The organism is Plantactinospora mayteni, assembly GCF_016862935.1.
Lineage (GTDB): Bacteria > Actinomycetota > Actinomycetes > Mycobacteriales > Micromonosporaceae > Plantactinospora > Plantactinospora mayteni.
The window spans coordinates 517991-606497 of record NZ_BONX01000023.1 but is presented as its reverse complement, the minus strand read 5'-3'; the positions used below and the strand labels follow the sequence as shown (position 1 = coordinate 606497).

At 70.2% G+C, this 88507-nt stretch carries 77 protein-coding genes and 1 pseudogene (1 of these 78 only partly in view); 43 read left to right on the top strand and 35 right to left on the bottom strand.

Annotated elements, in window-relative coordinates; translation table 11 throughout:
* Window positions 1-457: 457 nt before the first annotated feature.
* Window positions 458-1222, bottom strand: coding sequence for a TetR/AcrR family transcriptional regulator (locus Pma05_RS18760; protein WP_203858690.1), 765 nt, complete (start codon window positions 1220-1222; stop codon window positions 458-460).
* Between the two features lie 103 nt (window positions 1223-1325).
* On the opposite strand from Pma05_RS18760, the gene Pma05_RS18755 reads away from it, so the two are divergent.
* Window positions 1326-2606 (top strand): DUF418 domain-containing protein, encoded by a 1281-nt coding sequence (locus Pma05_RS18755; RefSeq protein ID WP_239312575.1) that lies wholly within the window; start codon window positions 1326-1328, stop codon window positions 2604-2606.
* Between the two features lie 672 nt (window positions 2607-3278).
* Here the strand turns inward: Pma05_RS18755 and Pma05_RS18750 are convergent.
* From Pma05_RS18750 to Pma05_RS18725, 6 genes are all read right to left on the bottom strand, one after another.
* Complete coding sequence (locus Pma05_RS18750; RefSeq protein ID WP_203858689.1) at window positions 3279-4763, bottom strand: OmpA family protein; 1485 nt, start codon at window positions 4761-4763, stop codon at window positions 3279-3281.
* A gap of 224 nt (window positions 4764-4987) precedes the next feature.
* Entirely contained in the window at window positions 4988-5404 is a 417-nt protein-coding gene (locus Pma05_RS18745) for a sigma-70 family RNA polymerase sigma factor family protein (protein ID WP_203858688.1), read from the bottom strand.
* A gap of 487 nt (window positions 5405-5891) precedes the next feature.
* Entirely contained in the window at window positions 5892-6419 is a 528-nt protein-coding gene (locus Pma05_RS18740) for a S1 family peptidase (RefSeq protein ID WP_203858687.1), read from the bottom strand.
* Between the two features lie 64 nt (window positions 6420-6483).
* Window positions 6484-8025, bottom strand: a complete 1542-nt coding sequence (locus tag Pma05_RS18735) for a carotenoid oxygenase family protein (RefSeq protein ID WP_239312573.1) — start codon at window positions 8023-8025, stop codon at window positions 6484-6486.
* 171 nt (window positions 8026-8196) lie between these two features.
* Window positions 8197-9570, bottom strand: a complete 1374-nt coding sequence (locus Pma05_RS18730; protein ID WP_203858686.1) for an ABC transporter permease — start codon at window positions 9568-9570, stop codon at window positions 8197-8199.
* The gene (locus Pma05_RS18725) at window positions 9567-10295 is read right to left on the bottom strand and encodes an ABC transporter ATP-binding protein (protein ID WP_307836862.1); all 729 of its coding nucleotides are present in this window, start codon (window positions 10293-10295) and stop codon (window positions 9567-9569) included. Before Pma05_RS18725 ends, Pma05_RS18730 begins: the two co-directional genes overlap by 4 nt.
* 216 nt (window positions 10296-10511) lie before the next feature.
* On the opposite strand from Pma05_RS18725, the gene Pma05_RS18720 reads away from it, so the two are divergent.
* From Pma05_RS18720 to Pma05_RS18710, 3 genes are all read left to right on the top strand, one after another.
* Complete coding sequence (locus Pma05_RS18720; protein ID WP_203858684.1) at window positions 10512-11753, top strand: sensor histidine kinase; 1242 nt, start codon at window positions 10512-10514, stop codon at window positions 11751-11753.
* Window positions 11741-12409, top strand: a complete 669-nt coding sequence (locus Pma05_RS18715; RefSeq protein WP_203858683.1) for a response regulator transcription factor — start codon at window positions 11741-11743, stop codon at window positions 12407-12409. The genes Pma05_RS18720 and Pma05_RS18715 overlap by 13 nt, the downstream gene beginning before the upstream one ends.
* A gap of 155 nt (window positions 12410-12564) precedes the next feature.
* Window positions 12565-13047, top strand: a complete 483-nt coding sequence (locus tag Pma05_RS18710) for a hypothetical protein (RefSeq protein WP_203858682.1) — start codon at window positions 12565-12567, stop codon at window positions 13045-13047.
* A 565-nt stretch (window positions 13048-13612) separates the two neighbouring features.
* Here Pma05_RS18710 and Pma05_RS18705 read toward each other — a convergent pair.
* The gene (locus Pma05_RS18705; RefSeq protein WP_203858681.1) at window positions 13613-13969 is read right to left on the bottom strand and encodes a winged helix-turn-helix transcriptional regulator; all 357 of its coding nucleotides are present in this window, start codon (window positions 13967-13969) and stop codon (window positions 13613-13615) included.
* Between the two features lie 119 nt (window positions 13970-14088).
* Here Pma05_RS18705 and Pma05_RS18700 point away from each other — a divergent pair, with 119 nt between their 5' ends.
* Entirely contained in the window at window positions 14089-14964 is an 876-nt protein-coding gene (locus Pma05_RS18700) for an NAD(P)-dependent oxidoreductase (protein WP_203858680.1), read from the top strand.
* A gap of 117 nt (window positions 14965-15081) precedes the next feature.
* Here the strand turns inward: Pma05_RS18700 and Pma05_RS18695 are convergent, their stop codons facing one another.
* The 3 genes from Pma05_RS18695 to Pma05_RS18685 form a co-directional block, all read right to left on the bottom strand.
* A complete protein-coding gene (locus tag Pma05_RS18695; RefSeq protein WP_203858679.1) occupies window positions 15082-15666 on the bottom strand; it encodes an LUD domain-containing protein in 585 nt (194 codons plus the stop codon).
* A gap of 222 nt (window positions 15667-15888) precedes the next feature.
* Window positions 15889-17472: a multicopper oxidase family protein gene (locus tag Pma05_RS18690; RefSeq protein WP_239312570.1), complete on the bottom strand. Its 1584-nt coding sequence runs from the start codon at window positions 17470-17472 to the stop codon at window positions 15889-15891.
* A 28-nt stretch (window positions 17473-17500) separates the two neighbouring features.
* Window positions 17501-17983 carry a hypothetical protein gene (locus Pma05_RS18685; protein ID WP_203858677.1) on the bottom strand — a complete coding sequence of 161 codons (483 nt, stop codon included), beginning with the start codon at window positions 17981-17983 and terminating at the stop codon, window positions 17501-17503.
* 101 nt (window positions 17984-18084) lie between these two features.
* Between Pma05_RS18685 and Pma05_RS18680 the strand changes: the two genes are divergently transcribed.
* The 3 genes and pseudogenes from Pma05_RS18680 to Pma05_RS18675 all read left to right on the top strand — a co-directional run bounded on the left by Pma05_RS18680 (window position 18085) and on the right by Pma05_RS18675 (window position 18765).
* Window positions 18085-18249 (top strand): hypothetical protein, encoded by a 165-nt coding sequence (locus Pma05_RS18680; protein WP_203858676.1) that lies wholly within the window; start codon window positions 18085-18087, stop codon window positions 18247-18249.
* Window positions 18246-18332: pseudogene (locus Pma05_RS44020) on the top strand (NAD-dependent epimerase/dehydratase family protein); the annotation flags it as partial. The gene Pma05_RS18680 and the pseudogene Pma05_RS44020, both read left to right, overlap by 4 nt.
* A 106-nt stretch (window positions 18333-18438) precedes the next feature.
* Window positions 18439-18765 (top strand): NAD-dependent epimerase/dehydratase family protein, encoded by a 327-nt coding sequence (locus tag Pma05_RS18675; protein WP_203858675.1) that lies wholly within the window; start codon window positions 18439-18441, stop codon window positions 18763-18765.
* A gap of 45 nt (window positions 18766-18810) precedes the next feature.
* Here the strand turns inward: Pma05_RS18675 and sigJ are convergent, their stop codons facing one another.
* The 5 genes from sigJ to Pma05_RS18650 form a co-directional block, all read right to left on the bottom strand.
* Window positions 18811-19800, bottom strand: coding sequence for an RNA polymerase sigma factor SigJ (sigJ, locus tag Pma05_RS18670; protein WP_239312567.1), 990 nt, complete (start codon window positions 19798-19800; stop codon window positions 18811-18813).
* Window positions 19801-19815: 15 nt separating this feature from the next.
* Window positions 19816-20244, bottom strand: a complete 429-nt coding sequence (locus Pma05_RS18665) for an ester cyclase (protein ID WP_203858674.1) — start codon at window positions 20242-20244, stop codon at window positions 19816-19818.
* A 39-nt stretch (window positions 20245-20283) separates the two neighbouring features.
* Window positions 20284-20655, bottom strand: a complete 372-nt coding sequence (locus Pma05_RS18660) for a DoxX family protein (RefSeq protein ID WP_203858673.1) — start codon at window positions 20653-20655, stop codon at window positions 20284-20286.
* Window positions 20656-21409: 754 nt separating this feature from the next.
* Entirely contained in the window at window positions 21410-22651 is a 1242-nt protein-coding gene (locus Pma05_RS18655) for a PQQ-dependent sugar dehydrogenase (RefSeq protein ID WP_203858672.1), read from the bottom strand.
* A 493-nt stretch (window positions 22652-23144) separates the two neighbouring features.
* Window positions 23145-24146, bottom strand: a complete 1002-nt coding sequence (locus Pma05_RS18650; RefSeq protein WP_203858671.1) for an ArsR/SmtB family transcription factor — start codon at window positions 24144-24146, stop codon at window positions 23145-23147.
* A 66-nt stretch (window positions 24147-24212) separates the two neighbouring features.
* On the opposite strand from Pma05_RS18650, the gene Pma05_RS18645 reads away from it, so the two are divergent.
* Window positions 24213-25391 (top strand): questin oxidase family protein, encoded by a 1179-nt coding sequence (locus tag Pma05_RS18645; protein WP_203858670.1) that lies wholly within the window; start codon window positions 24213-24215, stop codon window positions 25389-25391.
* Between the two features lie 126 nt (window positions 25392-25517).
* Here the strand turns inward: Pma05_RS18645 and Pma05_RS18640 are convergent, their stop codons facing one another.
* Entirely contained in the window at window positions 25518-26921 is a 1404-nt protein-coding gene (locus Pma05_RS18640) for a UbiD family decarboxylase (RefSeq protein WP_203858669.1), read from the bottom strand.
* 30 nt (window positions 26922-26951) lie between these two features.
* On the bottom strand, window positions 26952-27089 hold the full coding sequence (locus Pma05_RS18635) for a hypothetical protein (RefSeq protein WP_203858668.1): 138 nt from the start codon (window positions 27087-27089) through the stop codon (window positions 26952-26954).
* Between the two features lie 306 nt (window positions 27090-27395).
* Here Pma05_RS18635 and Pma05_RS18630 point away from each other — a divergent pair, with 306 nt between their 5' ends.
* Window positions 27396-28196 (top strand): FadR/GntR family transcriptional regulator, encoded by an 801-nt coding sequence (locus Pma05_RS18630; protein WP_203858667.1) that lies wholly within the window; start codon window positions 27396-27398, stop codon window positions 28194-28196.
* Window positions 28197-28325: 129 nt separating this feature from the next.
* On the opposite strand, the gene Pma05_RS18625 is transcribed toward Pma05_RS18630, so the two are convergent.
* Genes Pma05_RS18625 through Pma05_RS18590 form a run of 8 tightly spaced genes read right to left on the bottom strand, consistent with a single transcriptional unit; the run spans window position 28326 to window position 37259 of the window.
* Window positions 28326-28856 carry a flavin reductase family protein gene (locus tag Pma05_RS18625; protein ID WP_203858666.1) on the bottom strand — a complete coding sequence of 177 codons (531 nt, stop codon included), beginning with the start codon at window positions 28854-28856 and terminating at the stop codon, window positions 28326-28328.
* Window positions 28853-29194 carry a cupin domain-containing protein gene (locus tag Pma05_RS18620; RefSeq protein WP_203858665.1) on the bottom strand — a complete coding sequence of 114 codons (342 nt, stop codon included), beginning with the start codon at window positions 29192-29194 and terminating at the stop codon, window positions 28853-28855. The genes Pma05_RS18625 and Pma05_RS18620 overlap by 4 nt, the downstream gene beginning before the upstream one ends.
* A 24-nt stretch (window positions 29195-29218) precedes the next feature.
* Window positions 29219-30667 (bottom strand): 4-hydroxyphenylacetate 3-hydroxylase family protein, encoded by a 1449-nt coding sequence (locus tag Pma05_RS18615; RefSeq protein ID WP_203858664.1) that lies wholly within the window; start codon window positions 30665-30667, stop codon window positions 29219-29221.
* Window positions 30634-31347: a DUF2848 family protein gene (locus Pma05_RS18610; protein WP_203858663.1), complete on the bottom strand. Its 714-nt coding sequence runs from the start codon at window positions 31345-31347 to the stop codon at window positions 30634-30636. The genes Pma05_RS18615 and Pma05_RS18610 overlap by 34 nt, the downstream gene beginning before the upstream one ends.
* Window positions 31331-33142 carry an FAD-binding protein gene (locus tag Pma05_RS18605; RefSeq protein ID WP_203858662.1) on the bottom strand — a complete coding sequence of 604 codons (1812 nt, stop codon included), beginning with the start codon at window positions 33140-33142 and terminating at the stop codon, window positions 31331-31333. Before Pma05_RS18605 ends, Pma05_RS18610 begins: the two co-directional genes overlap by 17 nt.
* A gap of 12 nt (window positions 33143-33154) precedes the next feature.
* On the bottom strand, window positions 33155-34381 hold the full coding sequence (locus Pma05_RS18600) for a M24 family metallopeptidase (protein WP_203858661.1): 1227 nt from the start codon (window positions 34379-34381) through the stop codon (window positions 33155-33157).
* A 14-nt stretch (window positions 34382-34395) separates the two neighbouring features.
* Entirely contained in the window at window positions 34396-36003 is a 1608-nt protein-coding gene (locus Pma05_RS18595; protein WP_203858660.1) for a gamma-glutamyltransferase family protein, read from the bottom strand.
* Window positions 36000-37259, bottom strand: coding sequence for an amidohydrolase family protein (locus Pma05_RS18590; protein WP_203858659.1), 1260 nt, complete (start codon window positions 37257-37259; stop codon window positions 36000-36002). The genes Pma05_RS18595 and Pma05_RS18590 overlap by 4 nt, the downstream gene beginning before the upstream one ends.
* 348 nt (window positions 37260-37607) lie before the next feature.
* On the opposite strand from Pma05_RS18590, the gene Pma05_RS18585 reads away from it, so the two are divergent.
* From Pma05_RS18585 to Pma05_RS18535, 11 genes are all read left to right on the top strand, one after another.
* The gene (locus tag Pma05_RS18585) at window positions 37608-38069 is read left to right on the top strand and encodes a GlcG/HbpS family heme-binding protein (protein ID WP_203858658.1); all 462 of its coding nucleotides are present in this window, start codon (window positions 37608-37610) and stop codon (window positions 38067-38069) included.
* Between the two features lie 140 nt (window positions 38070-38209).
* Window positions 38210-39739 carry an ABC transporter substrate-binding protein gene (locus Pma05_RS18580; protein ID WP_203858657.1) on the top strand — a complete coding sequence of 510 codons (1530 nt, stop codon included), beginning with the start codon at window positions 38210-38212 and terminating at the stop codon, window positions 39737-39739.
* A gap of 18 nt (window positions 39740-39757) precedes the next feature.
* On the top strand, window positions 39758-40765 hold the full coding sequence (locus tag Pma05_RS18575; RefSeq protein ID WP_203858656.1) for an ABC transporter permease: 1008 nt from the start codon (window positions 39758-39760) through the stop codon (window positions 40763-40765).
* A gap of 11 nt (window positions 40766-40776) precedes the next feature.
* Window positions 40777-41742, top strand: coding sequence for an ABC transporter permease (locus Pma05_RS18570; protein ID WP_203858655.1), 966 nt, complete (start codon window positions 40777-40779; stop codon window positions 41740-41742).
* Window positions 41739-42839 carry an ABC transporter ATP-binding protein gene (locus Pma05_RS18565; RefSeq protein ID WP_239312564.1) on the top strand — a complete coding sequence of 367 codons (1101 nt, stop codon included), beginning with the start codon at window positions 41739-41741 and terminating at the stop codon, window positions 42837-42839. Before Pma05_RS18570 ends, Pma05_RS18565 begins: the two co-directional genes overlap by 4 nt.
* The gene (locus tag Pma05_RS18560; protein ID WP_203858654.1) at window positions 42836-43993 is read left to right on the top strand and encodes an ABC transporter ATP-binding protein; all 1158 of its coding nucleotides are present in this window, start codon (window positions 42836-42838) and stop codon (window positions 43991-43993) included. Before Pma05_RS18565 ends, Pma05_RS18560 begins: the two co-directional genes overlap by 4 nt.
* An 88-nt stretch (window positions 43994-44081) precedes the next feature.
* Window positions 44082-44507 (top strand): RidA family protein, encoded by a 426-nt coding sequence (locus Pma05_RS18555; protein WP_203858653.1) that lies wholly within the window; start codon window positions 44082-44084, stop codon window positions 44505-44507.
* A gap of 17 nt (window positions 44508-44524) precedes the next feature.
* The gene (locus Pma05_RS18550) at window positions 44525-44749 is read left to right on the top strand and encodes a hypothetical protein (RefSeq protein WP_203858652.1); all 225 of its coding nucleotides are present in this window, start codon (window positions 44525-44527) and stop codon (window positions 44747-44749) included.
* A gap of 239 nt (window positions 44750-44988) precedes the next feature.
* Window positions 44989-45171, top strand: a complete 183-nt coding sequence (locus Pma05_RS18545) for a hypothetical protein (protein ID WP_203858651.1) — start codon at window positions 44989-44991, stop codon at window positions 45169-45171.
* Window positions 45168-46796 carry a glucuronyl esterase domain-containing protein gene (locus tag Pma05_RS18540; RefSeq protein ID WP_239312561.1) on the top strand — a complete coding sequence of 543 codons (1629 nt, stop codon included), beginning with the start codon at window positions 45168-45170 and terminating at the stop codon, window positions 46794-46796. Before Pma05_RS18545 ends, Pma05_RS18540 begins: the two co-directional genes overlap by 4 nt.
* 196 nt (window positions 46797-46992) lie before the next feature.
* The gene (locus Pma05_RS18535; protein WP_239312558.1) at window positions 46993-48657 is read left to right on the top strand and encodes a glycoside hydrolase family 30 beta sandwich domain-containing protein; all 1665 of its coding nucleotides are present in this window, start codon (window positions 46993-46995) and stop codon (window positions 48655-48657) included.
* A 202-nt stretch (window positions 48658-48859) separates the two neighbouring features.
* Here the strand turns inward: Pma05_RS18535 and Pma05_RS18525 are convergent, their stop codons facing one another.
* Entirely contained in the window at window positions 48860-49468 is a 609-nt protein-coding gene (locus tag Pma05_RS18525; RefSeq protein WP_203858650.1) for a hypothetical protein, read from the bottom strand.
* 276 nt (window positions 49469-49744) lie between these two features.
* Here Pma05_RS18525 and Pma05_RS18520 point away from each other — a divergent pair, with 276 nt between their 5' ends.
* From Pma05_RS18520 to Pma05_RS18480, 9 genes are all read left to right on the top strand, one after another.
* Window positions 49745-51097, top strand: coding sequence for a hemolysin family protein (locus tag Pma05_RS18520; protein ID WP_203858649.1), 1353 nt, complete (start codon window positions 49745-49747; stop codon window positions 51095-51097).
* The gene (locus Pma05_RS18515) at window positions 51094-52128 is read left to right on the top strand and encodes a hemolysin family protein (protein WP_203858648.1); all 1035 of its coding nucleotides are present in this window, start codon (window positions 51094-51096) and stop codon (window positions 52126-52128) included. Before Pma05_RS18520 ends, Pma05_RS18515 begins: the two co-directional genes overlap by 4 nt.
* 258 nt (window positions 52129-52386) lie before the next feature.
* On the top strand, window positions 52387-52830 hold the full coding sequence (locus tag Pma05_RS18510; protein ID WP_203858647.1) for a YbaB/EbfC family nucleoid-associated protein: 444 nt from the start codon (window positions 52387-52389) through the stop codon (window positions 52828-52830).
* A 3-nt stretch (window positions 52831-52833) separates the two neighbouring features.
* Window positions 52834-53151 carry a type VII secretion target gene (locus Pma05_RS18505; RefSeq protein WP_203858646.1) on the top strand — a complete coding sequence of 106 codons (318 nt, stop codon included), beginning with the start codon at window positions 52834-52836 and terminating at the stop codon, window positions 53149-53151.
* 10 nt (window positions 53152-53161) lie between these two features.
* On the top strand, window positions 53162-53866 hold the full coding sequence (locus tag Pma05_RS18500) for a WXG100 family type VII secretion target (protein WP_203858645.1): 705 nt from the start codon (window positions 53162-53164) through the stop codon (window positions 53864-53866).
* A gap of 302 nt (window positions 53867-54168) precedes the next feature.
* Window positions 54169-54675, top strand: a complete 507-nt coding sequence (locus tag Pma05_RS18495; RefSeq protein WP_203858644.1) for a hypothetical protein — start codon at window positions 54169-54171, stop codon at window positions 54673-54675.
* 47 nt (window positions 54676-54722) lie between these two features.
* Window positions 54723-55481, top strand: coding sequence for a hypothetical protein (locus tag Pma05_RS18490; RefSeq protein ID WP_203858643.1), 759 nt, complete (start codon window positions 54723-54725; stop codon window positions 55479-55481).
* Window positions 55471-55791: a hypothetical protein gene (locus tag Pma05_RS18485; protein WP_203858642.1), complete on the top strand. Its 321-nt coding sequence runs from the start codon at window positions 55471-55473 to the stop codon at window positions 55789-55791. The genes Pma05_RS18490 and Pma05_RS18485 overlap by 11 nt, the downstream gene beginning before the upstream one ends.
* Entirely contained in the window at window positions 55788-56132 is a 345-nt protein-coding gene (locus tag Pma05_RS18480) for a thioredoxin family protein (protein ID WP_203858641.1), read from the top strand. Before Pma05_RS18485 ends, Pma05_RS18480 begins: the two co-directional genes overlap by 4 nt.
* Window positions 56133-56180: 48 nt before the next feature.
* Here the strand turns inward: Pma05_RS18480 and Pma05_RS18475 are convergent, their stop codons facing one another.
* Window positions 56181-57188 (bottom strand): NAD(P)/FAD-dependent oxidoreductase, encoded by a 1008-nt coding sequence (locus tag Pma05_RS18475; RefSeq protein WP_275414706.1) that lies wholly within the window; start codon window positions 57186-57188, stop codon window positions 56181-56183.
* Window positions 57189-57442: 254 nt separating this feature from the next.
* Between Pma05_RS18475 and Pma05_RS18470 the strand changes: the two genes are divergently transcribed.
* A complete protein-coding gene (locus Pma05_RS18470; protein ID WP_203858639.1) occupies window positions 57443-58318 on the top strand; it encodes an alpha/beta fold hydrolase in 876 nt (291 codons plus the stop codon).
* A gap of 100 nt (window positions 58319-58418) precedes the next feature.
* Here the strand turns inward: Pma05_RS18470 and rph are convergent, their stop codons facing one another.
* The 4 genes from rph to Pma05_RS18450 form a co-directional block, all read right to left on the bottom strand.
* Complete coding sequence (gene rph, locus Pma05_RS18465; RefSeq protein WP_203858638.1) at window positions 58419-61016, bottom strand: rifamycin-inactivating phosphotransferase; 2598 nt, start codon at window positions 61014-61016, stop codon at window positions 58419-58421.
* A 207-nt stretch (window positions 61017-61223) separates the two neighbouring features.
* Entirely contained in the window at window positions 61224-62990 is a 1767-nt protein-coding gene (locus Pma05_RS18460) for an ABC transporter permease (protein WP_203858637.1), read from the bottom strand.
* 1 nt (window position 62991) lies between these two features.
* The gene (locus Pma05_RS18455; RefSeq protein ID WP_203858636.1) at window positions 62992-63747 is read right to left on the bottom strand and encodes an ABC transporter ATP-binding protein; all 756 of its coding nucleotides are present in this window, start codon (window positions 63745-63747) and stop codon (window positions 62992-62994) included.
* Window positions 63744-64283, bottom strand: a complete 540-nt coding sequence (locus tag Pma05_RS18450; protein WP_239312555.1) for a PadR family transcriptional regulator — start codon at window positions 64281-64283, stop codon at window positions 63744-63746. Before Pma05_RS18450 ends, Pma05_RS18455 begins: the two co-directional genes overlap by 4 nt.
* A gap of 161 nt (window positions 64284-64444) precedes the next feature.
* On the opposite strand from Pma05_RS18450, the gene Pma05_RS18445 reads away from it, so the two are divergent.
* From Pma05_RS18445 to Pma05_RS18420, 6 genes are all read left to right on the top strand, one after another.
* On the top strand, window positions 64445-65440 hold the full coding sequence (locus Pma05_RS18445) for a TIGR00730 family Rossman fold protein (protein ID WP_203858634.1): 996 nt from the start codon (window positions 64445-64447) through the stop codon (window positions 65438-65440).
* Window positions 65441-66075: 635 nt separating this feature from the next.
* A complete protein-coding gene (gene katG / locus Pma05_RS18440; RefSeq protein WP_203858633.1) occupies window positions 66076-68289 on the top strand; it encodes a catalase/peroxidase HPI in 2214 nt (737 codons plus the stop codon).
* Between the two features lie 217 nt (window positions 68290-68506).
* Entirely contained in the window at window positions 68507-68845 is a 339-nt protein-coding gene (locus tag Pma05_RS18435; protein WP_239312601.1) for a YciI family protein, read from the top strand.
* Between the two features lie 181 nt (window positions 68846-69026).
* Window positions 69027-70466, top strand: a complete 1440-nt coding sequence (locus Pma05_RS18430) for an MFS transporter (RefSeq protein WP_203858631.1) — start codon at window positions 69027-69029, stop codon at window positions 70464-70466.
* Between the two features lie 112 nt (window positions 70467-70578).
* The gene (locus tag Pma05_RS18425) at window positions 70579-70902 is read left to right on the top strand and encodes a hypothetical protein (protein ID WP_203858630.1); all 324 of its coding nucleotides are present in this window, start codon (window positions 70579-70581) and stop codon (window positions 70900-70902) included.
* Between the two features lie 251 nt (window positions 70903-71153).
* Window positions 71154-72446 carry an MFS transporter gene (locus Pma05_RS18420; protein ID WP_203858629.1) on the top strand — a complete coding sequence of 431 codons (1293 nt, stop codon included), beginning with the start codon at window positions 71154-71156 and terminating at the stop codon, window positions 72444-72446.
* A gap of 28 nt (window positions 72447-72474) precedes the next feature.
* Here the strand turns inward: Pma05_RS18420 and Pma05_RS18415 are convergent, their stop codons facing one another.
* The gene (locus tag Pma05_RS18415) at window positions 72475-73959 is read right to left on the bottom strand and encodes an LVIVD repeat-containing protein (protein ID WP_203858628.1); all 1485 of its coding nucleotides are present in this window, start codon (window positions 73957-73959) and stop codon (window positions 72475-72477) included.
* Window positions 73956-75431 (bottom strand): ABC1 kinase family protein, encoded by a 1476-nt coding sequence (locus Pma05_RS18410; RefSeq protein WP_203858627.1) that lies wholly within the window; start codon window positions 75429-75431, stop codon window positions 73956-73958. Before Pma05_RS18410 ends, Pma05_RS18415 begins: the two co-directional genes overlap by 4 nt.
* Window positions 75432-75681: 250 nt before the next feature.
* Between Pma05_RS18410 and Pma05_RS18405 the strand changes: the two genes are divergently transcribed.
* From Pma05_RS18405 to Pma05_RS18395, 3 genes are read left to right on the top strand one after another with little or no spacing between them, the layout of a single operon-like run.
* A complete protein-coding gene (locus tag Pma05_RS18405; protein WP_203858626.1) occupies window positions 75682-76401 on the top strand; it encodes an SRPBCC family protein in 720 nt (239 codons plus the stop codon).
* A 45-nt stretch (window positions 76402-76446) separates the two neighbouring features.
* On the top strand, window positions 76447-78057 hold the full coding sequence (locus tag Pma05_RS18400) for a peptide ABC transporter substrate-binding protein (protein WP_203858625.1): 1611 nt from the start codon (window positions 76447-76449) through the stop codon (window positions 78055-78057).
* Window positions 78054-79562 (top strand): ABC transporter substrate-binding protein, encoded by a 1509-nt coding sequence (locus Pma05_RS18395; protein ID WP_203858624.1) that lies wholly within the window; start codon window positions 78054-78056, stop codon window positions 79560-79562. Before Pma05_RS18400 ends, Pma05_RS18395 begins: the two co-directional genes overlap by 4 nt.
* A 264-nt stretch (window positions 79563-79826) precedes the next feature.
* Here the strand turns inward: Pma05_RS18395 and Pma05_RS18390 are convergent, their stop codons facing one another.
* A complete protein-coding gene (locus Pma05_RS18390; protein WP_203858739.1) occupies window positions 79827-80300 on the bottom strand; it encodes an acyl-CoA thioesterase in 474 nt (157 codons plus the stop codon).
* A gap of 283 nt (window positions 80301-80583) precedes the next feature.
* Here Pma05_RS18390 and Pma05_RS18385 point away from each other — a divergent pair, with 283 nt between their 5' ends.
* The 3 genes from Pma05_RS18385 to Pma05_RS18375 form a co-directional block, all read left to right on the top strand.
* A complete protein-coding gene (locus Pma05_RS18385) occupies window positions 80584-82464 on the top strand; it encodes a CRTAC1 family protein (RefSeq protein WP_239312553.1) in 1881 nt (626 codons plus the stop codon).
* A 5-nt stretch (window positions 82465-82469) separates the two neighbouring features.
* On the top strand, window positions 82470-83453 hold the full coding sequence (locus Pma05_RS18380; RefSeq protein WP_239312551.1) for an RnfABCDGE type electron transport complex subunit D: 984 nt from the start codon (window positions 82470-82472) through the stop codon (window positions 83451-83453).
* A gap of 67 nt (window positions 83454-83520) precedes the next feature.
* Window positions 83521-88507, top strand: the 5' portion of a protein-coding gene (locus Pma05_RS18375) for a type I polyketide synthase (protein WP_239312549.1). The gene runs 992 nt beyond the window's last position; 4987 of the gene's 5979 nt are visible here — the first part of the coding sequence; the start codon lies at window positions 83521-83523; its stop codon lies beyond the right edge, outside the window.

Here is an 88507-nt window from a genome sequence, read left to right as displayed (position 1 = left end):
CCACGCCCGATTGCTGAGTTGTTTACTTGAGTGAGTGTTTGAGAAGAGCCAGGTCGGACTCGGCAGGGCGAGGCGTTTACGAAGGCGGCGGGTGGAAGCGGTCGCCTTTCGCCTCCTGCGGGGGCTCGTCGCCTGGTAACCGGACGATGTGATCGCCACGATCACGCCTGACCCGTACGCTGTTTCCAGGTTACCGCCGGCTCTGCTGCGAACTCGGCAACCGGCCTGACGGCCCGGGACCACGTGCGGGCAGTACCTCTGTGCGCTGTCCGATTTTGGGACTGGCCGGGTAGCGCAGGGAGTTTGTCGGAGTTGGTCGCCACTGCGCGGTGGCGCTTGAGTCGATTACCGCACTCCGGAGTGTGGTGCTGCCGGTGGATTTCAGGCCCGAGGGTTGGCGGTCGGCCACCCTTTGGCGTCGTCTTTGCGTCGCACCCAGTTGGCCATGAAATACGGCCTATCCGCGGCGAGTGATCAGGGTTTCGATGCCGTCGAGGAGCAGGTCGAGCCCGAAGGTGAAGTCGGCGTCGTCGATCCACTTCTCGGCGGTGCCGAAGGCGTGGGAGCGGACGGCGGCGGTGAGTTCCGGGTAGTCCTCTGGGTCGAGGACCTGGTCGAGGATGTCGCCGTAGTCGGCCAGTCCGGTGATTGAGCCGTCGCCGGCGGCCGAGGTGGTGGCCGTGGCCGTGGCGGCGGCAGCGGTGATCATGCTGTGGGAGAGGGTCGCCTGGGTGGTGGCGTAGCCCGTGAGAGTGCTTGCGATGTTGATCCGTTGGCCGAGGTCGAGTTCGGTCGGGGCGAGCGCGGTGAGCGCGCGGTCGAGCCAGCGCAGCGTCCGGGGTCCGGTGGGCGGGGTGTGGTGGGCGAGGGACAGCAGCCAGGGCCGGTCGACGAGAAAGTCGCGGTTGGCCTGGGTCCAGGCGGCGAGGTAGACGCGCCACGGCCGCCCGTCGAGGGTGGGGGGTTCGGGGGTGGCGGCGTCGGCCATGACGGTCAGTAGCTCATCCTTGCTGCCGACGTAGCGGTACAGCGACATCGTCGCCATGCCGACCTGGGCGGCGACGCTGCTCATCCGGACGCCCGCCAGTCCCTCGCGGTCGGCGATTCCGATCGCGGCGTCGATGATCCTGGCCAGGTCGAGGCTCGGCCGGGGCCCGTGTCGGGACCCGGTGTCGCGGCCCCACATCCGCGCCACCACGGGTGGAAGCGCCCGCTTCGTCACGTTGACCTCTCCTGTCCTTCCCGGCTGGCGTTGCGCTTACTATAGATCCCGGTACTCTGTATCTCGTACGCTGTACCTCATACGCAGATACGGGGAGCTTGGTTTGAGTACACGCAATGCTGTCCCACGCGTTCTCGACGTCGATGCGGTCCGGGGCTTCGCGCTGCTGGGCATCTTCGCCGTCAACGTCACGTTCATGGCCTCCGGCTATCCGGGGAACCTGACGATCGACCCGGACTTCGACTCGGGGCTGGACAACGCCGTCCGTGCGCTGTCGTCCGTGTTCGTCGACATGAAGTTCTACGTGCTCTTCTCGTTCCTCTTCGGGTACAGCTTCACCTTGCAGATGGAATCGGCGAGCAGGGCCGGCGTCGCCTTCTCGTCGAGGATGCTCCGCCGGATCGGCGGGCTGTTCGCCATCGGCGCCCTGCACACCGTCTTCCTCTACGGCGGCGACATCCTGACCACGTACGCCGTGGTGTGCCTCTTCCTGTTCCTGCTGCGCAACGTCAGAGACCGCACCGCGATCTGGATTGCCGTCTCCCTCTACGCCGTCGTGCTGCTCAGCATGGTCACCAGCTCCCTGGTCGTCGACAGTTCGGCGTTCCTGCCAGGGGAGGCCGAAGCACTCGCCAACGGCGAGCGGGCCACCCAGGCCCTGCTCGGCGGGTGGGGCTCCAATATCGGAAACAATGTCGCCGGCCTGCCATTCCTCGTCCTCCAGGCGGTGAGCCTGCAAGGTCCGACCGCACTGGCCCTGTTCCTGCTCGGCATGGTTGCCGGTCGCCGGGGGTTGTTGGGGCGGGTGTCCGGCGGCGAGCCGGTCCTGCGCCGGATCCAGCAGATCGGGTTCCCGGTGGGGTTGCTCGGATCGCTCGTCTACACGGTCGGCGGCGGCAATGGGAACACCCTCGCCGTGGCTGCCAGCGTCGCGACGGCGCCGCTGCTGAGCGCCGCCTACGTGGCGACGCTGCTGCGGATCATGCACAGTCCGCGCACCGCCGCCGTGCGGGCCGCCCTCGCCCCGGCCGGCCGTACCGCGCTCACCAACTACCTGGCCCAGTCCGTGGTCGGATTGATGGTATTCACCGGCATCGGACTCGGCCTCGCGGGCACGTTCTCCCCGCTCGCCCTCATCGGTTTCGTCGTGGTCGTATACGCAGGGCAGCTCGCCGCCAGCGCGTTGTGGCTACGCCGGTTCCGCTACGGCCCGGTGGAATGGGCACTGCGCTGGCTCACCAACGCCCGACGCCCGGCCTTCGTCGCGCCGCCCCGGCACCCTGCGACGAAGGTCACCGGCCCGGCACTCGCCGATCCCGACAACGCAGCCACTCACGGGGGTCCGGAACGCGAAGACCGGGCTGCGCGCGGGCGAGCACGCTGATCGCCTAAGCCAGCTCCGGGTCGACGGTAGCGGCCGCCGCATGGCCTGATCAGTACGCGACCCGGAACACCTCGCCGACTGGGTGATGATGGTGCTCTCGCCCGCCGCGGCGTTCCTGTGCAGAGCGTCATAGTCGTCGACGGCGGCGCCAAGGCGTGGCTGCGCGTCGGCGAGTGGCCCTGCCCCGTCGTACTCCGACAGGTTCCCCGCTATCTGGCCCGTTATCGTACGTTCTCCCGGTCCTCACCTCCCCGACCACGGTCAGACGGCAGCGCCTTCTCCTCGGTACCGGGCCCTGATGTGAATCTCGTATCCTCCGCCGCATGACGAAGGGCCGGCCCCACTGGGACCGGCCCTTCGTCGTACGTGCGCCCGTCAGTTCACGTTCCGCCAGAATGCGTTGTCGTGGAACAACGTCGGGCTACCTGACCGCTCCCGCCAGATCAGGGACAGGGGCGGCGAACGCTGCTGCGGCCAGACAGGACAGGATGCGTCGAGACTTCATGAGTTCCTTCCTGATGGTCAACAGGGTGACCCACGCTGAACCTTTTTCAACCTGAACCGCGTGGCGCTCAGGCACCGCGTCCGACCTTGCGGTCCGCCGGACCGCAAGGGGAGGTTGAAAAAGGTTCACTGTTGAGGTTGAAACGGACAGGCAGGCGCCGGACGCTGTTACTGGATGGGGACGTTTAGGTCGCGGAACGGGCCGATCTTGACGTTGAGGGTGTCGGTGGTGTCGGGCAGGGCGAAGAGGTTCCAGAACTCGCGGGTCTGGCCTGGTGCGAACTTCTCGGTGCTGATGCGGACGCCGGAGACGTCTGTGCATGCGCAGTAGAAGTCCGCGTCGTTGTCGGTGGGGACCTTGAGGCGGCCGGGGAGGTACTGGCGGCGGGTGGCGATGTCGGTCAGGCGGACGTTGGTTGCGGCCTGGTACTTGTACGCCTCCCAGTCCTGGGTGCGGTGAAGGTCGCGGAACCAGGTCTCGGTCGACCCCTGATTGGTGATCTTGTAGGTGAGGAGGCCGAGGTCGCCGGGTAGTCGGCGTAGGCCGGTGATCTCCATGGCGATGGGCTGGCCGTCTGCCTTGGTGGTGCCGGTCAGGCCGGTCGCGGCGGGAGGGGTCGTGGCCGTCGGTGCCGGGGTGGTGGGTTGAGGTTTGGGGAAGGTTACCGTGACGCGGCGGTTGCGGCGTTTGCCCTCGTCGGTGTCGTTGCTGTACAGCGGGCGGCGCGAGCCGTACCCCTCGGTCTGGAAGCGGATCCCGTTCCTGGACAGCAGTGCCGACAGGGCGTGCTGTACCGCCTGGGCGCGGCGCAGTGACAGTGGGTTGTTGATGGCGTCGTTGCCGGAGGAGTCGGCGTGGCCCGCGACCGTGACCACTGTGGCGGGGGAGGCGTCGATGAGTTTGGCCGTGCGGGTCAGGACCGACCTGGCTTTGGGGGTGAGGGTGGCTTTGCCCACCGCGAACAGCACGTCGGAGGAGAGGTTGACCTGCAGGTTCTTGCCGTCGTCGGCGGTTTCCTCCGATTTGTCGAGGGATTCGGAGGGGAGGATGAGGCGGCGGGTGACCGGGGTGACGGGTTCGGTATCGGGGTCGGGGAAGTCACCGGTCGGTGCTTCGTCGTTGATGGGCACGTTGAGCATCGGCGGGGCGACGGGGGTGACGATGGTGGTTGTCGCGGGGTTGCCCGACGGCGCGGGTAGTACCGCGTAGACGGTGATCGACTGGCCGGGGTCGATGAAGCGGCCGAGGCCGTCGCGGTCGCGGTCGCTGCACAGGCAGGGGGAGCCGGCGGGTTTGTACGGCAGGAGCCAGGTGCGGGCCTGCGCGTCGAGGACGCCGATGCCGGAGGCCCACTTGATCTCCCCGAGGGGGCGGGTGTGGTCGCCCATCTCGCCGGGCCAGGGCAGGTGCTTCTCGGTGCCGGTGTTGGACAGGCGGATCTGGGCGATGAGGTGTTTGCCCTTGACGCGGTTGAGGCCGACGACCTCGACCTTGAGGTTCTCGGTCATGGTACTGCGGGTTTCGGCCAGGGCCGGTCGGGTGCCTTGACCCGACGCCGCGGCGCTGGTGGGGGGCGGGGATGCGGCTTCCTTCTTCGGCAGTACCCCGCACCCGGCCGCCGCGAACGCGAGTACGGCGCTCAGGGCCAGCATCCGCCCAGGCGTGGGAGAGATTGTCTGATGTCCGAAGTGACGGAGCTTGGTCATGATTCTCGACCGCGGTCGGTGTGGTTGGTCGCGAGTGGACTCGAACTGGCGCACCAGCTTGCTCGCCTCCTCTTCCTCGTGTATTTCGGGCCGCCTGGCCGGCGGGTAGTCGCGTCCGCGACTCCAGGCCGGAGCCGCCAGCTATCCGTGGGTCGTTGCGGACCAGCGGCTTATGGCGGGCTCGCACTCCACACGCGGCACCCGTCCGGATTGCGCACATGGTAGGCACCGGCGCCGTAGCCGTTCTCGACCCGCACCGCCACCACGCCGTCGATCTCCCCGTTGACGCGGACGAGCAGACCCGGCCCAGCATTGATCTGCACTACCTCGACTGATCGTTCGGCGTCGCGCTTCCACCGGCCGGCGGCCAGCAAGCGGGCCACCTTGCCCGCCCCGATCGGATGGGCCGAAGCAGGGCATGCTTGATATCGCCGCTGTCGCTGACGGCGACGACGTCCGGTACCAACCCATCGCAGCCCGGTCTCGGGCAGGTCGTCCTCGGCGCCGGCGGCCGAGCAGAGCAGCTCGCAGGTGACAGTGAGCAGCAGGTTGCGATGGGCGACGAACACCTCGGTCGCCGAATCCACGGGGCCCACGCGGCAGGGAGTATCGGGCGGCCCGGCGGTGTCCGTCGTTCCTACGCCGTGCTGGCCCATGTCCGGCTCCCGCCTGTTCAACCCTGGTCCTGCCACACGCACTAGACGGCACTCCACACCGTTTTGTGACAGCCACGAGCGATGGCCCACGTCCAACACCTGCATTCAAGAGGGGGCCGGGTCGCCGGCGTCTTGTGATCGTCGGGGCGCCGCGCGAACGATCCGCGCGGCACGCAACACCGGGAGTGAGGACGCCGCCGTCATGGCGGTCTCCCACTCCTCGCGGAAAGCGACGGTGCGGCGCGACCAGGTGAACGGTGTGGTCCGGGCCAGTGCTGGTGGAGGCACCCTTGGCCATCCCGTGCGTGGCGATGACCGCGTTGACGCTCATCCCAGCCGGCTCTGTCGCTTCCCCGGCCGGCCGGTAACGCCGGTCGGGCGGCGGGACAGGACCTGTCCCGCCGCCCGGTGCCGCCGATCAGACCCCGGTGACGCCGCGGATCCAGTCCCGACTGATCGGGACGCTGGCGAAGTAGGACGAGCCGGTGCAGGTACTACTGCCCCAGGGCACCACGCCGACCTGGTACCGCTTGCCGTCGACGAGCTTGAACATTGGTCCGCCGGAGTCACCCATGCAGGGTGACCCGTTGCCGGGCGAGACCCGGATCTGCGTACCCAGGCTGGAGTACGCGCTGGTACCCGTGACCGTGACCGTCGCGCGTTTCAGGGTTGGCGACGCCGGGCAGGTCGGGCAGGTCCGGCCCCAACCGAACACGTAGTTGGTGGTGCCGATCTTGGGGTGTGCGCTGGCCAGCGGTACGTATTCGGCGTTCGCCGAGCGGGAGAGCCGTACCAGCGCGATGTCGTGGATCGAGCGGACCACGGACTCGGCCTCGATCACGGCCACCACACCTCCGCCGCTGCCGTACCGCAGGCTCTTGACCCGTACGGCCATCGCCTGGTCCCGGTAGCCCTCGACACAGTGCTTGGCGGTCAGCTCCTTCATCGTTGTTGGGATGGAGCGGTAGGGGAGAGCGCGACACGGGGCGGTCGGCGTCGGCCGCACACCGTCACGCGTCGGGTACCCAACTGCCGTGGAAGCCGAGCGGCACCCGTGCCGGCAGGTGGACTCGGGCGACCGGCCGGCCGGTGAAGTCCTGCGCGGCCAGGATCACCAGGTCGGAGGCGTTGCGGTCCGGGTTGTGCACGTAGGCGATCGCGTAACCGTCGTCCTCGGCCGCCGGGCGGTCGGACGCCGCCGGGCGGTGGCCGGGGTCCGTGGCCGGGACGAAGACGGCCTCGCTGGCCGCGGCGTGCCGGGGGAAGCGGTGTACCTCCGACGTGCCGCGGATCAGGTCGTGCTTGATCAGTGCGTTGGTGAACGTCCGGTCCGGTGGGACGCCGTCGACGGTCTGATACGCCTGGAACATCTCGGCCGCCGCCGCCGAGTAGCCGTACCGGTGTCGCCGGGACACCAGCGCCTCGTTCACCCGGGGGTACTCCTGCGGGCGGTCGTCCAGCCTGCTCGTGCGGACCCGGCCACGGGCCAGGTCGATCGTCCAGCGGTCCAGTGAGGGGGTGCCGGCGGACCCCGGACCGCCGGTGCCCCGACCGGCCGGGTAGAACGGCGCCGGGAAGGTGGTGAGGTCGACCACCACCGACGCCCCGTCGTCGTAGGCGTTGAGGGTGTGCGAGTACACGATTCGTGGCACCTCGAACCAGCGGGCCGCGCCGCCCGCTCGGGGCAGCACTCCGACCCGGGCGGGGTGCTGGTCGTTCCAGATGTACGGCACCGGATGTCCCGCCGCTGCCGCCTCCGGGTCGAAGGTGACCGGGACGTCGAAGAGGACGACGTACCGCTTGGTGAGCGCGAAGTCGTGCATCATCGGGGCGCCGGCCAACGGGATCCGCGTGGTCCGGGTGACCCGGCCCGTCTGGTCCACGACGAGATGGCGGACGTGGTCCCAGATCGGGCTGTACGTGACGGCGTGCAGTTCGCCGGCCTCGGCGTCGAGCTTGGTGTGCGCGGTGAAGGCGCCGTCCAACGTTCCGCCGAAGTCGTACGGGCCGACGGTGTTCAGGTCGCCGTCGATCTCGTACGGCAGCGGCCCGCTCTCCAGGAGCGTCAGGATCCGGCCGTTGTGCGCGATCACGTGGGTGTTGCAGGCGTAGTCCCCGTCCGGCACCGGGCCGGGGTACGACTCGCCCAGTTTCTCGGCCACCGCAGCCGACCGGACCCAGCGGTTGCGGTACCACTCGGCCCGCCCGTCCCGGAGCCGGACGCCGTGCACCATTCCCTCACCGCGCATCCAGGAATGTGCACGCGGATCCTCCAACCCGAGCACGTTGGGGCCGATCCGCAGATAGCGCCCGTTCAGCTCCTGGGGAACTCGGCCGGTGACGGGTAGGTCGAACGCCGTCACCTCCTTCCGGACCGGGGCGAACGCGCCCTCGAGGAACGGGTAGGTGCCGCGCCGGCCGCCCGAGGCGGCGGCCAGAGCCATCTCGCCGGTTCCTCCGGCCAGCGGCAGTCCGCCGTACCCGGCGGCGGCGACACCTCCCGCGACCGCCGCCACCGAACGCAGCACGTGCCGTCGGCTGTAACTGGTCATCTCCGGACTCCCTGTCCTGGTTGTGTGGGTCGACATCGAAGCGGTGAATGCCGATCGCCGGCCCGTCGTCGCGGGCCTCTCCTGTCGGACCCTGGCTGGGGCTTGGCCAGCCGGGGCGGGCAACCTGCGGTTCGCCACCTTGGCCATGTCCGCCGGCGATCGGGTCGGCGGTCAGACGCGCGTCGTCCCGGCCGCCTGGATCATGGGGACGGCCAGGGACCTGTGCGCGGCCGACAGGCTCGCGGTGATCGTCAGGATGGCTACGGTGAGGATGATCGCGAGGAACGGGACGGCGTCGATGGCGGGACCCACCGAGCCGGTGCGCCCGTAGCGGAAACCCGCGATGCCGATCGCGGCGGAGATGCTGCCCAGCGCGAGCCCGGACGCGGCGGCGAACATCGTCTCGAACGTCACGGCGCGCAGGATCTGTCCCGGGGTCGCGCCGAGTTTGCGGGCCACGCCGAACTCCTGCCGTCGCGCCAGCAGGCTCGCGACACAGTTGTTGATCAACACTATGGCGGCGAACAGCGCGATCATGCCGACGATGATGAAGTTGAGCGTCTGGACCCCCTTGTCGTCGGCACTGACGGTGATGCCGTCAGCGGCGTTGGCCGCGTTCTGGATCTTCTGGATGTAGATGGTTCCGGCGGCCAGGCCGGTCAGGATGATCACCGGCATGGTGATGGCCGCCGTCTGTCTGGTGCGTTCGCGGATGGTCGTCGTCGCCAGATATCCCGCCGCCCCGGTGAACGGCCGGGTCGCGAGGTCGACGGGCCGGATCAGCCCGCGCAGTGCCAGGGGCGACAGGAGCGCCAGACCGATCGCGGCGGCGATGCATGCCTGGCCGGCGATGCTCAGCGTGGTGAAGCCTTCGTTCTTGAGTACCGTGGCGGTCGTCAGGGAGCACGCGATGCCGACGACGAGCAGAAGACTGCCGGCGATGATCCGGCCCCTCCCGATCGATCGACCGTCGGTGGCGGCCTGGCTCAACGCTTCCCGGGCGCTGACCCGCCCCGCCTGGCGGGCGGTGATCGCGGTCGCGCCGACCGTGGCGAGCAACGTCATCGACAGTCCCGCGATCAGGGCGAGCGGCCCGAAGCGGTAGGCGACGTCGTCGGCGACCTGGTCGGTGGAGGTCAGCGCACCGAGCACCGCCCGTCCGATCAGCCAGGCGGGGACGATGCCCAGGAGTGCGGCCAGGATCGAGACGGTCACCCCCTCACCGATGATCATCCGCCCGATCTGCGACGGGGTGGCACCGGTGGCCTTGAGCAGCGCGAGTTCGGCTTGGCGTTGCCGGACCGACAGGTTCATCGTCGAGGCGACGCCGAAGCCCACGATGACGAGACCCCATCCGCCGACGGCGCCGGCGATCGTCGTCAGCGACGACGCGTCGGCCGGGGACACGCCGACTCCGCCGGCGGTGTCGAAGAGCGAGGCGAAGGACATCAACACGACCGCGCCGAGGAATACGTTGACGAACGTCGCGGTGAAGCTGCCCCGGCGGAACCGCAACGAGTTGAAGGCGAGTCCGAGCAGGGTCATCGCGGTCCGTCATTTCGACGGGCGAGATCGAGCCGCAGCATCTGCTCGGACACCGCAGCCGCGCTGGGATTCTTCATCGTGCCGACGATCCGCCCGTCGGCGAGGAAGACGACCGAATCGGCGAAGGCGGCGGCGATGGGATCGTGGGTCACCATCACCATCGTCTGGCCGTAGGTGTCGACGGCGCGCCGGAGCAGGGACAGCACCTCGGCCGCGCTGGTACCGTCGAGCGCACCGGTGGGCTCGTCGGCGAACACGATCGACGGCCTGGACGCCAGCGCCCTGGCGATCGCGACGCGTTGCTGCTGGCCGCCGGAGAGTTCGGTGGGCCGGCGGTCGACGAAGCCGGCGAGTCCGACCTGTTCGAGCAGGTCCATACACTGCCTGCGGTTGACCTTCCGTCCGGCGAGCCTCATCGGCAGGGTGACGTTCTGCAACGCGGTGAGGGTCGGCAGGAGGTTGTACTGCTGGAAGACGAACCCGATCCGGGTACGCCGGAAGCGGGTGGCCGCAGCCTCGCCGCCCTGCACGAACTCGCGCCCGTCGACGTGCACCGTTCCGCCGGTGGGCCGGTCGAGTCCGGAGGCGCATTGCAGGAGTGTGGTCTTGCCCGAGCCCGAGGGGCCCATGATCGCGGTGAACGTGCCGGCGGCGAACGAGGTCGTTACCCCGGCGAGAGCGGTGACCCTGTTGCTCGGGGGTCCGTAGGTCTTGGTAAGCCCCACGACCCGCAAGGGATCCTGCATGGCATGACGGGTGAGATCCGAGCTGGTCAAGATGTCCATCCGATCGGTCTGCGCGGCGTTCACCCAAGCCTCGGCGTGCGGGGCCGATCGCAACACCACCCCAGGCAGGGCGAACCTGCCCGACCGGAGAAGGGGACACCCACCCGACCAAAGGCGGTAAGGAGGAGCACTCCCAGCCGGTTAGGGTGCATTGACATGACAGATCCCGTAGCCAGGCACCCGACGCCGCCGCGCCGCCGTTGGCATGCGCTCACCTACTCCTCCGCCCCCGGCTCCGGGGGGCGTACCGGGATGGTCGGCCGGCAGACCCTGGTCGACGTCGTTCTCGTCGTCGTCGCGGTCGGGTTCGGCCTGTTCATCCTGATCCCGACCATCGACATGCACAGCCGCACCGCTCTGATCCTCGATGTCGGGCTCGGTACGGCCGCGTGCGGATCGCTGGCCGTCCGCAGACGATTCCCCACCACGGTCGCGGCGTTCGCCGTCGCCGCGTCCGCCGTCTCCGCGTCCGCTGCGGGAGCCTCCCTGGTCGCCCTCTTCACCGCGGCGATCCGGGTTCGTACTCCGGCGATCACCGCGCTGACCGCCGCGGAGCTGATCGCGACGTTCTGCTTCCCGTTGATGTATCCCGAGCCTGCTGGTTTCAGCTACCGCACCCAGATCCTCATGGGCAGTCTGATGAACCTCGGCGTGGTCGGCTGGGGTCTGATGGTCCGCGCCCAGCGCAACTACCTCCGGGCGGTCCTCGACCGTGCACACGATCTCGAGGCGGGCCAGGAACTCCTCGCGGCCACCGTCCGCGACCAGGAACGTCGCCGGATAGCCCGGGAGATGCACGACGCGCTCGCGCACCGGCTGTCCCTGCTGAGCGTCCACGCCGGTGCGCTCCAGTTCCGCTCCGACCTGCCGGCGGACCAGATCCGCAGCATGGCCGCCATCATCAGGCAGACCAGCCACGACGCGCTGGGTGACCTCCAGGACGTGATCGGAATCCTCCGCGACGGCCCGACCAGCGACGGAAGCCTGCTCGAACCCCGCGTCGGGCTGGACGACCTGTCCGCCCTCATCGACGAGTCCCGGCGCAGCGGCACCGAGGTGAACGTGGACCAGAACATCGACAACGCCACCGGCACGCCGAGGAACGCCGCCGCCGCGGCGACCGCGTACCGGATCGTCCAGGAAGGCCTGACCAACGCCCGCAAACACGCACCCAGATCGCCGGTTCGGATCGTGGTCCGATCCCACGAAGCGGGGGAACTCGCAGTGACGGTCAGCACGTTCCTCGACCCACGACCAGCCCCGGTGTCGGTCATCCCCGGCACCGGGACCGGGCTGAGCGGGCTCAACGAGCGGGTCTCGCTCCTGGGCGGCACCTTCAGCTCCGGAAAGGTCGCACACCAGTTCGTCGTCACCGCGAGGCTCCCGTGGGGGAGCTGACCGAGACGATCCGCGTCGTCCTCGTCGACGACGACGCGCTGGTACGGATGGGTCTACGAGCCATGCTCGACGGAGTCCAGGGAATCCACGTGGTCGCGGAGGCATCGGACGGCGGCGACGTGCCGGCCGTTGTCGACGCACACCACCCCGATGTCGTCCTGATGGACCTGCGGATGAAGAAGGTCGACGGGATCACCGCGACGCAGCGACTACGAGACCGTGGAGAGGGCCCCGCGGTGATCGTCCTGACCACGTTCGACGAGCACGAACTGGTGGTCAGAGCACTCCGGGCCGGAGCCGTCGGCTTCCTCCTCAAACACGCTCCACCGGAGGACATCGTCCGCGCCATACGGTCGGCACGCCAGGGCGACAGCATGCTGTCGCCGGAGATCGCCCGACGGCTCATCACCATGGTCGCCAACAGCACCAGCCACGACACCGACAGACTGGCCGCACGAGAACGCCTCCAACACCTCAGCGCCCGCGAGATCCAGGTCGCCACGGCGGTCGCCGACGGCAAGTCGAACGCCGAGATCGCGACCGACCTCACCCTCACCGTCCCGACCGTGAAGGGCTACATCAGCACCATCCTCGGCAAGACCGCGTGCACCAACCGGGTCCAACTCGCCCTGATCGTGCAGGCGGCAGGTCTATAGGTTGCCGCACAAGCTAACTGCCTGCGCTACCTTCCGTGGGACGCTAAGTACCCTGCGATCCGAGTGCATCCGTGATCCACAATGGTGACATGCGGATAGTTGCCAGCGACGCTATGCCCTCAGTCCTTCGTCGGCGGCTGCGTTCACTCGCCGCAATGGAGCTGGTCAACATCCCGTTGCAGGGCGTGGCGTGGTTCGGCCTCGTCGGCCTGCCCGTTACGGTGCCCAACCTGATCGGCTTTGGCCTGTTCGCTACCCTGCTGATCGAGGGCGCCGCCTATTGGGCGGCCAAACTGCGCCAGATGCGCCATCGTCGGCGGCGACTTCCCGGTGAGCCCGCGTTTCGCGTGGCGCGTGCCGTCAACCCACTGATCTTGGCTACCGGCGTCGTGCTGATCGGATACGCAGCAGCCACCGATCCCGGGCGCGACTCCTGGCCCGGACTCGCCTTTGCCCTGTTCGCTTGTCTCGAACACATCAACTACTTCTACGTGCAGCTCATGCACGACACACTCAACGACGTACGCCGGTTCCGAGCGGTCGGCCTACGGCGCTCGCACTTGGCCCGCGATCTCGCACGGGAGCGAACGGCGCGGCCGCCGGTGGGTGACCCGGCAAGCCAACCGTGCGAGCCTTGATCAGGTCAGCGACGTCTCCGACGCCCCCGAAGAGCACGTGCCGCTCTTCCCGTACGCTACTGGCCGCCGTCCGCTTCTCGGCAGACCCGGTCGCAACCAGCTCAATCATCATCACGTCGTGTGTTCGGCGGCCCTGCGTCGTTTGGTGCCGGAACGGCGACAGGCTGTGGGCCCTCACCTGGCGGCGTGGAAGGCCCGGCACCCGTCGGTGTCCGCTGGCGCACCGTCACCGTGTACGCGGTCACCAACCTGGCTGTCCGCCACGTCAACCCTGCCCACCTGACCGACTTCATCCGTGGCCACTGGGCCATAGCCGCGTTGTATCGCGTCCGCGACGTCACGTCCGGCGAGGACCACTCCCAGGTGCGGGTCGGAAACGCGCCAGAACCCTCGGCTGCTGTGCAACCTCGCCGTCGGCATGCCGCGCCACCACTGCTGGACCAACGTCGCCAAAGCCTTACGGCACAACGCCCGCGACGTCTACCGACCTCTGGCGATCCTCGGCATCATCCCACCCTGAACCGACATCCCGGCACCTCGTCGAAGCTCTGGACCTAGCCTTGCCTCATTTGACCGAGACCTTCTCGGCGCCGATCCGCCGGATGCGTTCCGTGCCCCACCTCCCCAACGGGGCCAGCGCGGTGTTGAGGGAGACGCCGTCCTCGGTCAGCGAGTACTCCACCTTCGGCGGCACCTCGCGGTACACCTCACGATGTACAAGTCCGTCTTCTTCCATCTCCCGCAGATGTTGGATCAGCATCTTCTCGCTGACGCCCGGCAGACCACGCCGCAGCTCGGCAAACCGGCGGGTCCCGTAGTGGTGCAACTCCCAAAGGATCAGCGACTTCCACTTGCCGGTGACGACGTCCATCGCGGCGTCGATGCCGCAGAAGTACGGACCGCGTCGCGCCGCCGTTGCCATCTGCCCTCCAAAACCATACTTACCAGAAGGTTAGTACCCGACCATTTAGTTGGTACTGGTCAACTCTACCGGCAGCAGAGAGGATCCACTCGAACCATAATCACGAGGGAGCCAGAAACATGACCACGAACCACGACGTCCAGGTAAGCGTTCTCGGGCTGGGCGCGATGGGCAGCGCTCTCGCAGCCGCCCTGGTGAAGGCGGGACACGCGACAACAGTCTGGAACCGCTCGACGGGCAAGACGAGCGACCTCGTCGCCCAGGGCGCGATCTCCGCCGACACGGCCGGCGAAGCGGTCCGAGCCAGCCGGCTGGTCATTGCCTGCCTGCTGGACCACGCATCAGTCCACGAGGTGCTCGACCCACTGTCCGGCGAATTGGCCGGCCGGACCCTGATCAACGTGACAACGACGACACCGGCGCAGGCGCGCGAGCTGGCAGCCTGGGCCGCCGATGCTGGCGTGGAGTACCTGGACGGCGGGATCATGGCCGTCCCGTCAATGATCGGCCAACCCGGGTCATCGATCCTCTACAGCGGGTCGACCGCCGCTTTCGACCAGTACAAGCCGCTGCTTGACCTGTGGGGAACCAGCACCTACTTCGGTGAGGATCCAGGGCTGGCGTCGCTGTGTGACCTGGCCCTGCTCGCGGGCATGTACGTCATGTTCGCCGGGTTCGTACACGGTGCCGCCATGGTCGCGCCGTCGGGTGTGACCGCAGGAGAGTTCGCCGCCATGGCCACACCCTGGTTGACCGCCATGACCGGCGCCTTCCAAGGATTCGCCGCAGTCATCGACGGCGGGGACTACACCGTCGACGGGCAGCAGAGCCTGGAGTTCTCCGACCTCGGCGACATTCTGACCGCCACCTCCGATCAGGGCATCAGCACCGACGTGGTCGCCATGGTCCAGCACCTCATCCAACAGCAGATCGACACAGGCCACGGAGAGGAAGGCTTCGCTCGAATCATGGAGAGCATCAAGCAACCCGGCTAACAAAGCGGACTAACGATCTCGTGCGCAATTGTGTAGGGCCGCTGCGGTGATCGAGCCATCGGCCTCGCCGATGTCTTGTCCGGTTAGTGGCGGTGGGTTGGTCATGGTTGACCCCTTTCAGAATCCGATGGTTTCGCGGAGTAGCAGGACGGTGCCGCGGCCGGGCTGGAATTCGGCATTGAGGATGAGGAGGCGGTTGATGGCGCTGGGCCACCCGTGCACCTTCTGGGTGCGGGCAGTCTCCAGGGGGAGACAGTGGTCTTCGACCCGGCGCAGCGCGGTGTCCAGGTCGGGTACCACCTTCTGCGCCCCCACGATCCAGATGGCGCGGGCGGCGCCACCGGCGTAGCCGGGTAGCTGGCTTCCGCTTCCCGAGGCGATCACGAGCGAGCCGGTCTCGGTGACCGCGTGCACGCTGCCCAGGATGACGTCCGGGGTGGCAGCAAGTCGCCGGATGTCGTCGGCCTGGGTGGCGCGGTCCATGGCCAGCAGGCGTGGTCTGAGGGCCTGGTACTGCTCGCTGGCGTTGATGTCGGCATCGATGCCGGACAGGCGGAGGGTCTCGCTGGCCCCGGTGAACACGCTCGCGCCCTCCGGGATCAACCCCTTGACGCGGGTACGCGCGGCAGCGGCGTCGTCGAGGATCTCGACAGTGAAACCGTGTGCGGTCAGCGCGGCGGCCGCCCGCTCGAGATGCTGCACGGGCGCCGGGTTGGCGAACGGTGTTTCCGGAATTGGGGTGGTCATGAGTGTTTGTGGGCTTCCTGTCGCGGGATGCTGGTGTGGGTTCAAGCAGTCCGACGACGTAGCCGACCGGAATGTCAGGAGACAGGCCGGCCTCGCGCTTCGGTGCGCTGTCTCGTCGAACTCGTGAGGATGGATACGACCAGGGGAGACGTCGGCACCATGACCACCCGATCCAGGTCAGACGATCTCGAGGTTGGCCATCATGCCCATGTCCTCGTGTTCGGCGTTGTGGCAGTGGAACAGGTAGCGGCCTCGGTATCCGTCGAAGCGGGTGATGATCTCGGCCGATTCGCCGGGGCGGAGCGAGATGGTGTCCTTGAGTCCGGCGTCGTGGGGCAGGGGTTGGTGGCCGCCGCGGGAGAGCACGGTGAATCCGACCAGGTGCAGGTGGATCGGGTGGTGGACATCGGCGACGAGTCGCCAGATCTCGATGTCGCCGAGCCGGATCGTGACATCGGTTCGGGCGGGGTCGAAGGCGCGGCCGTCGATCAGCCAGCCGTGTCGGTCGCCCATGCGGCCGACGCCGAACGCGAGGTCGCGAGTCACGCTCGCCTCGGATCGGTGCCAGGTCGGGAGGTCGGTGGCGAGGCGCTCCGGGACCGGCGTGCTGGCCGGTGCGCTCCGAACTATGCGGAACTGCATGATGTGCGCCGTCGTGCCGGTGCCCAGCCGGTTGAGGATCCGGACGGTGCTGCCGATCGGGAGACCGGCGAAGTCGAGTACGACGTCGTAGCGCTCCGCAGGCGCGATCGGCAGGCTGGTGTGGTTGACCGGTCTGGCGAGCAGCCCCTGGTCGGCTCCGATCTGGATCAGCGGCAGCGTGCGGCCGTCCTCGGCCACGGCCTGGAGGTCGTAGTGTCGTGCGTTGGAGGCGTTGAGGAGGCGCAGCCGGTAACTGCCGGTGTCGGCGTCGTGCGTGGGCCACGGCGCACCGTTCACGAGGATGACGTCGCCCAGTACCCCGGCGAGGTACGGCTCGGCGACACCGGGGCGGTCGCGCAGGGTCGGGTCGAGCGAGGGGTAGGCGAGCTGCCCGGCGGCGTCGAATGCTCGGTCGGTGATCATGAGCGGTAACTCGTGATCGCCGTGGGGCAGGTCGAGGCCGTCCTCGACGTCGTCGCGGACGATGTGCATGCCGGCCAGGCCGCGCCACATCGCGGGCCCGGTGTAGTCCATCCGATGGTCGTGGTACCAGAGCATCGCCGCCCGCTGATCGAGCGGGAACGTGTACTCGCGCGTCAGCCGGGTCACTACGGCCCGAGGGTCGTGCACGTGGCTGCCGTGCGGACCGCCGGTGTGCCCGTCCTGGTGCGGGTCGGTCCACTCCGATGGCAGCACCAGGTCGGTCGGGTAGCCGTCCGACTCTGGTGGTGTGCGGCCACCGTGCAGGTGGACCGCGGTCGGCACCGGCAGCTCGTTGCGGTGCCTCACCCGCGCGGTCCGGCCGCGTCGGGACTCGATGGTCGGTCCGGGGAAGATCCCGTCGTACGTCCACACCCTGGTGGCGATCCCGGGCAGGATCTCCGCCGTCGTCTCCCGCTGGATTAGCTCGTACCGGTCGACCCCGCTCGCCTGCTCGGTGGGCCGGAGCACCGGTGGCAGCGGCAACGGGACCTGGAACGGCATCGGCAGCGGTACCTCGCTGGTCAGCAGGGCACCCGTGGTCGGTGGCCGCGGCGCCAAGACTGCCGCGACCGAGAGCCCGCTGACAACGGTGGCACCGAGGCCAGCGCCCAGCCACAGGACGCTTCGCCGGCTCACGCCGTGGCCGACCTGTGGCTCCGGCCGGTCAGCCATCGTCGTTCGCCTGCTCGGCAGCCAGGTTCCCGTCCGTTCGGAACGGGCGGCACCTTCGGGACAGCGGGAGGAGCCAGACCCCCAGCACCATCACGGTCGACCCCACGATGACGACGACGGAGAGTGGGATGTGCAGCCAGAGCGCGCCGGCCTTACCGGCCTCGTAAACCACGTACTCGATCGCCATCAACGTCAGCGAGCCGACCAGCGGCCACACCCGCCGCGCGCGAACCGCGACGACGACGGCCATGACGATCTGGAAGGCGCCGGCGATCGTGGCCGCGTTGGCGCCGTCGAGGTGCCAGCCCAGCCCGTTGAAGCCGCCGCTCAGGTAGATGCCGGCCGTCACCGGTTGGGCGAATGCCGCCACCATGTGTGCTGTCACCGCGATCCGCAGCAGCCAGCTGCTCGGCGGTGTTCGCGGGACAGCCTGCGCCGCCATGTCCATGACCGGCGACGGGGACGGGATGGTCATGGTCGCGACGGCTCCCTCGGTTGGATCCTGGCCATACTGATCCGACCGGACAGGACGGCGAAATGTCAGGTCTCGGGCCGCCCGCCTCACATCTCTGGCCGGTGCTGGCTTACGCGTTCAACCACGTCAAAGACCTTCAGCTCGGGGGAGGGCGCCCACTGGATGCCGTCCTCCTCGGTGTCGTCTCGGTGCTGGGCCTGATCGCCGTCATCCTCCGTATCCGCCAGCTGCGCGCAGCCGGGGCCACCGAGGAAGGCGCGCGATGAGAGTGGTCGTGTCGGGCGCGACCGGTGCCATCGGCGCCGTGCTCACCGAGCAACTGTTGGCCGCTGGACACGAGGTGCTGGGGATCACCCGCACCGCCTTTCTACGGGTTCGAGTCGAACACGCTCGGACTGCTCGACCAGGCGGAGCGTGGGAAGCTGGTCGCTCCGCGACAGGGATCGACCGTGTCGATGGTTCATCTCGAGGACGCGGCTGCCGCCGCCGTGGCCGCACTGGCGAACGGGCGAGCCGGGAGCGCGTACAACGTCGCCGACGATCAGCCGTGCACGTGGACCTCCTACATGCAGGCGGTCTCCGCCGCGGTCGGCGGGCGACCACCGCTGCTGTTGCCGAACGGGCTGCTGCGCATTTCGCCCTACCTCGGAACGCTCATGGTGCGCGCAGGCCTGAGCCTGGACAGCAGCAGGGCCAAACGGGAACTTGGCTGGAAGCCGCGTTTTCCCACAGTCGAGGACGGTCTACAGGACGTCGTGCGTCGACGATCCGACCGTAGCTGATCGCCCCCGCGGATCGCTCGTGCGCGGAAGTCGTCGGCTGTCGGCTCAGCTCCAGCGCTGGAGTTTGTCGGGGTTGAGGACCGCCCAGATGTGCGTGATCGCGTTTTCGCTGATGTCGAACGCGAGGACCGTCACCGTGGCTCCGTCCTGCTGCACCGCGAGCCCGGGCTGACCGTTCACCACGCACTCGACCACGGCCGCGCTGGCGGGCATCCGTTCGGCGATGGTGAGGTAGTGGCGGGCGACGTGCTCGGCGCCTTCGATCGGCCCGAGTGCCGCCTGCGCCAGTCCGTTGCTGTCGGCGATCGCTGTGACGTCGGGATCGAGAAGGCCGATCAGAGCGTCGATGTCCTGGGCCTCCCATGCCTTCTTGAACGCCCGAACCGCCTCGGCCTGCCGGTTCCTTGACATCTGGGTCATCTCGAACGAGCGGGCCCGGCGACGGGCTGACGAGGCGAGCTGGCGGCATGCCGCGGGCGTTCGACCGACGATCTTTGCGACCTCGGGGAACGGGTACCCGAAGACATCGTGGAGGATCAGGGCGACACGCTCGGCCGGGGTCATGGCTTCGAGCGTGACGAGGAAGGCCATGGTGACCGACTCGTCGAGGGTGATCCGGTCTGCGGGGTCACCGGCTCCGCTCCGCGCCTCGCCCGCGCTCGACCACGCTGCGGACTCGGGTAGCGGCTCGGGGATCCATTCTCCGACGTACCGTTCTCGACGTGCTCGCGCCGAGCTGAGTACGTCCAGGCAGATGCGGCCCGCGACCGTGGTCAGCCACCCTCCCGGGGACCGGGTGGCGTCTCGCTGCTCCGCAGACATGGCGTACCAGCGGGCGTAGGTCTCCTGGACGGCGTCCTCCGCTTCGGCGAGAGAACCCAAGAGCCGGTAGGCGAGGTTGATCAGGTGGCGCCGCTCGCTCATCACCGCGTTCAGCGCCGAGTCGTCCGGACGGTGGCGTGATGGGTCACTTGTGGCCATTGTGGGTGCACGCCTCCATAAGATCTCGTCCCTGCCGTCTTCGACGAAACACACCGGCTGTCTGTGAGGTCACGGGACCCGCTCACCCAGCTGCTGGCGCTGGGTGAAGACGTCGACGACCCCCCATACTTCGGCGACCCTGCCCTCGGAGAAGCGAATGATGAAGATCTCGTCGTAGGTGATGGTTCTCCCAGTGGCCGCGAGGCTGCGGTACTCGCCCTGATGGGTTCCCGTCACGGTGGTCCGGAAGACGATCTTGTCACCTTCTGTGATCATGTCCTCGACTGTGACCTGGATGTCGGGGAACCCGCGAAGCAGCATCGCCCAGGCGCCCTTCACCGCCTCGGGCGCCGTGGCGCCCACCGGCCCCGGCACATGGAACACGGCATCGGGGTGGAACACCCCGTCGACGGTCCGCGAGATCAACTCCAGATCGCGGCTGTTGATCGCGTCATGGAGCCGCTTGTAGACCGCCTTGTTGGTCTGTGGGGTAGTCATCGTGAAAACCTCTCCTCGGGTGTGTAAGGGTGGATGCGATCAGAAGGCGAAGGGTCCGAAGCGCAAGACAGCCAGCGCCGTGGCAGGCACCAACAGCACCAGCGGAAACACGACGTTGTTGGTCTCACCGCGCCGAAGGTGCACGATGACGGCGCCGGCCATCAAGACGGCCAGGCCCGCCCCCGCAATGGGACCCAGCACGCTCAGGACACCGACGGCCGGGGGAACGATCAGGCCGACGGCACCGAGGATTTCCGCCGCCCCGATGAGTCTGATCTGACCCTGCGAATAGTCTTCGGCCCACGGGTAGGCCGCAACGACGTCGTCTCGGGACTTGACGACCTTCGTCACGCCGGAACCCAAGAACGCGAGGGCCAGCAGGCAGGCCGTGGTCCAGAGGGCGATGTTCATCGTGAGTCTCTTCCGTCGTCATCCGAGAAGTCCAGGAACCTCGGTTCGCGCTCCCACCACTACGACGACGTAGCCGCGCAAGGTGTCAGATCCGCTCCGAACCCCACAGTTCGGTGGCGTGATTCGTCGTAGGGGCAGGGACGCGTCAGCCTGGTGCCGGAAGGCATCGACGAGGCGGACCGACAACTACAAGATCAACGACGGGACCCCCCGTGACTTCGATCGAACATCCCACCCTCGACGTCGCCGACTCCTCGGCCGCCGCCGTCGACAGCTTCCTGGTCGATCCTGGTGAGGTCCGAGACCGCATCGCCGGCGTGCTGGGGGAGGCCCGGACCCACCGTCAACCGCAACCCCACCCGCGCCGTCCGATACACCACCACAGGAGCAGCCGGATCCCGACGACGAGGCACCAGCAGAGTCAAATGCCGTGCGGTGCGTACGAAGCTGAGACGGCTGGCGTGGTCACCGAGGCGGCCGACGGGGACCGGCTCGCCTGGGCGGTCTCGACGCGGTGCGGCGGCGCTATCCCTGGCCCGACCTGGACACGAAGGGGCCACTCGTCCCACCTCGACGGCCGACCCTTGCATTACGTACCGCGGATCGCGGCACGGGCGGATGCATGCCGTTCGGATCTAGGATCGCGATCGTGTTCGGTGTCGCCGGGGCGTGCATTGGAGTGAGCCGGGGACGGCCGCCCGGATGCGGCCGTCCCGCAGGGGTCTTGCGGATGCGGAGGGATTGCCCCCGGGGTTCAGCGGTTCGCCACCCCGCCGCCGGAGGCTGGCTGGACCCGCTCGAACCGTACCCGGTTCAGCCATCCCGGGAGGTCGCTGAGCACGTACAGTTCGCCGTGCACGTCGGTGCCGATCGCGGTCGGCTGGGTGGGGAGGTTGCCGATCGTGGCGGACTCGTAGCCGCCGTCGGGCTTGGGACGCACGGCGAACACCCGGGTCGAGCAGTAGTCGCTCGCGACGTAGGTCCCCCATGCCTCGGGGGTCTGGAAGCCTCGGTACACGACGCCGCCGGTCACCGAGCAGTTGTCGTTGAAGTGGTCGTACTCGAAGACCGGGTCGGTGTACCGCACGCCCGGCCGGCATTGCTCCGGGTCGAACACCGGGGTGCCCTCTCGGCAGGACCAGCCGAGGTTCGCCCCACGCTGCCACGGGCGGATGTGGTTGATCTCCTCGACCAGGCCCTGGCCGACGTCACCGATCCAGAGCGAGCCGTCGACCGGGTCGACGGAGAACCGCCACGGGTTGCGCAGCCCGTAGAGCCAGATCTCTGGCCGCGCGTCGCGCGTGCGGACGAACGGGTTGTCGGAGGGAACACAGTAGGGCTTCGCCCCGCAGGTGCGGTTGACGTCGATCCGCACGATCTTGCCGAGCAGGGTGCCGAGGTTCTGACCGGACTTGAACGGGTCGTTCGCGTGGCCGCCGTCGCCGAGGGACCAGTAGAGGTAGCCGTCGCGGCCGAACGCTACTTGTCCGCCGTTGTGGTTGCCGTACTCGGCGTGCTCCTGGGTGAGCAGCACCTGTACCCGCTCAGGAGCGCCGATGGGCACTCGTGCCAGGGTCAGCGCGCCGGCCGGCAGGCTCGTGTAGGCCACGTAGAGGATCCCGGTCCGCGCGAAGTTCGGCGCGGGCGTGATGCCGAGGAGGCCGCGCTCGTTGTTCGACGTGTCGATCCGGGCGGTCAGGTCGAGCACCGGTTCAGCCGCCAAGCCGGTGTCGGGGTGGTAGGCGCGGACGGTGCCGTTCTTCTCCGCGATCAGCATCCGGCCGTCCGGCAGCCCGGTGATCGCGATCGGACGCTGTAGACCGAAAGCCACCTGTTCGGATACCACGGTCAGCTCGGCGAGTGGCACCGCGCTGGTGTGGGATGTGCTGGCTGTGGCGGTGCCAGCCACAGACGTCGGTGGCAACAGGAACGCGGACAGGGCCAGAACGAGCAGCCCGGCCAGCATGGTGGCCGGCCGACAACGCCGTCGCGACATGTTTCAGCTCCTCGAGCAAGTGGAGTGGAGGGCTCAAACCTGGGAGCGTTCCCACACTACATCGACTCTCGCCAATATCCAACCCGCCATCCTGCCCCCTTTCCGGCCAGAGAAGGCGTATCGGTCGACAGGACGGTACGGACGCGACCACGATCAACCGCATCTGGTTCTCTGTCCATTGCGGACTTTCGTGCGCCGAAGGTGATCCGCTGCTCAGAAGCGTCCGGGCCGGTCCGCCGGACGATGGCCGGCGTAGCTGGCGATCATCACGTGCGACCGCAGGTGACTACCGCCTACGCCGGCGTTCGCCCCAGACCGGTACGAACTGTGGAACCAGGTCGAACGCGGCTTCGGCCGTCGAAAGCAACGCCGAGGCCCGGCGACCAGGTACGACGAGCTCGGCAGTGGCTATCAGGCCACAGCGGACATCGCCGAAACCCTCGACTGGCGCAGAGCCGTCCCCGACCGACAACCATGATCCACCGGACACGCCTCAGTCCTCGCCGAGGAGGCGCTCACCGAGGTCGGTGCGGGCGTAGAGGACCGCCCGCCCGTGCCGCCGCGCGGAGACGACCCCGGCGGCCCGCAGCGTCTTCAGGTGCACGTTGAGCGTCGGCGCGGAGAGATCGAGCAGGCACGCAAGCTGCGTGGTCGTCATCGGCAGGTCGAGCTGGGCCAGTACGCGCGCCCGGCTGCGGCCGATCAGGTCGCCGAGCGCGTTCGCCCGGGGAGCGGGGCTGGCCACGCTCTCCCACAGGCGGCCGAGCCCGCGCGGTGGGTAGGTGACGGTCGGCTGCGGGTCGGCGGTGCGAACGACCACGTCCGGCCACGCGAAGACGCACGGCACCAGGAGCAGGCCACGCCGGTCGAGGTGGGCCAGGCCGTCGTAGTACTTGACGATCTCCAGGGTGTCGCCGCGCAGCGTCACGAGCGGGTGCAGCGTGCGAAAAAGCTGCCGTACCCCGCCCTCGGCGAGCTGCTCCAGCCGGTAGGAGAGGTCGGCCTGCAACAGCGCGCGGACGCGCGGCCAGTCCGGCGCCAGTGCGACCGTCCAGTAGTGCCGGAGTGCGGCGACGATCCGCCCGAGCGCGACGGCCGGGTCGGCAGCGAGGCGGCGCAGCCGCGCCACCCGCGCGGCCCTCCCGGGCCCGCGCTGCGCCAGCGTGTGCCCGGCCAGATGCTCCAGTTGTTCGGTGACGAGCGTGAGCTCCGTCGCCGCGATCCGGGCGAGCCCGGCGTCGAGGCTCTCGGTGCGGGCCCGGGTGACGGGGATGAGGAAGTCCGGGATGTAGCCGGCCGGGCGCACCAGCGTGCCGAGCAGCTCCATGTCGACGGTGCGAAGGGCCGGGGCGACCCGGCGTACCCAGGGCGTGTGCAGCGCGGCGCCCCGGCCGGGGGTGGCGAGCGCGCGGACGCCCAGCACGGCCTCGCGGACCGGCGCGAACCCGAAGCGGATGCGGCTCACGTCGTCGACGCTGAAGCGCAGCCGGATCACGTGGGGAAGATTAGTCCCTGCTCAAATCGTCGACCGACCGCCGGTGGCCGGCGCACGCTGTCGGACATGACGACCGATGTGCTGAGCTCCGGAGTGTTGAACGAGGCGTACGAGCGGCTGCACGTCGCGGGTCCCGAGTGGGGCGAGGACACGTTGACCAACCACGGCCCGATGGCGGTCGAGGCCATGGTGCGGCACGGCTACGACGGGCGGGTCCACCGGTGGCTCGACCGGTACGTACGGCGGCTCGATGACCTGCCGCCGGCGACGGGGGTCATCGGCCCCGATGAGTGGCAGGCGGCTCTCGGCGACGGTCGCCGGGTGAGCGACTGGACCGCGTACTTCACCCGCGAGGTGGCCGAGCGCCCGTGGCGGTACGTGCTCACCACGTGGTGGCCGCGGCTGCTCCCCGGCATCGTGGCCGGTGCCACCCACGGGCCGATCCGGGTCGGCCACGCGGTGCGCGTCCTGCTCGACACCCGGGTCGGGAGCGGGCCGGCCGTGACGGAGCTGGCCCACGCGCTGGGGTTCTGGGCGGCCCGCTGGCGCGAGGTGCCCGGCGCCGGCCCGTTCGTGGCCGCCCCCGCCGACGAACGGGCTTCGGGTACGCCGGCCGCGCCCCGGTGGGACGCCCGCGCCGACGAATGCGCTTCGGGTACGCCGGCCGTGCCCCGGTGGGACGCCCACACCGCGCTGCACGCGATGGCGCGGGTGCCGAACCAGACCGGCCCGGTGGCCGACCGGCTGGCGCAGCTCCCCGCGCTCCCGGGCTGGGCCGGGATCCTGGCCGGTCCGGCCGCCGTGTGCACCCCGGACAATGCCGCCGTGTGCACCCCAAACGAGGCGCGCGACGCGCTGCGCGACCTGGTCGCGGCCGGGACGGCCGCGTACCTGGGTCACGGGCACGCCAGCCCGGTACTGCTGGTGCACGTGGCCACCGCGCCGAACGCCGTCCTGCGTACGGTGCCGGCGCTGCCGCCGCACCTGTGGGCGCCGAGCCTGTCGGCGGTGTGGGCCGCGTGCGCGGCGATCACCGCCTCGTACGCGCCGGTCGTGCCGGCCGACCGGGCGGCGCTCCCCGCCGCGTCGACCGATCCCGTGGCGGTGCTGGAGCGGGCGGTCGAGCACGGTGACGAGCACGTGATGAAGTTCGCCGACACCGCCGTCGACGTGTTCGACCGGACCGCCGACGGCGACGCCCTTGCCGCCGCCGCCCGCGTACGCGACCTGATCCCCGCGCCGTGACGGCGTCGCCGGCGCGCCCGGGTCAGCTCAGGAGCACACCGACCGCCCCGGCCACAGATCCTCACGTCCGCTGAATCCCTCGACCCAGCCAGGTACGGCAGCGCACGAGAACCGCAACCTCACGACTCAGGTGTCCGGACCGGCGTCGAACAGGTCGCAGGGCAGCAGGTCAGCCGTGGATACCGTCGACGGGGCGAACGGCACCCGCCGGAACCGTTCCCGGTCGGCGTACGGGACGGTCGCGTTGACCAGCCACTTCGAGACGATTCCCCGGTCCGAGAGGCGCAGGTACTCGTGCCCTCGCCCGCGTGGCACGACGACGAGGTCACGAGCCGGGTCGCACCGGGTCGCGATCGCGTACTCGACGTCACGCTCGTCGTGGATGTCGATGTCGTCGTCGACCACCACCACCCGGACCAGGTCCTTCAGCGCGCCGAAGGCGGCCAGCGCGGCGTTGACCTCGAAGCCGTCGTGCTGTGGTCCGTCCTTGTGTACGGCGAGGTTGAGGTGGAAGCGGTGCAGTCCGCCGGCGGTCATGTTCACGTCCACCACCATCGGTGCCGTGTCGCGCAGGACCGTGAGGACGCTGGTCTCCAGGACGTACTTCCGGAGCATGACCGTCTCCCGGCCGGCGCCGTTGATGGCGTGGTAGACCGGGTTCCGGCGGTGGCTGAGCGCCGTCACCTGGACGACCGGCGCCGGTCCGGCGTCGGATTGATAGCCGACGAACTCACCGAACGGGCCCTCGGGCACGGTCTCGGTCGCCGAGATCGCACCCTCCAGGACGAATTCCGCGTCGGCCGGTACCAGCACGTCCTGGGTCAGGCCGGTGAGCATCCGCAGCGGCGAGCCCTGAAGCGCACCGGCGGCGGCGAGTTCGTCGCGGCTTTCCGGCATCTGCGACCCCATCGTCGCTGCGGTGTAGAGCAGGGAGATGTCGGTACCCAGCGCGACGGCGATCGGCAGCGGGCGGCCGAGGGACTGCGCACTCTCGAAGGCGGCGCGCAGGTGTCGCCCCAGGTCGAGTTTGATGGCGACCCGGTCATCGCCGACGAGTTGGAGCCGGTGGTACGAGGCGTTGTGGACACCGGTCACCGGGTGCCGGGCGATCACCACTCCGGCGGTGACAAACCGGCCGGCGTCGCCGGGAGCGTGTCGGAGTACCGGCATCCGGCTGCCGAGATCGAGGGTCGAGGTGAACACGTGGTCCCGGGCCGGCCCGGTCGGCACGATCTCGGGCGCGATCGAGTCGGACATCGCCCGGGCCACCAACTCCCGGATGCCGTGCCGGTCCGTACCGAACGCGGCCTCGCAGTTGGCCTCGCTGGCCAGCAGGTTGCCGAGCACCGGTACGGAGTGACCGGTCACCGCCGTGCAGACCAGAGCGTCGCCGTCGTCGTGGTGCTTCAGTACGGCCGCCACCTCGTCGTCGACGCTGAGCTTCCGGTCCACCCGCCGGATGCGGCCGGTCGCCTGCAACCGGGCCAGTACGGTCCGGAACCGGAGGTCCACCGGCGTGCTGGTGTCCATGTCGCTCCCTTCGGGATGGTGCTGTTCTGGTCAGGTGGCGGCGGGGCCGACCGCCGCGGCGGGGAGGCGGGTTGCCGGAACGGGGAGGCCGAACCGGCGGCCGGCGAGGGCCGGGAACTCGTCGCGCAACTCAGCCACGAGCACCGGATCGATCTCGGCGCGCAGCACGCTCTCGTCCGGTCCCGACCCGGCCTCCGCGCAGGTCGGGTTGGCGCGCCGCGTACCGTGCGAGGCGGGCCTCGGGCGGCTCCTCGGCGGGCCTTGCCAACTGGGCTATCGCGACCTTCATCGGTCCTTCCTTCCGGGATGGCTCGCCGGGGCCGGGGCCGGGGCCGGGGCCAGGCCAGGGACAGGGGGCGACGGCGAGGCCGTCGGGGATGACAGCGGGGATGACGGCGGGGCGTAGAGGACCATTGTCTGACCGTATGATAGTCTGACTACCGATCTTGATGCGGTGAGCGAGAGAATTTCGACATGTCCAGACCACTCACGCCCGACTCGTCCCCCCAGCCTTCGCCGCCACCACCGGTCGGCCTGGAAGGAGGGGAGATCCAGCGATCCACGCTGGCCGAGACGTTGGCGACGAAACTGCGGGAGCAGATCCTCTCCGGCCGGCTGGTCGCGGGCATGCCGCTGCCGACCGAGCGGGACATCGGTCTCGCCTTCGGCGTCGGGCGGACGACGGTCCGAGAGGCGCTGCGGGGTCTGCTCGCCGCCGGGTTCGTGGAGCGCCGGGGCAAGAAGCTCCTCGTCACGGATCCCAAGCTGGTCTCCGAACGGGAGATCGACCACGGTGCGGTCGCGGTCAAGGCGTCGATCCAGGAAGTGTTCGACACCCGCCGGTTGCTGGAGGTCGAGGGGGCCCGGCTCGCGGCGATGAACCGTACGCCCGAGGACCTGGTCGCGCTGCGTGGCGTGCTCGACCGGATGAACCCGGCGGATCCCGAGGGCTACCACTCGCTCGACGAAGAGTTCCACAGCCTGGTGATGACGGCCAGCGGCAACTCGATCCTGGCCCAGGTCTACCGGGCGACCCGGCAGATGTTCTTCAAGGGGCCGGCGTTCTGGCGGGTCTTCGGCCAGTTGTCCCTGGCCGACGGCGCACCGCCGCCGGTGGTCGGCGGCCGGCACAGTCACGAGAAGATCTACCAGGCGATTGACGCCCGCGATCCGCAGCAGGCGGCCCGGGTCGCCCAGGAGCATCTCAGCAGGGTGGAGCGGGCGCTGGTGGAGCGGATCGGGCGCACCGACTCGCGGCTGGCGCCGGCACCCTGACAGTCGCCGGACGGCCCGCGGGAGGTGCCGGCCCGCCCCGGTGGACCAGCCGGCTCCCGCGGACCCGGGACGCCCGCCGGTACGGGTCGGACCGGTCGTCCGCCGATGGTCGCCAGACCTCGCCGGCATTCAGCAGAACCAGTCGGGCGGGCTGCCCGGGCGGTCGGTCACCGTACAGAACCGGCCGCCGAAGAAGCCGAGCGGCTCACCCTCGCGGAACTCCGCCCGCAGCACCCGGCCGATCACCACGAGATGGTCCCCGGCGGGTACGGGGTTCTCCACCGCGCACTCCAACTGGGCGAGCGCGTCCGGCACTACCGGGGTTCCCAGTTCGCCGTACGCGAGGGGTAGCCCTTCGAAGTGCTCCGCGCCGCGCCGGGCGAAGCGGGCGGCGAGCCGCTCCTGCCGGTTGGAGAGGATGCTGATCGCGAACCGCCCGCTGGCCTCGACCGCGGTCGTGGTGCGGGCGCCGGCGGTGAGGCAGACCAGTAGGAGTGGCGGGTCGAGTGCCACCGAGGTCAGCGAGTTGACGGTCATGCCGTGCGCCTGACCGCCGATGGACGCGGTGACGATGGCCACCCCGGTCGTGAAGTGGCCCATCGCCCGCCGCATCCGGGCCGGGTCGACCGCCTCGACCCGGGCCGGGTCCACCACGTTCATCGGTACCTGACCTCGAAGGTCAGGCAGCCGTCCGCGGAACGCCACGGACCGTGCGCCATGCCGGGCGGGCGGCAGGCGTACATGCCTGCGGTGAAGGTCTCACCCAGGCTGAGGTCGGTGATCGAGCCCGCCACGACGAAGACCTCCTCCCAGAATTCGTGCCGCAGTACGCCGTTCGGCGTGGTGTCCGTCCCCGGCGCGAAGCGCAGCATCCGGGTGGCGACACCCCCGTCCGGGTCGACGGCCAGGATCCGTTCGGTCAGCTCGGGTACGTCCCCGGCGCACGGCGTGAACGGCACCTGGTCGACGGTGAAGAACTCGTGCTCTGGCTTTGCCATCGGTCATCCCCCTACTGATCAGGGTCAGGAACTGGTGTCGTAGCTGTCGAGGAAGGCGTCGACGTCGGCGAGTGGCCGGTCGAACCCGTAGTTGCGGAAGGCGTAGTTCTTGGCCACGAACGGTGCGCCCGCGTAGAACATCTCGTACTGCTGGTGACGCCCGGCGAACTCGCTGCCGATCACGTCCCAGACCAGCTTGAAGAGCTTCACCCGCTGCTCGGCGTTGGCGCGCGGCGACTGGACGTACCGGTCGAGGTCCGCCCGTACCGCCGGGTCGCGTAGGTCGTGGACGCTGGACGGCACCTGCAGGACGCCGCCGCCGGCGAGTTCGCGGAGGATGCCGAGGGCGCGTGGGTACAGCTCGGCCTGGAGGCCCATCGCGCCGTAGAGCGCCCGGGGACCGGGCCGCCACACGCCCGCGCCGTCCGGCTCCGCGGTGTGTTCCGCGGCGATCACCGCCGACTCCACCAGCGACGCGATGCTCGCCAACTCGCCGAGCTTCTCGACCACGCCCGGGATCCGGTCGATCTCGTTGACCTGCGCGACCTTCCGGGCCAGACCGGCGACGAACTGCAACTTCACGGTGAACCGGAGCTGGGCCTGCCAGTTGCCGAGCTGGTGGGCGCCGGTGGCGAAGAACTGCCGCTGCAGTCCGGCCACGTCCCGGCAGACGAAGACCCGCTCCCAGGGCACCAGTACGTCGTCGAAGACCACCAGCGCGTCCGTCTCGTCGTATCGGGAGCTGAGCGGGTAGTCGTACTCGCTGGTGGCGGCCGGGGCGTACGGCCGGCGGCAGTAGAGTTTCAGCCCCTCGACCCCGACCGGTACGGCGAACCCGAGGGCGAAGTCGCGATCCTCGGCCGAGAGTGGCTTGATGCACGAGACGAAGAGTTCGTCGGCGACCGCGCCACCGGTGGCGAGCATCTGCGCGCCGCGTACGACGATGCCCTCCGGCCGCTCGGCGACCACGGCGACCTGCACCGGCTCGTCGCCCCAGGCATGCGCGGTCACCGCCCGGGAGAACTGCGGCGGGATGATCGCGTACGCGACGTACCGGTTCTCCCGCTGGATCCGCCGGTGGTACGCGACGACGTTCGCGCCGTAGCGACGCTCGTCGGTGTCGAACGCCTCCGGGTGGGCGGCGAACGCCGCCAGGAACGCGCCGACGTGGTCCGGGCCGCGACCCACCCAGCCGTGGTGGTGCCGGGCCCAGGTCAGTACGGCCTCCCGGAAGGCGCCCAGCTCCGCCCGGCTGCGCGGGGCCACGAAGACCCGGTTGGTGACCAGGCCGGTACTGGGATCCTCGCAGGTCATCCTGGAGTCGGGTGCCGCGGCGATGTCGAACAGCTCGGCCACCCGATTGGCGATCGGCGTGAACGCCGGGTGGCTCGCCACGTCGGCGACCCGGGCACCGTCGAGATAGACCGCCCGGTCGTCCTTCAGCGCGGCGAGGTAGTCGGATCCGGCACGCATGGGTCGCTCCTGTCACTGGTCTGGTAGGTGTGGGTGAGCGTGCGTCCGTCGGGCAGGGCGAGCCGGACCTGCCACGATCGGCCGGTGACGAAGTGGCCGTCGAGCAGCGGCAGCGTCCCGCCGAACAGGACAAGGTCGTCGCCGGGGTCGCCGAGGGCGTCGACCGTCCGCCGCCACAGGTCGCCGGGCGTACGCAGGGCGGCCAGCCTGCCGGCCTGGTAGCGGCGGCCGTCCACCTCGGAGGACGCGCTCACGTCGTCCCAGTCCAGGGTCTCCGGGCCGCCGGGCAGCGGGATCACCTGGTCGCCGACCGGCTTCGGGCAGGCTGCCTTCGACCGGGCGATGTCCGCCCGCTCCAGCTCCCGGTCGGTGTGGTCGGAGCCGACGCCTAGATACCACCGCCCGGCGGCCCGGACCAGCACCGGCTCGACCTCGCCGGAGGTGTTCGCCCCGCCGATCCCGACGACCGGGGCGGTGGTGACCAGTGCCGGATCGAGTGGGTAGAAGGTCGGCACCGTCGGCGGTGGGGCGATGCCCGCGGCGGCCAGTTCGTCGATGTGCGCGCGGACGGCCGCCTCGTCCCGGCCGGTGTAGCCGGCGACCACCAGCCGGCGTGGCGCCAGCGGTACCTGGCCTGCGGCACCGACGACCCACAGCCGCGGCTCAGCCCCGCCCGGCAACGCGGGTCACCTCCTCCGCCCCCGCCGCCACCCCGTGGTGGCCGTCGAGTACGGCTTCCGCGACCTGCCGCCAGTCGGCGACGATGCCGAGGTCGACGGAGCCGAAGATCGGGGCGCCCGGATCGGTGTTGATCGCGATGATGCGGCCGGCCTGCCGTACCCCGTCCAGGTGGGTGTACTTGCCGGCGACCCCCAGCGCCAGGTACACGTCCGGCGAGATGCTGCGGCCGGTGATGCCGATCTGGCGGGACTGCGGCAACCACCCGTTGTCGGTCACGGCCCGGGTCGCGCCCAGCCGTCCGCCAAGCGCGGCCACGAACCGGTCGAGCAGCGGGTAGTCCGTCGCCGCGACACCCCGGCCGACGCCGACCACGATCCGGGCCGCGGCCAGCTCGTCCACGCCTTCGTCCCGCTCGACCCCGAGGTGGGTTACCAGGCCGACGACGGGTGCGGCGACCCTGGTCACCGGGACCGGTCCGGCCGGTCGCGGCGTCGGCAGCGGCAACACCCCGGGGCGTACGGTCGCCATCTGCACCGCCGAGCGGGCCCGTACCGCCACCTCCACGGTGCCGCTGGCGACCGGCTTCCAGCAGATCAGCTCGGTCCCCTCGACGTCGAGGACGATCTCGACGTCGAGCGCGATCGCGTCACCGGTCAGGCCGGCGCCGAGTCGGGCCGCGATCCGGGCGGCGACCTCCCGTCCCCAGGTGGTGCCGGGCACCAGCACCACCCGGGGGGCCGTGCTGCCGCACCAGTCGGCCAGTGTCCGGGCGACCTCCGGTTCGGCGGTACCGCCGTCGACCACCACCGCCGCGTCGGCTCCCCAACCGCCCACGTCCGCCAGCGCCGAATCGCCGGCGAGCAGCACCGCGGTCACCGAGCCGCCGACCGGGCCGGCGAGCCGGGCCGCCTCGCCGAGTAGTTCGCGGGCGAGCTGGCGGCGTCCGGGCTGGACGGCGACCGCCAGCACCGGACCGGCGCCCGGCGACCCGACGCGCGGGGCCACCACCGGGGCGGGCGGCCGGGTCGACGGCTCGGCGAGCAGTTCCGCCATCCGCTTCACCTGCTCGTCCAGGTCTCCCAGGACGAGTACGGCGGGCCGGGGCGTACTGCCGCCCGGACGCTGCCCGTCGATCCAGGTGGGACTGCCGTCCTCTCCCCAGGGCCCGGGGCCGAGGTCGGCGGCGGTGAGCCGCCGTATCCTCGGCCGCAGACCGTCGGGGTCCGCCACGTACGGCACCTTCGCCGGCTGGCAGAGCCGTTCGGCGCAGGCGACCAGCGCGGGCAGTCGTACCGTCGACTCGCGGATGCCGTCGTCGAGTTCGCAGCGAGCGCGCAGCGTGTCGCCGTCCAGGACGAGTTCCCGGGCCGAGGGCAGGAACGGTAGGTCGACCAGTTCGGCGACCTGCGGCCCGACCTGGCCGGTGTCGGCGTCCACCGAGTTGCGGCCGGTCAGCACCAGCGCGTACGGGCCGGTGTGCCGGAGCGCGGCGGCGAGCGCCCGGGCGGTGGCCAGGGTGTCGGAGCCGGCGAACCGCGGATCCGAGATCAGTACGGCCTCGTCGGCGCCCCAGGCCAGCGACTCGACCAGTACGGCCTCGGCGGCCGGCGGCCCCATGGTGAACACCGTGCAACTGCCGCCGGTGCTCCGGGCCAGTTCCACCCCCTTGCTCACCGCCCGCCGGCAGTGCGGATTGATCTCGTTCGGCACGCCGTCGCGGCGCAGCCGCCCGTCCGGCCCGAGGGACAACTCGTCCGAGACCGGCACCTGTTTGATCAGTACAGCGATACGCACGGGGCACCTTCCTCAGAGCTGGGTCAACACGGGCGGCAGCTTGTTGACCGACCGGGATCCGTCGGCGGTGATGACGAAGGTGTCGCCGATGAACACGCCCTTGCGGACGTCCGGCGTACAGGGGTGGATCTCGACGCAGCACGCCATGTTCGGTTCGAGCCGGACGTCCTTGTCCGGGCGGTGCGACGTACCGACGAACGGCCCGGCGTCGATCGGGTTGAACACCCCGTGCACCAGTGGAGCGACGATCTGGTATCCCCGGTCCAGGATCACCTGGCCGGCCTCCCGCAGGTCGCGGGCTGTGCAGCCGGGTCGGAGCGCGGCCACCACCCGCTGGTACGCGGTGAACATGACGTCGAACAGGTCCGCGTACTCGTCGGTCGGTGGCCCGAAGATGATCGGTTTGCCGGTCTGTGCCTCGTACCCGTGCCGCTCCCGGGCACCGAGTTCCAACAGCAGGACGTCGCCGACCTCGATGGTCCGGTCGATCGGGCGGGGTCGTTGGAACCCGCTCACCGGCCGGAACATCGACTCCGCGGCGGCCAGCACCATGGTCGGGATCTCCCCGCCCTCCCTGGCGAAGGTGTCGTAGACGATCCGGAACAGGTCCGTCTCCCGCATGCCCGGCCTGAGGCCGTCCATGATCGCCTGTACGGCGCAGTCCCCGATCCGTCCGGCCTCGTCCAGGCAGTCCAGTTCCTCGTCGGAGAGGACCAGCCGGAGTCGCCAGAACTCGTCGGAGTACTCCGGGAACTGGGCCCGGGGAAACGCCTCGCGCAGCGCCGCGTGGTGGTCCTGGGAGATCGATATCCACGGCGCCGGTCGGACGATGCCGATCCGGCCGGTCTCCAGGCGGAGTTCGCGCAGCCGTTCCAGCACGATCGGCGAGGTGTTCAGCGCGCCGCGTACGTCGGGGATCACCGACCGGGCGATCCGGTCCGGGAGCCGCGCGTTCAGGCCGAGGATGGCCAGGGTCGGCTCGCCGTCCCGAGGGAAGATCACGAACGCGTCGAGTTCCATCGTGCCGATGAAGTTGGAGAGCCAGCGGACGTTGGCCCAGCCGCGTTCCCAGAGCGCGCAGTTGCCGCTGACCAGCAGGCAGTCGAGGTCGTTTTCGGCCATGAAGCCGCGGACCAGGTCGTGGCGCCGGGTGAACTCGGCCGGGGAGAAGGTCGGCCAGGGGTAGTCGTCCCGGTTCAGTTCGTGCCCGTAGCGGATGACGGTGTGTGTCGCTGACATGGCGGTCCTCGCTCTCACCAGGCGGTGGCGGCGGCGCCGCGTCGGCCGTCGGCCACGGCGTACAGGCCGGTACAGGGGGTGGGGCCGACGACGGTCGCGCTGCCGAACAGGTCGTCGTCGTCTGATCCGTCGGCGACCCGGACCTCGTACCCGAGTTCGCCCAGCCGGTCGACGGAGCCGTCGGGCAGGCCGTCCTCGACGTGCAGGACGCTGTCCTCGGCGTACCGCCGGGGTGTGCCGTGCAGCCACCGCGGGTGTTCCACCGCGGCCAGCGGGCTCATCCCGTGGTCGACGAGGTTCACCAGGATCTGCGTGTTGGTCTGCACCTGCCCGCGCCCGCCCGGGGTGGCGCCGGCGATGACGACCCGGCCCCCGCGCTTGACGAGATAGGCGTTGAGGGTGTGCGACGGCCGGGCGCCGGGGACCAGCCGCGGGCCGGGCTCCGCGCCGGTACGCAGCCCGGCGAGCCGGTCGTTGAGGATGACCCCGGTGCCGTCGACGAGTTCCCGGGAGCCGAAGGAGTTGAAGAGGCTGTGGATCATAGTCACCGTCATCCCGGTCGCGTCGGTCACCGCCAGGCAGGTGGTGTCGGTACCGCCGGGCGCTGGCACGGTCTCGGCGTACGGCAACCGGCTCAGCCGGTCCCGCCACCAGGCCACCCGCTCGGCGGAGAGCTGTTCCCGAACGTCCCAGCCGGGCTGGTCGGGATCGGGGACAGTGGTCGGCAGGTCGGCGAAGGCCGCCAGCTTGGCCCGTACCATCAGGTCGATCAGCTCGGCGCTGCCCGGCCTGAGCCGGGCGAGGTCGAACTGCTCCAGGATCCGGAGCTGGCTCAGCATGAGTACCCCGAGCGATACCGGTGGGGTCTGGTAGATCTGGTGACCCCGGTAGTCGATCGACAGCGGCTCCGTCCAGTCCGCCTCGTGCCGGGCGAGGTCCGCCGGGCCGAGTGGTCCGCCGTGTGCGCGCATGTGTGCCGCCAGCCGTTCGGCGAACTCGCCCCGGTAGAACCATTCGGCGCCGTGCCGGCCGAGCGCCTCCAGCGTCCGCCCGAGATCGGGTTGGCTGAACAGCGCGCCGACGGTACTGCCGTTGCGGTTGACCAGCGCGGCCAGCTCGGGATGGTCGGCCAGCTCGGGGTGGACCTGGGCCAGGGCGCGGCTCAGCCGCTCGTCCACCCGGAACCCGTCGTACGCCAGCTTGGTCGCGGGTTCGAGCAGGTCCGTCAGTGGTCTGGAGCCGAATCGTGCCAGCCCGACCTGCCAGGCCATCGGCAGCCCTGGCACGGCCACGGAGAGCGGACCGAACCGGGGGACCCGGGGTGACTCGCGGAGTCCGGTGCCGATGTCGGCCGGTGCGGCGCCGCTGCCGTTGAGCGCGACGACGCCGGTGTCCGCACGGTCTACCAGCATGAACATGTCTCCGCCGACGCCGCACCAGGGAAACTCGACGACGCACTGGACGGCCGAGGCGGCCACCGCGGCGTCCATCGCGGTGCCGCCCGCCGTCAGCACGTCGACGGCGGTGTGTGCCGCGTCCGCGCTGCCGGCGGCGACGGCGCCGCGGTACCCATGGACGATGGAACCCCGCGGCGGCCCGCCGCCGGCACTGGTCCGGCTCAAATCTCCGCGTCCTGGCCGGCCGGCCCGGGGCTGGCGGCCGGGGCGGTCTCCCACGGGTCGGAGAGCAGCCGGAGGTACCGGATGGCGTTCTCGCCCATCAGCTTGCGGGTCGCGGACTCGCCGATGGTGTCCCGCCAGTCGATGACGTGGTCGGTGTGCTCGGGGAACATGCACTCCGGGTGTGGGAAGTCCGACGCGTACATCAGCACGTCCTCGCCGAGGATGTCGATCGCGCCCCTGGTGAGCTGGGGCCCCTCGTGCGCCTCGATCGCGCAGAAGACCTTGCCCATCTGGACGTACTCCAGCGGGGTGTGCTTCAGGTCGTCCCGGACCCCGCCCTTGACGTACGACACCTGGCTGGTCAGCCGGACGATCCAGTGCGCCAGCCAACTGTGTCCGGTCTCCACCGTCGCCACCCGCAGGCTCGGGTAACGGTCCAGCATCCCGCTGATCAGCACGTACGAGATCAGCCGCTGCGCCCCCCAGACGTGCGCCGCGGTACGGGCGACCACGGGGTTGTCCCAGATGTCCCGGTAGCCGGGGAAGTAGGGCGGCTCGTAGAAGAAACTGTGGTGCAGCAGTGGGAGGTCCGCCTCGTCCATCGCCTCGAAGATCGGTGCCAGGTCGGGGTCGTCCACCGGGACACCCTCGGGCAGCAGCGGCCACACCGCCGACACCCACTCCTCGCCGGCCAGCTTGCGGATCGTCCGGGCGGCCCATTCGGGGTCGTGTCCGGGGGCCAGGATGAGCCCCTTCAACCGGCGAGGGTCGGCGGAGCAGTAGTCGGCCTGGTAGTCGTGGTAGGCGCGGTAGAGCCCGAGCGCGAGGTCACGGTCCAGTGCGGTGCTGCCCGGCGCCCAGGGGGCCGGGATGAGGACGTTGATGTCAACGCCCTCGACGTCCATGTCCAGCAGCCGGCCGGCGGAATTGTCGTGCTGGATCCGGTCCCGTGGCTTGCCCTTGGCGAGGTTCGACACCCGCCCCTCCAGGGCGCCCTTGCTGCCGGCGCCGGTGCTGGTCGGCTCCTCGGCCCCGGCCTTCATTCCGGCTACCCGCTTGTACGGGCGGGGGTCCACCCGCAGCACCTCGTACGGCTCGGTCGGATGCCCCCGTCCGGGCACCGGCGTCATCGTGCGGGTGTACGGCGCCAACTCGTCCCTGCGGGCGAGCAGTTCGCGGTCGGCGTAGCGCAGCAGTACCTCCAGCGACGGCGTCACGTGGGTGTCCACGTCGACGACCCGGTAGCCGTGTCTCATCTCGATCTCCTTTAGCTGGGCTGCGGCATTTGTCGAAGCGCCCGTCGGTCCACCCGGCGTGCCCGCCCGGCCGGCCGCTCGGAGGCCAGGGCCCTACGTCAGATAGTCCTATGGTCAGACAATAGGTCGCCTCGGTGGGTGCGTCAATGCCCACTCTCCGGAGTCCGCCGTTGCTTCGCGCTGGGGTCCACCTCACCGCCACCACGTATTTCAGTCTCGTTTCCAAGACCGTTCACCTCTTGACGGGACGTCCAAGAAGGCGGACCGTGTGGTAGTCAGTCTGTCTGACAATGTGCTCTACTGGCTGCGGCCCTGTGATCGCTGACACGCCGGGAGGGGAACGCGACCATGTCACTCGACGTCAACGGGGCGCTCGACTTCGACCGGGCGCTGGAATACGTGCTGCGGGCCCGGGCGATCGGGGCCGAGCTGGGCCTACGCGTGACGGTGGCGGTGCTCGACCCGGCCGGACACCCGATCCTGGTCGCCCGCGGCGCCGACCGCTGGCACGGCCCCTACATGGCAATGGGCAAGGCGCGGCTGGCCGCGGCCTTCCGTAAACCGACGTCGGTCCTGCTCGAGAACTGGCGGGACCGCCCCCTCTTCGCCGCCAGCCTGACCGAGGTGCTACCCGGCGGAGTGACCCTCAACCCCGGTGGCTATCCCATCGTCCGCGACGGCGAGCTGGTGGGCGCCATCGGCGTCGGCGGCGGCTCGCCCGATCAGGACGAACTCGTCGCCCGGCGCACCGTGACGGAGCTGTCCGGCACCCAGACGACCACGCACAGCACCGACCCGACCACGACCTGACCCGCCCGGCTCCGCAGGTACGCCGGGCGGCGTCGAGACCGCGAAGGTCGCCGGAAACCTCCGGTACCACTCCACGGCGCGCCGAGCACCCCCCACAGCAGACTCTCCGCAGCGGACCGAGAAGAGGTCGAGCGATGGACATGGACCATAGACCACGCACCAGGCTGCTCAGCCTGGTCACGATCGGCACGTTATTCCTGGGCACGTCGGCCTGCGGCGGAGGCGGCGGCTCGGGCTCCGCCGGTCGGCAGTCCGGTGACCTGGTTGTCGCGGTCGCCACCGAGCCGTCGACCCTCGATCCCCAACTGGTGAACGACCGCAGTTCCCGCATCGTCACCGACAACCTCTTCGAGACGCTGCTCGTCCGGGACGAGACATCGCAGATCCAGCCGAAGCTGGCGGACAAGTACGAGCGGGTCGACGACACCACCTGGCGGTTCACCCTGCACCCGGGGGTGACGTTCCACGACGGGAGCCCGTTCGACGCCGACGCGGTGGTGTTCAGCATCGAACGCATCATCGATCCCGACTTCGACACCCAGCGCACCTCGTACACCGAGGGGATCGAGGGGGCGCGGAAGGTCGACCCACGGACGGTGGACATCCTCACCGACGGCAAGAACCCGGTGCTGCCGGCCGAGATGACCAGCATCCCGATGGTCTCGCCGGCCTCCGCCGGACAGCAGAGCTTCGGCCACGAGGTGATCGTCGGCACCGGCCCGTACAAGTTCGGGACCTGGCAGCGCGGCCGGGAGATCTCGCTGGTGCGCAACGACGCGTACTGGGGGGAGAAGGCGTCGATCGCCGCCTTCACCGTACGGGTGGTGCCGGACGCGCAGACCGCGTTGTCGGCGTTGCAGGCCGGCGAGGTGGACCTGGTCTTCGACCTCTTCCCCGAGCAGGCCAAACTCGCCCCGCAGGTGAAGGAGATCCGGGCCAGCGACTTCAGCTACGTCGCCTTCAACACCCACCGGAAGGAACTGTCCGACCCCCGGGTACGGCAGGCGATGAACCTGGCCGTCGACAAGGAGTCCCTGGCCGAGACGATCTACCAGGGGCATGCCACGCCCAACCAGGCACAGCACCTCGCCAAGGGCATGCTCGGGTTCAACGCCAGCCTCAGTCCCTTCCCGTACGACCCGGAGCAGGCCAAGCGGTTGCTGGCCGAGGCCGGCTACCCGAACGGGTTCGACATCGAACTGCACGTGCCGATCGGCCGGTACAGCAAGGGCGAGGAGACGGCCGACTTCGTCGCGGCGGCGCTCGGCGCCGTGGGGGTCCGGGCCAAGGTCGTCAAGCACGACTGGAACGACTACCGGGAACTCGGCCGGGTCAAGGGCACCGAGTCGGGCGCCTTCGACCTCAAGTACGGCTGGAACTCCAACGAGTGGTTCGACGCGGCCCGGATCAAGTCGCACATCACCTGCAAGGGCGCGTCGAGCAAGTTCTGCGACCCCAAGGTCGACGAACTCGTCAAGGCCGGCGCGGACACCCTCGACCAGGCGGAACGGCAGCGGGACTACGCGGACATGTGGGCCCGGTTGCACGAGAACCCGTACTCGATCTATCTGCTCCAGCAGAACTACATCTTCGGTGCCAGCCAGCGGTTGGAGTGGAATCCCCGACCAGACGACTCGTACTTCGTCTCGACCATGCGGCTGACGAGCTGAAGCCGGAGGCGTGCTGACGTGACGACGACACAGGTCCCGGCCCCGACACCCGTGCCCAGCCCAGCGGCGACGGGCCGGACGAGGCGGTCCTGGCTGCGCTCGCCACTCGGCCGGCTCGTGCTCCGGCGGCTGCGCGACGCGGTCATCGTCCAGTTCCTCGTGGTCGCGGTGATCTTCGTCATCGGCTACTACGTGGGCGATCCGGTCTCGGCATTCGCATCCCCGGAGGCCACCGAGGAGCAGTTGGCGCAGCTACGGCGCTCGCTCGGGCTGGACCAGCCGTTCTGGGTGCAGTTCGGTAGGTACCTGGAGGACCTGGCCCGGCTCGACGTCGGTACGTCGGTCTGGCAGCAGCGGCCGGCGATGGAGGCGGTCTGGGAGGTCATCGGGAACACGGTGCTGCTCGCCATTCTCGGCGCGGTGGCGGCGACCGTCTTCGGCGTCGTCGGTGGTGTCCTGGCCGGTACCCGGCCGGGCTCCGCCGTCGACAAGGTGATCAACCTGATCTCCGTACTGTCGCTGTCGGTGGCGAGCTTCTGGATCGGCCTGCTGCTGATCATCGTCTTCGCGGTACGGCTGAACATGGTCCCGACCTCCGGCTGGTACGAGTGGCGGGGGCTGATCCTGCCGGTCGCCACCCTCGGCTTCATCCACGGCGGCCGGATCTGCCAGGTGACCCGGTCGGTGGTGCTCGACGAGATGTCCAAGGCGTACGTGCTGGTGGCCCGCAGCCGCGGGCTGCCGTACCGGCGGCTCGTCGCCGGGCACGTCCTGCGCAACGTCGCCGCCACGGTGCTGACCACGGCCGGGTGGGAGTTCGCCCGGATGTTCGGCGGCTCGATCTATCCCATCGAGGTGGTCTTCGCCTGGCCCGGACTCGGGCCGCTGATGACCACGGCGGCACACCGGCACGACTTCCCGATCGTGGAGGCGGCGGTCCTGATCACCGGGGCACTGGTGATCCTGGTCAACCTCGCCGTCGACGTCGCCAGTCACCTGCTCGACCGTCGGCTACGGCCGGAGTGAGGCGGAACATCGTGCCGAACAATCCCGCGACACCGCACCGCCGGGGGCTCGGCCGGCGCGGACCCGTACCCGGCCGGAACGGGCTCGTACCCGATCGGCGTGACCGCCGGGCGATCCGCCGGTCCGGGGCGGTGGCCGGCAGTCAGCGTCGACTGTCGACCGGTCCACTTCGTGGCCGGCTCTGGATCCTCTGGGTGGTCGTGCTGGGCGTCGTCGCGCTCTGGGCGGTCACCGGTGGCCGGCTCGCCCCCTTCGACCCGTACGCACAGGTGCCGGCCGCGCGGCTGCTGCCGCCGTTGGCGCGTACCGCGGACGGCACGCACCTGCTCGGCACCGATGCCCTCGGCCGTGACCTCTTCTCCCAGATCGTCGTCGCGGCCCGGCTCACCCTGTTCATCGGTACGGCTGCGACAGTGATCGGGCTGGTGATCGGGGCGGTCGTGGGCGTCTGCGCCGGCTACTTCGGCGGCTGGTCGGACCGGGTGCTGATGCGGCTGACCGAGGCGCAGACCGCCCTGCCGATGTTCCTGTTCGCGATCCTGCTGATGGCGGTCGCCGGCGCGTCCGTGACGAACCTGGTAATCCTGCTGCCGACGTTCATCTGGCCGACCGTGGCCCGGGTGATCCGGGCGGAGACCCTGCGGCTGCGCGCCGAACCCTTCGTCGTCGGCGCGGTCGCGCTCGGCGCGAACGGTCGGCAGGTCGTCGTCAACCACCTGCTGCCCAACCTGGCTCCCCGGCTCGGCGTGCTCTTCGTCATCGACGTGGGGCAGATCGTGCTGGCCGAGGCCGGGCTCAGCTTCCTCGGCGCCGGCGTACAGGAGCCGGACCTGACCTGGGGGGTGCTGATCTCCGAAGGGCGGCCGTATCTCGCGGTGGCCTGGTGGCTGACGGTGATGCCCGGCCTGTTCCTGGCGGCCGTGGTCCTCGCGGTGAACATGCTCTCGCGTGAGATGGAACGGAGATCCCAATCGTGACGTCCGCACGGCTACTCGAGGTCGACGAGCTCTCCGTCGTCTTCTCCACCGCCCGCGGCGAGGTGTACGGCGTGGACGGCGTCTCGTTCACCCTCGACCACGGCGAAACCCTCGGCGTGGTGGGGGAGAGCGGGAGCGGCAAGTCGGTCACCGCCACCTCGCTGATCGGCGTACGCCCGCCGCTGACCCGGGTACGCACCAGTGGGTCGGCCCGGCTGGAGGGCCGGGAGCTGCTCGACATGTCGGAAGCCGAACTCCGGGGCATCCGCGGTGCCGAGATCGGCTACGTCTTCCAGGATCCGATGACCGCGCTGGACCCGTCCATCCCGGTCGGCAACCAGATCGTGGAGACCCTGCTGGTGCACACCGGCCTGGACAAGGCGGGCGCACAGCGCCGGGCGGTGGAACTGCTCGACATGGTCGGCATCCCGAACGCGGCGGCGTCGACCCGGAACCTGCCGGACCAGTTCAGCGGCGGCATGCGGCAACGAATCCTTGTCGCGCTGGCCATCTCCTGCCGGCCCAAGCTGCTGATCGCCGACGAGGCCACCACCGCCCTCGACCCGACCGTACAGACCCAGATTCTCGCGCTGCTGCGCTCGCTCTGCCGCGAGTTGAGCATGGCGATGATCATGATTACCCACGACTTCGGCGTGGTGGCCGCCACCTGTGACCGGGTGCAGGTGATGTACGCCGGCCGGATCGTCGAACGCGGTTCCGTGGCCGACGTGCTCACCGGGCCACGGCACCCGTACACCGCCGGGCTACTCAGGTTGGCTCCCCGGCTGGAGATCAACCATCACCACCGGCTCCGCCCCATCCCGGGCCGGGCCCCGACAGCGATCAGGAACGAGCCGGGGTGTCGGTTCTCGCCCCGGTGCGAGTTCGCCGACGACCGCTGTCACCGGGAAGAACCACCCTGGTCCGACGGCCTGACGCACGCGAGCGCCTGCTGGCGGAACCCGGCCGAGCTGGCCAGCCGGGATGGCGGCCAGGCTGAGCTGGCCAGCCGGGATGGCGGCCAGGCTGAGCTGGCCAGCCGGGATCGCGGCCAAGCCGAGTCGACCATGCTGGATCGGGACAGGGAGCCACGATGACCCAGGCAGTATCCGAACCGACCGGGCCGGGCGCCGGGTCCGTCGGGCCGCAGCCGACCTCGGCCGGGTCGGCACCGCCGTCCGCCGGACCGGGCGCGGGATCCGCAGCCTGGCGGCCGGGATCGTCCGCGAGGCGGGCCGACCGGCCACTGCCGATCCTCCGCGTCCAGGACCTGGTGGTACGGCACAGAACCGGCACCGGTACGGAGATCACCGCAGTCGACGGCGTGAGCCTGGAGGTACGGGCGGGCGAGACGCTGGGGCTGGTCGGCGAGAGTGGCTGCGGCAAGTCCAGCCTCGCCAACGCCGTACTGCGGCTGATCCCGACGGCCGGTGGGAGCATCGTCTTCGACGGCGAGGAACTGGTGGGCCGCTCGTCGGCCGAGCTACGCCGGATCCGCCGCCACCTCCAGGTGGTCTTCCAGGATCCGCGTGGCTCGCTGGACCCGCGGATGCGACTCGGCGACATCGTGACCGAGGCGCTCAAGGTGCACGGGATGAACTCCCGACGGGAGCGCCGGAGCATCGCCGCCGAACGGCTCACCGAGGTGGGACTCGACCCATCGCTGGCGCATCGGCGTCCGGCCCAGCTCTCCGGCGGTCAGCAGCAGCGGGTGGCGGTGGCTCGGGCGCTGGTCACCCAGCCCCGGCTGGTCGTACTCGACGAACCGGTCTCGGCGCTGGACGTGTCGGTACAGGCACAGGTGATCAACCTGCTCCAGGACATGCAGCAGGCCCACGCGGTCGCGTACCTCTTCATCGCGCACAACCTGGCCGTGGTACGACACCTGAGCCATCGGGTGGCGGTCATGTACCTCGGCAAGATCGTCGAGCAGGCTCCGGCGCACAACCTCTTCGCCCGGCCGGCGCACCCGTACACGAAGGCGCTCGTCGCCTCGGTGCTGCCGCCGAGGCCCGACGTACGCCAGCGGTTGGAGGCGGCCCGTCGGCTGGCCCCCGGCGAGGTGCCGAGCCTGACCGCGGTCCCGCCGGGCTGCCGATACCACACCCGATGCCCGTTCGCGGACGTCCGGTGTCGCAACGAGGAGCCGGTGCTGTCCCGGATCGCCGGCGACCACGCCGGCGGCCATCGGGTCGCCTGCCACCACTGGGAGCGGGCGCAGGCCGCCATGCCACAGGTCCGGGCGCACTAGGGGGTGTCTCTTGTGGATATCGGCGAGCGAGTCATCAGGCTCGGTGCGGTGTGCCACGTGGCGGCGCGGAGTGTAGCGGGGTGCCGACATGAGCGACGGTAGCGAGCGGATCATCGGGCTCCGCGCACAGACGTACCGCCGCGAGCCGATCCAGACCCCGGACGCGCCGGTCCCCACCGGGCCGTTCAGCCAGGCGATCCGGGTCGGTCCGCTGGTCTTCACCGCCGGCCAGGCTGGCCGGAACCGGGACACCGGCGTCCTCGGTGATCTGGCCGAACAGACCGAGTGGGCGCTGCGCAACCTCGACGGCATCCTCCGGGCCGCGGGATCCGCGTTGCAACAGGCCGTCAAGCTGACGATATTCCTCCGGGAGGGCAGCGACCCGGCGGCGTTGAACGAGGTCTACCGCCGCTGGTTCCGGGACCCCCTGCCAGCCCGCAGCCTGGTCTACGTCAGTCGCCTGAAGGGGCCGGACATGCTGGTCGAGATCGAGGCGGTCGCAGTCGTGGGCTGACCCCACGACTGCGACCTGTGCCGAGTTCGCCCGCGCCGTGCAGGCAGCACGGCCAGCGGTATCTCGGCATCCGGTACGGCGCCGACCGGCGGGTCTGGGTGGTGGAGTTCGACCCGGCGACCTGGCACCGGCGTCTGTCGGCGGTGCTGCCCGAGGGCTCCGGCGAGTGCGGGCTCACCGCGACTGTGCTGTACTGCCGGCGGCTCGACGCGTCGACCGGAGTGTGGCGGCTGCCCGGATAACCCACCCGGCCGGTCGGTCGGGCGGCGCCGGGTGGAGTGGACGAGTGGCGCCGCAGGTAGAGGTCGGTTGCCCGACGTTCGGCCAACGAGCCCGCAACTTGCGGTACAGCGGTCGCAAGTTTCGTACGAGGTGATCGCTAACATTCAATGCCTGGTCAGGGCCGTGTCGGGAAGAATCCGAGGTCAGCCCGTACATTCACGATGTTGAATTAACCGCAACTTTTCCGTAACCTCAGCCCGTGGGTAGGACCTTGGGTGGCTGTCCCCGGGACAACGGCACGGCGCTCCGCCGGCACTCCCGGCTGCCCAAGGAGTGCGCGTCGGCGCGACTCATCGCCGCCGCAGGTCCGACCGGCGCCGCGCTCGTTCCCCCACGAGTCCCCGTCATTGCTTCCACCACCACCCGGAAGGAGCCCAAGTGACCACCAACTCGGGCCGCTCCACACTCCGCGCGACAGTCGTCGGGCTGGCAGTAGCGGCACTCGCGTCCGCTGGAGCGGTGTCCACAGTCGCCAGAACGACCAGTGCCGAGGCCGCCGCCCCCGTCAACGTATTGGCCGCGGCTGTCGAGGACGAGGGTGCTGACTGTCCACTGCCCTCCGGTACGCCGGCCTCGAACTCCCGGCTCCCCGACCCGTTCCGCAAGTCGAACGGCACCCGCATCACCAGCAAAGCCGACTGGCGATGCCTCCGCGCCGAAACCAAGGAATACGCCGAACGAACCATCTACGGCCAGAAACCCGCGAAGCCAGCCACCGTCACCGGCACCGTCTCGAACAGCAACATCACCGTGAACGTGTCCGACCAGGGCCGCAGCGCCGGCTTCTCCGCCAGCGTCCAACTCCCGACCACCGGCTCCGCACCATACCCAGCCGTCTTCGTCGTCGGCGGATTTGGTGCCGACACCGCCACCATCCGGGCCGCCGGCGCCGCCGTCATCAACTACGACCCGCTCGCCGTCGGCCGCGAAGGCACCCCCCGCAACAACAAACAAGGAGCCTTCTACAGCATCTACGGCGCCTCCAACAGCACCGGAATCCTGATGGCCTGGGCCTGGGGCGTCAGCCGGCTCATCGACGTCATCGAACAGTCCGGCGGGTCCATCCTGCGCGCCGACGCGACCGGCGTCACCGGATGTTCCCGCTACGGCAAAGGCGCCTTCGCCGTCGGCGTCTTCGACCAACGCATCGCCCTGACCATGCCCATCGAATCCGGCACCGCCGGAGTCCCTGCCCTCCGGTCCGTCGCGCAAGAAGGCGGCGCCCAACCACTCAGCAGCGCCTACGGCGAACAACCCTGGCTCGGCGACGCCTTCAGCTCCTACACCGGCAACCCGAACGGACTACCCGTCGACATGCACCAGATGGTCGGCATGGTCGCCCCACGCGGACTGTTCATCATGGAGAACCCGCACGTCGACTGGCTCGGCGCCACCTCCGGCAGCGTCGCGGCGCTGGGCGGCGCCGAGGTCTACAAAGCCCTCGGCGCCGGTGACAACATCACCTACTGGTCCGACGTCGCGGACGGTACGCACTGCGCCTCCCGGTCCGAATGGCGTACCCCGTTGCAACAGAACATCCAAAAGTTCCTGCTCAAGACCGGCAACACCGCCGGTACCTTCCGGATCTCCAGCCGCAAGGCCGGCAACCTGTCGCAGTGGCGCGACTGGCAGACCCCAACCCTGACCGACGGCCCCACCCCGACGACACCCCCGACCACCCGGCCGCCGACGACACCCCCGACCGGTACCCCGACCACCCCGCCGGCCGGTGGTAGCTGCACGGCGTCGATGAGCCCCGGCACGGTGTGGGGCGATCGTTACAACACGGCGGTGACGGTCAGCGGCGCCAGCGGTTGGAGCGTGGTTGTCGCTGTCACCTCGCCGCAGCAGATCACCACCACCTGGAGCGGCAGTGCCAGCCTGAGCGGCAACGGCACCGTACTGACGATGCGCTCCAACGGCAGCGGCAACACGTTCGGCTTCACCACCATGATGAACGGCAACAGCTCGGCACGACCACAAATCAGATCCTGTACCGCCGGCTAACGCCAGCGGGTCGGGCAGGTTGACCTCTCGTGGAAGTCACTTCAATCTGCCCGAATCCACAGGATGCGCGGCAGTGCCTGAATGTCGACCAGTATCGAATGAATCCACCGTGACTGCGGGGGCTTTGGACGATCAGGAGCAGGCTCCGTCCATCGACCTCTCACGGCTGTTGCCGTACGAGCTAGTGGAGTGAACTGTGAAGAAGTACCAGATTCTGTCGGTGGCCGCGGCGACCGCGGTGGTCACCGCGGCGGGAGTCCTGACCGCCCCACCTCTGTTGGCCGCGACGCCTGACATCACCGTCAATACCGCCTCGTCTTATCAGACGATCGACGGATTTGGGGCCGCGACCCCGATCTTTGGTGGTTCCGGCAGCCCGTGGACGGACGGCGAGACCCAGACACTCGTCGGTACGGGCCAGGGGCAGCTTGGCCTGTCGATCGTTCGGACCGTGGTGTCGCCGGTGTCGAGCGAGTGGGGCTTGTACGCGAACAGCCTGAAGACGGCGAAGTCGTACGGCTCCGATGTCAAGATCCTTGCCTCGCCCTGGACGGCCCCCGCGAACTTCAAGACGAACAACAGCAGGATCAACGGCGGCAAGCTCAGGACCGACTACTACGACGACTATGCGGAGCACCTGAACGGTTACGTGCAGTACATGAAGAATCAGGGCGTCACGGTCGACGTGACCTCGGTCCAGAATGAGCCGGACTGGCACCCGGACTACGATTCGATGGACTGGACCGGCACCGAGTTGCGGAACTTCGTCCGCGACCAGGGCACCAAGGTCAGGGACACCAGGCTCATGGTTGGCGAATCCCTGAGATTCAACCGCGCGTACACCGACCCCACGTTGCAGGACGTCACCGCGCGCAACAACATCGGCTACGTCGGCGGGCACCTGTACGACGCCGAGAACAGTGGCAACCTGTCCTCCTATCCGCTCGCGACCCAATACGGCAAGAACCAGTGGATGACCGAGTGGAACCTGCACGCGGCCGACGGGAATGGTTCGACCATCTGGGGAAATCCCAGCAACCCGGCAGTCTGGAACGAGACCCTGGACGACATCATGCGGACCGTGCACAGGTCGATGGAGGCCAACTGGAGCGCATACGTCTGGTGGTACGGCCGCCGCTTCTACTCCTTCATCGGCGACGGCGATTCGCAGTACGGGACCACGAAGGGCGCGGTCCTCAAGCGCGGCCAGGCATTTTCGCAGTACTCCAAGTACGTCCGGCCCGGCGACAAGCGCGTCGCCCTCTCGAAGAGCTCGAGAACCTCTTCCCTGGAGGTCACGGCCTACCAGGGCAGGGGCAAGGTCACGCTGGTGATTCTCAACCGCTCGAACAGCGCGGTCAACAATGCCGTCATCCAAACGCCGCGGAGCATCTCGAACGCCGAGTACACCGTCACCTCACAAAGCCTGGGCGCCGCGTCACAGCCAGTCAATCTCAGCGACGGACAGGCAACCGTCAACATCCCGGCGCGGAGCATCTCCACCATCACCGTCAGCGAGGGCGCCGCACCGACCACCCCGCCGACCGGGCAGCCCACGACGACTCCGACCACCCCGCCGGCCGGTGGTAGCTGTACCGCGTCGATTACGCCCGGCACGGTGTGGGGCGATCGTTACAACACGGCGGTGACGGTCAGCGGCGCCAGCGGTTGGAGCGTGGTTGTCGCTGTCACCTCGCCGCAGCAGATCACCACCACCTGGAGCGGCAGCGCCAGCCTGAGCGGCAACGGCACCGTACTGACGATGCGCTCCGACGGCAGCGGCAACATGTTCGGCTTCACCACCATGATGAACGGCAACAGCTCGGCACGACCACAAATCAGATCCTGCACCGCCGGCTGACCACACCAACCCGTTGTCCCACCCCGAAACCGACGTCCCGCCACGCCACAGACAGGGCCGTAGCGACAAATAGATGGCGGGGTCTCCGGTAGCGAGTTCATCGACCACAACGAACCCGACGACCGGAGACCCCGCATTCTGAGCCACCGCCGCTTCAGGGAGCGGCGGGCGCACATGGCCGATGAGTAGATGCCCAGGGCCGCTACTGACGGCGCTCGACACTCGCTGCGATAACCTCTGCGGCTTCCCGAGCCTGCGTCGAGTGCGCTGAAAGCGCCTGAGCCGTGAAGACCAACAACCGGTCCGAGTCGTACCGGATCGTCCAATGCCCCTGCCACCACTCCTCTTCGTTGTGCTGATAGCCCAACTCGGTCAAAGTGGAGCCGTCCTCCGACACGCGGTGATCGAGAACTGTTTGCCCGGCCGCGACGAGGGCGTGCGGATCTGCCAGTCGTTCCTGCGGTACCGGGCCCTGAGGGAAGATGGTCGCCTCACCCGGCCCGTGCAGGTAGAACGGAGTGCTGTCGGCCTGGTCCTGCGGTGACTCGATCGTGAACTGAGCGGGCCAGCGCAAACGGAAGGCAGACGTCTCGACGAACCAGCAGGGATGGCTCGGCCCGTCTGCAACGTCCACGACCTCTCGACCCTCGGTGAGCCGATCGGGCTGGACCACCACCTGCACAGGACCGGAGGAAGTCCATCGAGTGACCCGTACGGCATCCGAGCCGGCCTGGTGGCGCTCGAACATGTACGGCCAGTGCGGTGTCAGCACCACTCCGTAGCCGGCCAGCCGGGCGAGAACGTGTCCCACGGTGTCGTAGCGTAGCTGATCACCGTACGAGCCTGGGTCCATCGAGATGACGTCCGGGGAGCCCGCATCGGTGTCGGCTCCGCCCAGAAGCCCTTCTCGGGCGTCGCCGACAACGGCATCGAGACCGGACGGCTGAGGCTCCTGGGTCCGCTTCCAGCTTGCTTTCAGGTTCGGTCGCTACTGTCTACGGGATTATGGATGATCTTCCTTCCCATAGTCCCTGGCCCCTCGTCGCCGCCGCCCCGTGGGCGGTCGCCGGGTTCGAGGGGCTGACCGATGTCTGAGTTTGTCCTGCTGGGGATCGGACTGGTCCTCACGGTCGGTACCGGCATGTTCGTGGCGTCCGAGTTCGCGTTGGTCAATCTCGATCGTGGCGACGTCGAAGCGCGTCAGGCCCGGGGTGAGAAGCGACTCGGCCCGACGATCTCCGCGTTGAAGATCACGTCGACGCACCTGTCGAGCGCGCAGCTCGGTATCTCGCTGACGACCCTGCTCACCGGGTACACCTTCGAGCCCGCGGTGAGTGCTCTGCTCGCCGGCCCGCTGGAGGCCGTGGGCGTGCCGCAGGGCATGGTCTCCGGGGTCGGTGCGGTCGTCGGTATCGCCCTGGCGACGCTCTTCTCGATGGTGATCGGTGAATTGGTACCGAAGAACTTCGCTCTCGCGGTGCCGCTGCGGACGGCGAAGTTCGTGGTGCCGTTCCAGATCCTCTTCACCACCGTGCTGAAGCCACTGATCCTGCTGTTCAACAACACCGCCAACGCCGTCATCCGCGGGTTCGGGATCGAGCCGAAGGAGGAACTGTCCGGTGCTCGTAGTGCGGAGGAGCTCAGCTCGCTGCTGCGGCACTCGGCCCGGGCCGGCGTACTCGATCCGGAACATGCCACGCTGCTGGACCGCACGCTGCGGTTCTCCGGGCGGGACGCCTCCGACGTGATGACTCCCCGGGTACGGATGGCGGCGGTCGGCTCCGCCGCTACCGCCGCCGAGGTGATCGCCCGGGCCGCAGGCACCGGCGTGTCCCGGTTCCCGGTCGTCGGCCGCGGCGTCGACGACATCGTCGGGGTCCTGCACGTCAAGCACGCGTTCGCGATCCCGCTGGAAGACCGCTCCGAGATCCGGGCGAGTGACCTGATGGTCGAACCGTTGCGGGTTCCGGAGACGATGGGCCTGGATGTGCTGCTGCCCGCGCTGCGTGGCGAGGGCCTACAGTTCGCGGTCGTCTACGACGAGCACGGTGGCACGGCCGGCATCGTCACCCTCGAAGACCTGGTCGAGGAGATCGTCGGCGATCTGGAGGACGAGCACGACCGGGCCCGGACCGTCGTCCTGCGGCGCGGCCGGTCGATCCTCTTCGACGCCTCGCTACGCCCCGACGAACTACTGGAGCGGACCACGATCGTGATTCCGGAGCACGACGACTACGACACCGTCGCCGGATTCGTCACCGCGCGCCTCAACCGGTTCCCGAAGGTCGGCGACGAGATCGCCATCGACGGCGGCGTGCTGCGCGTCGAACACCTCAACGGCGTCCAGGTCGACCGGCTGCGGTTCGTTCCCGCCGACGGGGCCGGCGGCTCCGCGGCCCCGCGTGCGGCCGGTGCGCGGACGCGGGAGGCGGCCCGGTGAGCGAGTACCTGCCGGGCATCATCTGGCTGCTTGTCCTGCTGGTCGTCAACGCGTTCTTCGTCGGCGCCGAGTTCGCGGTGATCTCGGCCCGCCGGTCCCAGATCGAACCGAGGGCCCAGGCCGGCAGCCGCGCCGCCCAGACCACGCTGTGGGCGATGGAGCACGCCACGCTGATGTTGGCGACGAGCCAGCTCGGCATCACCGTCTGCTCGCTGCTCATCCTGAACGTCTCCGAGCCGGCGATCCACCACCTGCTGGAGATTCCGCTCGCGCACACGCCGCTCTCCCCGGAGACGGTGACGGTGGTCGCGTTCGTCGTCGCGCTCGGGCTGGTGACGTTCCTGCACGTCGTGTTCGGTGAGATGGTGCCGAAGAACATCTCGTTCTCCGTACCGACGGCGGCAGCGCTGATTCTGGCTCCGCCGCTGGTGTTCGTGGCCCGGATGTTCAAACCGGTCATCTGGAGCCTCAACGGGATCGCGAACGGCATCCTGCGGCTGTTCCGGGTGACACCGAAGGACGAGGCGAACAGCACCTACAGCCTCGACGAGGTGGCGACCATCGTGGCGCAGTCGACCCGCGAGGGGGTACTCGTCGACGGGTCGGGCACCCTCACCGCAGTCGTCGAGTTCACCGCGAAGACCGTCGGCGACGTGGAGGTCCCCCTCGGCGACCTGGTCGTACTGTCGTCGACCGTGACACCGGCGCAGATCCAGCAGGCCGTTGCCGAGCACGGATACTCCCGCTACCTGCTCACCGCCAACGGTGAACCAAACGGATATCTGCACATCAAGGACGTCATGGACCTGGCCGGAAGCGCCTACACCGCCGCTGTACCGGCCAAACGTGTCCGCCGGCTCGCCGCCGTACGCAGGGACAGCGAACTGGAGGACGCGTTGGCCACGATGCGGCGAGGCGGGTCGCACATCGCCCGGGTCCTCGACGACACCGGCGGCACGACCGGGGTGATCTTCCTCGAGGACATCGTCGAGGAACTCGTCGGCGAGGTCCAGGACGCCACCACCCGGTAACCACAGGATCCGGCCGTCGAAGGACTCGGGTCGGACGGGGATGCTCGGTGCGGCACGCCGGTCAGGCTGCCGCGCCGACACACCTGCGGCAACGGCCGCTGGATTCCTCGTCGATCTGCGGATCCGGGCGCGCCGCAAGGTCGGGCCGATTTGCCGGTTCCGACGGCCTGAGTCGGGCGGCAAAGGCCATCTGATCATCTGGGCGTGTCGTTGTTAGACTTCGGCAGGTCGTCGGGTGGCGGCCGGGGGGTGGCGGCCATGGCGGGGACTCCGGACGGTGAGGCGTTTCTGGATCCGGACAGCTCGCGTGACTACTTGCGGTCGTGGAAGCAGCGCGTCGAGGCGATGGCGGCGAGGACGCAGGCCATGAGTGACCAGATCGGACAGCTGCGGGCCAGTGCGAAGGACGGCAACGGGCTGGCCGAGGTGACGGTCGACTCCACGGGCGTCTTGGTCGATCTGAAGCTGACGGAGCGGATCCACCGGTTCGATCCGGAGACGGTCGCGCGGGCGGTGATGTCCGCACTGCGTCAGGCGCGGGTGACGGCGGCTGACCGGTCGCGGGAGATCGCGATCGAGACGATGGGGCCTGACTCGGTGGCGGCGCGCACGATCGGTGATCGGATGCAGCAGCTGCTTGAGCCGCCGGAGCCCACCGACGGCGTGCCTGGGCCTCCTGCTCCCGGTCGGGGAAGGGGGTAGGCGATGGCGGCTGACGCGTTCAATGTCGACCCCGCACAGTTGCACCGGCATGCGGCCAAGGTGCTGGCGGTGCGGGATCAACTGGGTGCGATCAAGGGTGCCAGCCGGGCGATCGCCCAGAACGACGCGGCCTACGGGTTGTTGTGCGGGTGGATCGCCGGGATTCTCGAGGCCCGGCACCAGCGGCAGGACGCGTTGTACGCGTACGTCGAGGAGAACCTGTCGCTGGCGTCGGATGCGTTGACCACCGCTGCCCGGGCGTACGAGTCCGCTGACAGTTCGTCCTCGGATCGAGTCCGCCGGTCCGGCGGGGCGGGGTGAGGTCGCCGTCATGGTCGCCGACAACGCGCTGGTCGCCACGCCGACCTCGTCGCGTACGGCGTGGACGGGATCGTCGCTGGCCGAGGGCTTTCAGGGCCTGCACCAGTCGGTGAACAGCGGCTCCTGGGTCGACGGGCTGCTGGCCGGCGGGGCGTTCGCGCTCGAGGCCGCGGCCACCGTGCTCGATCCGTTCAGTGCGCTGCTCGCCAACGGGCTCGGCTGGGCGATGGAGCATTTCGAGCCGTTGCGTGAGGTGCTGGACAAGCTGGCCGGGATTCCGGACATGGTCGTCGCGCACGCCGAGACGTGGAAGAACATGGCCGGCGCGTTGCAGACCATGGCCGAGGACCTGTACGCCAGCCTCGCGTCGGACCTGCCTGACTGGGGCGGCAGCGCGGCCGAGGCGTACCAGAACAAGATGGCCAACAACGTCGACGGGCTCGGCGGGCTGTCCGTGCTGGCGGCGACGATGGCCTCGGCGACCCAGGCGGCGGGCAACCTGGTGCAGTTCACCCGTGACATCGTCCGGGATCTGATCTGCGATCTGGTCGCCCGGGTGATCGTCTGGGCCGCGGAGGCGTTGCTGGTCGTCACGATCCCGCTGGTCGCGGCGCAGATCGTGTCGGCGGTGCTGAAGTGGGCCGGCCGGATCGCGAGCTACACCAGCGCGCTGATCACCAGCCTTACCAACCTGAAGACGCTGATGGGCAGCTGACCATGAGCTTGCGCGGACTTCCCGTACGACTGGTGGGGGCGGCATGACCGAGCCGGCTGTTCGCCTCGCCGCCGAGAGTTGGTAGGGCGCCGATGGCCAGAGGCAGCGGGGGATCCCACGCCGGCACCGACACTCCTTCGACCACCCGCACCGGGAGCGACAGCGACGCCGCGTCGCCGGGGAGGAGACCGTCCGGTGGGAACGCCGGCAGTGTGGACGGGGGCCACACCGCCGTACAGGCGACGTTCCAGGCCGGCCGGGTAGGTAATGCGAGCGCGGCCAGCTCCACCACCCAGTCGCCGGTGACCAGCACGATCACCGGCGATCCGCTACCGCCCGGCTACAAGTACGACGCCAACGGGCGCCTGCACGGGCCGGACGGCGGATACGCCAAGGATCCGACGGCGCCACCTGGCGCGCACAACCGGGACAGCGAGTATCCCGGCGGCTACCGCGAGTCCACACACGACGACATGGCCCGCAGGTACACGGTGGAAGGTGCGCTCGCCGGGGAGTGGCCGCGTATGCCCGGCGGTCAGCGGATGCCCAGGGAAGACATGACCTGGCTCGACGAGAACGGTGAGGTTATCGACGTCCCGGACGGCGACGAGATCACCTACGAACATAACAAGCCAGTCGTTCAGGACTGGAACGACAATGGCCGGTTCAATTCCAGGCAGTATCGGAATGACTGGTACAATAACGTCGACAATCTTCAGCCCATGCTGCGGTCGGAGAATTCCAGGGGCGGCGCGACATTGGGGTTGAGATACGAACAGGAAACTGGCGGGGGGTATACTCCCGACTGATGTCCGACCCCGAGGGCGCCAGCTGCCGGTAACCGAACTGGAGTGTCGTGATCGATATCGCCAATGTCGTCCAGGGTTTCGCCGGCGTCCGGCCCCTACCGGGGATCCAGGACGCGTGGACCTGGTCGCTGAGCACCATGTTCACCTACGGCCTGGCCCTCACCCCCGATGGCGCGCACGCGGTGCAGATGAACGTGCGCGGCGAAGGGGACGAGGAGCTCATGGTCAGCGTCCTGTCCTTCGCCCGGGAGCGCAGCACCGAGGTGCTGGCGGCCGTGCCGTTCGCGGTTCTCGAAGGTTACACGCCACCGGCGGACTCCAATTACGAGTTCGACACGGTCGGCGGTGTGATCCCAGCCGTCTACCGTCTGCACAAAAAGATTCCCGAACTCTCAGAGGTCACCTATCAGGTGTTCCCGGCGTGGCGCTGCGAGTTCTCCGGCCGCGAGTCGCAGATCGAGGCGGTGGACCGGTTCGGCAAGTTCCTGGAATCCGCCAACATCCACCGGGTGTCGAGGCCATTCCTCAAGATGCGTTTCGACAACCCGAAGACCGGCGGCGGCAGCATCGGCCCCGAACTCGGCCTCGCCAGAACCGACCTGTTGTACGGCGAGTTGCGCAAGCTCGACCAGGCCGAGGGTGCGTGGATCGACTTCCAGAACTTCCAGAACAAGCTGCGCCGAGCGTACTGGGAGGACGGCCTGCGGCTGGCCGCCGAGGGCGGGCAGGGCCGGGCGATCGAGCTGACCGACCTGCTGGTGTACGCCCACACGTTCCTCACCGAGGGCGTCGACGATGAATCTTGACATCGAGGACCAGGACCTGATCCACGACGCGACGGAGGCGGACATCCGCGCCGGGATAGCGCGCCTGAACAGCCGTGGCCCGCGGTTCGCCGTCCTCAGGATCCGGCCGCACTACTACATCCAGACCTATGCCGTCGACGACGGCCGGCTGGATGTGGATTACCGCGAGGGCGGGCCCGACCGGGCGTACGCCTCGCCGTTCCCCCAGCCCAAGGACGCGGTCACCGACGCATTCCTCAGCTATCTCTACGACGACAACCGATGGCGCACCGCCTTCGAATGGAAGCGTCAACCGGAAGAGGAGCTATGAGCTACGTCGTCCCGGTCACCGATGCGACCTACCGGGCCCGGGTCGTCGACAGCCAGACACCGGTCCTGCTGGTGTTCCTGCCCGACAGCGGCGACGTCCGGCGGGCGTTCTCGCCCGTACTCGCCGAGGTGGCGCAGCGACTGGGCGACAGCCTGCTGGTCGCCACGGTCGACGTGGCCACCAACCCGGTCACCACCCAGGGATGGGGCGTGACCCAGACCCCGACCTCGGTACTGCTCAACCTCGGCATCATGCAGCGCGTGCTACTCGGAGTACGCCCCGCCGACCGGCTCATCGAGGAGATCGAGCAGGCCGTCGGACCGAACATCGCAACGCCGTAACGCGGAAGCCAACGCCAACACCGGTAAACGAGATTCAGCTGCGGGACGCTAGAAGCGATCGGGGCGACAACCCGACAACGCCGACTCGACGATGCCGTCGACCAACTCCCGCGCGACAAGGCGGCCCACGGCCGGGGCAAGCGTGACCGCCGCGTGCATCACCGCCAGGTAGAGACCGGGTACCTCGGCGACCGGACCGACGATCGGCTCACCGTCGACCGGCATTGGGCGTACTCCGAGTCGTGTGCTGAGCAGCTCGACGCTCCCGGTACCGCGGAAAGTGGACCGGACGGCGGCAAGGGTCCGTTCGGGCGAGTCCGCCGCGACGATCAGCCGGTCCGCGGCGACCTGCCGGAGATCGAAGTCCTGAGTGTTGACCACGGTGCGGACCAGACCGGCCGGCGCGCGAAACCGGAAGAGCGGGCACGGCGACGGCTCGACCGGGACACGCACGCCGAGCGGCGCGCCCAGCGCGGCCGTGGCAACACCGGCCGCCAACACCACAGTCGTACCGGAGAGGAGTCCTGCGGCCGTCTCGACCCCGGCAACCCGGCCCGCCGCATCCCGACGGACCGCGGTGACCGCGGTGTCCAGACATACCCGGGCGCCATGGGCGCGGGCGCCCGCGACCAGCCGCTCGGTCACGCCCACCGAGTCGACGGCGCCGTCGCCGGGTGCCCAGACGGCCCACTCCGGTGGCTGTCGAAGGTTGGGCTCGAGCGTCATCACGGTGGCCGCGTCCACAATCTCCTGTCCGGGCCCGGCCTCCGGCGCGCCGCCCTCCGCGCGCCAGCTCAGTGAGCCGGACCAGATCACCGGGAGTCCCGGCAACTCGGCCTCGACTCGGCGGTACTCCTCCGTCGCGGTGGCCCGTATCCCGGCCGCCGGACCGGTACGCACGCCAGACGCTCCGACCCAAGCGAACGAGTCCGCCGTCACGCCGGCTCCTGGCCGCCCGGCGTCGACCAACGTCACGGTGGCGCCCGCCCGGGCGGCGTGATAAGCCACCGACGCGCCGACGATGCCAGCCCCGACGACGACTACGTGCCTTTCCACCGGTGCGCTCAACACGTTGGCAACCTTACTGTCCGCAGCGGCTCCGTCCGTGCGGGCAGCCCAATGGGCCGACGCCCGCTGATCGACGACTGCCGGTAACGGGATGCAGACGCGGAACACCAGGTGGTCTAGCAGTGGTCTAGCAGCGGAAAAGCGAAAGACTGACGACCGCTCAGACTGGGCTCCCTGGTTCGCCGCGCATCATCGCCGGTCGCTACAGCGCGGGTGGTACCGCCGGCCGTAGTCTCGGCGTCATGACGGAAACGCAGACACACACCCTCGCCCTGCCGGGCGTCGACCTGGTCTACGACGTTCGCGGCCCGCTCCCGCCAGCCGATGGGCGTCCGGTGTTGGTCATGATCGGCCAGCCGATGACAGCGGAAGGCTTCGAAGCGCTCGCCACCCACTTCACGGACCGTACGGTCGTCACCTACGACCCGCGCGGCCTGGGTCGCAGCGTCCGCAAGGACGCCCGATCCGATCACACGCCGCAGCATCAGGCCGCCGACCTGCACCTTCTGGTCGAGGCGCTCGGTGCCGGTCCGGTCGACATGTTCGCCAGCAGCGGCGGTGCGGTGACCGCGCTCGAACTGGTCGCGACCCACCCGGGCGATGTCGTCACGCTGGTGGCGCACGAGCCGCCGATCAACGCTGTACTACCCGACGCCGAGGCCGCCGAACGCGCCCGGGGTGCCTTCCACGATGCGTACCAGGCGAAGGGCACCGGCGCGGGCATGGCCGCGTTCATCGCGATGACGTCCTGGGAGGGCGAGTTCACCGATGCCTACTTTGCCCAGCCCGAGCCCGACCCGGTGATGTTCGGCCTGCCGACCGATGACGACGGCACTCGCGACGATCCGCTGCTGTCGAAGAACTCGTGGGCGATCACCGACTACCGCCCCGACGCGGCGGCGCTCACCGCGGCACCGACCCGGATCGTCATCGCGGTCGGCGAGGAGTCGGCGGGAACGTACACCGCGCGTACCGCCGTCGGCATCGCAGCCCTGCTCGGCCAGGAAGCCACGGTGTTCCCGAGCCATCACGGCGGCTTCCTCGGCGGCCAGTTCGGTTACGCCGGCAAGCCCGAAGAGTTCGCGGCGAGGCTACGAGAGGTTCTGGCCGCCGGTTGACCGGCTCGGGTTGTGCGGCCAGCGTCGCACTGCTCCCGGCCCGAGCGGTGTGGCGTTGTCCCAGCCGCAGGCTACGGATGGGCCTTCTCGGTGTGGCCGGTCAGGGCAGGATCTCGACGTACCCGTCGGCCCCGTGCACGCGGATCCGCTGCCCGTCCCGGATGAGCCGGGTGGCATCGGCCACACCGACGACGGCCGGCAGGCCGTACTCCCGGGCGATCACCGCGCCATGGGTCATCAGGCCGCCCACCTCCGTCACCAGGCCCGTGATCGCGACGAACAGGGGCGACCAGCTGGGATCGGTGTAGGCCGTGACCAGGATGTCACCCGCCTCGAGATCGGCCCGCGCCATGTCGAGGATGACCCGCGCCCTCCCCTCGATGGTCCCGGCGGAAACCGGCAGGCCGATCAGGGCACCGGCCGGTACGTCGTCGCGCCGGTACGCCCCGGCGACGGCCTCGCCATCCGACGTGAGCACCCGGGGCGGCGTGAGCGCGTGGTACGACCGGAACGCCTCCCTGCGCTGCTGGATGAGCTGGTCGTCCACCTGGTTCGCGCGTACGACGTCGTGGAGTTCCTGGAACGTGAGGTAGAAGATGTCCTCCTGCTCCGCGAGCACGTTGGCCCGCACGAGGCGCTCGGCCTCCGCCAGCAGGGCCTGCTTGTAGACGAAGTAGCGGCTGACGATGCCGTACTTCGGGTACTCCCGGTACCCGATGAAGGTCCGGACCCGGTCGATCATCCGTTTGGCCTCGGCGGCCTTCTGCTCGCCGTCCGGCAGGGCCCGCAAGCGTGACAGTACGTCCTGTTCCTTCTGCCGCGCCTCCTGCCGCCCTTGCGCGAAGCGCCGCGCGGCGGCGCCCGGCTCGAAGAGTTTGACGTTGTCGAGGATCAGCGGCACGAGCGTGCTGGGGCGTTCGCTCCAGCGGGCCCTGGTGATGTCGATCTCGCCGACGCAGCGCATGCCGTACCGGTCGAGGTAGGCCGCGATGGCGTCGCGCGCTTCGATCCCGCCCGCGAGCTTCGGCAGCTCGTCCAGGAAGCCCTCGTCCTCGACGCCCCGCAGGAACGCCACCACCTCCGGGTACGGGCGGATCACGTCGGCGACGTCGAGCAGCGCCAGTCCCATCTCCGAGGTGACGTTGTCGGGGGCGGACAGGGTGAGCGTGTCGGCCGCGTTCTTCTCGCCCAGCCACTCCTGCAACTGGTCGTTGAGCCACCAGGTGGCCTCCATCCCCGCCATGATCGCCTGCATGTTCAGCGGATCGCCGAGGACTCGCTTGTGCTCCTGGAGGGCCTCCAGCAGGAAGTCGAACAGCGCCGGTCCGGTCAGCGCCGCGATGTCGCGCCGCAGGGCGGCGATGGACGCCTGGCTGCGCTCGATCAGCCCGGTGACGATGGCCGGATCGGTCTCGATCGGGGCGGACGCGCCGCCGGCCGGGGGCCCAACGGGACCCTCGTCCGGGAGCGACGGGACGAAGCCGTCGTGGTCGAGGACGGTCTCCAGCGCGTCCCTGGTCAGCGGATCGGACCTCCCCACCATCTCCAGGAAGCCGGCGCGGCTCGCGGGCGAGGCCAGCCTCCGGGTGGCGTCGACGAACAGCCGCCCGCCGGCCTCGTGCATCGGCGCCATGGCCGTCAGTTGCCACATGGAGATCCCGAGGGGCTTCATGGGGTCGGTCATCATCTGTTGGTGGCCGACTGAGACATAGACGTGGTTCTCTGCGTTGTGGGTCGCGGGGATGGGGAACAGCGTGGTGATCGGCCGGCTCTGGACGATCTGGAACTCGTCGTCGACCAGGCACCATTCGATGTCCTGCGGGCGGCCGAAGTGCGCTTCGATCCGCCGGCCGAGCTGCACGAGCCGTACGACCTGGGGGTCCGTCAGCGCCGGCTGCTCCTGCCGCTGCGGGTCGATCGCCACTTCCCGGGTACCGCCAGCCGGCAGGGCGTGCACGGCACGCTGCTTGGCGGCGACCGCTCTGGCGACGATCCGGCCGTCGCGCACCTTGAAGACGTCCGGGTTCACCAGGCCGGAGACCAGGGCCTCGCCGAGGCCGAAACCGGCGTCCACGGTGGCGACCTTCCGGTTGCCCGTGACGGGGTCGGCCGTGAACAGGATGCCGGCCGCGTGCGGGAAGACCATCCGCTGCACGACAACGGCCATCTGGACCGTACGGTGGTCGATGCCGTTCCGCTGGCGGTAGGCCACGGCCCGCTCGGTGAACAGCGACGCCCAGCACCGGCTGACGTGCTGGAGGATCGCCGCCGGCCCCACGACGTTCAGGTAGCTGTCCTGCTGGCCGGCGAAGGAGGCCGTCGGCAGGTCCTCTGCCGTCGCGCTGGATCGGACGGCGTAGGCGGCGTGCTCGCCGAACTCGGCGAGCGCCCGGGTGATCGCCGCCGCGAGATCGCCCGGGATGGCGATATCTTCGACGGTCCGGCGGATCTCCGCGCTGAGCGTGCGGATCGCCTCCCGGTCGTCCTGGTCCAGGCGCGACAGCTTGTCGAGCCGATCGTCGATCGACGGCGCTTCCGCCATGATCCGCCGGAAGGCGTCCGTCGTCACGCAGAAGCCAGCCGGTACGCGGATGCCTTCGATCCGCGACAGCCCGCCCAGGTGTGCGCCCTTGCCGCCAACGACCGTGACGGGCATCCCGTCAACATCTTGAAGATCCCACACGTACTGCTCGATCATCCCATCTCCGCAGGTTGTTGTGGCCTCGGCCGACGATTCTGCGCCACGACACGGGTCTTGCCGCAAGCCCCCGGGTGCGCTATACGTTAAGAGTGGCAGGGAGAGATCTCCCTGCCTTTGCCTTTGCCGTCACGCTCTGTCAACCTGAACCGGGTACCGCGTCCGACCTTGCGGTCCGTCGGACCGCAAGGGGAGGGTGCGAAAGGTTCACTGGAGGGCGTCGGCGACCGGGTGGCGGGTGGCGGCCAGCGCGGGGATGGCGGTGAGCACGGCGACGGCGAACAGGACCGCGAGTGCCACGGCGAGCATCCAGGAGGCGGGTGCGTACTGGGGCTGGCCCGGAGTGGCGACCAGATACAGCCCGATGCCGACCGGGATCCCGAGGGCCACGCCGGGTATCGCCGGTAGGAGCTGCGCTACCGCCATGCCCGCGGTCACCTGTGCGGGTGTGGCGCCGAGCGTGCGGGCGACGGCCAGGGGGTGACGGGCGTCGAGGACCGCGGTCCAGGTGCTCACGATGGCGTTGACGAGCGCGAGGACGCACAGCACGACGACGACGAGGAACATGGCCTGGAGGGTTCGGGTGTTCCGGGGACTGGCCAGCTCCGATTCGCCGAGCCTGACCTGCTGGTCCTGTGCGAGGCCCATGAACAAGGCGGCGAGCGCGGTCGTGGTGATCAGGGTGTTCACCATGACGAGGTGGGCGCGGCGGGGGCGGCGGGCGTTGACGCGTACCCCGATCAGCAGGGCGGTGGGCATTCGGCGGGACAGCCAGACGCGCCACCGGCGGCGTCGGGGTGGGGTGGCGGCGTCGGCCAGCGCGTGCACGGTGTCGGTGGTGGCGGCGCGCAGCACGGGTGCCAGCGTCGCCGCGGCGGCGATCGCGAGGGCGAGGACGGTGACCGCGAGCACGGTACGTAGCGCGGGCGGGTGGGTACCGGTGGAGCCGAGGAGTCCGGCGCCGGGGTTGGTCAGTGCGGGGGCGGTGAGCCAGCCGGCGGTCAGGCCGGTGCCGGCGGCGGCGAGCCCGATGACGAGGTACTCGGCGAGGTGGACGGCGGCGATCATGGCCGGTCCGGCGCCGACGGCCTTGAGTAGTCCCACCCGGCGGCGTTGGTCGACGACGCGGCCGGCGACGATGTTGGCGACGCTGGCCACCGCGAGGGCGGTGAGTAGCCAGGCGCCGACCAGTAGGGCCAGGCGCGCCTGTTTGACGAGCCTGCCGTCCGTCTCGGCGATCTGTGTCCAGCTGGTGTATTCGATCCCGCCTCTGCTCATGTGCCGGAAGGAGGTGCTGGCGTGTGGGTCGGCGAATCTCAGGTTGAGGGTGTACGACGGTGGCTTGGCGTCGGCCAGTACGCCGATCTCGCTGCTGTCGACCCAGGCCAGGCCGGCGAGCTGGACCAGGGGGCTGCCCGGACCAAAGCGCCAGTCGGCGTTCGGGTAGACGGCTCTGGCGGCGGTGACCGCGGTGCCGACCACCCGCAGCGGGCGGCCGTTGATGGCGACGGTGTCGCCGGTGCGTACGCCGAGGGCGTTGGCGAAGGTCGGTTCGATGACCACCCCGCCGGGGCGTACCCAGGTGCCGGTGGTCACCGCGGGCCGGTCGAGGGCGGCCGGGGAGTTGTCCCGGCCCTGGACGACCACCTGCACGGTCTTGCCGTGTGCGGTCAGCATCAGATAAGCGATCGGGTACGGCCCGCTGTGCGCGGTGACCCCGGGCGCGCTGGCCAGCGGCGCGAGGGCGGCCAGAGCCTGCGGGCCCGTCGCTCCCGGCATCGCCACCACGTCGGGGCCCGCGGTGGCGGCTCGGGTCCGCTCGTACGGTTTGGCGAGTGCGTTGTTCAGGGCGAGCCCGAGAGTCAGTGTCGCCGTCGCGGCGCTGATCGCGACCAGCAGCAGTACGGTCTCGGTGCGCCGCCGGCGCAGGTCCCGCACCATCAGCCGGCACACCAGCAGCAGACGCCCGGCCACCTCAGCGCACCCGGCCGTAGACCGTGCCGGTGCCGGCGGCGGTGGTGGTGCCGATGGTGGTGGTGCCGACGAGCCGGTTGTCGTCGGCGAACGCCCCGTCGCGCATGGAGATGATCCGGTCGGCGACCGCGGCGATGCGCGGGTCGTGGGTGACCACCACCAGCGTCTGCCCCGACCTGCGCAGCTCCTCGAACAACCGCAGAACCTCCAGGGTGGCGGCGCTGTCCAGGTTTCCGGTCGGTTCGTCGGCCAGCACGAGCAGCGGCTCGTTGCTCAACGCCCGGGCGATGGCCACCCGCTGACGCTGCCCGCCGGACAACGCCGACGGCAGGTGCTTGGCGCGGTCGGCGAGTCCGACCCGGTCGAGCAGATCCAGGGCACGTTGCCGGGCCCGGCGGGGCGACTGCCCGGCCAGCAACGCGGCCAGCTCGACGTTCTCCACCGCAGTGAGTTCGTCCATCAGGTGAAAGGACTGGAAGACGAAGCCGACGTGGTGGCGCCGCAGCCGGGCCAGGCCGCGCTCACTCATCCCGTCGATCCGGTGTTCGGCCAGCCAGATCTCGCCGTCGGTGGGCCGTTGCAGCCCGCCGAGCAGGTGCAACAGGGTCGACTTCCCGCAGCCGCTGGGCCCCATGATCGCCAGCGTCTGCCCGGCGGGCACCTCCAGGTCGACCTCGTCGACGGCGCGGACCAGCGCGCTTCCCCGGCCGTACCACCTGGTCACCCCGCGTGCCCGTAGCAGCGCCGACCCGGTCATGCTCCCGCCTTCCGCTCGGTCCGATCACGCTCGGTCCACATGCGTTCGCACGCCTCCAGCCACTCCAGGTCGGCCCGCAGCCGCAGCACGACCCCTTCCAGCAACAACCCGACGACCGGATCCATCGACCGCTCCAACGCGGCCCGCTGCGCATCCCGCAGCCGGCGCAGCACCTCGCGCCGCTGCGCGTCGACCAGGGCCACCGGATCGGCCAGCCGCGCGGCCGCGGCGGCCACCAACTTGAGATGGAACTCGCCGAGGTCCGGCTTCGGCCAGCTCACCTCGGCCAGCCACGCGGCGACCCGCTCCTGCCCCGCCGGAGTCAGCGCGTAGACCCGACGGTCGGGCCGGTCCGGCAGCCCCTCGGCGTGCTGCGAGGTCACCAGCCCCGCCTTCGCCAGCCGGGCCAGCGTCACGTAGATCTGCCCGGCGTTCATCGCCTCGCCGAGCGGGCCGAGCGCAGCACGCATCCGGCTACGCAGCTCGTACCCGTACGCCGGCTCCTTCGCCAGCATCGCCAGTACCACGTCCTGCACCCAGCACACCCCTCCGTAGGTCAACAATAGATAACCGCTAGCCATAGCGATGTCAACTCGGAGGGAGTACGGCAGCCGGGGCCGACCGTCCCCCGCGAGCCCGTCCACACCGTCGGGCTGGCCCGCGTCGCAGGGCGAGTGGGCGGGCTACCATGCGAGGTGTGGTTGCGGAGATCATCGGAGGTCGTGTCCGGGTCTGTGCGGTGGTCCTCCGAGACGCGTCGGGTTCGATCCTGACCGTCCGCAAGCAGGGCACCGAGAGATTCATGCTCCCCGGTGGCAAGCCCGAGCCGGGTGAGTCCCGTCGTGAGACGGCGGTTCGCGAGTGTGCCGAGGAACTGGGCGTGCTGCTCGATCCCGCAGCGCTCCGTGAGGTCGGCGTGTTCCGGGCGCCGGCGGCGAACGAGGCCGGTGTCGAAATCGAAGCAACGGTCTTCGAGTACCCGACCGTTCAGGTGGGGTCGCCGGCGTCGGAGATTGCCGAACTGCGATGGCTGGCCGTCTCGGAGCAACCACTGCCGGCTGACCTGGCTCCGCTCCTCTCCGAGCGGGTGCTTCCCGCGATCGGCTATCCGCCACGGGCTCTGGCGGCCCGCTGGATGACCGTGTTCACCGGGTCGGCGCAGGGCGTCGACCCGGTCTATTCGGACGCCGTGGTGAAGCTCGCCGGAGTACTCGCGGCCGAAGGCGTCGGTCTCGTGTACGGGGGCGGCAAGGTCGGCCTGATGGGCCAGTTGGCTGATGCGACGCTTGCTGCCGGGGGGCGGGCGGTCGGCGTCATGCCGCAGGCTCTGGTCGACGGTGAGATCGCGCACACCGGGCTCACCAGGCTCGAGGTGGTGCCCGACATGCACGAGCGCAAGCTGCGGATGGCCGAACTCGGCGACGTGTTCGTTGCCCTGCCGGGGGGCGCGGGGACGTTGGAGGAGTTCTTCGAGGTCTGGACGTGGCAGCAGCTCGGTATCCACGCCAAGCCGGTGGCACTCTACGACGTCGACGGGTTCTGGCAACCACTGCTGACCATGATCGACCGGATGGTCGACCAAGGGTTCCTGTCCGCCCGGTACCGGGAGTCGCTCATCGTCGTCCGTACTCCGGAGGACCTGCTCGACGCATGGGCGGCCTGGACGCCACCCGTCCCCAAGTGGACCCGCTGAGGCTACCGACCCGCCCCCTCGGCAGGTACGCACGACACACGTGGGACCACTCCACCGTGGTCACGCTGGCGTGGAGCGAGAGCTTCAGCAAGTGGCTGTCGGGATCGGTATCGCCGCCGGCCTCGCCGCCCTGGCGACCCTGACGCTCGTCGTCGTCCGGCAGGTCAACCGCACCTGGGACCGGCGCCAGCGCGACGAGCCGTAGCGACAACGCCGGATGACCACGGGCCGGGTGCTGGACCTCCACCGGCCCGGCGTCGAGCCTCGACCGCGCCCCGGGAACACAATGGCGTGGTGCTTTTGGGAGATAATATCCGGGTCCGGTGCCTGCGGTGGTGGCCGTGCTGACCGGTGTCGTCGGCGCGGTCGTGCCCGGCCACCGCTCCGCGCTCGCCGGAACGTGGTGAGCTCTCCCGCCCGGCGGTCTACGAGGTGCCGCCCGCCCTGACCACCGCAGGTCTGGTACGGCGTTTCGAGCCGAGGGCCCGTGGCGCGCTCCGAAGCGCGCTCGACCCAACAGACGCGCACAGCTTCGGAGCGAAGCGACAAGCGCAAGCGCGAGAGCAAGAGCGAGTGCGAGTGCGAGAGCAAGAGCAAGAGCGACAAGTCAGCAGACCGAGACAGGAAGGACAGACGTGTCTGACAAGAAGAACGCGACCGAGAGCGTCAGCGAGAGCGAAAACCCTTCGATCCCCGCACCCACTGTCAAGGCGACCAGGCCCAGGACGAACCGGGACTGGTGGCCGAACCAGCTGGACCTCTCGGTTCTCCACCAGCACTCGCCCCGGTCCAACCCGATGGGCGAGGACTTCGACTATGCGGAGGAGTTCAAGAAGCTCGACGTCGACGCGCTCAAGCGGGACCTCGTCGAGCTGATGACGACGTCGCAGGACTGGTGGCCGGCCGACTACGGTCACTACGGGCCGCTCTTCATCCGGATGAGCTGGCACGCCGCCGGCACGTACCGGATCACCGACGGTCGGGGTGGTGGGGGCAGCGGTTCGCAACGGTTCGCGCCGCTCAACAGTTGGCCGGACAACGCGAGCCTGGACAAGGCCCGCCGGCTGCTCTGGCCGATCAAGCAGAAGTACGGCCGCAAGATCTCCTGGGCGGATCTGCTGGTCTTCGCCGGCAACTGCGCGTACGAGTCGATGGGTTTCCGGACTTTCGGGTTCGGGTTCGGGCGCGAGGACATCTGGGAGCCCGAGGAGATCTTCTGGGGCCCGGAGGACACCTGGCTCGGCGACGAGCGGTACAGCGGCGACCGGCAACTCGCGGCTCCGCTCGGCGCCGTACAGATGGGCCTGATCTATGTGAATCCGGAGGGGCCGGCCGGCCACCCGGACGCGCTGGCGTCCGCCCGGGACATCCGGGAGACGTTCGGCCGGATGGCGATGGACGACGAGGAGACGGTGGCGCTGATCGTCGGCGGCCACACGGTCGGCAAGGCGCACGGTGCGGTCGACCCGCAGTACCTCGGCCCGGAGCCGGAGGGCGCCCCCGTCGAGCAGCAGGGTCTGGGCTGGCGGAACTCGTACGGCAGCGGCACGGGTGCCGACACGCTGACCAGCGGGTTGGAGGGCGCCTGGACCAACAACCCGATCAGGTGGGACAACGGCTACCTGGACAACCTCTTCGGGTACGACTGGGAGCTGACGACGAGTCCCGCCGGCGCGAAGCAGTGGAAGCCGAAGGACGCCTCGGCCGAGGGGAGCGTGCCGGACGCCCATGATCCGTCGAAGCGGCACGCCCCGATGATGCTGACGTCGGACCTGGCGCTGAAGATCGACCCGATCTACGAGCCGATCGCGCGGCGCTTCTGGGAAAACCCGGACCAGCTCGCGGAGGCGTTCGCCAAGGCGTGGTTCAAGCTGCTGCACCGCGACCTGGGGCCGGTCTCGCGTTACCTCGGCCCGTGGGTTCCGGAGCCGCAGCTCTGGCAGGACCCGGTTCCGGCGGTGGACCACGAGCTGATCACGGAGGCGGACATCGCCGCACTCAAGGGCAAGGTCCTCGAGTCGGGCCTCTCCGTCCCCCAGTTGGTCAGTACGGCCTGGGCCTCGGCTGCCAGCTTCCGCGGCACCGACAAGCGCGGCGGGGCCAACGGGGCGCGGATCCGCCTCGCGCCGCAGAAGGACTGGGAGGTCAACAACCCGGCCGAGCTGGCCACGGTGCTGCGGACGCTCGAACGGGTCCAGCAGGACTTCAACGGCGCGCAGTCCGGTGGCAGGAGGGTGTCGCTCGCCGACCTGATCGTGCTGGGCGGGTGCGCGGCCGTCGAGCAGGCGGCCAGGAACGCCGGGCACGACCTCACGGTCCCGTTCGCGCCGGGGCGTACGGACGCGTCGCAGGAGCAGACCGACGTCGACACCTTCGCCGTGCTCGAACCGAGGGCCGACGGGTTCCGCAACTACCTGCGCGCCGGGGAGAAGCTGTCGCCGGAGACCCTGCTGCTGGACCGGGCGTACCTGCTGGGCCTGAGCGTCCCCGAGATGACGGTGCTGGTCGGCGGCATGCGCGCGTTGAACGGCAACGTCGGGCAGTCCCCGTACGGCGTCTGCACCGACCGGCCCGGGACGTTGACGAACGACTTCTTCGTGAACCTGCTCGACGCGCGTACGGAGTGGAAGGCGGCCGAGTCGGCGGAGAACGTGTACGAGGGCCGGGACCGCGCCACCGGCGAGGTCAGGTGGACCGCCACCGCCGTCGACCTCGTCTTCGGTTCACACTCCCAGCTCCGAGCCAACTCGGAGGTCTATGCGACCTTCGACGCGACCGAGAAGTTCGTACGTGACTTCGTCGCCGCGTGGGACAAGGTCATGAACCTCGACCGGTTCGACCTCGCCTGATCCCCGATGTCCGGGTCGGCCGCACCTCGGCCGGCCCGGAGGTCTTCGGCCGCCGCCCAAGGTCGGCGGCGGCATCGCCGAGAGGTCGACGGCAGGCTTTGTGCCCGGTCGTCGCCGCCGGATGTCGATTCCGGCCTTCCTCGGACGTCATCTCTTCAGTGGGCCGTGCGCCCTCAGGACCGGCACGTCGAGGTAGTGAGGTGGATCCGTGAAATACATGATCATGCTGTTCGAGAGGGATACCGACTGGGGTTCGGTGCCCGAGGAGGCCCTCGACGAGGCTCTCGCCGAGCATGGGAGGTTTACCACGATGCTGCGGGAGCGCGGCATCGACTACTACGGCGAGGCGGTCAAGGACTCGCGCGAGGCGGTCACGCTCCGGCCGTCCGGGGACGGGCTCGCCGCCTCCGACGGCCCGTTCGCGCAGCAGGAGGCGCAACTGTCCGGGTTCTACGTGGTCGATGTCAAGGACCTGGACGAGGCCGTCGAGATCGCTCGGCAGTGTCCGACCGCGGCGGGCACCGAGGTGCGCCCGATCTGGGAGAGCGCCGCGTGACCGGCGGTGGCCGCGCCGGGCTCCGGCGCGGCCACCGCTGATCCGTTCCGGTCCGCCGTCGATTTCGGGTCTCCCGGCGCGACATTCCTGTGAGGGGCCGACCCGTGGACATCCAGATGCGGCGGTCCCGGGACGCGGCGACCGCCACCGGCCGCCCGAAGCCGACATGTTGGAGGATCCGGTGACAACCGCCCAGCGTTCCCGACTCGGGCTCGCACTCGCCCTGCTGGCGTCGACCCAGTTCGTCCTGACCCTCGACTCCGGGATCATGAACGTTGCGCTGCCGACCATCCAGACCGAGCTGGGGTTCGCCCCGGAGGATCTGGCCTGGGTCACCAACGCGTACGCCCTGACGTTCGGCGGGTTCCTGCTGCTCGGCGGCCGGGGTGCCGACCTGATCGGCGCCCGGCGGATGTTCGTGGTCGGCCTGGTGCTGTTCACGGCCGCCTCGCTGGCCGGTGCCGTGGCCCAGACGGCGCTCTGGCTGGTGTTGGCCCGTGGCGTGCAGGGACTTGCCGCGGCGCTGGTCTCGCCGGCGGCGATGGCGCTGGTGGTGACGATGTTCTCCGCCGGCGCGGAACGCAACCGTGCGCTCGGCGTCTTCGGCGCCATGTCCGGCCTCGGCGGTGCCGCCGGCTTCATGCTGGGCGGCGTCCTGACCGAGTGGCTCGGCTGGCCCGCCGTGCTCGCGGTCAACGTGCCGATCGGTCTGGCGGCCATCCTGTTGGCGCCGGTCCTGCTGACCGACGGGCGGCTGGCGGGCGCCCGTCGCTCGTTCGACCTGCTGGGCGCGGTGTCGGTGACCGCCGGCCTCACCGTCCTGGTATACGCGATCGTCGGCGCGCCGCGCGCGGGCTGGGCGTCGGCCCAGACCCTCGGACTGCTGGCGATCGCCGCCGTACTGCTGGCGGCGTTCGTGGTCGTCGAGTCGCGGGCGGCGCAGCCGCTGGTGCCGTTGGGGATCTTCCGGCAGCCGATGCTGCGCGCCGCCAACGTCCTGGCGGTGCTGATGACGGCGTCGATCTTCCCGTTCTTCTTCTTCGTGACGCTCTATCTCCAGCAGGTGCTCGACTTCGGCCCGTTCGAGGCCGGTCTCGGGCAGTTGCCCGTGGCGCTGGCGATGGCCGTGGCCGCGGGCTGGCTGGCGGCGAAGCTGATCGGCCGGTACGGCATCCGGCCCACCCTGGCCGCCGGGCTGCTCGTGGCGGCCGTCGGGCTGGCCTGGTTCGCCCAGCTCTCCCCGGACGGCAGCTACCTGGTGGACGTCTTCGGGCCCGCCGTGCTGGTCGGGGTGGGCCTCGGGTTCGGCGTCGTCTGCGTCACGATCGCCGGCACCGCGACCGCCGCCCAGCACGAGGCGGGCCTCGCGTCCGGGCTGATCAACACCACTCAACAGATGGGCGGGGCGTTGGGTCTGGCCGTCCTGATCGCCCTCGCGGCGGGGGCCACCCCGAGTGGGCCCGCCGAGGCGGTCGCGCTGACCGAGGGCTTCCAGGTCGGGCTGTTGACCGGTGCGGTGGTCGCGCTGGTCGGCGCCGTCCTGACGCTGATGCTGCTGCCGGGGCAGCGCGCCACTCCGCCTGCGGAGGTCGCCCGGCCCACCGCGCAGCAGGCGAGCTGAGCACCGGCGAGAGCACCGGCGAGAGCAAACGGCCTGGGGAACGGAGAGGACTTGCGGGACGAGCAGGGCCTACCGCCCGGGGATGGTCTGGAGTAGAGAGGACGAGGTGTAGATGGCAGAGGTCGACGAGGCGGGGCAGGCGTTCGACGTACTGGCCGCAGAGCTGGCGGACGACGGGTTCAGCGAGGGCAGGATGTTCGGGCTCCGCTGCCTGAAGTACAGCGGCAAGGCGATCGTGGCGCTGCACGAGGACGGGGTGGCGGTCAAGCTCGGCGCCGGCACCCCGGCGCACGGCGCCGCCACCGGCATGGACGGCGCCACGACCTTCGACCCGGCCGGAGGACGGCCGATGAAGGACTGGGTCTGGCTGCCCGTCTCGCAATCCGCCCAATGGGACCCGGTCGCCCGGCAGGCCGCCGAGAAGCTTCGTTCCTGACCGCTTATCGGGGACCGCGGTCGCCATGTCGCGACCGCGATTCCCCGTGCTTTGCCATGGCTATTTTCTGCCTCGGGTGCGGTCGACCACCCGCCATTCCGCAATTATGAGCGGCGCAACGAACGCAGGGTCGAGGGATCGACGCCGGCGGTAACATGGCGGGCACCCCGACGTCCCGGCGGGCCATTTCGCCGACGTATTCGTCGCGGGACGTGGGCTCCCTGCACCCCGTCCAGTAAGGCGACGCTTCCATGACAGAGACGGCCGGTTCGCGTACCGGGGACGGCATCCGGTACGCCGCCAACGTTCGGAAGATCTACCTCTACCAGGGCTGCACCAACCTGATGTTGTTCATGCCGGTCTGGATCGTCTTCATGCAGACCGAGCGGCACCTCACGCTCACCCAGATCACCATCATGCTCGGGGTGTCCTGGCTGGTGTCGGCCCTGGCCGAGGTGCCGACCGGCGTACTGGCCGACACGCTCGGGCGCCGGTTCAGCCTGGTACTCGGCACCGCACTGGTCGCCGTGGGGACCGCCCTCGTCGCGGTGCTCGGCGACTACTGGCTGATCCTCGCGGCGTACCTGGTCTGGTCGGTGGGGCTGGCGTTGCAGTCCGGCGCCGACATGGCGTTGCTCTACGACAGCCTGAAGTTGGCCGGCCGGGAGGCGGAGTACGAGAAGGCGGCGGGCCGGTCGTTCGCCATCGTCCAACTGGCCCAGGGAGTCTCCAGCGTGGCCGGTGGCCTGCTCGCCGTGATCGCGCTGCCGTTGCCGTTGCTGGTGACCAGCGTGTTCACCGCGATGGCACTGGTCTTCCTGGTCACGCTTCGGGAACCGCCGATCGCCCCGCGCGGGAGCCGGCCGTCGTACCGCGGGACCCTGGCGAACGCCGTGGTCCTGGTCCGCCGGCAGCCCGGCCTGCGGCCACTCATGCTCTTCAGCGCCGTACTCGGAGTGGTCCCCTGGCTGCTGGTGTTCGTGCTGTTCCAGCCCTACCTGGACTCGCACGGGGTGCCGATCGCGTGGTTCGGGGTGCTGTTCCTGGTGCTGCGGCTCGCCGGTGTCGCCGGATCCCGGCTCGGCCCCGACGTGATCCCGCGCGACGTACGCGGGCCCTGGCTGACCGGTGTGCCGTTGCTGTTCGGCGGACTGTTCCTCCTGATGGCGGTGGTGCCGCTGTGGGGCGTCGTCTTCGCCATGATGGTGCTGGTCGGCCTGCTACAGGGCTGCCTGCGGCCGATCCTCTCGGATCTGCTCAACCGGCGGCTCGAGGCGACCGTCCGGGCCACCGTGCTGTCCCTACAGAGCCTGCTCCTGACGCTGCTGATCGCGGTGTTGCAGCCGACCGCCGGGCTGGTGGCCGACGCCTCCAGCCCGGCGGTCGCGTTCCTGGTCCTGACCGTGGTGTCGATGGTGGCGGTGGTGCTCCGGCTGGTGTGGCGGCGGGCGGAGCGGGCACCCGCGCCCCCGGTCACCGCCGGTGAACCTCTCTCCACCTCCCCTCGCGGTCAGGCGGACCCCAAGGTCGGACACGGTGCCTGACCGCCATGCGGTTCAGGCGGACAAAGGTTCAGTGCGACGGTTGCGTCTGGGCGTTGAACTCCGGCAGCCGGATCCACCGGGCGGGAGCGGTCCGGGGGTCGTCGACGGCCAGCACGTCGAGCCCCTTCCGCAGGTCGCTGGAGTAGATGTGGCCGTTGTAGTAGTAGGCCGACCAGGAGCCGCCGGCCGGGATCTGGTCCGGGGGCAGCGGGCCCCGCTCGAAGTAGCCGATCTCGCGGGGGCGGCGTGAGTCGGTGAAGTCCCAGATCACGACGCCGCCCTGGTAGTAGGCCTGTACCAGGATGTCGCGGCCGGGTACCGGGATGAGCGACCCGTTGTGCGCCACGCAGTTCTCCGTCGGGTCCTGCGGCCGATCGATCTTGAAGTACGCCCGTTTGACCAGCCGCCGGTGGCTGCCGCGCCCGACGATGTCGTACACGGCGCTGGCGCCGTGCTCGGGGCCGATCTCGGGTGTGCAGGCCGGCGCCATGCCGCCGCCGAGTTCGTCGACGAAGACCACCTTCGTCGCCGCCTGGTTGAACGTCGCCGAGTGCCAGAACGAGAAGTGCTCGTCGTCCCGGACCTGGTCGATCACCCGGGGGCGGAGCCGGTCGCTGATGTCGAGCAGCAGGCCGTCACCCATGCAGGCGGCTGCCGCCAGGTCCCGCTCCGGGTAGACGGTGATGTCGTGACAGCCGCTGGTCGGCACGACGTAGTCGGGGAACTCACCGGGCCGACCCGGGTTCCCACCCAGCGGGAACAGCACCGGCTCGGCCACCACGGCAGCCTTCGACGGATTCCTCAGCGGCACCCGGACGATGGAGATCCGGTCGTGCGGCGGCCGGCAGTCCGGGTAGCCGGCGTCCGGGCCGTACGACGAGACGTAGAGCAGCACCGAGTCCCGCCGGCGGTCGGGTACCAGGGTGTGGGTGTGCGAGCCGCAGTCGGTCTCGACCGAGGCGACGTAGCGGGGCGCTGCCTTGTCGCCGATGTCGAAGATCTTGATGCCCTCCCAGGCGTTCGGCTCGGTCGCCGGCAGCGCGGCGCTGGCGCAGGAGTCGTCGCTGCGGGACGTGTCGGTGGAGAGGAACAGCAGGTTGCCACTGACCGACACGTCGTTCTGCGAGCCCGGGCAGTGCACCTGGCTGACCAGCCGTGGCGCGGACGGCCGGGAGATGTCGTAGATGGTGAAGCCCTCGTAGTTGCCCACGATCGCGTGCTGGCCGGTGAAGGCGATGTCCGTGCCGAAGGCCAGCGGGGCGTCGAACGGTGGTCGCGGCGGCATGTTTGCCACGTGCCGGACGTTCCGGCTGTGCCGGATCTCGTCCGGTAGCGGCACGCCGTCCGGGGGCGTGCCGGCCGCGTCGGCCGGGGTGGACGCCGAGGTGGGCGGGTCGTCGGCGGGGTACGGGTCGGTCGGCGGGGCGGCGGCGGCCGAGCCGCCCAGCAGAACCGTCACGGTCAGCGCCGCGCACACGGCGGTCGGGGTACGCCGCCGGGTTCGTTCCGTCATCGGGTCGGTCCTCTCTCCGTGCTGCCGGTTACGGTCTCAGCGCTGCTGGTTGCGGTCTCCGCGCTGTTGGTCGGAGTGCCGGTGGCGCCGTTCGAGGTCTCCGCGCCGCCGGTCGGGACCCCGGTGCCGCCGCCCGGGGTGCCTGTCGGTTTCCTCGGCCCGGTGGCGAGGGCGTGCAGCAGGGTCGGCATGGCCGCGGCCTGGAAGTCCAGGTGGGGATCGAGTTCGCGGAGCGTCCCCTCCAGCGCCATGATCGAGACGAGCGGGAAGATGAAGTCGGGCGAGGCGTACAGGCCGCAGGCGCGTTGCAGGTCGAACAGCTCGGCACTGAACGAGATCAGGCTGAAGTCCCGGGCCGGTACCCGACTGGTCCGGCGGACCAGGTCGACCACGCCGGCGGTGAACCGCTGCTCGTCGCTGTCGTGCCGCCGGCCCACCGCGCTGGCGATGACCACCTCAGCGCAGCGGCGGCCGTTGCCCCGGCCGAAGTTGAAGAAGAACTCGCTGAACTGCCAGCGGGTCCGCTCCGGCAGCCAGACGCAGAAGCCGGCGTCCAGCACCACCACCCGGCCGTCCGAGCGGTGGTAGAGGTTGCCCGGGTGCAGGTCGCAGTGGACGAAGCCGTTCACGAAGAGCATCTCGAAGACCACGTCCAGGGTGGCGTGCGCCAGTCGTGACCGGGCCAGCCGACCGCTGTCCCGGGCCGCGTCCAGCCGAAGGTCCGGCACGAACTCCATGACCAGGCAGGTCGGCCGGCACAACTCCGGGTGTACGGCCGGGACCAGCGCCACCGGCAGCCCGACCAGGTGCCGGCCGAGCAGGTCGAGGTGTGCGGCCTCGCCGACGAAGTCGAGCTGGCCGCGTACCGCCTCGCAGACCCGGTCGACCATCGCGACGACCGGTACCCCGCGCAGTGCGGGCAGCCGGGCGCCGAGCCGGACGAACGCCCGGATCAGGGCCAGGTCGGCGGCCATCCGCCGGGCGACGCCGGGCCGCCGCAGCTTCAGCGCCACCTGTTCGCCGCTGGGCAGGGACGCCCGGTAGACGCAGGCGACGCTGCCGCTGGCCACCGGCTCGTACCGCACTGTGCTGAAGATCCGGTCCAGGTCGGTCCCGTACGCCTGGGCGAGCGCCCGCCGGGCGATCCGCTCGGGCAACGGCCGGACCGACTCCTGTAGGGCGGAGAGTTCCTCGACCACGGCTGCCGGCAGCAGGTCGCGCCGGGTGCCGACCAGCTGCCCGGCCTTGACGAACGCCGGTCCGAGCCGTTGCAGTACCCGGGCCGTCCGCCGTGCGGCGAAGCGCTGGGCGGCGGTACGACCCCGGGCACAGCGCACGGCGAGCGCGCCGAGGGCGATGCCGGGGGCGGCGACGACCCCGAGGGCCAGTACGCACAGCACCCGGGCCAGGACCAGGGGCGCACCAGGAGCCGGGGTGATCGCGGCTGGAGCAGATGCTTGACCGATCGCCATGGGATTCCTTCCGGAATTGCTTCCGTCCGCTCGGTACGGCGGAATCGAGCGCCATCTCCACGGTATTCTCGGAGATTATCGGCGGCGGGTGTCCGCAAATAGTGCGGCAATAAATGCGGCCCGGTAAATTTTGCGCCATCTTCAGCAATGAACGGCGATGCGTACCCGCGCGCCGTCGACTCTAATTGTGGGGGCGCCGCCGCGAGTCGCGGTCGTTGAATTGTCCAACTCGCCATCGGGGGTAGGTCAAGTGCAGCGTTCGTCTCTGAATTCGGTGACCATCGACGCCTCCCGCGAACGGGTCTGGTCCGCACTGACCGATCCCCGTGAGCTGAACCAGTGGGAGACCACGGACGCCCACCTCGACCTGCGTCCGTCCGGCTGCTTCCTGTACGAGTACGCCTACGGCCCGTCGCGGCCGGGCACCTTCCTGGTGGTCGACCCGCCGCGCCGGCTGGTGCAGGACAACATGGTCTTCAACCACAACAGCAGCTTCCACTACCTCAACACCATCGACCTCACCCCGGGTGACGGCGGGACCGTGGTGTCCGTGCTGCTGGAGGGGTACACCGACGAGCCGGACGAGCAGTGGCTGCGGGAGAGCATGGATCTCGGCTGGGCGACCGACCTCCAGGTGCTCAAGGCGTGGGTGGAGCGGGGCGAGGACATCCGCCCACAGGTCTGGCGGGGCCTGCGGATGGGGCTGCGGTACGTCAGCGCCGCCGCCGCTCCCGGCGCCGCGTCGGACAGCGGTGTGCTGCTCCTGGAGGTGCTGCCGGGCCTGCCGGCCGAGCAGGCCGGGCTGCGGGCCGGTGACGTGGTCACCGCGCTGGACGGGCGCAAGGTGGAGGATTTCCGTGGCCTGCGGGCGCTGCTTGGCGACTACCAGCCGGGCGACACCACCATGTTCTCCGTGGTCCGGGGCGAGGAACGGCACGATCTTCCGCTGACCTTCGGCAGTGCCGTGTAGCCGCCGTCGGCAGTGCCGTGCGGTCGGGCGAGGGGGAGGGACGGGATGGGCGGGGGACCGGCGATCGACCCGGAGACCGTGGTGGTCGGGCTCGGGGAGGAGCCCGACATGCTGGTGCAGGACTTCAGCCTGCGCCACGCGTCCTGGGCCGTGCTCAGCACCATCATGTTGAAGCTGTTCCGCTACGACGACCGGTGGCGGGCCTGGCCGGAGCTGGCCGAGGAGCTGCCGTCGGCGCGCAACGGACAGGTACGCCGGCTGCCGGACGGGCGGCTGGAGCAGCGCTGGCGGCTGCGCGCCGGCGTACGGTGGCACGACGGCAGGCCGGTGACGGCTGACGACGCGCTGTTCACGTACGAGCTGCTGCGGGACACACCGCCGCCGTACCCGCACCACCTGATCATCGAGAGCATCGACGAGATGTTCGTACCGGCGGAGGAGCCGCTCACCCTCGTCGTGCGGTGGCGGGCGGACCAGCCGTTCGCCCACCACGAGGAATGGGGCACCGTGCTGCCCCGGCACCTGCTGGCCGGCGCCGGGCTGTCCGAGCTGCGCGGCGAACACTGGTTCGCCCGGTCACCGGTGTTCCACGGCCCCTACCGGCTCACCCGTTGGCTGCCCGGCGAACAGCTCACGGTGGAGCGGGCCGGTCCGCATCCGCTGGGCGAACCACGGCTGCGCCGGATCGACTTCCGGTTCTTCCCGAACCCGGCGGAGCTGCGGGACGCGGTTGTGGCCGGCACGGTCGACGTCACCGACCTGACCGGGTTCACCGCCGAGCACGCCGCCGTGGTCGCCGAGGCCGCCCCGCACGTCGAGGTGCGCCAGACGCCGTCGCTGATGTGGGAGCACATCGCCGTCAACCTCGACGACCCGGTGCTGGCCGATCGGCGGGTCCGGGAGGCCCTCGGGTACGCCGTCGACGTCGACGCCGTGGCCCGCGTGCTGTATCCCGGGGCGACCGAGGCGGCCCGGTCCTGGCTGCCGGCGCGGCACCCGGCACACCACGCCGGCCTACCGGCCCGGCCGTACGACGCGGGACGGGCCCGCGACCTGCTGGCCTCGGCCGGCTACCGGCCGGACCCCGACGGACGCCTCCGAGGGCCCGACGGGGAGCCGCTGGAGTTGCGGCTGCTCACCACCCGGCCGGCCACCGGCTCCGGTCGTTGGGTCGCCTCGCAGGCCCGGCCGGAGGCGGCGCGGCTGATCGCGGCGCGGCTGGCCGAGGTGGGCGTCGAGCTGCGACTCGACTTCCTGCCGCCGGACGAGGCGTTCCCGGCGATCCGTCGCCGCAAGTTCGCCCACCTGGCGATGTTCGCCTGGTCGATGGGGCTGGAGACCAACGGCTACCTGCTGTGGCACTCCTCGAAGATTCCCGACGACAGCGAGTGGTACGGCATCAACGTCGGCGGCTGGCGCTCCGCCGAGAACGACCGGCTCCTCGACCTGGTCGCCGCGGCCGAGGACGTCGAGCAGCGGTACGCGCTGATGCGGCGGCAGCAGGAGGTCTGGGCGGCGGAGCTGCCCGCGATCCCGCTGGTCTTCCCGGGCACCTGGACCACACACAAGCGCGCACTGCGCGGGGTCCGCCCGGTCGGGGTCTTCGGCTGCTACGTCACCTGGAACGCCTGGCAGTGGTACTGGGGTGACTCGTGACCCGCCGCGTGGTCATCGCCCGCACCAGTGACGTCACGGTGCTCAACCCGCTGCTCTACGCGGACCTGGCCACCGGTGAGGTGCTGAACCGCGTCTTCGACCACCTGGTGCTCACCGACGAGCACCAGCGTTACGTGCCCGGCCGGCTGGTGACCCACTGGACGGCCAGCCCCGACGGGCTGGTCTGGGACTTCTTCCTCCGGCCGGCGGCGCGGTGGCACGACGGGCACCCGGTCACCGCCGACGACGCCGTGTTCACCTTCGAGTCGATCCTGGACCCGGCCAGCGGCAGCGCGCGGCGGGCCGAGTTCCTGGTCGGCGGCGAGCCGCTGCGGTTCGAGGCGCCGGAACCGCACGTGCTGCGGGTCCGGCTGCCGGAGCCGTTCGCCCCGCTGCTGGCGGCCCTGGCCTGGCGACCGGTCGTCGCCCGGCACGTCTTCGCCGGCCGGCCGCTGGCCGGGCATCCGGCCAACGACTCGCCGGTCGGCTCGGCCGCGTTCCGGTTCGCCGGGCGTACTGCCGATCGGGTGGTACTGGCCGCGCAGCGCGACTACCACCTGGGCCGGCCGCCGATGGACGAGGTGGAGTGGCGCCGGGTTCCCGACATCGAGTCCGCGCTGCGGGCGCTGGCGTTCGGCGAGGCCGACTACGTGCCCGGAGTGCCGCCGGAGCTGGTCGACGGCGTACGGGACCTGCCGGAGGTGCGGCTGGTCCGCTCGACCGACGCGAGTTTCAGCTACCTCGGCTTCCACCTGGAGAGCTGGCAGTTCGGCGACGTACGGGTCCGGCAGGCGATCGGCCACGCGATCGACCGGGACGGGCTGGTCCGCGAGGTGCTGGGTGGAGAGGGCCGGGTCGCCGACGGCCCGATCGCGCCCGGCAGCCCGTGGTACCACCCGGACCTCCCGAGCTACCGGCACGACCGGGTACGCGCGTCGGCCCTGCTGGACGCGGCGGGCTGGCGGGTGGGTGACGACGGCGTCCGGCGGGACGCCGACGGGCGGGGGTTCGCGTTCACCCTCCGTACGGTCGCCGGTGACCGGGTCAAGGAGCGGGCGGCGGGGCGGATCGCCGACGACCTCCGGCGGCTCGGCATCGCCGTACGGGTCAGCACCCATCCGATGGCGGAACTGTTGCGGGAATACGTCCGACCGCGCAGGTTCGAGGCGGTACTGCTGGCGCTGGTACCGAACCCCGATCCGGCTTTCCTGCATGCTCTCTACCATTCGGAGATGTTGACCCCGAAGGGGTGGAATCGATTCGCCTATCGTGATCGAGAGGCGGACGATCTTCTCGGCGCCAGTCAGTCGGAAATCGACCCCGGCGCCCGGCGCAAGTTGATCCACACCGCATTGGAGCGGATTGTCCGCGACGCCCCGCAGATATTTCTGTTCCACCCCGTGGTCATCGACGCGGCGCGTACCGATCTGCTGCTGCCCGCACTCCCGGAACAGTCGGCCAACCGCTTTATGTATTTGCACGACTGGGATCGGAAGGTGCGATGACCGGCCACGGCGGGTAGTGGCGACATGACGCGCGGATCGGCTTCGGGACCGCCGCCGCACACCCGCGCCGGACCGGAACCCGGCCCGGGTCGACCTGGGCCGGGCAGCCGGCTGGTCGGAGCCTCGACCGTGCACGGCCGGGCCTCCCGTTCTCGGCCCCGCCGCCGCGACGCCGCCGGCCCGGCGTGCCGGGCCCGAGCCACGGCGGTCGGTTCCGGGTACATCGCCCCGGGCTCCTGGTCGAGGAGCCGGGCGCCGCCCCGGTTATCCGCGTGGGGCGGCGCCGGTGGCGGTGCTGATGAAGGTCTCGATCGCGGCGACCAGGGACGGGGGTACCCGGTCGGGCCGGAAGCGCTCGCCGTCCCGGACCATCCAGGCCAGCTGCTGCTCGCCCCGGGCGACCAGCTCCTCCCGGCCGTCCTGCTGGCGCAGGTAGTCGAAGAGCAGCGTGATCCGGTTCTGCACCAGCTCACCCGCCCGCATCCGGAGCACCACCTCGTCGAAGGCGAAGAGCTCGGCGAAGTACTCGCAGGAGCAGCGGGTGGTGACGATGGTGGCCCGCCCGTCCACGGCCTGGAACACCTCGGGGGCGTGGGCCCGCAGGAACATCTCCCGGCACTGACCCTGCCAGCGGAGATAGTTGGCAAAGTATACGTTCCCCGTGACATTCGTTTCTTCGAGCGAAACCACGTGCCGGTACTCAAATGCGGGCCGACGCTCCAACCGGTCGGCCGCCATCCGGTCCGCGGAGTTGATCATGATAGTTTACTCCGATTCGTCTGGTCTACAAAGTAGCCTACCGCGATTAACGCAGTGGTCACGGCCTATATCGCCGCAAGGGGTCGCGGTGATGCCGCGAATATTGCTGAAGTGAATTCGTGGCTACGTCCGGTTGACACCTCTGCGCGGCATAGAAGATGATGAAGGTCGGCAGAAAAATGTAGCTGAGAGGACTCGCTGCATGTTCATTGGCCGAAGACTGCGCAAATTCGCTGCCCAGGGGTTGGCGGTGGCGGTAATCGTGACAGCCACCGTCGCCACCCGACTTCCCGAGCCCGCGCTCCCCGAGACCGAGGAACTGCGCCGCCGTTACGCGTTCGACCGGCAGCACCTGACCTCGCTGGCCGTCCGTGGCGAGCAGGAGCGGCGTCAGGTCTCGCCCGGGGTGGCGCACATCTCGACCTGGATCTCGGCGCTCGGCGCGGCGGTCGCCCTCGGCGACGTCGACGGCAACGGGCTCCCCGACGACCAGTGCCTCGTCGACCCGCGCACCGACACGATCACCGTCGCCCCGGTCGCGGGCGGCTCCCGGTACGCCTCCTTCGTCCTCGATCCGGCGCCGCTGCCGTACGACCCGGTGGCCACCGCCCCGATGGGTTGCCTGCCCGGCGACTTCAACGGCGACGGCCGGCTCGACCTGGTCACCTACTACTGGGGCCGGACCCCGGTGCTGTTCCTGCGCACCGCCGACCCCACGACAGGCCCCGGCGCGTACGTCCGGCAGGAGGTCATGCCGACGGTCGAGCGCTGGTACACCGACTCGATCCTCAGCACGGACGTGGACGGCGACGGCCACCTCGACCTCGTCGTCGGCAACTACTTCCCGGACGGGGCACGTCTGCTCGACCCCCGGGCCACCGACGACCCGCTGATGCAGATGCAGGACTCGATGTCCCGCGCCTACAACGGCGGGACCAAGCGGTTCCTGCTCGGCGGGCCCGGCGGTTCCGACCCGGGGTCGGTCCGGTTCGTCGACGTCCCGGGCGTACTGCCGAGGGACGCGGAGCGGGCCTGGACCCTGGCCATCGGGGCGTACGACTTCAACGGCGACCTGCTGCCGGAGCTGTACTTCGCCAACGACTTCGGCCCGGACCGGTTCTATCTCAACCGCTCGACACCCGGGGCGATCCGGCTCGAACCGCTGCTCGGCGAGCGCGGTGCGACCACCCCGCGGTCCAAGGCGCTCGGCCAGGACTCGTTCAAGGGCATGTCGATCGACTTCGCCGACATGGACGGCGACGGGCACACCGACATGTTCGTCAGCAACATCACCAGCGAGTTCGGCCTGATGGAAAGCCATTTCGCCTGGCGCAACACGGGCCGGGTGGGCGACATGAACGCCGGGACGGCCCCGTTCGAGGACCGCAGCGAGGAGTTCGGGCTGGCCCGCTCCGGCTGGGGCTGGGACGCCAAGTTCGGCGACTTCGACAACGACGGCACCCCCGAACTGGTCCAGACCACCGGCTTCACCAAGGGCGAGCACAACCTCTGGCCACAGGTGGCCGAACTGGCCATGGCCAACGACGAGGTCCTGCACCACCTGCCGACCTGGATGCGGCACACACCGGGCTGGGAACTCGCCGGCCGCGACGAGGACGCGTTCTTCGTCCGGGGTACCGACGGTCGGTGGGGGAGCATCAGCGATCTGGTCGGGCTCGGCGGCGAGACCACCAGCCGGGGTGTCGCGACCGCCGACGTGAACGGGGACGGGCGACTCGACTTCGCCGTGGCCCGGCAGTGGGAGGACTCCTACCTCTTCGTCAACCGGGGCCAGAGCGGCGACACCAGCCTGAACCTGAAACTACTGCTGCCTCCTGCGGGTGCGCCCGCAGGTCCCACCACGGCGACCACCGGAGCCGGGAGCAACACCGTGCGGGGGTCGCCGGCGATCGGCGCCACGGCGACCGTGCTCCTGCCGGACGGCCAGCGGATGGTCGGCCAGGTCGACGGGGGCAACGGCCACTCCAGCGTACGGAGCCCGGAACTGCACTTCGGCCTCGGCGACCTGCCCGGGGACCGGCAACTCACGGTGCGGCTCGACTGGAGGGACCGGCAGGGGCAGCTTCATCACCGTGACGTCACGGTGAGCCCGGGCCGATGGACGATCCTTCTGGGGGAGTGATCACCGTGGGGAAACAACCCGTCGACAAGCGCATCGCCGCGCTCAGACGCTTCGCGTTGACGATCTCGATCTTCACCCTGCTGGGCCACGTCTGGCTCGGCCTGGAATCGCCGTGGATCACCCCGCTGGTGACCCTGGCGACCGCGTACGGCGTCTCGATGGCGCTGGAATGGGTGGAGGCCTGGTCACAGGGACGCCGACCGGCGTTCCTCGGCGGCCGGCGGGAACTGGTCAACTTCCTGCTACCGGCGCACATCGCCGCGCTGGCGATCGGCCTGCTGATCTACCCGGGCAGCCGGCTGTGGCCCTTCGTACTGGCCACCGTGATCGCGGTCAGCGCCAAATACCTGGTACGGGCGCCGGTGAACGGACGCCTCCGGCACGTGCTCAACCCGTCCAACGTCGGCATCTCGGCGGTACTGGTGATGTATCCGTCGACCGGCATCGCGATGCCGTACCACTTCACCGCGAACACCTCGAACGCCCTGGACTGGATCATCCCGCTGGCGCTGCTGGCCGGCGGCCTCATGCTCAACACCCAGCTCACCGGCAAGTGGCCGCTGATCGCCGCCTGGGTGCTCGGCTTCGCCGCTCAGGCGGTGCTGCGTGGACTCTTCACCGACACGCTGATCCTGGCCGCCCTGGCCCCGATGACCGGGGTGGCGTTCATCCTGTTCACCAACTACATGATCACCGACCCCGGTACGACGCCGACCTCGTCACGCAACCAGGTCGTGTTCGGGCTCGCGACGGCAGCCGCCTACGCCGGCTTCATGCTGGCACACATCTCGTACGGCATCTTCTTCGCGCTCACCGCGGTCTGCGCGATCCGGGGCGGCTGGCTCTGGTACGCCGCGCTGACCAAACGCTCCACCGGAGCGGAGCCCCCACCGCCGGCTCCACCCGAGCCCGGCGTGCCCGCCCCGGACGACCGTCCGCCGGTATCCGCAGCTACGGGGCTGCCCAACCGGAAGGCGGCCGTGGTATGAGCGAGCGAATCAGTTGGCGCAGGGCGGTGGTGCCTCATGACGGCACGGAGCGAAGCGGAGTGCCGACATGAGCGGCATGGTGGCGGTCGTCGGGATGGCGTGCCGCTATCCGGAGGCCGACTCGCCGGACGAGCTCTGGGAGAACGTACTGACCCAGCGCCGCTCCTTCCGCCGGATCCCCCGCGAGCGGCTCTCCCTGGCCGACTACCACTCCGCCGACCCGGGCACGCCCGACGCCATCTACGCCGAGTACGCCGCCGTGCTGGAGGACTACGAGTTCGACCGGGTGCGATTCCGGATCTCGGGCGGCACGTACCGGTCGGCCGACCTGACGCACTGGCTGGCGCTGGACGTCGCCGACGCGGCGCTGGCCGACGCCGGGTACGGCGAACGCCTCGCCTTCGAGCGGAGCCGTACGGCGGTGGTGGTGGGCAACACCCTGACCGGTGAGTTCTCCCGCGCGTCGGTACTCCGGCTGCGCTGGCCGTACGTCCGTCGGCAGGTCAGCCACGCCCTCGGCCGGCACGGGTGGGACGACGAGGCACGCCGGACCTTCCTCGACGAGCTGGAGCGGGACTTCAAGGCGCCGTTCCCCGAGTTCGGCGAGGAGTCGCTGAGCGGCAGCCTGTCCAACACCATCGCCGGGCGGATCTGCAACACCTTCGATTTCGGCGGGGGCGGCTACACCGTCGACGGTGCCTGTGCCTCCTCGCTGCTGGCCGTCACCACCGCCTGCGAGGCGCTGGGCCGGGGCGATGTCGACTTCGCGCTCGCCGGTGGCGTCGACCTGAGCCTCGACCCCTTCGAGCTGGTGGGCTTCGCCAAGACCAGGGCGCTGGCCACCGACCTGATGCGGGTGTACGACGAGCGGTCGGCCGGCTTCTGGCCGGGCGAGGGCTGTGGCATGGTGGCGCTGGCCCGGTACGAGGACGCGCTGGAGCGGGGCGCCCGGATCTACGGTGTGATACGAGGGTGGGGGATCTCGTCGGACGGCCGGGGCGGCATCACCCGGCCCGAGCAGCGTGGGCAGTCGCTGGCGCTGGCGCGGGCCTACGCGCGGGCGGGCTATCCGGTCACCTCGGTACCCCTGTTCGAGGGCCACGGTACGGGCACCGCCGTCGGTGACGCCACCGAACTGGCCACGATCGGGGACGCCTGCCGGGCCGGCGGGGGGCGGCCCACCCCGGCCGTGATCGGGTCGATCAAAGCCAACATCGGGCACACCAAGGCGGCGGCTGGGGTCGCCGCGCTGATCAAGGCGCTGCTGGCGGTGGACCGGCAGGTGCTGCCGCCGGCGACCGGCTGCGAGCGACCGCACCCCGAACTCACCCGCCCCGACGCGGTGCTGCGGGTACTCCCCGAGGCCCGGCCGTGGCCGGTGGAGCAGCCGCTACGCGCGTCGGTGAGCGCGATGGGCTTCGGTGGCATCAACACCCATCTCACCCTGGAGGGGACCCGGGCCGTCCGGCGCCGGGACGTCACCGCCCGGGAGCGCTCGCTGTCGGCGACCGCGCAGGATCTGGAGCTGTTCCCGTTCGCCGGCGCCGACCGGGCGGAGCTGCTCCGGCAGGTCGAGGCGCTGCGCGACGTGGCGGCGGAGCTGAGTTTCGGCCAGCTCGGCGATCTGGGCGTCGAGCTGGCCGGCTCGGTCGAACCGGATCAGCCCGTCCGGGCGGCGGTACTGGCCGCCACCCCGGCGCAACTGGCCGGGCGGCTGGAAGCACTCGCCGCGGCGCTGCGCGGCGACGCCACCGCCGACGGGACCGACGTGCTGCTGGGCGAGGGCGCCGGGCGGCCCCGCATCGGGTTCCTCTTCTCCGGGCAGGGCTCGCCCACCTACCTCGACGGCGGGGCGCTGGCCCGGCGGTTCCCGGCCGTCGCCGAGATCGTCGCCGGGCTGGAGGGCGGGCCGGACCTGCGGCACACCGCGATCGCCCAGCCCGCCATCGTCGCGTCCAGTGTGGCCGGCGCCGCCGTGCTGGCCGCGCTGGGTATCGAGGCCGACATCGCCGTCGGGCACAGCCTCGGCGAGCTGACCGCGCTGCACTGGGCGGGGGTGCTCGGCGTGCACGACGTCGTGCAGCTCGCCCGGGCCCGTGGACAGGCCATGGCGGACTGTCCGGGCGAGCCGGGAATCATGGTCGACCTGGCCACCGATCCGGCCACCGCCCGGGAGCTGGTCGCCGGGGTGGCGGCCACCATCGCGGCGTACAACGCGCCGGAGCGTACCGTCGTCTCCGGTCCGGCGGTCGCGGTCGAGCAGGCGGTCGCCCGGGCCCGACAGCGGGGGATCGGAGCCACCCCGGTCAGGGTGTCGCACGCGTTCCACTCGCCGATGATGGAACCCGCCGGGCAGGCGCTGTGCCAGCGGTTGAAGGAACTCGACCTGTCCCGGCCGCGCCGTACCGTCGTCTCCACGGTGACCGGCGCGGTCCTGGAGCCCGGCACCGACCTCACCGAGCTGCTGGTCCGGCAGCTCACCGAACCGGTCCGGTTCACCGACGCGCTGCGGGCCGCGGGCCCGCTCGACCTGCTGGTGGAGGTCGGGCCGGGACGGTTGCTCGGCACGCTGGCCGCCGCCTCCGGCCGGTCGGCCCTGGCCACCGACGCGGCCGGGCCGCAGCTGGCCCCGCTGCTCCGGGTGGTGGCCGCCGCCTTCGTGGCCGGTGCGCCGGTCCAGCTGTCCGCCCTCGCCGCCGGCCGGACGCCCGGCCGCAAGCCGGCGTTACGGCCGCGCCGTTTTCTCGGCAACCCCTGTGAACAGGCCCCGGACCAGGACGCCGGTGCCGGACCGGGGCTGCCGCGCAGCCGGCCCGGTACCGACGTACCGGCCGAGCCGGCGACCGCCGGAGTCGACGCCGAGGTCGCCGCGTCGGGCCGGACGGATCCGCTCGGGGTGCTGCGCAAGCTGGTCGCGGCCCGGGCGGAGCTGCCAATGGAGGCGGTCACCGCCCCGAGCCGGCTCCTCACCGACCTGCACCTGAACTCGATCACGGTGGCGCAGATCGCCACCGACGCCGCCGGCCTGCTGGGCGTACGACCACTGCTGGATCCGACCCAGTTCGCCGATGCCACCCTCAGCCAGCTTGCCGCCGTACTGGCCGACTCCGAACCGGACGACGGCGCCGACGGGGCGATCGTGGCGGGCGTGGCGCCCTGGATCCGCGTCTTCGAGCCGGTCTGGAAGCCGGCCGCCCGCCCCGGCACCGACCGGGTACCCACCCGATGGCGGGTGATGGCCGACGAGGACGACCGGTGGGCCACGGCGATGCGGACGGCGTTCGGAGCGGACGGGGCCGAGCGGACCGCCGGGGCCGAGGGGACCGTCGGGGCCGAGGGTGATCCGGCGGCGACGGCGCGCGGCTTGGCCGTGCTCGTCGGACCCGGCCGGAACGCGGCGACCGCCCGACTGCTGGTGGCGGTGGCGCACGAGGCGCTCGACGCCGGGCGGTGCGACCGGATCGCCGTCGTGCACCGGGCCGGTGCGGCCGGATTCGTGAAGACGCTCTCCCTGGAGCTGCCCGGCCTGCCGGTCCGGCTCGTCGAACTACCCGACGGCGAGCCGGCCGATCTGCCGGAGCTGCTGCACGCCGCACGGCTGGAGGCGGAGACCGGTGCCGGCTTCGCCGAACTGCGGCTGCCCGCCCTGACCAGGCGCGAGGTGCCCCGGCTGCGGGCCGTTCGGCCCCGGCCCGCCGACCCGTACCTCGGCCGCGACGACGTGCTGCTGGTGACCGGTGGCGGCAAGGGGATCGGCGCCGAGTGCGCGCTCGCCCTTGCCGGCTCCTCGGGCGCGCGGGTGGCGCTGCTCGGCCGGTCGGCGGCGGACGATCCACAGGTGGCGGCGACCGTGGCGCGGTTCCGGGCGGCCGGCCACACCGTCGAGTACGTCCAGGCCGACGCCGGGGTCGCCGAGGCGGTACGGGCGGCGGTGGCCCGGGTACGTGACAAGCTGGGCGAGCCGACCGCCGTACTGCACTCCGCTGGGGTGAACGAGCCGGCCCGGCTCGCCGACGTCACCCCGGAGACGGTCGACCGGACGGTACGGCCCAAGTCCGCCGGGCTGGCGCACCTGCTGGCGGAACTGGACCCGGGGCGGCTGCGCCTGCTGCTCGCGTTCGGCTCGATCATCGGCGCCGGCGGAATGCCGGGGGAGGCGCACTACGCGCTGGCCAACGACTGGCTCCGGCTCGACGTCGAGGAGGCCGCCCGGCGGCTGCCGCACTGCCGGTGCCGGGTGGTCGAGTGGTCAGTCTGGTCCGGCGCCGGGATGGGCGAGCGGCTCGGGCTGCTCCAGTCGATGCTGCGCCGGGGCGTCAGCCCGATCGGCCTCGACGAGGGCGTGGCGCTGTGCCGGGACATCGTCGACGACCCCGAACTGCCGGTCTCGGTCGTCGTCACCGGCCGGTACGGCCAGTTGCCGACCCTTCCGCTGGACGGCGGCGACCTGCCGCTGCTGCGTTTCCTCGACAAGCCGCTGATCTGGTATCCGGGGGTGGAACTGGTCGCCGAGACGACCCTGTCGCTGGCCACCGACAGATACCTGGCCGACCACAGTCTCGCCGGGGTGCCGCTGGTGCCCGCGGTACTCGGACTGGAGGCGATGGCCCAGGCGGCCGGCGCGCTCTTCGGGCGGCCGGTCACCGCGATCAGCGACGTCGAGCTGCCTCGGCCGATCACCGTCCCGGTGGACGGCGGCCGGGTGATCCGCCTCGCCGCGCTCCGGGAGGGCGACGTGGTGCGGCTCGCCGTCCGTAGCGACGAGACCTCGTACGGCGTCGACCACTTCCGGGCGGTCTGCCGATTCGACGAGCCGACGGGGGACGTCTTCCCGGAGGCCGCCACCCTGCTGCCGAACACACCCACGGCCGAGGGAGAGCTACCCGACGGCCTGTACGGCGGGCTGCTCTTCCACGGCCCCCGGTTCCGTCGGGTACGCCACTATCCGGAGCTGCGGGCCCGGCGCGCGGTCGCCGAGATCGCGGTGGACGACGACGCGGACTGGTTCGGGGCGTACCTCTCGTCGACGCTGCTGCTCGGCGACTTCGGCGCCC

Bases quoted from the DNA above. Each gene is read 5' to 3' on its own strand.
- Pma05_RS18750 (WP_203858689.1), bottom strand. From the start codon at position 4,763: ATGCTGGCCCTGAGCGCCGTACTCGCGTTCGCGGCGGCCGGGTGCGGG.
- Pma05_RS18740 (WP_203858687.1), bottom strand. From the start codon at position 6,419: ATGAAGGAGCTGACCGCCAAGCACTGTGTCGAGGGCTACCGGGACCAG.
- Pma05_RS18735 (WP_239312573.1), bottom strand. From the start codon at position 8,025: ATGACCAGTTACAGCCGACGGCACGTGCTGCGTTCGGTGGCGGCGGTC.
- Pma05_RS18730 (WP_203858686.1), bottom strand. From the start codon at position 9,570: ATGACCCTGCTCGGACTCGCCTTCAACTCGTTGCGGTTCCGCCGGGGC.
- Pma05_RS18720 (WP_203858684.1), top strand. From the start codon at position 10,512: ATGACAGATCCCGTAGCCAGGCACCCGACGCCGCCGCGCCGCCGTTGG.
- Pma05_RS18710 (WP_203858682.1), top strand. From the start codon at position 12,565: ATGGAGCTGGTCAACATCCCGTTGCAGGGCGTGGCGTGGTTCGGCCTC.
- Pma05_RS18705 (WP_203858681.1), bottom strand. From the start codon at position 13,969: ATGGCAACGGCGGCGCGACGCGGTCCGTACTTCTGCGGCATCGACGCC.
- Pma05_RS18700 (WP_203858680.1), top strand. From the start codon at position 14,089: ATGACCACGAACCACGACGTCCAGGTAAGCGTTCTCGGGCTGGGCGCG.
- Pma05_RS18685 (WP_203858677.1), bottom strand. From the start codon at position 17,983: ATGACCATCCCGTCCCCGTCGCCGGTCATGGACATGGCGGCGCAGGCT.
- Pma05_RS18675 (WP_203858675.1), top strand. From the start codon at position 18,439: ATGGTTCATCTCGAGGACGCGGCTGCCGCCGCCGTGGCCGCACTGGCG.
- Pma05_RS18665 (WP_203858674.1), bottom strand. From the start codon at position 20,244: ATGACTACCCCACAGACCAACAAGGCGGTCTACAAGCGGCTCCATGAC.
- Pma05_RS18660 (WP_203858673.1), bottom strand. From the start codon at position 20,655: ATGAACATCGCCCTCTGGACCACGGCCTGCCTGCTGGCCCTCGCGTTC.
- Pma05_RS18655 (WP_203858672.1), bottom strand. From the start codon at position 22,651: ATGTCGCGACGGCGTTGTCGGCCGGCCACCATGCTGGCCGGGCTGCTC.
- Pma05_RS18645 (WP_203858670.1), top strand. From the start codon at position 24,213: ATGACGACCGATGTGCTGAGCTCCGGAGTGTTGAACGAGGCGTACGAG.
- Pma05_RS18640 (WP_203858669.1), bottom strand. From the start codon at position 26,921: ATGGACACCAGCACGCCGGTGGACCTCCGGTTCCGGACCGTACTGGCC.
- Pma05_RS18630 (WP_203858667.1), top strand. From the start codon at position 27,396: ATGTCCAGACCACTCACGCCCGACTCGTCCCCCCAGCCTTCGCCGCCA.
- Pma05_RS18625 (WP_203858666.1), bottom strand. From the start codon at position 28,856: ATGAACGTGGTGGACCCGGCCCGGGTCGAGGCGGTCGACCCGGCCCGG.
- Pma05_RS18620 (WP_203858665.1), bottom strand. From the start codon at position 29,194: ATGGCAAAGCCAGAGCACGAGTTCTTCACCGTCGACCAGGTGCCGTTC.
- Pma05_RS18615 (WP_203858664.1), bottom strand. From the start codon at position 30,667: ATGCGTGCCGGATCCGACTACCTCGCCGCGCTGAAGGACGACCGGGCG.
- Pma05_RS18600 (WP_203858661.1), bottom strand. From the start codon at position 34,381: ATGTCAGCGACACACACCGTCATCCGCTACGGGCACGAACTGAACCGG.
- Pma05_RS18590 (WP_203858659.1), bottom strand. From the start codon at position 37,259: ATGAGACACGGCTACCGGGTCGTCGACGTGGACACCCACGTGACGCCG.
- Pma05_RS18585 (WP_203858658.1), top strand. From the start codon at position 37,608: ATGTCACTCGACGTCAACGGGGCGCTCGACTTCGACCGGGCGCTGGAA.
- Pma05_RS18580 (WP_203858657.1), top strand. From the start codon at position 38,210: ATGGACCATAGACCACGCACCAGGCTGCTCAGCCTGGTCACGATCGGC.
- Pma05_RS18560 (WP_203858654.1), top strand. From the start codon at position 42,836: ATGACCCAGGCAGTATCCGAACCGACCGGGCCGGGCGCCGGGTCCGTC.
- Pma05_RS18555 (WP_203858653.1), top strand. From the start codon at position 44,082: ATGAGCGACGGTAGCGAGCGGATCATCGGGCTCCGCGCACAGACGTAC.
- Pma05_RS18520 (WP_203858649.1), top strand. From the start codon at position 49,745: ATGTCTGAGTTTGTCCTGCTGGGGATCGGACTGGTCCTCACGGTCGGT.
- Pma05_RS18510 (WP_203858647.1), top strand. From the start codon at position 52,387: ATGGCGGGGACTCCGGACGGTGAGGCGTTTCTGGATCCGGACAGCTCG.
- Pma05_RS18505 (WP_203858646.1), top strand. From the start codon at position 52,834: ATGGCGGCTGACGCGTTCAATGTCGACCCCGCACAGTTGCACCGGCAT.
- Pma05_RS18500 (WP_203858645.1), top strand. From the start codon at position 53,162: ATGGTCGCCGACAACGCGCTGGTCGCCACGCCGACCTCGTCGCGTACG.
- Pma05_RS18485 (WP_203858642.1), top strand. From the start codon at position 55,471: ATGAATCTTGACATCGAGGACCAGGACCTGATCCACGACGCGACGGAG.
- Pma05_RS18480 (WP_203858641.1), top strand. From the start codon at position 55,788: ATGAGCTACGTCGTCCCGGTCACCGATGCGACCTACCGGGCCCGGGTC.
- Pma05_RS18470 (WP_203858639.1), top strand. From the start codon at position 57,443: ATGACGGAAACGCAGACACACACCCTCGCCCTGCCGGGCGTCGACCTG.
- rph (WP_203858638.1), bottom strand. From the start codon at position 61,016: ATGATCGAGCAGTACGTGTGGGATCTTCAAGATGTTGACGGGATGCCC.
- Pma05_RS18455 (WP_203858636.1), bottom strand. From the start codon at position 63,747: ATGACCGGGTCGGCGCTGCTACGGGCACGCGGGGTGACCAGGTGGTAC.
- Pma05_RS18435 (WP_239312601.1), top strand. From the start codon at position 68,507: ATGATCATGCTGTTCGAGAGGGATACCGACTGGGGTTCGGTGCCCGAG.
- Pma05_RS18425 (WP_203858630.1), top strand. From the start codon at position 70,579: ATGGCAGAGGTCGACGAGGCGGGGCAGGCGTTCGACGTACTGGCCGCA.
- Pma05_RS18420 (WP_203858629.1), top strand. From the start codon at position 71,154: ATGACAGAGACGGCCGGTTCGCGTACCGGGGACGGCATCCGGTACGCC.
- Pma05_RS18415 (WP_203858628.1), bottom strand. From the start codon at position 73,959: ATGACGGAACGAACCCGGCGGCGTACCCCGACCGCCGTGTGCGCGGCG.
- Pma05_RS18410 (WP_203858627.1), bottom strand. From the start codon at position 75,431: ATGGCGATCGGTCAAGCATCTGCTCCAGCCGCGATCACCCCGGCTCCT.
- Pma05_RS18400 (WP_203858625.1), top strand. From the start codon at position 76,447: ATGGGCGGGGGACCGGCGATCGACCCGGAGACCGTGGTGGTCGGGCTC.
- Pma05_RS18390 (WP_203858739.1), bottom strand. From the start codon at position 80,300: ATGGCGGCCGACCGGTTGGAGCGTCGGCCCGCATTTGAGTACCGGCAC.